79 protein-coding genes and 1 pseudogene (1 of these 80 only partly in view) are annotated in these 101,754 nt (G+C 64.9%); 29 read left to right on the top strand and 51 right to left on the bottom strand.

Features of this window, described 5'->3' with window-relative positions; genetic code table 11:
• The first annotated feature begins 45 nt into the window (after positions 1-45).
• From JAB1_RS14630 to JAB1_RS14610, 5 genes and pseudogenes are all read left to right on the top strand, one after another.
• On the top strand, positions 46-570 hold the full coding sequence (locus JAB1_RS14630; protein ID WP_070280398.1) for a glycoside hydrolase family 19 protein: 525 nt from the start codon (positions 46-48) through the stop codon (positions 568-570).
• Positions 567-1,091 (top strand): hypothetical protein, encoded by a 525-nt coding sequence (locus JAB1_RS14625; protein ID WP_070280397.1) that lies wholly within the window; start codon positions 567-569, stop codon positions 1,089-1,091. The genes JAB1_RS14630 and JAB1_RS14625 overlap by 4 nt, the downstream gene beginning before the upstream one ends.
• 1,367 nt (positions 1,092-2,458) lie before the next feature.
• Positions 2,459-2,563, top strand: a pseudogene (locus JAB1_RS30305) (IS5/IS1182 family transposase); the annotation flags it as partial.
• Positions 2,564-3,100: 537 nt separating this feature from the next.
• Positions 3,101-5,368 carry a phospholipase C, phosphocholine-specific gene (locus tag JAB1_RS14615; protein WP_070280395.1) on the top strand — a complete coding sequence of 756 codons (2,268 nt, stop codon included), beginning with the start codon at positions 3,101-3,103 and terminating at the stop codon, positions 5,366-5,368.
• Between the two features lie 261 nt (positions 5,369-5,629).
• On the top strand, positions 5,630-10,672 hold the full coding sequence (locus tag JAB1_RS14610) for a diguanylate cyclase (protein ID WP_175445066.1): 5,043 nt from the start codon (positions 5,630-5,632) through the stop codon (positions 10,670-10,672).
• Positions 10,673-10,699: 27 nt separating this feature from the next.
• Here the strand turns inward: JAB1_RS14610 and JAB1_RS14605 are convergent, their stop codons facing one another.
• The 18 genes from JAB1_RS14605 to JAB1_RS14520 form a co-directional block, all read right to left on the bottom strand.
• A complete protein-coding gene (locus tag JAB1_RS14605) occupies positions 10,700-12,199 on the bottom strand; it encodes a nucleobase:cation symporter-2 family protein (protein WP_070280393.1) in 1,500 nt (499 codons plus the stop codon).
• A gap of 469 nt (positions 12,200-12,668) precedes the next feature.
• Complete coding sequence (locus tag JAB1_RS29930) at positions 12,669-12,827, bottom strand: hypothetical protein (protein WP_170846291.1); 159 nt, start codon at positions 12,825-12,827, stop codon at positions 12,669-12,671.
• A gap of 233 nt (positions 12,828-13,060) precedes the next feature.
• A complete protein-coding gene (locus tag JAB1_RS14600) occupies positions 13,061-13,411 on the bottom strand; it encodes a hypothetical protein (RefSeq protein WP_139144558.1) in 351 nt (116 codons plus the stop codon).
• Positions 13,408-13,905 carry a glycoside hydrolase family 19 protein gene (locus JAB1_RS14595; RefSeq protein WP_070280429.1) on the bottom strand — a complete coding sequence of 166 codons (498 nt, stop codon included), beginning with the start codon at positions 13,903-13,905 and terminating at the stop codon, positions 13,408-13,410. The genes JAB1_RS14600 and JAB1_RS14595 overlap by 4 nt, the downstream gene beginning before the upstream one ends.
• A gap of 14 nt (positions 13,906-13,919) precedes the next feature.
• Positions 13,920-14,348: a hypothetical protein gene (locus tag JAB1_RS14590; protein ID WP_034785835.1), complete on the bottom strand. Its 429-nt coding sequence runs from the start codon at positions 14,346-14,348 to the stop codon at positions 13,920-13,922.
• 68 nt (positions 14,349-14,416) lie between these two features.
• Positions 14,417-15,739: a hypothetical protein gene (locus JAB1_RS14585; RefSeq protein WP_070280391.1), complete on the bottom strand. Its 1,323-nt coding sequence runs from the start codon at positions 15,737-15,739 to the stop codon at positions 14,417-14,419.
• The gene (locus JAB1_RS14580) at positions 15,740-16,594 is read right to left on the bottom strand and encodes a hypothetical protein (RefSeq protein WP_070280390.1); all 855 of its coding nucleotides are present in this window, start codon (positions 16,592-16,594) and stop codon (positions 15,740-15,742) included. It abuts the gene before it with no gap.
• Positions 16,591-16,851 (bottom strand): hypothetical protein, encoded by a 261-nt coding sequence (locus JAB1_RS14575; protein ID WP_070280389.1) that lies wholly within the window; start codon positions 16,849-16,851, stop codon positions 16,591-16,593. Before JAB1_RS14575 ends, JAB1_RS14580 begins: the two co-directional genes overlap by 4 nt.
• A 137-nt stretch (positions 16,852-16,988) precedes the next feature.
• Entirely contained in the window at positions 16,989-20,336 is a 3,348-nt protein-coding gene (locus tag JAB1_RS28815) for a GDSL-type esterase/lipase family protein (protein WP_175445065.1), read from the bottom strand.
• Position 20,337: 1 nt separating this feature from the next.
• Positions 20,338-21,120, bottom strand: coding sequence for a hypothetical protein (locus JAB1_RS29600; RefSeq protein ID WP_139144557.1), 783 nt, complete (start codon positions 21,118-21,120; stop codon positions 20,338-20,340).
• Positions 21,121-21,167: 47 nt separating this feature from the next.
• A complete protein-coding gene (locus JAB1_RS14555; RefSeq protein WP_070280385.1) occupies positions 21,168-23,735 on the bottom strand; it encodes a hypothetical protein in 2,568 nt (855 codons plus the stop codon).
• Positions 23,732-25,201 (bottom strand): hypothetical protein, encoded by a 1,470-nt coding sequence (locus tag JAB1_RS14550; protein ID WP_070280384.1) that lies wholly within the window; start codon positions 25,199-25,201, stop codon positions 23,732-23,734. Before JAB1_RS14550 ends, JAB1_RS14555 begins: the two co-directional genes overlap by 4 nt.
• Entirely contained in the window at positions 25,198-29,763 is a 4,566-nt protein-coding gene (locus JAB1_RS14545; RefSeq protein WP_070280383.1) for a tape measure protein, read from the bottom strand. The genes JAB1_RS14550 and JAB1_RS14545 overlap by 4 nt, the downstream gene beginning before the upstream one ends.
• Positions 29,764-29,878: 115 nt before the next feature.
• On the bottom strand, positions 29,879-30,214 hold the full coding sequence (locus JAB1_RS14540) for a hypothetical protein (protein ID WP_070280382.1): 336 nt from the start codon (positions 30,212-30,214) through the stop codon (positions 29,879-29,881).
• Positions 30,215-30,222: 8 nt separating this feature from the next.
• Positions 30,223-30,738, bottom strand: coding sequence for a hypothetical protein (locus tag JAB1_RS14535; RefSeq protein WP_143451002.1), 516 nt, complete (start codon positions 30,736-30,738; stop codon positions 30,223-30,225).
• Positions 30,739-30,749: 11 nt separating this feature from the next.
• Complete coding sequence (locus JAB1_RS14530; RefSeq protein ID WP_070280381.1) at positions 30,750-31,955, bottom strand: phage tail tube protein; 1,206 nt, start codon at positions 31,953-31,955, stop codon at positions 30,750-30,752.
• A gap of 335 nt (positions 31,956-32,290) precedes the next feature.
• Positions 32,291-32,833: a zinc finger-like domain-containing protein gene (locus tag JAB1_RS14525; RefSeq protein ID WP_070280380.1), complete on the bottom strand. Its 543-nt coding sequence runs from the start codon at positions 32,831-32,833 to the stop codon at positions 32,291-32,293.
• A gap of 18 nt (positions 32,834-32,851) precedes the next feature.
• A complete protein-coding gene (locus tag JAB1_RS14520; RefSeq protein ID WP_034783960.1) occupies positions 32,852-33,268 on the bottom strand; it encodes a FeoC-like transcriptional regulator in 417 nt (138 codons plus the stop codon).
• Positions 33,269-33,417: 149 nt separating this feature from the next.
• Between JAB1_RS14520 and JAB1_RS14515 the strand changes: the two genes are divergently transcribed.
• Positions 33,418-34,131, top strand: coding sequence for a S24 family peptidase (locus JAB1_RS14515; RefSeq protein WP_083299753.1), 714 nt, complete (start codon positions 33,418-33,420; stop codon positions 34,129-34,131).
• 44 nt (positions 34,132-34,175) lie between these two features.
• On the opposite strand, the gene JAB1_RS14510 is transcribed toward JAB1_RS14515, so the two are convergent.
• The 7 genes from JAB1_RS14510 to prpB form a co-directional block, all read right to left on the bottom strand.
• The gene (locus JAB1_RS14510) at positions 34,176-36,143 is read right to left on the bottom strand and encodes a propionate--CoA ligase (RefSeq protein ID WP_275527771.1); all 1,968 of its coding nucleotides are present in this window, start codon (positions 36,141-36,143) and stop codon (positions 34,176-34,178) included.
• Positions 36,094-37,353 (bottom strand): hypothetical protein, encoded by a 1,260-nt coding sequence (locus JAB1_RS14505; RefSeq protein ID WP_070280377.1) that lies wholly within the window; start codon positions 37,351-37,353, stop codon positions 36,094-36,096. The genes JAB1_RS14510 and JAB1_RS14505 overlap by 50 nt, the downstream gene beginning before the upstream one ends.
• A 12-nt stretch (positions 37,354-37,365) precedes the next feature.
• Positions 37,366-38,892, bottom strand: a complete 1,527-nt coding sequence (locus tag JAB1_RS14500; protein WP_070280376.1) for an MBOAT family protein — start codon at positions 38,890-38,892, stop codon at positions 37,366-37,368.
• A 137-nt stretch (positions 38,893-39,029) separates the two neighbouring features.
• Positions 39,030-40,220: a 2-methylaconitate cis-trans isomerase PrpF gene (prpF, locus tag JAB1_RS14495; RefSeq protein WP_070280375.1), complete on the bottom strand. Its 1,191-nt coding sequence runs from the start codon at positions 40,218-40,220 to the stop codon at positions 39,030-39,032.
• A gap of 116 nt (positions 40,221-40,336) precedes the next feature.
• Positions 40,337-42,931, bottom strand: a complete 2,595-nt coding sequence (acnD, locus tag JAB1_RS14490) for a Fe/S-dependent 2-methylisocitrate dehydratase AcnD (protein ID WP_070280428.1) — start codon at positions 42,929-42,931, stop codon at positions 40,337-40,339.
• 11 nt (positions 42,932-42,942) lie between these two features.
• Complete coding sequence (gene prpC, locus JAB1_RS14485; protein ID WP_034783952.1) at positions 42,943-44,097, bottom strand: 2-methylcitrate synthase; 1,155 nt, start codon at positions 44,095-44,097, stop codon at positions 42,943-42,945.
• A gap of 69 nt (positions 44,098-44,166) precedes the next feature.
• A complete protein-coding gene (gene prpB, locus JAB1_RS14480; RefSeq protein WP_070280374.1) occupies positions 44,167-45,054 on the bottom strand; it encodes a methylisocitrate lyase in 888 nt (295 codons plus the stop codon).
• Positions 45,055-45,104: 50 nt separating this feature from the next.
• Between prpB and JAB1_RS29595 the strand changes: the two genes are divergently transcribed.
• Positions 45,105-45,362: a hypothetical protein gene (locus JAB1_RS29595; protein ID WP_139144555.1), complete on the top strand. Its 258-nt coding sequence runs from the start codon at positions 45,105-45,107 to the stop codon at positions 45,360-45,362.
• 61 nt (positions 45,363-45,423) lie between these two features.
• On the opposite strand, the gene JAB1_RS14475 is transcribed toward JAB1_RS29595, so the two are convergent.
• Both JAB1_RS14475 and JAB1_RS14470 read right to left on the bottom strand, forming a co-directional pair.
• A complete protein-coding gene (locus tag JAB1_RS14475) occupies positions 45,424-45,672 on the bottom strand; it encodes a hypothetical protein (protein ID WP_034783948.1) in 249 nt (82 codons plus the stop codon).
• Positions 45,673-45,795: 123 nt separating this feature from the next.
• Entirely contained in the window at positions 45,796-46,032 is a 237-nt protein-coding gene (locus tag JAB1_RS14470; RefSeq protein WP_070257673.1) for a hypothetical protein, read from the bottom strand.
• A gap of 188 nt (positions 46,033-46,220) precedes the next feature.
• Between JAB1_RS14470 and JAB1_RS14465 the strand changes: the two genes are divergently transcribed.
• The 6 genes from JAB1_RS14465 to JAB1_RS14440 all read left to right on the top strand — a co-directional run bounded on the left by JAB1_RS14465 (position 46,221) and on the right by JAB1_RS14440 (position 55,541).
• Entirely contained in the window at positions 46,221-47,078 is an 858-nt protein-coding gene (locus JAB1_RS14465) for an MBL fold metallo-hydrolase (protein WP_034783945.1), read from the top strand.
• A 289-nt stretch (positions 47,079-47,367) separates the two neighbouring features.
• A complete protein-coding gene (gene cysE, locus JAB1_RS14460; protein ID WP_083299739.1) occupies positions 47,368-48,225 on the top strand; it encodes a serine O-acetyltransferase in 858 nt (285 codons plus the stop codon).
• Between the two features lie 190 nt (positions 48,226-48,415).
• The gene (locus JAB1_RS14455; protein WP_070257674.1) at positions 48,416-49,816 is read left to right on the top strand and encodes an MFS transporter; all 1,401 of its coding nucleotides are present in this window, start codon (positions 48,416-48,418) and stop codon (positions 49,814-49,816) included.
• Positions 49,813-50,955 carry an efflux RND transporter periplasmic adaptor subunit gene (locus JAB1_RS14450; protein ID WP_083299737.1) on the top strand — a complete coding sequence of 381 codons (1,143 nt, stop codon included), beginning with the start codon at positions 49,813-49,815 and terminating at the stop codon, positions 50,953-50,955. The genes JAB1_RS14455 and JAB1_RS14450 overlap by 4 nt, the downstream gene beginning before the upstream one ends.
• 9 nt (positions 50,956-50,964) lie before the next feature.
• Positions 50,965-54,105, top strand: coding sequence for a multidrug efflux RND transporter permease subunit (locus JAB1_RS14445; RefSeq protein WP_070280373.1), 3,141 nt, complete (start codon positions 50,965-50,967; stop codon positions 54,103-54,105).
• On the top strand, positions 54,102-55,541 hold the full coding sequence (locus JAB1_RS14440; RefSeq protein WP_083299736.1) for a TolC family protein: 1,440 nt from the start codon (positions 54,102-54,104) through the stop codon (positions 55,539-55,541). The genes JAB1_RS14445 and JAB1_RS14440 overlap by 4 nt, the downstream gene beginning before the upstream one ends.
• A gap of 19 nt (positions 55,542-55,560) precedes the next feature.
• On the opposite strand, the gene JAB1_RS14435 is transcribed toward JAB1_RS14440, so the two are convergent.
• Positions 55,561-56,466: a LysR family transcriptional regulator gene (locus tag JAB1_RS14435; RefSeq protein ID WP_034783938.1), complete on the bottom strand. Its 906-nt coding sequence runs from the start codon at positions 56,464-56,466 to the stop codon at positions 55,561-55,563.
• A gap of 213 nt (positions 56,467-56,679) precedes the next feature.
• Here JAB1_RS14435 and JAB1_RS29925 point away from each other — a divergent pair, with 213 nt between their 5' ends.
• On the top strand, positions 56,680-56,844 hold the full coding sequence (locus JAB1_RS29925) for a hypothetical protein (RefSeq protein WP_175445064.1): 165 nt from the start codon (positions 56,680-56,682) through the stop codon (positions 56,842-56,844).
• 8 nt (positions 56,845-56,852) lie between these two features.
• Here the strand turns inward: JAB1_RS29925 and JAB1_RS14430 are convergent, their stop codons facing one another.
• From JAB1_RS14430 to gshA, 5 genes are all read right to left on the bottom strand, one after another.
• Entirely contained in the window at positions 56,853-57,665 is an 813-nt protein-coding gene (locus JAB1_RS14430; RefSeq protein ID WP_070280371.1) for a DNA-binding domain-containing protein, read from the bottom strand.
• Positions 57,655-58,515 carry a DUF692 domain-containing protein gene (locus tag JAB1_RS14425; protein WP_070280370.1) on the bottom strand — a complete coding sequence of 287 codons (861 nt, stop codon included), beginning with the start codon at positions 58,513-58,515 and terminating at the stop codon, positions 57,655-57,657. Before JAB1_RS14425 ends, JAB1_RS14430 begins: the two co-directional genes overlap by 11 nt.
• The gene (locus JAB1_RS14420; protein WP_070280369.1) at positions 58,515-60,026 is read right to left on the bottom strand and encodes an SUMF1/EgtB/PvdO family nonheme iron enzyme; all 1,512 of its coding nucleotides are present in this window, start codon (positions 60,024-60,026) and stop codon (positions 58,515-58,517) included. Before JAB1_RS14420 ends, JAB1_RS14425 begins: the two co-directional genes overlap by 1 nt.
• 85 nt (positions 60,027-60,111) lie before the next feature.
• Positions 60,112-60,507 (bottom strand): lactoylglutathione lyase, encoded by a 396-nt coding sequence (gloA, locus tag JAB1_RS14415; protein ID WP_070280368.1) that lies wholly within the window; start codon positions 60,505-60,507, stop codon positions 60,112-60,114.
• Positions 60,508-60,540: 33 nt separating this feature from the next.
• A complete protein-coding gene (gene gshA, locus JAB1_RS14410; protein WP_083299735.1) occupies positions 60,541-62,172 on the bottom strand; it encodes a glutamate--cysteine ligase in 1,632 nt (543 codons plus the stop codon).
• Between the two features lie 428 nt (positions 62,173-62,600).
• Between gshA and JAB1_RS14405 the strand changes: the two genes are divergently transcribed.
• From JAB1_RS14405 to JAB1_RS14395, 3 genes are all read left to right on the top strand, one after another.
• Positions 62,601-66,125 carry an indolepyruvate ferredoxin oxidoreductase family protein gene (locus JAB1_RS14405; protein WP_083299751.1) on the top strand — a complete coding sequence of 1,175 codons (3,525 nt, stop codon included), beginning with the start codon at positions 62,601-62,603 and terminating at the stop codon, positions 66,123-66,125.
• A 67-nt stretch (positions 66,126-66,192) separates the two neighbouring features.
• Positions 66,193-67,596, top strand: coding sequence for an SLC13 family permease (locus tag JAB1_RS14400; RefSeq protein WP_217494297.1), 1,404 nt, complete (start codon positions 66,193-66,195; stop codon positions 67,594-67,596).
• Between the two features lie 232 nt (positions 67,597-67,828).
• Entirely contained in the window at positions 67,829-68,716 is an 888-nt protein-coding gene (locus JAB1_RS14395) for a LysR family transcriptional regulator (RefSeq protein WP_034783934.1), read from the top strand.
• Between the two features lie 203 nt (positions 68,717-68,919).
• Here the strand turns inward: JAB1_RS14395 and JAB1_RS14390 are convergent, their stop codons facing one another.
• From JAB1_RS14390 to JAB1_RS14355, 8 genes are all read right to left on the bottom strand, one after another.
• Positions 68,920-70,047: an acyl-CoA dehydrogenase family protein gene (locus tag JAB1_RS14390; protein WP_070280365.1), complete on the bottom strand. Its 1,128-nt coding sequence runs from the start codon at positions 70,045-70,047 to the stop codon at positions 68,920-68,922.
• Between the two features lie 66 nt (positions 70,048-70,113).
• Positions 70,114-70,806: a glutathione S-transferase family protein gene (locus JAB1_RS14385; RefSeq protein ID WP_034783932.1), complete on the bottom strand. Its 693-nt coding sequence runs from the start codon at positions 70,804-70,806 to the stop codon at positions 70,114-70,116.
• Positions 70,807-70,829: 23 nt separating this feature from the next.
• A complete protein-coding gene (locus tag JAB1_RS14380) occupies positions 70,830-71,438 on the bottom strand; it encodes a flavoprotein (protein ID WP_034783931.1) in 609 nt (202 codons plus the stop codon).
• A 36-nt stretch (positions 71,439-71,474) separates the two neighbouring features.
• Positions 71,475-72,695, bottom strand: coding sequence for an aminotransferase class I/II-fold pyridoxal phosphate-dependent enzyme (locus JAB1_RS14375; protein ID WP_254672096.1), 1,221 nt, complete (start codon positions 72,693-72,695; stop codon positions 71,475-71,477).
• Positions 72,692-73,414: a glutamine amidotransferase gene (locus tag JAB1_RS14370; protein ID WP_034783929.1), complete on the bottom strand. Its 723-nt coding sequence runs from the start codon at positions 73,412-73,414 to the stop codon at positions 72,692-72,694. The genes JAB1_RS14375 and JAB1_RS14370 overlap by 4 nt, the downstream gene beginning before the upstream one ends.
• Positions 73,407-74,108 carry a peptidoglycan DD-metalloendopeptidase family protein gene (locus JAB1_RS14365; RefSeq protein ID WP_070280364.1) on the bottom strand — a complete coding sequence of 234 codons (702 nt, stop codon included), beginning with the start codon at positions 74,106-74,108 and terminating at the stop codon, positions 73,407-73,409. Before JAB1_RS14365 ends, JAB1_RS14370 begins: the two co-directional genes overlap by 8 nt.
• The gene (locus JAB1_RS14360) at positions 74,105-74,662 is read right to left on the bottom strand and encodes a hypothetical protein (RefSeq protein ID WP_070280363.1); all 558 of its coding nucleotides are present in this window, start codon (positions 74,660-74,662) and stop codon (positions 74,105-74,107) included. The genes JAB1_RS14365 and JAB1_RS14360 overlap by 4 nt, the downstream gene beginning before the upstream one ends.
• 1 nt (position 74,663) lies before the next feature.
• Positions 74,664-75,080 (bottom strand): thioesterase family protein, encoded by a 417-nt coding sequence (locus JAB1_RS14355; protein ID WP_070280362.1) that lies wholly within the window; start codon positions 75,078-75,080, stop codon positions 74,664-74,666.
• 280 nt (positions 75,081-75,360) lie between these two features.
• Between JAB1_RS14355 and gshB the strand changes: the two genes are divergently transcribed.
• From gshB to JAB1_RS14335, 4 genes are all read left to right on the top strand, one after another.
• Positions 75,361-76,329, top strand: a complete 969-nt coding sequence (gene gshB / locus JAB1_RS14350) for a glutathione synthase (RefSeq protein ID WP_070280423.1) — start codon at positions 75,361-75,363, stop codon at positions 76,327-76,329.
• The gene (gene paaZ / locus JAB1_RS14345) at positions 76,326-78,380 is read left to right on the top strand and encodes a phenylacetic acid degradation bifunctional protein PaaZ (RefSeq protein WP_034783922.1); all 2,055 of its coding nucleotides are present in this window, start codon (positions 76,326-76,328) and stop codon (positions 78,378-78,380) included. Before gshB ends, paaZ begins: the two co-directional genes overlap by 4 nt.
• A 245-nt stretch (positions 78,381-78,625) precedes the next feature.
• Positions 78,626-80,671, top strand: coding sequence for a TonB-dependent receptor (locus JAB1_RS14340; protein WP_070280361.1), 2,046 nt, complete (start codon positions 78,626-78,628; stop codon positions 80,669-80,671).
• Between the two features lie 45 nt (positions 80,672-80,716).
• Positions 80,717-81,481: an SAM-dependent methyltransferase gene (locus tag JAB1_RS14335; protein ID WP_070280360.1), complete on the top strand. Its 765-nt coding sequence runs from the start codon at positions 80,717-80,719 to the stop codon at positions 81,479-81,481.
• On the opposite strand, the gene JAB1_RS14330 is transcribed toward JAB1_RS14335, so the two are convergent.
• From JAB1_RS14330 to JAB1_RS14310, 5 genes are all read right to left on the bottom strand, one after another.
• Positions 81,478-83,085 (bottom strand): oligopeptide/dipeptide ABC transporter ATP-binding protein, encoded by a 1,608-nt coding sequence (locus tag JAB1_RS14330; protein ID WP_070280359.1) that lies wholly within the window; start codon positions 83,083-83,085, stop codon positions 81,478-81,480. The two genes, JAB1_RS14335 and JAB1_RS14330, sit on opposite strands and share 4 nt — an antisense overlap.
• Positions 83,079-83,864 carry an ABC transporter permease subunit gene (locus tag JAB1_RS14325; protein ID WP_083299734.1) on the bottom strand — a complete coding sequence of 262 codons (786 nt, stop codon included), beginning with the start codon at positions 83,862-83,864 and terminating at the stop codon, positions 83,079-83,081. Before JAB1_RS14325 ends, JAB1_RS14330 begins: the two co-directional genes overlap by 7 nt.
• Positions 83,861-84,799, bottom strand: a complete 939-nt coding sequence (locus JAB1_RS14320) for an ABC transporter permease (protein WP_070280358.1) — start codon at positions 84,797-84,799, stop codon at positions 83,861-83,863. The genes JAB1_RS14325 and JAB1_RS14320 overlap by 4 nt, the downstream gene beginning before the upstream one ends.
• Before the next feature lie 64 nt (positions 84,800-84,863).
• On the bottom strand, positions 84,864-86,429 hold the full coding sequence (locus tag JAB1_RS14315) for an ABC transporter substrate-binding protein (RefSeq protein WP_139144554.1): 1,566 nt from the start codon (positions 86,427-86,429) through the stop codon (positions 84,864-84,866).
• A gap of 253 nt (positions 86,430-86,682) precedes the next feature.
• Complete coding sequence (locus JAB1_RS14310) at positions 86,683-88,131, bottom strand: M20/M25/M40 family metallo-hydrolase (RefSeq protein WP_070280356.1); 1,449 nt, start codon at positions 88,129-88,131, stop codon at positions 86,683-86,685.
• A 174-nt stretch (positions 88,132-88,305) separates the two neighbouring features.
• Here JAB1_RS14310 and JAB1_RS14305 point away from each other — a divergent pair, with 174 nt between their 5' ends.
• From JAB1_RS14305 to JAB1_RS14295, 3 genes are all read left to right on the top strand, one after another.
• On the top strand, positions 88,306-88,848 hold the full coding sequence (locus tag JAB1_RS14305) for a GNAT family protein (protein ID WP_070280355.1): 543 nt from the start codon (positions 88,306-88,308) through the stop codon (positions 88,846-88,848).
• A gap of 121 nt (positions 88,849-88,969) precedes the next feature.
• Positions 88,970-89,416, top strand: coding sequence for a glycine zipper domain-containing protein (locus tag JAB1_RS14300; protein WP_034751896.1), 447 nt, complete (start codon positions 88,970-88,972; stop codon positions 89,414-89,416).
• A gap of 148 nt (positions 89,417-89,564) precedes the next feature.
• Positions 89,565-90,515, top strand: a complete 951-nt coding sequence (locus JAB1_RS14295) for a protein phosphatase 2C domain-containing protein (RefSeq protein ID WP_070280354.1) — start codon at positions 89,565-89,567, stop codon at positions 90,513-90,515.
• Here JAB1_RS14295 and JAB1_RS14290 read toward each other — a convergent pair.
• The gene (locus JAB1_RS14290; RefSeq protein WP_034783974.1) at positions 90,496-90,915 is read right to left on the bottom strand and encodes a DUF2177 family protein; all 420 of its coding nucleotides are present in this window, start codon (positions 90,913-90,915) and stop codon (positions 90,496-90,498) included. The genes JAB1_RS14295 and JAB1_RS14290 overlap by 20 nt on opposite strands.
• Positions 90,916-91,354: 439 nt before the next feature.
• On the opposite strand from JAB1_RS14290, the gene JAB1_RS14285 reads away from it, so the two are divergent.
• The 5 genes from JAB1_RS14285 (at position 91,355) to JAB1_RS14265 (ending at position 98,256) form a co-directional block, all read left to right on the top strand.
• Entirely contained in the window at positions 91,355-92,941 is a 1,587-nt protein-coding gene (locus JAB1_RS14285) for an FHA domain-containing protein (protein WP_254672094.1), read from the top strand.
• A 524-nt stretch (positions 92,942-93,465) separates the two neighbouring features.
• Entirely contained in the window at positions 93,466-94,068 is a 603-nt protein-coding gene (locus tag JAB1_RS14280) for a metal-dependent hydrolase (protein ID WP_070280352.1), read from the top strand.
• 105 nt (positions 94,069-94,173) lie between these two features.
• Complete coding sequence (locus JAB1_RS14275; RefSeq protein ID WP_070280351.1) at positions 94,174-94,692, top strand: sigma-70 family RNA polymerase sigma factor; 519 nt, start codon at positions 94,174-94,176, stop codon at positions 94,690-94,692.
• The gene (locus tag JAB1_RS14270; RefSeq protein ID WP_070280350.1) at positions 94,692-95,660 is read left to right on the top strand and encodes a FecR domain-containing protein; all 969 of its coding nucleotides are present in this window, start codon (positions 94,692-94,694) and stop codon (positions 95,658-95,660) included. The genes JAB1_RS14275 and JAB1_RS14270 overlap by 1 nt, the downstream gene beginning before the upstream one ends.
• Positions 95,661-95,775: 115 nt before the next feature.
• Complete coding sequence (locus tag JAB1_RS14265; protein ID WP_070280349.1) at positions 95,776-98,256, top strand: TonB-dependent siderophore receptor; 2,481 nt, start codon at positions 95,776-95,778, stop codon at positions 98,254-98,256.
• A 7-nt stretch (positions 98,257-98,263) separates the two neighbouring features.
• Here JAB1_RS14265 and JAB1_RS14260 read toward each other — a convergent pair whose 3' ends face one another.
• From JAB1_RS14260 to JAB1_RS14245, 4 genes are all read right to left on the bottom strand, one after another.
• Positions 98,264-99,151 carry a pirin family protein gene (locus JAB1_RS14260; RefSeq protein WP_070280348.1) on the bottom strand — a complete coding sequence of 296 codons (888 nt, stop codon included), beginning with the start codon at positions 99,149-99,151 and terminating at the stop codon, positions 98,264-98,266.
• The gene (locus JAB1_RS14255) at positions 99,148-99,546 is read right to left on the bottom strand and encodes an OsmC family protein (protein WP_070280347.1); all 399 of its coding nucleotides are present in this window, start codon (positions 99,544-99,546) and stop codon (positions 99,148-99,150) included. Before JAB1_RS14255 ends, JAB1_RS14260 begins: the two co-directional genes overlap by 4 nt.
• Positions 99,547-99,624: 78 nt before the next feature.
• Positions 99,625-100,371 (bottom strand): SIMPL domain-containing protein, encoded by a 747-nt coding sequence (locus JAB1_RS14250; RefSeq protein ID WP_070280346.1) that lies wholly within the window; start codon positions 100,369-100,371, stop codon positions 99,625-99,627.
• 35 nt (positions 100,372-100,406) lie between these two features.
• Positions 100,407-101,754: the 3' portion of a bifunctional serine/threonine-protein kinase/formylglycine-generating enzyme family protein gene (locus JAB1_RS14245; protein WP_070280345.1), read on the bottom strand. Its footprint extends 971 nt past the window's final position; the window shows 1,348 of its 2,319 coding nt (coding positions 972-2,319); the start codon falls outside the window, past its right edge; the stop codon is at positions 100,407-100,409.

The raw sequence follows: 101,754 nt of genomic DNA, 5'->3' as shown, positions 1-101,754 counted from the left end.
AGCGCGCGATGCGGCCGCCGTCGTCAAGGACGTGCGGGGTGGCCTATGAGCGCCGTCACGCTGGCCCAGCTGCTGGCGATCATGCCGCTGGCTCGCACGCGCGCGGTAGCCTTCCTGGCGCCGCTGAATGCGGCCATGGTGGAATTCGGGATCACGACGCCCGCACGCCAGGCTTCCTTCCTGTCCCAGGTGGGGCACGAGTCCGGCCAGCTGCGCTATGTGCTTGAGCTGGCCAGCGGCCAGGCCTACGAGGGGCGCGTCGACCTGGGCAACACACAGCGCGGCGACGGCGTGCGCTTCCGTGGGCGCGGCTTGCTGCAGGTGACTGGCCGCGCCAACTACGCCGCCTGTGGCAAGGCGCTGGGCCTGGATCTGCTGGCTCAGCCTGAGCTGCTGGAGCAGACCGTCAACGCCTGCCGCTCGGCCGGCTGGTTCTGGCAGACGAGGGGCCTGAATGCCCTGGCTGATGCTGGCGACCAGGAACGGGTGACACGCCGCATCAACGGTGGCGTGAATGGCCTGGCCAAGCGCCTGGCGTTGTACCAGGCAGCGCGCAAGGTGCTTGCGTGATCACGCTGGCCAAGCTGGCGGGCAAGGTGCCGGGGTGGTTGTATTGTGCTTTGCTGGTGTGCGTGCTGGCCGGTGCCGGCATGCTGCACCAGCGTGCGCAGGGGGTCGCCCAGGGCCGAGCAGCCGTGCAGACGCTGTGGGATGCCGACAAGAAAATCCGCTCGGCAGCGGAAACGAGGGCGGCAGCGCAGCGCGCCGCCGAGAATCTGGCGCAAGCCAGGCAACAGGCAGCCAAAGTGGCAGCCATTAAGAAAGTCTACGATGATGAAATCAACGATGTGCGCGCTCACCTTGCTACTGCTGAGCGCATGCGCAAGCCCGCCTTCTGTGCAAGTGCTGGACCTGCCGCCCCGGCCGGTGCCAGTGGCGCCCAGGGAGGCGCTGCAGCCGATTCCGCCGGCGGGCTACTTCCTGACGCGGTGGCGCGAGATATTCAAGCCTTGATCTTGCAAACGGAGGAAGTTGCCGCGACGGGCCGCGCATGCCAGGCATTCGTGCGTGAAAATAGCATGACGCCATAGAGGGATGGCTGATTGTCGCTGCGCTACACGCTCGGCCATTGTTTACTTTACAGCGTTTGATGTTTGGATATACTGTATGCATATACAGTATATCGAGGTGCCACCGTGCTTGTAATAGCAGCAAAATTATATTCCGATCAAGGCGTGCCCTTACCTCGGCATAGGGAAATTACCTTGCGTTGCACGGGCGTAGGTGTATTTACGATGATCGAGAGATTCGAAAAAGACTTTCAGCGCACAGTGCGTGTAGCGCACTTGAGTCCAATTGGCGGTGGGAAAGACCTCATCCTTCCCCCATTGTATGACGCTGCCATTGTGTGGGTGGGGGATGGGCGGTTGCGGGTCCGTGGATTTGAAATCAACCCCATGACCAAGGCTCATGTGGCGATGGCTTGGGCCGCGGAGATTGTGGCAGATCAGCGTCCTGGACGAGTACTGGCGCCACTTGACGGAGAAACAGGGGTTTCAGTGATCACCTCTCAAGCGGACCTGGAAAAAGCGGCCGCCGCCCGAACTGGCCCTCCGGAATGGAAGCGCTGAGCTTGTTGCAATCTTGCAACCTGATTGACATGCGGCGCTGCAGTAAATTCAACCGGAATTAGAACTTTCTGGCATGTAATTGCCATACGGATCGCTAACTATATGATTTAATTGATTTATCGATTCCGGCTCCGGGCACCAGCGCACAGAATTTGGAAACATCGAAAAAGCCACTAAACCCAATATAATCAATGGGTTAGTGGCTTTTTTACGTCCAGGTACTCGTCTTGATCAGACTCACCAAAAAACCCGGCAATGGCAAAGCCGGAAAAATTCAAGATGGCCCCATGTTTTGTCCGATCTTCGTGAAACCAAAAACGCAATCTTGATGGCGTACTTCGTTTCGTTGGGGAAAGCGAAAGGTATTGAAACATTTGATTTTCTGCGATGCGTATAGCGGTTATCTATGACTTTGCCATGACAATTTGAATGCCTCGGTGTGGTGAAAAATCTGGTTAATTTTCTCATCCACTACAGGCATGTCACCTTAGTCAAATGGCGGAAGTCGATAAGATGCTTCCTATGCTGAAGAGCTGCTTTTAATCAACATCATTGATTGCAGTACGAATAAACTTCGATACATGACGCAGCAATGACATGCTCGAAGAGTGAATGCCTCTACTCAGTTTTTTGCGCATCGCTACAACCGTTTTTCGTACTACCATATGCCAGGCTTTTTTTCTACTGGTCCAGCCATTCATCTTCCTGGAGAAGATTTAGAGACTTCATTCGGTTTCTTCAAGAAGCACAATTAATTCATCGGCCGCCATTCCCTGCGGTGCGGTGATCTGAGACAATATAACTACTCTCATAAGCCGCCATCGATCATGCAAAAGAGCTTTTCAGACCTGGAATCCCCCGCCAAGAAAAAACTGATCCGAGGCGACCGCTTCATGTCCATGATCGACAACGAGCCCCCTTGGGACAAGTTGCCCGGCACCGCCAGACAGGAAATGCGCTTGGTCGGCTCGCCGTTCGATCATTTGAGACGTCAAACTCTCTAAGAAAGAGAGTTGATCCGCACTTCCCTGGTTCAGGGTATTGCAGTGCAATGCAAATACCCATGAACAAACCTCTACAGTGTCCAAGACTGGATGATCACGCAGCACATTCAGACAGGTCATTGCGTTTGCAGTCAACCTTTTTGCATACCAAAATGAAAACAACTTCCCAAACCTTGCATCTGTCGCGTGACCGCCTCCGGCTCGTATTGTCATTGTCATGGCTATGCGCACTGGCAGCCTGTGGTGGCGGAACTTCGGCCTCGGCTCCGGCTCCGGTTCTAAGCCCCAGCCCGCCTCCGTCGACGTGTGAGAAGTCGCAATGCGCACCCTCTCCCTGACATGGTGAACGCCAGGCGTCTATTTGACATCCAGGACGGACGTGCCGACCGGCCTGCGTTTCGCCAAGCAAGCAGCACCACCTGACCATCTATCCACCAAACATCGCTACCCTGCAGCCACGCCACCATGTCCACAAACAATTCCAAACGCCAATTCCTGCGTAATTCGTTCGGCACGATGGCGTCCCTTGCCGCCTTGTCCGCATTCCCGCCGGCGATCCGTCGCGCCCTGGCGATCGAAGCCAACAATGTCACGGGAACGATCAATGATGTTCAACATGTCGTCATGATCATGTTGGAAAACCGCTCATTCGATAGCCACTTCGGAACCTCCAAGGGCGTTCGGGGATACGGTGATCGATTCGTTGCGCCATCGCCAAACGGGTACAACATCATGTACCAGACCCATACCCAAACAAAGCCTGCCGGAACGTATATTCCCTTCCACCTTGATGAAAGCAAGGGCAATGCGCAACGCGCCGGCAGCGCACCCCACTCATGGGGAGACTCGCAGGCAGCATGGGACCACGGCCGGATGAATCGTTGGCCGGATGCCAAAGGTTCCCTTTCCATGGGATATTTCGATGCTGCGGAAGTTCCGTTTCAACGTGCGCTGGCCGATGCCTTTACCGTCTGTGACCACTATCACTGTGGCATTCACTCGGGGACAATTGCGAACCGACTGTTCTATTTTACTGGCACAAATGGCCCAAACGGCCAGAGTCCCATCGATGGTAAAAAAGTGGAGATAGCGGTACTCGACAACCAGTACAACGGCGGTAACGACATCGGACCTTCGAGTGAAGGATGGACCTGGACGACATATGCAGACCGCCTGGAAAAGGCGGGGGTGCGTTGGAAGGTGTACCAGAGTCTGATCGACAACTTTGGTTGCAATGAGATGATGAGTTTTCGCCACTGGCGCGCGGAAATTGAAAAACTTCCCGCCAGTCGCCGTCCACTCCATGTTCCCGCCACCGATATCACCCAGGATGTCACCCGCGCCGGGCCATTCTATCAATCCAGCATTGACGACGCACTCAGCCCGTTGGCCAAGGGATTCCACAACACCATGCCTCATGGCTTCCTGGAAACCTTCCGCGAAGACATCAATAACGGCAAATTGCCAGCGGTATCCTGGATCATTGCACCTTCGGCCTACAGCGAGCATCCTGGATACTCCAGTCCTGCCCAAGGCGGCTGGTATATCCAGCAGGTTCTCGATGCGCTCACGGCGAATCCTGAGGTGTGGAGCAAGACAGTGCTACTGATCAACTTTGACGAGAACGACGGTTTCTTCGACCACTTGCCACCACCGTGTGCGCCATCGGTCAATCCTGACGGCAGCGTCGCAGGTGCCACCACGCTCAGCAAGGCCGATATCGCGGTCGAGTATAACAATTACAAGCCCGCGACGAGCCTTCAACCAGGCATTGATGGCCGACCGTACGGACCAGGACTGCGTGTTCCGATGTGGATAGTTTCACCGTGGAGTCGTGGCGGCTGGGTCAACTCGCAGGTCTTCGACCATACTTCAGTACTGCAATTTCTCGAGAAGCGATTCGGTGTCCTCGAGCCGCAGATCAGCGCCTATAGGCGTGCTGTCTGTGGCGACCTCACCTCTTGCTTTAATTTTGTCAGCCCGAATGCGGGGGCGTTGCCTACGCTCACCGGGCATGGCAGCAAAGCAGATGTGGATGCGCTGGCGCTAAGCCAGAGCAGAGCCCGCACGCTGGCGAGACCGTTGGCTTCTACAAACGCCAAATTGCCGGTGCAGGCTGGTGGCACCCGTCCATCGCGTGCCCTGCCTTATGTTTTACATGTGACCGCTCGCGCCGACTCCGGCGCAAAAAAAGTAACGCTGGTATTTGCCAACGACAGCAGCAACCAGGCTGGCGCAGTGTTTCACGTGTACGACGAGTTGCATCTGGATAGGATCCCGCGGCGCTACGTCGTAGAGGCCGGCAAGACGCTGGAGGGCAGTTGGGAAGTTGCGTCCGATGGCGGTTCGTACCGCCTGTGGGTGCTCGGTCCCAACGGATTTCATCGCCACTTTATTGGCGACCTCAAGGAACAGGGGGATACTAGAGGTCCGGAAATTCAGGTCTGCTATATGACGTGCAGTCCCACCGAACTCGCGCTCAAACTGCACAACAAAAGCAGCGTCCGTTGCTTATTTACAATATCAGCAGAAGCATATCGAAGCGATGGCCCCTGGACAATCGAGGTAGCCGCCGGTGAGGTGGGATCATTTCACTGGTCCCTGGCCAACAGCGGCAACTGGTATGACTTCTCGGTTACCTGCAGTACCCAGAAAACTTTCCGGCGCCGCGTCGCCGGGCGAATCGAGAATGGCAAGGACTCCGTGAGCGACCCGTCCCTGGGACGCTCATAACTCAAAAGTGAGCCTGAATTGATAAGGCTGCGGCGCATAGTCAACCCGATGCGGGGGTGCGCCGCAGGGCCGCACCATCATCTCGATCAATTCCCATACCCCGTACTCGCCAGCGCCCCCGCTGGCGTTTTTACAACACAGCCCAGCGCCCCGCTCCGTCCCCCACGACTCCCTACTGATATAATACTAACAATCAACTAATATTCCGTAATGTGCGCCTCAGGGCTCCCGCAACTGTCTGTGTACCGCCAAGCCCAGCCCATGCGCTCCCTTTTCGACCACGAGATCATCAAACAGCTGCACAGCGGTGCCCGCTCGCGGGTTTACCGCGCCCGGGCCGCCGATGGCACGGCGCTGATCGTCAAGATGCCGAATCAGCCGTTCCCCTCATTTCAGCAACTGGCACAGTTCAAGCGCGAGTATGCGATCGCGCGCCGCTGCCGCCATCCGGGCGTGGCGCGTCCGCTGGCACTGCAGCTGCACGGCGGGCACTGGACGATGATTCAGGAGGATGCCGGCGGCCTGGCGCTTGACCAGGTATTGCGCGCGCAGGTGGCGGCGCGCAGGACACCGGCGCAGCCCGCATTGGCGCTGGACGATTTTTTCGACATCGCGCTGCAACTGTGCGCGGCGCTGGACGAGGTCCATCGCCATGGCGTAATCCACAAGGATATCAATCCCTCCAATCTGGTGTGGAACGATACCCGGCGCCTGCTGCAGCTGATCGATTTTGGCATCGCCTGTGAACTGCCCTCTGAAAGCCATGGCATCGTCAATCTCCAGACACTGGAAGGCACGCTGCGTTACATGGCGCCGGAGCAGACGGGGCGCATGAACCGGCGGGTCGATTGGCGCGCCGATTTCTATGCGCTCGGCGCCACCTTCTACGAACTGCTGGCCGGCCAGGCGCCGTTCGAGGCAGGCGACGAGATGGAACTTGTGCATTGCCACATTGCGCGCAGTCCTGACTGGTCGCACCCGGCGTTCGCAGACTTGCCTGGCCAGCTGCTGCCGATCATCCAGCGGCTGCTGGAAAAAAATGCCGATCAGCGCTACCAGAGCCTGCAAGGCTTGCGCAGCGACCTTGCAGCATGCCGCGCGAACAAGCCGGCGCAAGCGCTCAAGCTGTCCGACCACGACGGCCGCTTCCTCGTGCCGCAAACGCTGCACGGGCGCGAGGATGCCATCGCCGTGCTGCTGGCGGCGTTTGAGCGCAGTGCCGCAGGCACGTGCGAGATGCTGCTGGTGGCCGGCCATTCGGGTATCGGCAAGTCGGCGGTCGTCAACGAAGTGCAAAAGCCCATCATCGCCCGGCGCGGCTGTTTCTTGTCGGGCAAATTTGACCAGCTCCAGCGCGACGTGCCGTATGCCTCGCTGATCCAGGCCTTCCAGGGGCTGGTGCGCCAGTTGCTCGGCCAGCCCGAGGAAACGCTGCGGCAGTGGTCCGCAAAACTGCACCAGGCCCTGGGCAGCGGCGTGGGCGTGATCGTCGAGCTGATTCCCCAACTGGCCTTGATCGTCGGCCCCACCGACGCGATGCCCGCATCGGCGCCGGCACAAGCCCAGCTGCGCCTGGACCGGCTGTTCCCCCGCTTCGTCGAGGTCTTCGCCTGCGCCGGGCATCCTCTGGTGCTGTTCCTCGACGACCTGCAATGGGCCGATGCGGCCACGCTGCGGATGATCGAACGGCTCATGGTCTCCTGCGACAGGAGCAGCATGCTGGTCATCGGCGCCTACCGAGACAACGAAGTAGGCGCCGCGCACCCGCTCATCGCGCTGCGCGACAAGCTGCTCGCCCGTGACGTACGCCTGTCGACGCTATTGCTGAACGCACTGACCGAGCCGCAGGTGGCGCAAATGGTGTCGGCCACCGTGCGCGTGGCGGCCCCCGATTGCGCGCCACTGACCAGCATATGCTACCGCAAGACGGCCGGCAATCCCTTTTTCCTCAACCAGTTCCTCGCTGCGCTCAATGAGACAGGGCATCTGCGCTACCGGGCCGCCGACGATTGCTGGGACTGGGACTTGCCCGCGATTGAACAGGCCAAATACACAGATAATGTGGTCGAGGTGCTGCTGGAAAAAATCCGCCGCCTGCCCAGCGTAACGCAGCACCTGCTGCAACTGGCCGCCTCCAGCGGCAACCGCTTCACGCTCGACACGCTTGCGCTGGCAGTGGAGCGCGCTCCCCGGCAAACACAGCAAGACTTGTGGCCGGCACTCAGGGCGGGATTAATCCAGCCGCTCGACGAGCGCTATAAATACGTCAATGGCGACACCGCTGCGGGCAACAGCGGCGTCAGTTACCGCTTCCTGCACGACCGGGTGCAGCAGGCAGCCTACCTGGTCGCCGATGCCGCTACGCGCGCGGCCAACCATCTTCTCATCGGTCGCCTGCTCCTGCGGCATACAGCACCCGAGCGCCAGGACGAGACATTGTTTGACATCGTCGAGCAGCTCAACGCGGGGCGTGCGCTGATCGGCGATGCGGGCGAGCGCGTGCAGCTGGCGACGCTCAATCTCCAGGCCGGCGTCAAGGCACGGCGTTCTGCCGCGTTCCAGTCCACACTGGAGCACATGCGAATCGGTCTCGACCTTCTGCCGGCGGACGCATGGAACGTCCACGCCGGCCTCTGGCTCGAACTGCAGCTGGGCGCGGCCGAAGCGGCCTACCTGTGTGGCCAGTTTGATGTCGCCGAGGCGATCTATCCACTGGTGCGCTCCCGTGTCTTGGGCTCCTTGCTGCAGGTACGCTGCATTGCCATCCAGGCGCACCAGTATCAATTGCAGGGCCGCCTGCTCGACGCCATCGCCGTGCAGCGCGACGGCCTGTCGCTGCTGCACATCGACATTCCGCACGATGTGGCGCACATGAAGACACGCTTCAACGATATCCTCGCCGACATCGGGCGGCAACCCGGCGCGCATGCGCCCGCGACCTTGCTGGAGGCCGGCGACATGTGCGAGCCGGACGCGGTGGCCGCGATGCAGATGATGCAGGGTCTGTGGATGGCCAGCTACTACGCCGGCCAGCAGGATCTCAGCGCGCTGATGGTGGTGTCGATGACGCGCCTGTCCATGCAGCGGGGGAACAGCGATTTCAGCGCTGTCGCCTATGTCGGTTACGCAATGATGCTGGCGCTGTACAGCGGCGACGTCGCGCGCGGCTATCACTTCGGCGCGATGGCGATGGCGCTGGCCAGGCGCCGCGCCAACCTGCAGACGCGCACCCTCACGGGCCTGATGTTCGGTGCGCTCAGCAACCACTGGACGCAGCCGCTGCGCGGCTCGGACGCCCTGTACGAAGAAGCGTTTGGCTGGGCGCTGGAAATCGCCGATTTCGTGCAGGTGGGCGTGGTGGCCGCCGTGCGCGCCACCGACCGGATCATCCTCGGCGACTACCTGCCGCACCTGATGCACGACATCGAGCACGACCTGGCGCTGATGCGCGCCAACGGCCAGCAGGCGATGGCCGATTGCTGCGTCGCCGCCGCGGTCCAGCCGATCAAGTGCCTGATGGGCCTCCTGCCCCGCCATGACAGTTACGACGATGCGGCCTTCAGCGAGGCGCGCTTCCTCGCACAATATGGCGAGTCGCACCTGTACCGCGCCTACTTCCTGCAAGGGAAGATCCGCAACGCCTACCTGTTCGACGGCGCCGACGCCGAACTGCTGGCCGGCCAGCTCGGCATCGTCACGCAGATCATGCGCGGCCAGGCCAAGGTTGCCGAATGCAGCTTCTACGCCGCGCTGATCCTGATCCGCGCGTTGCGGCGCGCTCCTGCGCGCGCCGACACGGGCGATATGCTGACAGTGATCGGCACGCTGCAGGCGAGTCTCACCGGGTGGGCCAGGCAAGGCTCGGACAATAGCGACGCCAAACATCTGCTGGTGATGGCCCAGATGGCACGCTACCGCGAAGATCTGCCGCTGGCCACGCGCCTTTATCAGCAGGCGATCGACGCCGCCAGCCTGGCAGGCTACGTCAACATGCAAGCGCTGGGCAACGAACTATGCGGCGAATGCTGGCACGACCAGGGACAGGCGCGCGTGGCCGCCGTATTCATCCGCGACGCCATCGCGCATTACGGCCAGTGGGGCGCGGAGGGCAAGGTGGCGCAGTTGCAGCGGCGCCACGCCGCGCTGCTGTCAAGGATGGACGGCCGCAGCACGCAGCGGCATTCCGTCTCCCACACGCACGGCAGTTCCGCGCTCGACCTGGTATCGCTGCTGAAGGCGGCACAAATCCTGTCGAACGAAGTCGGCCTGCGCAACGTGCTGACACGCCTGATCTCCATCGTGTGCGAGAACGCAGGCGGCCAGGTAGCGCGCCTGCTGCTGCTATCCGAAGGCAGCTACCGGCTGGAGGCCAATCTCGATGGCGACGCCACCACCGTCCTGCAATCCCGGCAGATCGACCTGAACGCCGCCAGCGATCCGCAATTTCCGCTGTCGTTGCTGCGCTACGTCATCCGCACTGGCGCCGAGGTGATCGAGGATTGCATCACGGGCGCCTCGCGCTTTGCCGCCGACCCGTACGTGCAGTTGCAGCGGCCGCGCGCCGTCATGTGCCTGCCGATACGGCACGGCGGCCAGATCGACGGCATCCTGTACTTCGAGAACCGGCTGGCCGACGCCTCGTTTACGGAAGAACGCGTCGCATTCCTGCGCATGCTCGGCGCACAGGCGATGATCTCGATCTCCAGCGCCAGGCTGCATGACAGCCTGGAGCGGCGCGTTGCCGAACGCACGGAACAGCTGGAAGACGCCAACCGCAAACTGGCGACCCTGTCCATCACCGATGGCCTGACGGGCTTGTCGAACCGGCGCCATTTCGACGACGTGCTGCGCACCGAATGTGCGCGTGCCACGCGCGTCGGCCAGCCCCTCGCCGTCATGATGCTCGATGTCGACTACTTCAAGCTATTCAACGACCGTCACGGCCACCAGGCTGGCGATACCTGCCTGGTCCGAGTCGCGCAGGCGCTGGCGGCCGGCATGCGGCGCGCGGGCGACCTGACGGCGCGCTACGGCGGCGAAGAGTTTTCAATCGTGCTGCCAAATACCGGTACGGACGAAGCGCAGCAGATCGGCGAAGCGCTGCGGCGCGCCATCGAAGATCTGGGCATCGTCCATGCGAGTACGCAGACGCAACAGGTGACGATCAGCGTCGGCATCGCGATCCAGCTGGCGCCGGGCGCCGCCGATCCGGACGCCCTGCTGCGCCTGGCCGATGCCGCGCTGTACCAGGCCAAGGATGCGGGACGCAATTGCGTGGTGCAGCGGATTCTGCCGCCTGGCTGACCGGCATTCACGGTACCGGGTGGCTCCTCAATCGCTGCCATGACTGTTCGCGCGCGCCTGCTCCTGCGCCTTTTCCTGCGACGCCACTCCATTAAAGAACAGATTGAGCAGCACGGCGACGATGGCAGCGAGCAAGATGCCGCTGTGCAGCAGCGGCGACAGTGCCTTGGGCATGTGCTGCGCGTATTGCTCGGCCACCAGCGGCAGCATGCCAAAACCGATCGACAGTGCCACGATGAACAGGTTGTTGCGGTTACTCTTGTAGTCGACGCCAGCCAGGATGCGGATGCCGGTGGCGGCGACCATGCCGAACATCACCAGCCCTGCCCCGCCCAGCACGAACGCCGGCACGGCTTCGGCCGCCTGCGCGATCGTTGGAATCACGCCCATGACGAGCAGGATGATGCCGGCCGCGACGCAGACCCAGCGGCTGCGCACGCCCGTTACGCCCACCAGGCCCACGTTTTGCGAGAACGAGGTGTACGGGAAGGTATTGAAGATGCCGCCAATCAAGGTGCCCAGGCCATCGACGCGCAAGCCGCGGCTGATATCGGCCTGCGTGATGCGCTTGTCCGTCATTTCTCCCAGCGCCAGAAACATGCCCAGCGATTCGATCATGACGACGATCATCACCAGGCTCATCGTGACGATGGCAACCACGTCGAAGGTCGGCATGCCGAACTGGAATGGCGTGACGATGGCAAAGGCCTTGGCGCTGGCCACCTTGGCGAAATCGGCCTTGCCCAGGGCAAACGACAGGGCCGTACCGGCGATGATGCCGATCAATACCGCAATATTCGACAGGAAACCACGGCCATACTTGGCCACCAACAAGATGACAGCCAACACGAAGAAGGCGATGCCCATGTTATCCAGCGTGCCATAACCGGGGTTGGCAATCATGGGCACGGGACCGGCTGGCGCGGGCAAGCCGGCCGCCGTGGCGGCAGCGGCCATCTTGACGAAAGCAGGATCGGCAATCTGCGCCATGGCTGGCGGCCCGCCCATGGCCCAGTTGACGCCCACGCGCATCAGCGACACGCCGATCACGGCAATGATGCTGCCCGTGACCACGGGCGGAAACAGAGCCAGCAGGCGGCTGATGAAGGGAGCGATCAGCATGGACACGACGCCGGCGCCGATCACGGCGCCAAAGATGCCGGTGATGCCCAGGGCCGGATTGTTCGCCATGGCCAGCATGGGACTGACGGCGGCAAAGGTCACGCCCATCATCACGGGCAGGCGAATGCCGAAGTACTTGCCTATCCCCAGGGACTGGATCAGGGTCACGAGGCCGCAGCAGAAAAGATCGGCACTGATCAGCGCCGCCACCTGCTCGGGCGGCAGCTTGAGGGCGCGGCCGACGATCAGCGGCACGGCGATGGCGCCCGCATACATGACGAGCACATGCTGCAAACCCAGGGTGAACAGCTTGCCGGCTGGCAGGATTTCATCGACGGGCGATGGCACGGCAGGCGTGGCGCCCGGCACGCTGCGGTGGATGGATTTCAGACGGGGAGTGGCCATTTACGCTCCATTTCCTGGGTTACCGCAGCCCGGATGGGCGCAGATGAAAGGGAAAAGCAAGAGAGAAACGGGACGACAGGAACGCACTGGCGGCGGATGATGCATGCGAAGCTCCTTGGATGGGACGACCAAGGAATGCCATGCATGCATCGTGCCAGGTAAATTGTATACAGGAATTGTGCCGAAATAGCATCGCGGCTGTAAAAATCCGAGGCTGGACGCGCAGCCGTGCACTGTTTTCTGGCGCGCCGGCACGCGGCCGCACCAGAAGGCAGCATCGGAAGCGGCGTCCAGATCTGGCACGACGAAGCGGTGTCAAGGTCTGGGACTCTGGGACTCTGGCATGGCGAGTGGCGCCAGGCGACGAGCTCAGGGGATCACGCGCGGCGCAAGCAAGCTGCAAGCCAACTGCAAACAGCCGCAGGCCAGCCGTAGAGCAACCGCCGACGTCGTTGCGCAACAGTCGACGCTAGCTGCCGGCACAGCCATCCATCAGCGCTTCCAGCTGCCGCACATAGGCCGCGCGCAAGTGTTCACGCGCCAGCAAGGCTTGCACTTGTTCAAAAATGCCATGCTGCGGCACGGTTGGCAAGACGGGTGCCGCAGGACGAACGGCGATACAGGGCACACCGATGGGCAGCCTTTCCGCCGCGGCTTCCCGCTTTGCCCCACCTGCCGCGCAGCCACCCAGCAGCCCAGCAAGCACGCAGACCAATACACAGGCCCATGAACAGATTAGTGAATGGGGCAGTGAGCAGGTCAGTGAGCAGACTGATGAGCAAGCCCGTGCGCCAGCCCATAGACAAGCCTGCAAGTAGCCCCGGACACGCAGCAGCGCTGGCGCACTCGTCATTGCCGCCCTCATGGCGTCCCGCCAGCGGGTCTTCCAGCCATTTCACTGGCGATCAGCACCTCGGCCGCCTGGCAAGCGTCATCATCCGGCTGCAGCGCCAGGATGCGCGCCGCTGCCGCCTGGGCGTCCGCCTGCCCGGCCTGCGCATTGTCCAACGCCTGCCGGGCCCGTGTAGAGCGCCGTACGCCCTCCTCCCGCATCGCATTCAGGGCCTGGGTCTGGCGCTTCAACACGGCTTGCGCCTCCAGCACCTGCGCCGCGCATGCGGCACGGCCAGCCTCATGCCCCCAGCGCTGGGCGCAAAACACGGCGGCCCCCAGCAACAGCAGCATGGCCAGCACAAGCAAGGGCGGCTTCATGCCAGCACCTTGCGTGCTGCTGCATACAAGGCCAGGCGCTCGGCCAGGCCGTTCACGCCACCGTTGATGCGGCGCGTAACGCGCTCCTGGTCGCCCGCGTCGGCCAGCCGGTTCAAGCCGCGCGATTGCCAGAACCAGCCCGCCGAGCGACACGCGAAAATCGTTTGCTCCAGCAACTGCGGCGCGGCCAGCAAGTCCAGGTCCAGCGCCACGCCGCACGCGGCATAGTTGGCGCGCCCCGTCACCTGCAGCAAACCGCGTCCCTTGAAGCGCACGCCATCACCAGCAATCACATTGCCCAAGTCCGCCCGCCCCTCATAGGCCGCGCCGCTGGTCAGTTCGCGCACATAGCGCAACTGTCCCGATTCGTGGCCCACCTGCGCCAGGAACGACGCCTGGCGCTGTGGCGTATCAATGCTGAACTCGGCCATCGCCGCATTCAGAGGTGCCAGGAACAGCGTAGCGCGGCGGCCGGCCAATGGCATGATCTGCATCAATTGGGCGCCTGTCACAGCATGCCCCGCACATCCTTGACGGCAGCGGCCGCATCAGCAGCCAGTTCGCCGATATCCTTGCCACGCCGCTTGTCGAACCAGCGCACGCAGGCGCCCAGTACCCACCAGGCGGGCAAGCCGGCCGCCACCATCAGCGGCGCGGCGATGAATAAAAAACCCGTGGCCGGATCGCCGCCATACAAGCCCGCCACGGTCTTCGCGCTGTCGAACAGGCTGGGCCACCACGACAGCACGGCGGCCACGAGCACGGGACCGAGAAAGGTGGAAATGATGATGCTGGAACAAAAACGAATAAATGCCTCCTTGGTGGACTGGGGCCACATGAACATGAAGCCCAGCGACGTGGCAGCGGCGCCGGCCAGCACGGGCACGCCAAACAGTTTGATCAATGCGCCGCCGGCGGCGGTGGTTTCGAGGGCCATGGTTGCCTTTCAGGTGATGGAAATGAAAAAACCCGCCGAAGCGGGTTTGGATGTTGCAAGCACAATCTTTATGCCACCTTCACGATTACACGGGCGCGCCCATCGTCTTCGATTGCGATGACCTTGCCGATGGCGCGCATGTATTGCTGGAGTGTCAAGTCCTCCTCATTGATAGCAGTGCCTGCGATGCCATCACCATGCTGTACCGGCACGATGAACTGGCCTGGAACTGCCCCCTGAATATTGCATGGCACCTGGCCGGCGAAAGCGATACGGTCCACCATCTGGCGCAGCGCTTCGAGTGCCGCGTCGAAGGCAAGTCCGGGAGCCTGCCGCGCTGCCCACTCTTCATCGGTATCGCCCGCGAGCGGCACTTCGCGATACACGGCAGCCTTGGCGGGAATCGCCGGCGTGATCAGGGTGAGGCCATCGTAGACGGCCTCGACAGCTGGTTGCGCCTCGCTGACCAGCTGCGATTCGACGCTACCGGGGGTACGCGTCACGGATGGCGGACGGGGACCGAGCCGCTGCGACCATTTGTCGCCACCCACCATGCAGGGATCGGTGGATTTCACGACAAACGAGATGGCCTCGGCCCAGCGATCGGTAAGCTTGCCATCCGCGCCGATGCCGATCAACTGACCTGGTACGATGACTGTACAGTCAGGTGCCTTGAACATGTACTCTGCATAGTCGGCGCCGCCAGCGTTGATCGTCCCGCTGACGTTAATGCTACGCCCCGTGATGGTGCTCGCATTTATAGACGCGCTACACGCCGAAGCGGAACCCATTGCCCCTGACGAAACATAGAACGTCGTGCAGTTTGGGATCCTGAGGTTAATCTTCCCCTGCGACTGGTCCCCTCCTCCTATGATACTTTCGCTCTCCATCGCTGAAATGGGGCCGACTTGTATCGCACTGGAAACGATCCGTGCCGATGAAGACAGGGTTCCCCGAACCGCTAAATCTCCTGCCCCGCTGATGACCATCAGATCAGCACTTTCCAAGTTGCTCTTGACATCAATTGCACGCAGGCGCAGGTCGTATGACACGCAGGTGTACGTGCCATTAGATGTGGGCCGACCAGATGACGTGTACCACCTGAACTGCCCCTGATACGATAAACCATTTGTTCCCCCGACCCCTAGCGCCGCCACCAGCGATGGCGATGTGCCTCCCTGATGCGCCGCCCCACGCAGCATCGTGGGCGCGTCCCCGGGCGCCGGAGCGCCAGGAGTCACAAATGCAAGACTGCTGAAGCTGACGATCGGCCCAGATAAATTGCCGCCCGTCAGTGGCAGCGCATTGTACGGTCCCGCCGCAAATGCCCGATCCATTTCATTCAATTTCTCGTTGACGTTAGGCATACCGTCATAAAATTTATCAACCATTTAAATTCCTTCAATTTGTAGTGCGGCAGAATAAGTGTCAAAGTACGGCGTAGCCACAGCATCGATATTGCTGACCTTGCCATACAGCATGTAGTCCTGTTCTACCAACGGATCCGGATTTTCCGGGAACAGACTGAACAGCATCGGCTTGCCCTTGCCGTTCTCACGCAGGATGCGCATGAAGCGGGCGCGGTCCATCGGTGTCAGGTGCGTCAGATTGATGCTCAGCTTGTCGCTGGTCGTGCCCAGCGCGGTTTTCAGGTTGCCGGCACCCGTTCGGTAATTTTCACTGCTATCCTGCGTCTGCAACTGGGCGCCGTAATCGGCGTTATATTGCGGTGACCAGTAGTTGCCCACCACCAGACGCGAGATTTCCAGGTAGCCTTCCGGGCTTTGTGGCGCAGACACGTCGATCACTATCTGCCGTACGCGCACCGGCGCGAACCATGTCACGCCGTCAGAGCCGCCGCCGCGCGGCCAGGTGTTCACACCGCCCCACTGGTAGGCGTTCCAGCCGAGCGGCAGCACACCCCAAGGATAGGATCCATGCACAGCAGCCGGGCACGGGAAGATGCTGCCTGTGTCGAATACCGGCACGGCGTCGCCCGGCTGGGCATAACCGCGCACGCGCATGCGCGCGCTACTGGTCATATTGGTGGAGATCAGCGCCACGCAGGCGATGGACTCCTGTGTCGGCCATATAGCTGAAATGGTCTGCGCCGTGCCGACGGCGCGCAGCACGGCATTCTTGCTGTCGCGCTGTAGGTTGGCCGGGCCCAGTTCGCCGGTTTGACTTAATGCAGTCAACACCGCGCGGTCAGCGGCATTGTCGTGGATGATGCGAAGATTTCTCATGGCAGCATTGCCCCTTCCAGGATGAGGTAAGTGGTTGGTAAAATCAACCCAGTGGTAACGCCGATAGGCTCGGTGGAGGCAAAGTCCCAGCGCCGCTTCGACAGCATCACCTCGACTATCTCGGTACTGGACGTGCGGTGCCGCATACTCCGATAGAACTCGGCGCGCCAGCGATTGGTGCCACCGCTGGGATCGTATGACGGGTCGGAGGTTGGGCAGCCCATCACGACAGGCCGGATCAGCGGCGGGATCGTCATGACAACCCCATTTGCTACACAAGATGCGAGCGGAAACTCAACGCGCCGCCGGCGCTAGTTTCGAGGGCCGTGGTTAACTTTCAGGTGGTGGAAATGAAAAAACCCGCCGAAGCGGGTTTGTGGTGACTGCTGTTTTGCTACACGACCTTGACCATCACATAGGCCCGGCCGTCGGGTTCAATCGATATCACGCGGCCGACGGCATCGATGTACTGCGAATGCGTGAGGTCTGCCTTGCAGACGGGAATACCCATGATGCCGGCACCGTCCTGGACCGGCACGATGTAGTCGCCCGGCTGGGCGCCCAGCACGTTCACCGGCACGCGGCCGGCGATGGCGATGCGGTCGACCTTCTGGCGCTCGACTTCCAGCGCCGCATCGAAGGCGGCCATGGCCTCGGCGTCCTGCTGCACGGCGATGTTGTGGGCGGCCAGCGCGGCGGTGTAGGCGGCCTGCTTTTCCGCCCATTCTTCATCGGTGTCGCCGGGTTCGGTTACCACGTTCTCATATTCCGGTGGGTTGGTGCCGGGCACTGGCTGCTGCGTGACTACGTCCTCACGGCGCAGCGGCTCGGTCGGCGCCGTTCCAGCCTGGGCCGACGGGCGCGGCCCCACATCGTCAGCCCAGGAATCACCACCGACGAAAGATGGCGCCGTCGATTTGATCGAAAACATGACGGCATCGTTCCACTGGTCGGTAACTTTATTCTCCGCAGTGATACCGACAAGTTGACCTGGGGCGACGATGCCACATACGGAGCTTTTGAAAATGTACTCGGCGTAATCGTTACCCATAGTATTCACCGTACCTCTGTTATTAGAGCTTCGGTTAGTTACACTGTTGGCCTGAACAATCATTGCTGCATTCGCCAGATTACCCCAATTATTGTCACATTTACGGAAAGCGGCAGAACCGGTAATTTGGAGAATATCAGCTCCCTCTACCCCGGCTTGCACAATCTCGTGGTACGCCGCCGTGCTGACCGTCCCCGCCTTCAATGTTGGGACATATACCTGGCCATTTCCAGAAACAGAAAACAAATCAGCGCTAAATGCATTGGACTGCACATCGTAATTTCTGAGTATGAGTTTATAGCCAGTTTTGAGTATTCCAGAAGTACCTGCTGAAGTGAGCCAGGACCAACAACCTCCATTATTAACTCCCGATTGTCCAGAAACGCCTAAACGTAAGGTTTCAAACGTCGAACCCGCAACAGCGCCTGTATTCGCCGCCCCTCCCTTGAGAAAAGAGGTGGCAATATTTTCAGCACTTATGGCACGAACTCCGAGATACCCATTGAATGAAGTGCCCAGTTTTGGCTGGCTTGTATCAGCACCCATACCATAACTGCGTGCGGGCAGATAAGCAGCGTTGCCAAAAGAAGCGGTTGGGTCCCAGACAACGGTACCTGTAGGAGCAGTGGTTTCTATTGGACGTGCATAGGTAATAGCTCCCATGCCCATCAACTGGAAAGACACTTGGGCAAAAGCTCCACCCAAAAAGAACACGTAGACTGAAACTTCACCTGATACTTCTTGATAAACGACAAAACGCACATTGGTAGGTATGAAGCGCGAAGTAGTCCAATCCACCTCAACAGGTGAAGTGCTACGACTACCAATAATAATAGTCATCGCAGTGATATCAGATCCGCCCCATCCGCCCATTAATGCATCAATTCGTAAAGATGAATAAGTACTGGAAATAGAATTTCTCTCCAATGTAGCGATCTTGTACAGCCGTTGTACCTGCCCGCCTTGCAAGAAGTTATATCCATATTTGTTAGACACACCGACACCCAATGGTACCGACGATAAGAGGGGCACATTCGGGTCGAGCATGGCCGTATTCAAGAGCCCATTCGCCTGGGTGCGTATGGGTGTTGATGCACGGGGAGTTTCTGTAAAAATATCTGCGGGCACCGCAACAACGCCGTCCGTTGTCACATGGGCATAAGTGTCCGACATAGCCAAATTGACCAGACGAGAGCCTTTGAGCGAGGTGGAGTCCAGTGCAGGCGAATACAGGCACAGTGAGGCTTTACTGATAACACCACGGAAAGCTTCAGCCACCTGTACAGGGTTCAGTGCAGCACGCCATACTGCCAAGTCCGAGAATTCATAACCAATGGTCTCGAAACCGCCAATGTCACTGCGGCCACCGAAAACAACACGGTCATAACCAAGCGTTTGCGTTGGCGCGTAAACCGCTGTGCCTTCCAAGTTACCATTGACGTATAAAGTCCATTTATTAGTGAAACCATCATAAGACAGCATCACCGTATTTGGTGCTGCGCCAGCGGTAGGTACAGTTGTGTTAATCAGTGTATTTGCTGCTGCCAATTCGATATTGTCCACAGAATTACGAATACGCACCGACTCCCAATTCGCTGTGGAATTCTCCAAACAGATCAAAGGACGGCCCGCAGTGGCACCGTCAAAACGGCGGATAGTTGCCATCACAGTAAAGCTACCCAGTGGACTATCTGCCACATAAGTGACTGGCGACGTACCGATTGCCGTTGCTGCCATTCTCAGTGCATATACTTTTTTACCCTCAGGCCGGTACGACAAGCCAGAGGTAAGACTACCGAACAGAGATAAGGCAAAGGACTTGAACATGAGATCATGGCCCACATCGTTAGGGTGACCAACATCCGCAAACGTTCCTGTGCGCCATTTTCCAGTGCCGTCATCTACAGTGCCCATGAAGTTCACGTAGGGGAAGTCACTGTTTTCCAGCTCCTGATTGGCTTGCAAAGCGTACATATAATCAGTTTCAGTGAAGTCATTATTCGGATATACGCCCGTAACAACTACCTTGTAATTCATTTCACGGCACATCGAAACCAGGCGAAGAATACCGCTAATGTAAGTGTTATAAACTACATCTTTGTTCCCGCCGATAAGACCTTCATTGGCAATACTCAAACAAATGATAACAATTCCAGGATTTTGGGTGACGACATCAGTATAGAAACGGCCAATACAATCGGAAGTCTTATTGCCCCCGATGGATTTATTTACCACGGTGTATCCGCGTGGAGCAAGGGCGGTCGCTAGCCGATTAGACCAGCCGTTCCAAGAAGGCGATCCCTGCCCTAAAGCCACGGACGACCCCAGAATAACGATCTTACGGTTTTGCGCGGTGCGATTATAGATCGTGTCAAATTGGCGCAGGCGCTGCGTTACCGTTACGACCGAGCCTGCTAACGGTGCGTAAGCCACATGGTCTGTTCCGTTAGGGCTGGCCAGCTGCGTCGCGGAAAGATTTGGAACGAGCCACGCACTCCCGTTCCATGTTTTTTCAGCACTAGTTTCGATATCAAAATATCTATCGCCAACTCTACAAGGAGTACCATCAGGACGTGTTGCGGGTACAGCTGCGGACGCTCCATAATATGACTGCTGCACCGTAGCACTATTCGCCAGCTGATTCAGCTGGTGAATAAAGTTTTTCTGTCCTGCATAGAAAACATTATCCATTTTACATTTCCTCGATTTCGATATTGGTAGCGTATGTTTGAAAATATGGGGAGGTGATGGCAGAATTGCTAGCCAAGCGGCCATACACCTGGTGCGCCTGCTCCAGCTCGACATCGTCGCTGTCCGGATACAGGCTGACAAAAAGTGGGCGCGACAATCCGTTGCCGCGCACGATGCGCCACAACTCGGCGCGGTCCAGCGGCGTCATGTGATCGAGCGCCAGCGACAGCTTGCGGTACATCACGCCCCGCTCCACCTTCTGTTCGCCGGCGCCGTTGCGGTAATGGCTGCTGGTATCGATTGGCGTGACACCGGCGCCATACGACGCGTTCTGCTCGGGACTCCAGTAAGGACCAGCCACCAGGCGGGCGGCCTCGATGTAGCCGGCAGGATTGTCGGGGTCGGCCAGGTCGATCACCAGCTTCCTGATGCTGCGCATCTGGAACCAGCAACGGGCGTAGGTCCCGCCGCCGTAACTGTAGGCATTCAAGCCCAGCGGCAATGCGCCCCAGTCCCACATGCCCAGCCGCGCATACTCGCATGCTGGCATAACGCCCGTATCGAATGCAGGCTCAGTGTTGCCGGGCTCGATGTAGCCGCGTACGCGGATGGTTGCCCCTGGGGTCAGGTTGCAAAACGGCAGCGCAACGCCGCCGATGATTTCCGGTGACGGCCATGTTGCCGTGATGCTCAGCGCAGCGCCGGTTGAGCGCAATACCAGAGACTTTCCCTCGCGCTGCAGGTTAGCTGGCCCCAAGGTGCCGGCCTGGCTCGATGCGGTCAAGATCGCTCGGTCAGCGGCGTTGTCATAGAGAATACGTAGAGTTTTCATTAAACTTTCACCAGTTTCCAGGTGATCTCAGTTGGGTTGATGTAGCCGTTCCCACTGACCGGGGTCCAAGTAAATCGAATGTATATCCGATTATCGAGAGGCAAGAGGGAGGCTCCATTGTTGAGGCCATCACCAACAACAATAGACGCTTCGCCATAACCATTGCAGCCATCGCGCCAGCTCTGACCACCTGAAATCGTGGCATTGGCCAAGAAAGTGTCCGACGGTACCGCATGCCATGTAGACTCGAATGTATGCCCGGTATCGATGTAAACAGTAAATGGACGATATTCGTTACCAGTCCATCCCACTATTCCTGGCGAGATATACTCCACTCCATGCTTCACCAGATTCGGTGGCGACAAGATTCTGCGGGCAAAAGTACCTTCGCCATCGGCGGTGATACGCACTGCTCCCGAGCCAGCATAGATAAACGGCATACTGCCGGTAGCGTTAAAATCGATAAACGTCGTATTATTTTCGTTCTGACCACGTCCGGCAATAATGGTGGATGCCGTCAACTTCCCGGAAAAAGTTCCCTTTGCCCCTATCAGTTCACCACGAAAAGTTCCGCTATTCGCATAAAAATTCCCGTTCCGGTCCAAAAGCCACCCCGTATCCCAGCCATTCCAGTTGCTGCTGTAAATGTCGCCACCGATCTGGGCGTTTAAGATGGCGGCGTTGGCGATGTAAGTAGGCGAATTGGACGTCGTGATCTGGCCATAAAGATTGTCTCCAAACCTCGCTCCTGGGCCATCGGCCCAAGCCGATGGCACAGTCTGCGCGGCAAGCGCCACGCCGAAGTACCACGACGAGGTAAAAAGGTAGGCATCGACGGCACCTTTGCCAACAAGCACGCCGCGCACAGACGCGTAAGCGGCCCCTGCCGGCGCCACAGCAAATACAACGGATCTTGGCCACACGCTCAGGGGGCCTGTAGTCGACACGTCGTCCACAGCGTTCCCACCCACCTCCGTTATATACTTGTCTGCGGCGTCGTAAAAGGCAACATTCGCCGCCCCCTTGCAGCGGTGAGTCGTCATGTAGATACTGAATTCATAGTGCACACCGGAAATCACCGGAAATTTTCGGAATGCGCCGGCCTGCCTCGGGGTCATGATAGCAACCGCATCTACTGGAACAGTCCCGGGGCACCGCATGTAGACGCCACCGGCGCCGGTCGGGCGGTAGAGCTCTGGACTCTCAACAACGGCGGTTAGCCCCGGGGCGAAGGAATACTCCACGCCGAAGTCGCCCACAGTGCCAGGGTACGGACCGGAATTACTGATCAGATTGCCTGCGCCTATCCCTGCATTCATATAGTTCGACGTCAAGGGCGTGCCGGCGCTGAGGATAATGTTGCCAGCTGTATCCTTGATGCTCAGCCCTCGCGCATCAATCTTTTCGGCTGTAACTGAGTCTGCCGCCAGCGCCTGTGTTGCCACCGTGCCCGGCACCAGCAAATTGCCGTTCAGAACAGTATCCAAGCTCTCCCAGGCGCCATTGACATAAAACTTCGTCACCGCATGCGTGGCGTCATACAAGGTGACCACGTCGCGGTTGATCGGCGCGCCATAGCCGGCACGGCCCAACTCATACACAGCCGACGCATCCGACCAGACCGAGTAGCCGGGCGCTGCCACCGTGACGGTGCCGCGCTGGCCAGTAGCACCATCGGCGGCCAGGCGCGCCGCAGCGGCCCATTCGCCTGGGGCGATGTCGTCGGTCGCCGTGCGCGACGCGGCCGTGGCGCCTGAAGTGAACAGGTACGCACCGCCCGTCGTCGGCACCTGGGCCGACCAGCCATTGTTCAGGCCTGTCAGTGCGCCGGTGGCAAACGTGAACGTGCATGCCGCACTCGGCAGTGCCGGCGCGATGTTGGTGGCGCCGCGCTGGTAGATGCGCACGGGTGCCACATTCAAACCGTCGGTGCCGTCCTTGGCCAGTTGCACCGCCGCCGACCACTCATTGGCGGCGATATTGTCCGTGGCATTGCGCGAACTGGCCGCTGACACGCGCACGTACAGCGGCGCCGTGCCGGCAGGGATGTTCTTCGACCAGCCATTGGCCAGATCATTGCCGGCCGGCGTCGTGATGGCCGCCGTGGCGAAGGTAAAGATAACGTCGCCTGGAGAATCACCAGGTACCGCAGCGGCGCGCTTGTAGGCGAAGGCCTGGCCCGTGTTCAATCCGGCCAGGCCGGTATCGCCATTGACGCCGTCGAAGACCTTGCTGACCATGTAGTTGGCGATGTAGTCGACACCAAATTCACGGATGCGTGCCTGCACCAGGGCCGTATCCGTAGTCATGCTGGCAAAATCGACGGTGGCCACGTTGCCGTTGACCCGCAACGCCGTGCCGGCGGATACGGAAAAGACGATATCACCCACCACATTGACGGGCTTGGCGGTGATGGCGATCGAGCCGGGCGCGCCGGCACCGGCGCTGTTCACGCGAAAGACGGGCGTACTGGCGGACATCAGGAGCGCCTTGCCATCGGCCGTCGTGCTGAAGCGCTCCGCCGTCGCCTGCAACAGCGTATCGCGTTCCCCCACTATGGCGCTCATGCCAGCACCCCCACCGTCACTCTGCCCGTCAGCCAGAAGCGCGACAGCAGTACCACCACGCCCGGCACGCCATCCTGCAAGCCAAAGCGTTCAGCGCGCAGTTGTACGGGCTGTCCCAGTTCCAGCATCATCATCTCGGGTTCTCCATCGAATTCGTAAATGGTGCGCGGCACCTTGCTCAAGGCCAGGCGCCGCTGCGCTTCCGCGCGGGCATCGGCCCGCGTCTTCAGACAAGTATCGATCTGCACCGGGTCGTCGCTCAGGCGGTAACGCGTGCGCACCGCCGCGTCGACCACCGTCTCCGTCAGCCATTCGGTGGCATACAAATCTGCATGCGCGGGCGGTATGCTGGTCGTCAGGCCAGCCTGCGGCGTCCAGTTCCGGTCAAAACCGATCTTCACGGCGGCCGTCACCGGCAGGCGCTGCGCGGGACGCAGCGAGCGTTCGCGCATCTGCTCCGGACCGATCGCCATCGGCACGCCGGCGGCCGGCAGCGCGATCTGCACCAGGCGCAGCTGGCCCGTGCGCGACATGATCGCCTGGGCGCCCACGCTGGCCGCCAGTTGCTGGATGGCCTGCGCCTGGTTCGTGCGGTCAGCAACATACAGCCCCACCGGCTGCGGGTGGGACGCGTCGAAGGCGGCCAGGTTGTCCAGGTCCAGATCCGCCAGGGCAAAACGGTCGGCCGCCTTGCCGTAGGCCGTAGCGATACGCTGCACCAGCGGCGCGATGCGCGGCGCATAGCCGCCGCCCTTGTCGCCCTGTACGCTGGCCGTGATCGTGGTGGAAAACGGATCGGTAGTCAGGTTGAAGCGGCCCGCCTGGTCATTCAAGGCCACGGCAATCGGCTTGCCGTTGGTGCGCACTTCAAACGTCGATTCGACCGCGCCAAGAAAACCGTACTCCAGCGTGGCGGGATTGGTCAGCAAGGGCGTCACGTTGTGGCACTCGCCAAACGGTATCGGCAGGATGGCGTCCTTGTTCGGCGTCGTGCCACCCAGCTTCGCCTCGGAGATCGGCGTATTCAGGCGCTGCAGCTTGTCGCGCAGTACCAGGTTGACCGACTCGCGCCCCGCACTGGCCACGTCGGCGATGATGCCGTCAAAGACCAGCTGGAAGTCGGCGCGCGGCCAGGACGGATCGCCGGCCCAGGCCTTGATCGGCCGGTTCATCCAGACATCATCCAGCCAGCCATCAAGCGCGCCATCGGCGTTATCGAGTTCGATATCGCCGCCCGACAGCCCCGCCTCGCCGGACAGGCTGACCTGTTCCGTGAAGGCCAGGCCGCCCTTGGCTAGCGGCTGGTAGGCGGTATTCGCCGGCACTTCGCGCGGCCCGGTGATGTAGGGCCGCGAAGCGATATACCGCGTCACCTCGCTGCCGGCCACGTTCACTTGCGCCTCGATCAGCACCATGCGGATGGCCGACGGGCTTTGCAGCCAATCCTGAAATTGCGCATCGGTCATGCGTACTCTCCTTTCACTGCATTGGCCCAGGCGGATGCCCGGGACGATTTATCCACGCCATCGACCACCGTCCTGGCGGCGCTGGCGTTCGATTCAAAGGTGGCCTGGATGGTGGCGCCTGTTTGCGCCCGCTGGTCGGCGCGCAAGCCTTCCAGCTCCACGCGCATGGCCTGGTTGTCTTCGCGCAGGCCGCGAATTTCGGCCACCAGGGCGTCGGAGCCGACGTTCGCCGCCGACGAGTAGCGCACGGGGTCGAAGACGGCCGGCGCTTCCACCGCTGCTTCGCCAAAGGAGGCGGCGACAGACATGCCGGCAGCAGGTGCAAAGCGCATGCCGCCCGTGACATCGGTCTGCCCGCCTGCCCGCAACGCCGTGCCCAGTGCATCGACCGCTTGCTGGATACCGACCGCCGTCTTGTTCAGGTTGATCAACTGCCCCACTTGCATATCGAGTGCCGTCAGTTGCTTCTGCGCATCATTCAACTGTGTGCCCGTGATCGCCGCCAGTGCCGCCAGCTCGGCCTGGACCCTGGCCGCATCGGCGGCATAGCTCGCGCTTGCAGCGTTCACGACCTGGCTGGCCGTCAAATACGCGGTGGCAGTACCTGTCAGCGCCGACTGCGCCGCCGCATCGCCCGTCTTCGCCTTGGCCAGCGTCTCTTCATACTGACGCTGCGCCTCTACCATCTTCTGCATCGGCGTCAAGGTCGACAGGTTGCCCAGCAACAGAGAATCCTTGAAGGTGCGGATGCCGTCGCCAAACGATTTCAGGCGCTCGATGGTGGACTTGAGGGCCGAAGACTCCGTTTCATAGGCAGTTGCAATATCCTGCCGCGCCTGCAACTGGTCATACAAGGCCAGGTTAGCGGCATCGACCGCTGTACGCTCCCTGGCACGCAATTGCGCCGTAGTCATCGTCATCTGGTCAAGCTTTTCCTGGATACCCTTGCGCTCGTCGGCAATACTCTGTTCCGACCTGGTCAGGCTTTCCGTCGCCGCATGCGTCTTCGCGAACGCATCGGCCAATGCCATCAGGCCCGCATACTGGTCGGCCCCCGTCTTGGTAGCCAATGCGCCAGAATTGACCAATTGCAATACCGTATCCTTGAACTGCGCGCGCGTGGTCACGCTCGCATAGCCCAGGGCCGCCATCTGTTCCGTCACGTGTTTTTGCACGGGCGCCAGGCGCTCGGCTTCGGTCAGGTAGTTTTCGGCAAAGAATGCAGTCCGATTGCCCAGTGCTTCCACGCCGCCGGCAGCCTTGACCAGCTGCTCGCGTGCCGCCAGGGACGCCACGCCAACGGCGCCGAATGCCTGCTGCGATGTGCTACCCAGGGTAGCCAGCATTGCATCGACGACCGCGTAGTTGCCCGCCAGGCGCTGCAGCGCAGCGCTGGCCGATTCGCCCTTCTGGCTCAGTTGCGACAGCGATGGCACCAGTTCCCTTGCCATCGCATCGCCAACGCCGGTAAAGAAATCGGCAATGGCTTTCTGGTTCGCGGCGTCATCCTTGGTCATGACGATATTGAGCGACTGCGTGCGCGTGGCCAGGCTATCCGTGTTGACGCCCAAGGTGCTGGCGAAAGCACCCGTCACCGCCTTCATCTGCGCATACGTATCGCCTAGCGATGCCGCCAGCTCGGCATCGACTTCAGAGCGGTCCGTACCTTTTTTATTCTTGCGGAAAAGACCGCCTTTCTGGGTCCAGTTCGAATAGCTCTCGCCCGCAAAGCCATCGGCACCGAGGTTGCCGGAAATACCGGCACTGCTGACCTTTTTCTCGCCCATGCCGAACAGGCGGTTCGCCGCGCCGCCCAGCAGGCCGCCCACCAGCGCGCCCACGGCAGTACCTACCACCGGGAAAACGCTGCCAACGACAGCTCCGATCGCCGTGCCAGCATTGACGATGCCATTACGGCCGTACTCCCCTGAAATCATCTTGCCACCATATACTCCGCCCATGACGCCGGCAGCAACGCTTGCCGCCGCACCCGCACCGGTGGCGAATGCACCATTGGCCCCGGCCGTGTATGGGGTACCTTGCAGCATGCTCATGCCACGCTGCACGCCATTGGCCACCGAAGTACCAATACCGGAAAGTCCGCTGGACAGCGAATCGTAGATGCCCTTCGCCGAACTCAGGAGCGACTGGATGCCGCCACCGTTGGCCAGACTGCCCTGCGCCTGCGCCGCGCCCGGATTCAGGAACGAGGCAAAGCCGGCCGCGATGGGCGACATGATCGGTTGCAGCACGAGAGTGTTGAACATGCTCTTCAACTTGTCCCTGAACATGGTCGCCAGGTTCTTGCCGCCTTCGAAGCCGTTCATGAACGCGTCAGTCAGTGACTTTTCGATATCCTTGGCGCTGGCGGCCCAGTCATCGGAAGCCTTCTTGGCCGCCGCGGCAGACGCCTCCTTGGCGGCCAATTCTTCCGTCGCCGTCATGCTGCGCTGCTTGGCATCGATCAATGCATTCAAATACTCGATCTGTGCCGCATTTTCCTTGCCGACCGCCAGCGCGGCGCGCTGCTCCTTCAGCAGCGCCATTTCGTTTTGCGCGATGGCGGTCTTGCTCATGCCATACACCGCCACCAGCTTTTCGCCAGCCGCGGCTTCCTTGACGGCATCGGCGACGGCCTGCGTCCGTGTATCGGACAGCGCTTTCGCGTCTGCCAGCGCCTGCTCGGTCACAGCCTTGGCTTGCTTGCCCACCTCGATCTCATCGACGCGGGCCTGAAGCACCTTACGCGCAACCTCGAATCCCGCCTGCTCCGACGCAGTCAGTTTTTTCGTCTGACTCTCGCGGAGTTCCTTCAACTGAAAATCGAACTTTTGCGCCTCGTTCATCTCGGCATAGCCGGCAGCTTCGCGCTTCAGGTCGCGGGCCTTGCCGTGCATCTCATTCATCATGGATTCGAAAGGCGTGGGCGGAGCGGGAAGCGATGGCGCGCCTGTACCAGTTCCACCCTGCGGTTTACCCGACGCACCTTGCTGCTCTAGCTGCTTGAGCTTGCCGCGCACCATATCCAGTTCGCCCTGCAGCCTTGCCAGGTTGCTGTCCACCCCGGCCTTGTCCAGGGACTGGTATTTTCCCGTGCGATTGCGCACGGCATCCATTTCCGTCGAAATCTCCAGCATGCGTTCGCCAGCCGGGGTATTCAGTCCTTTCTCCGACACGCCCAGCTTTGCCAGCTCATTGCGCTTTGCAAGCTGGACCATCTGCTTGTCGAGTTCAGCAACGATTTCCTTGGTACTCTTGCGCATGGGTTCTACGGCTTTCTCCGCATTGTCTTTCGACGAACTCCCCCACATATTCCAGGCAGTAACACCTAACCCTACGACAGTCACCAGCAAGCCAATATACCCACCCATGAATGCCAAGGCCCCTTTCAGTACCCCTGCAGCGACCGATGCGGCGCGCGTTGCTGCCGTTTGCGCCACCAATGCGGCGGAGTGAGCCTCGGAGGCAACTGTGGCACGGGCTTGTGCCGGGATCAGGCCATTGGTGGTCAGCGCCAGCGCCACGTCGGCCTGGCTGGCGCGTATCGTCGCTTGTAATTCAGCAACACGTGCGGTCGCCAGTGCAGAGGTGGCGGCGGTCGCCGTCACGTCGGCATTCGCCGCCGCCAGGGTGGATGCCAGCAAGGCCCGGTTGGCCGTGACCTTGCTATACGTAGCCACGACGACGCCGGCAGCCCAGGAACCAAATTTCGCGGTGGTCAGCGTTTCGAGCACGCCAACGACCAGGGTCAGGTTATTCGACAGAAATTCGAGGCCGCTCGTCATCAGGCGCACGGCGCCGGTCGACTCCGCCTGTCTCGCCGTGAATTCCATCACGTTGTTGCTCAAGACGGTAAAGCTGCCACCGATGGTTTCGAACTGCACAGCTTCCTTGCGCAACTCGCCCAGCGCGTTTGGCAGCGCGACGGCCATCACGTCGGCAGTGATCAATCCTGCGCCGGCAAGCCCGGCGAGCGCTTCTTTCGACACGCCCAGGCCGGCGGCCATGGCCGCCATGACTTCGGGCGCAGCCTGGCTGATATCGTTAAATTGCTGGCTGCTCAGGGCGCCATCGGCGAAGGCATCGGACAGCCCCTTGAAGGCGGTGGCGGAATCTGCCGCCGAGGCGCCGCTGATCTTGACACCAAGATTGAGCGCCTCGGTGATGCCGGCCACTTCGGCCTGGCTGATGCCCAGTTTCTTGGTCGCATCGTTCATTTGGGCATACAACCCTGCCGTGGCGGCAAGGTCCGTCTGCCCCGAGGCGGCAATGCGCTTGACATTGTCGTACGCCTCGCCATATTCCTGCGTCGAGCTGGTCGACATGCGCAGTTGCGCTGTCAGTTTCGTATATTCATCAGACAGTTTGACGATCTGGCCAATATTGTTGGAAATACCCAGGTTGGAGAGTATCTCCGTGTATTTTTTCGTGACATCTTCGAGTTTGAAAGTCGACTTGGCAGCCTTCTCGCTGGCCTCGCGCATGCGTTCCAGGTCATCTGCCGCGATGCGCACATTGAGCGTATCGATGCGTATCTGTAATGTTTCAATTTCAACGGTCATAATTTACCCATAAAAAAAGCCACCGCAAAGGTGACCGAGCAATCGAGGCCACCTGCGCGACGGCTGTTGTGTTTTCCGTGTCACCTCTGCTGTAAAAATCAGGGCAAAACCAGGGCTAAGGCGAACTGTTTTGATGGGAGATATACGCTGCATCAAGCTGATCGACCAGCTCCTCTTCCCAAACCGCCAGACGGATACGATGCCGCAGTTGCCATGCCAGGATATCCAGGCTGCTCAAGGGATTGACCGCCATGCCGTTTTGCCGCTTGCGGCTCATCTGCACGAAAAACTGCCACACATGCGCCAGTTCAAACGGCAGTTGCGCGCGAACGGGAGCCTGCGGCTCCCGGTAGAGTGGATGGCGCTTGGCGGCATCCAGGTGGTCGCCTTTCGCATTGCCATCAGCCGCCTTTGCCGAACGCTCGAACTGTTCCTCGGCAAAGAGCAGCAAGGCGGCGGCTAGACCGTCAAAAAATTGCCGTCCGCCTCGAGTGCGGCCAGCACTTTTTCCTGCCAGGACGGCATTTTTTCAAAAATCGCCTTCAGCAAAGCCGGGGAAGGCTGTACCGGGACGCCCTTGTCGACGAAACCAGGCATGCCCACCACCACCGCGATGGCGATCTTCATGTTGCGGTTTTCCGCCAGGTCATACAGTTCCGCGGCGCCTTCGTCGGTCTTCGCGTCGATTTGCTTGCTTTTTTGCACCGAGCGCTTGATCGCCACCACCGACGTTTCGCGAATCACGGCACGGTACTGGTCGGAATTTTTGCTGACGATTTCAAAGCCCGCCTTGTGTGCGCCGTCTTCGTCAAACAACACCGACACCAGGTGCACCTGATCCACCGATTTGTTGCCATCATTCAACAGGGAAATATCAAAACCAGCCGAGGCGATCATTTGTGCGTTGTTCATATGTATTTGCTTTCTTGATTGAGGTAAAAGTAAAAAGGCCGCCATCAGGCGGCCCCGGGTCAAGCGTCAGCGGCTTACAGCGCGCTGTCCTGGATGGTCAAGGTGGTCGCTTCGTGCTGCGCGTCCGTGCCCTTGTAGCGCAGGACGTCGAAGGCGCAGGTGACGATCTTGTTTTTCTCGCCGTCGTCGATCTTGGCCGAGGTGATCTTGATGCGGCCCATGGCCAGCGCCAGCACGTCGGCGGCCGGCGCGGTGCCCGATGCCATGGCGTAGGCCAGCGGGATTTCCGTCTCGGACTTGAAGTAGTCGAGGTAGGTGGCATCCTGCAGCAGCACCGTGAACTGGCCCGAGCCCATCACCTTGCCGCGCGAGGCGGCCGTGGCGTACTTCGAGCCGATCACCGGGTCGACCTTGACCTGGCCATCCAGCGAGACGGACATGCCGGTGCAGATCTGCGACGGGATGCCGTTCACCGACAGCATGGCCGTGGCGCCCGAAAACTTGCCGGAGCCAGGTGCGGCCAGCGGCGCGGGGAAATACGGCACGGCCGTGGTCGGGCCTTCCGCCTTGCCCATCAGGGTGAAGTCCAGGCTGGTGATGCCGTTCGGCTGCACGGCGATATCCATCTTGCTGACCAGCTGGTCGACGAAGCTGCGGTGCACGCCGATCTTCGGGTCCTGCACTTCGGCCGTGAACCAGTCGGTGGTATGGCCCGTCAACGGGGTGAAGCTGCGCTTGCCCACGGCCGCCACGCTGACCGAGTCGCCGGCCGCCTTGACGATCATCGCCGAGCCGTCCATGAACTGGCCATTCAGGTTGGTGGCCGTCACCGACGTGACGAAGAAATTCTTCGCGTTGTTGGCGGCCGCCGGCGCCGTCATGCCGGTGATGCGCACCACGCTGCCGGCACGGAAGCCTTCGCTCAGCCAGGAACCGGCACTGCGCGTCAGGCCGGAGGCGGCCGCCGCGATGGTGGTTTGCGCGGCAGCCACGCCGCCTGCCGTGAAGTCGCGGCGCAGCAGCGCCGCCATCAGCGGCGCATACGTGCCGCACGCCGCTTCGGCCTTGATGGCGCCCGTGGTGCGGAAATTGCCCAGGCGGGTATCGCCCTGCTGCTGGCTGGCGTCGATTTCGGCGCTCGCGTATTTGTCCGCTTCCGTGTCGAAAGTGGCTGTGACGCGGGGATAAATCTGGCCGCCGCCGGCGGCGGCCTTGCTGCCTTCGGCGCTTTGTTTGCTGATAACGATCAAGCTGTCGATGCCGTTTGCTGTCGATGCCATAAGTAATACCTTTCGTGGGATGAAAAAAAAGACCGCATCTGCGGTCTTGAGGGGGGAACTGCCGATAATCAGGAAACGAAAAAGCCCGCACGCGGTGAGGCGGCGGGCTGGCGTCCGGATGGCGCGGGGCCATGCCGGACGGAAGGTGGGCGAAGGGGCCATGAAGGCCGTTCGCTGCGCTGAGTTCCCCTATCGGTGTCGCGCCTTGGGCGCGTCTATTACGAGTGGAGAAGCATGTGGTGTACTGCGGTGCTGCCGGTGTTGCTGTTGCTGCGTGATCGAGACTCTATTGTAGGGGCGTTTTTTCCAGTGCCAGGCATATTGCAGAAAATTTGTCAGTGGCCGAGGCGGCGCATGGCGCGGGCGCCGTGCGACTGGAAGATGCCTTCCAGTTCGCTGACCATATCCTTGATGCGTTCGAGCTCGAAGCCGCCGGAGCAGCTGATGGCCGCCTCGCCGGCGCCGTGGCAAGCCTTGCAGACGACAGGCGCGCCGGCCTGCATGGCAGCGACCACGCCCGTGCCGTGGCAGACCTTGCATTTGCTGTCGAGCCAATGCGCGAGCGACGCTTCGGCAACGCGGCGGTACAAGGTATTGGCCGCCTGCGCATCCCAGGCCGTCTGCGCCTTGACCCAGCGCCGCGCGCGGCCCTTCTGCGTCACGGCAGCCGTCCAGGCGCGCAGCAACTGCGCCAGGTTGCCCGCATTGCCTTCGAACAGGCGGCTGATGGTGCCGTCCGCATACTTGACGCGGCACAGCAAGGCACCCATGTCACCCGCCAGCGCGGCCGCCGCGATAACATCCAGGTCGTGGTGGACGGCATCGTCGCGCAAGTTCTGCGACGACAGCGATGCGATGAATTTTTCTGCAAACCCCATGATTTCTCCTCGTTGATACTAATCGTTATTCTGTGCCGGGCCAAACAGCGCCGCCACCAGCGGATCGCGGTGCGCCGTGCCGCGTGCCCAGCTGGCCGTGCGGCGCACTTGCGGCGGCAGTTCGGCCCAGCCATCGACCTCGTCATCCTGCTCGCCCAGCGCGTACAGGGCGGGCCGCTGGCGTCCCGGTTCCGTGCAATGGCGCTGCGCCAGGTGGATCTGTCCCATGCCGCACATGTGGCGCAAATAGCGGCTCATGGTGCCCGCATCGAGTCCCAGCAAGGCGGACAATTGCGCCGCGCTGGCCTGGCCCTGCTCGCGAATATACTGCGCGATGCGGGCGATATGCAGCTGCGACTTCTTGCTGCGTCCCTGTAACTGGCGCCCCTGCCGCGGCGCCGCCCTGCTTTCAACCAACTGACTGCTGTTCAACATCTGCCTGACCTCCCGTGGTGTCGCCAACCGGCAGACGCTGTAGTGCGTTTGCGACAGGCAACGAGTGGACTTTATCAATCGCTAATGTTAAAGTCAAGCATTTGGTAATTTATCAAACGGTAAATTTCAGGTTTAATGTGGAGATGAATATGTATCAATACAGACGCGACCGCCTGCTGGCCCTGATCCGCGAGCACTACGACAACACGCGCAAGAAAATTTCCGACGTCAGCGGCTGGAGCGAGGCACGCATCTCGCAAATCCTCTCGCCCACCTACCGCGAGGGCCGCGCCTTCAGCGAAAAGATCGCACGCAAGCTGGAAGCGGACCTGCAGTTGGACAGCATGTACTTCGACCAGGGTGCGGCGCCGGACCAGGTGACCATGGCCGCGCGCGCGCTGGCAGGCGTGCAGTCCGTGGTGGTGGAAGATGGCGAGGATGAACGCTTCTACCCGATCCGCAAGGTGAAACTGCGCCTGTCGGCAGGCATCACGGGCTTTGCCATCGAACCGGAAACGCACGACGGCAGCACCATCAGCGTGCCGCGCAGCTGGGTCGAGCGCAATGGCTACCATCCTGAAAAACTGGTGGCGATCAAGGTCAAGGGCGAGAGCATGGAGCCGGCCCTGTACGAGGATGACGTGGTGATCATCAACACGGCCGACAACCGGCCAGCCGACGGCATTGTGTTCGCCATCAATTATGAAGGCGAGCCGGTGGTCAAGCGCATGGCGCGCGATATCGGCGAATGGTGGCTGACGTCGGACAACCCCGACCAGCGCAAATACCATCGCAAGCTGTGCCGTGGCAATGAATGCCTGATCGTCGGCAGGGTCGTGCGCAAGGAAAGCGACCGGATTTGAACGCGAAGTTTATCGATTGATAAACTTCGCTTGCTTCCTGGCGCTTACGCCAGCGCCGCCTGGATCTGCTGCAGCGATGCCGGGTCGTCCATCGACGTCAGGTCGCCCGGGCTGCGCCCTTCGCAGATGGCCTGGATCGAACGGCGCAGCAGCTTGCCCGAGCGCGTCTTCGGCAGCTGCGACACGAACAGCACGCGCGCAGGCCGCGCCACGGCGCCCAGCTGGCGGTCGACGACGGCCATCACTTCGCGCTCCAGCACCGCTTTCGCTTCAACGCTGTCGAAACCGCGCGGATCCTTCAGGATCACGAAAGCCATCGCCACCTGGCCTTTGAGCTTGTCTTCCACGCCCACCACCGCCACTTCCGACACGTTCGGGTGGCTGGTGATGCTTTCCTCGATTTCGCGCGTGCCCAGGCGATGGCCGGCCACGTTGATCACGTCGTCAGTGCGGCCCAGAATAAAATAATAGCCATCCGCATCGCGCAGGCCCCAGTCGAAAGTGGAATACACTTGCCGGCCGCTGAAGGTGGACCAGTAGGTGTCGACGAAGCGCTCGTCATCACCGTAGACTGTTTGCATGCAGCCCGGCGGCAGCGGGCCTTCCAGTACCAGCACGCCCTTCTCGTTGGCGGCGCACTCCTCGCCCGTCGCTTCGTTGAGCAGCTTGACCTGGTAGCCGTACATGGCCAGGCCGGGGCTGCCCAGGCGCGTCGGGGTATCAGCCACGCCTTTCGCCACCGAGAGAATCGGCCAGCCCGTCTCCGTCTGCCAGTAGTTGTCGATGATGTCCACTTTCAGTTCATCGGCGATCCACTGCGAGGTGGTTTCATCGAGCGGCTCGCCCGCCAGGTACAGCGCCTTCAGGGAAGACAGGTCATATTTGCGCATCAGTTCCACCGGGTGCTTGCGCAGCACGCGGATGGCCGTCGGCGCCGAGAACATGCGCGTGACCCTGTATTTTTCAACGATGCTCCACCAGATGCCGGCATCGGGACAGATGGGCAAGCCCTCGTACAGGATGGTGGCCATGCCGGCGATCAGCGGACCATACACGATGTAGGAATGGCCCACCACCCAGCCGATATCCGAGGTGGCAAAGAAGGTTTCGCCGGGCTTGCCGCAGAAGTTGTACTGCATCGACGATGCCAGCGCCACCGCGTAGCCGCCCACGTCGCGCTGCACGCCCTTCGGTTTGCCCGTCGTGCCCGAGGTGTACAGCACATACGACGGCTCGTTCGATTCGAGCCAGGCGACGGGCACCTGCGCGTCCAGGTGCTGCTCGCGCAGGGCCGCGTAATCGACGTCGCGGCCGGGCGTCAGTTCCATCGGCACAAGATGGCGGTCGACCAGCAGCACCTGCCGCGGCTTGTGCGCGGCGATGCGGATGGCTTCGTCGAGCAGCGGCTTGTAGGCTATCGCCTTGCCATTGCGCGAGCCGGCGTCGGCGGAGAACACCAGCTTGGGCTGCGCATCGTCGATGCGGCTGGCCAGGCTGTTGGCGGCAAAGCCGCCGAACACCACGGAATGCACGGCGCCGATACGCGCGCAAGCGAGCATGGCGAACGCCGCCTCGGCGATCATCGGCATGTAGATCAATACGCGGTCGCCCTTGCCCACGCCCAGCGCCAGCAGGATGGCGGCGCAGCGCTCCACTTCGCGCTGCAGCTCGCGAAAGCTGTAGCTGCGCTCGGTATTGGTCTCGGTGGAAATGGCGATCAGCGCGGCGGCATCGCCCTGGCTTTCCACCCAGCGGTCAACGGCGTTGTGGCACAAATTCGTGGTACCGCCGACGAACCACTTGGCAAATGGCGGGCGGGAATAATCGAGCACTTGCGAAAACGGGATGTTCCAGTCGATCTTGTCCGCTTCCTCGCGCCAGAAAGCGTCAGGTGTGTCGATCGAGCGTTGGTAAAATGCTGCGAAATTCATGTCTCCTCCGGTAGGCGTGCAATCTGTGGTGTTATTTGTTCGTATATGTTGCGCTTGTTTGTGTTTGTGTGCGTCCTCCAAAATGACTGCCCTGCATAGCGAACAGCTGACTTGGAAACAATGCCGGCTGCGCCGCCGCGCAACGGCTGCGCTCTTGCGCGATCCGCGCGCGGTTTTCCTCCAGGCGGGCACCATCGAGCGGCATGCCAAACTGTCCCTCGCCAGGCGCATTTTCCCGTGGCGACATCAGGCGCTGCAGCACGATGTCGCCCAGCGCCTTCTTGAAATGCCCCGCTTCCCAGTACCAGCGCGTGGCCCTCTCCCTTTCATTCGCGGCGGGAATCGGCTCGCAGTTGTATGCGCCATAGCCGCTGAAATCAGTCAGGGAAATGCGTGCGTCCGGGTACCGCGCCCTGACCTCGCCAATTGCCAGCACCAGCTGGTCTTTCCACTCATCGAAGAGGGGCCACAAACCGGCAGCTTCAAACATGGCCAGCAGTTGCGCGTGATAGGGATAGATCACCAGCTTGATGTCGGCTTGCGTGGCCGCCATCGCCAGCAAAAAGGCACGCAGGACTAGAAAGTCTTCGGTGGCGAAGCCGTGCGTCGATTTCCGGCGCAAACCGGCGGCGCTTTCCCGCGCCCGCTGGGTGAACATCTTGTGGTAGCCGTCGCGGCGCACATGGGCGCCATACTCCAGCAAGGGATTGAAACCGTCTGCCGACAAGGTGGCCGCCTCGCCATCATGCTGGATGCGCAGCGTATGCACGGCATCCTTGACGGAAGCCAGCGAAAAGAGCGCATCAAAGCGCCAAAATATGCGGCCATGCGCGGGTGGCGCAGTAGCCGCCGCCGGGCGCGCGGCGGACGCGACGGCCGGATTGAGAAAATCGATGAATTCCATGCCCGCGATGACCGTGCGCGGCCGGACGCCAGCCTGGCGCAATTGCGCGAACTGGCTGGCGGACGTGGCCAGGCCTGTGCCGGGAATCGCCAGGTTATAGCCGGTACCCAGCGCTGACAAGGCACTGGCGCGCGGATCGAAGCCGATCTCCGCGCGCGAGTTACCCAGGATGATGAATTGCGGCCGCCTGCGCAGCGCATGCTCCTGCTTGATCTGGCTCTGGTAGCGGCTCAAGCCCGGCTTGACGGCATTGAAATTGTCGCGCCGGACGACGCCATACAGGCCGTAGGGATCGACAATGATCACGAAGGCGACAAGCAGCAGGGCGCCACCCGTCAGCGCCAGCGCCAGGATGGCCAGATAGGATTTGAATGGGGATGCCGTCATGGTTCGCTCCCCCTAGAATTGAAAATACAGAAATTCGGCGGGACGGTTCAGGGCCAGCATGCTCGCCAGCGCCAGCAGCGCGATGGCCGCCGCCCACGCGGGCGAGGCGCGCCATGTGAGCAGGTGCCGCCCACTTGACTGGAAATCCAGCGCGGGCTCGAAACGGCGCATGATCTGCTGCGTATTCGGCATGGCAAAGGTAATCAGCGCCGCAACCGCTATCCACGTCCATGTTTCGATGAAGAGCGTGCCGCCGCCCAGGTAAAAGTCCATGCCCATGGCTGCCAGCGCGGGCTGCAAGGACTGCCAATGGGACGCGAGCGCATCGGGCAAGGCCAGACCAAAGCCGCCCGCCATGCCTTTCAATATCGTCAAGGCCACCGGCATGTCCGGCGCGCGAAAGAAGACCCATGCAACGCAGACGGCGATGAAAGTGAGGATCGTCGTCAGGACATTCCCAACCCGCGTATCGGACGGCAGGTGGACCTGACGCGCGAATGTGCTCCAGCCCTTGTGGATAGCCAGGTAGGCGCCATGCAGAGCACCCCATGCGATGAAGTTCCAGCCAGCGCCATGCCACAGGCCGCCCAGAACCATGGTAACCATCAGATTGAGATGGCGCCGCAGCGGGCCGCAGCGATTGCCGCCAAGGGGGATATACAGGTAATCACGCAGGAAGCGCGACAGGGTCATATGCCAGCGGCGCCAGAATTGCGCAATATTGCGCGCCTTGTAGGGCGAAGCGAAATTGAGCGGCAGGCGCACGCCGAACAGGCGCGACAAGCCTATGGCCATGTCGGAATAGCCGGAGAAATCAAAATACAGCTGGAACGCATACGCCAGCACCCCGCCCCAGGCGATCAGCAGGGATGGCGCCGCAGGGCTGTCGAACAGCGGCGCCGCATACGGGCCGATATTATCGGCAATCAGCACCTTCTTGGCCAGGCCGATGAAAAAAATCGTGCTGCCGATGGCGATATTGCTGGCCGAGAGCCGGAAGGTGCGCTTGTCTGCGAACTGCGGCATCATTTCCTTGTGATGCAATACGGGACCGGCAATCAGATGGGGGAAATACGTGACGAACAGCAGATAGTGAACGAAGCGGCTTTCTTGCGCCTTGCCCTTGCAGGTATCGACCAGGAAAGCGATCTGGGTAAACGTAAAGAACGAGATCCCGATCGGCAGAATCACCTGCAGGGCGGGCATAGGCTGCGCCAGCAATTGCGCCAGGCTGGACACGAAGAAGCCCGCATACTTGTAGTAGGCGAGCAGGCCCAGGTTGGCGGCGATCGCGGCGGCCAGTATCGACTTGCGGCACGCTCCCGCGCTGGCGCCCAGCCAGGCCGCACAGCCATAGTTGAAGACGACGGAGCCGACCAGCAATGGCAGATAGCGGTAATCCCAGTACGCGTAGAAAAACAGGGACGCCGCCGCCAGCCAGGCCGCAGCCCACAACTGGCTGCGCCGTCCCAGGATGAAAAATCCCGCCACCGTGATGGGCAGATACGCAAACAGGAAGACGTAAGAGTTGAATAGCATCGGTTCACCCGTCGGGAAGAATGGGAGGTCGTCACCGCATGCGCATCGCGGCCGGCGCTCCCCCATTTTCCTTGTCGCTCGGTTTCTTTGCTAGCAGAAATATCAACTGATCTGCATGCGCATCTGCCTGCTTGGCCTTAAAACGCGTCGCCGGGAATGCGCACGAACCCTTCCATCAGCACGCGCGCGCTGCGGCTCATGATGGCCTTGGTGACGCTCCATGTGCCATCGGCCAGCGCCGCTTCCGCGCCCACCATCAGGGTGCCGGACGGATGGCCGAAGCGCACACTGGTTTTTTCGCCGCCTCCCGCCGCCAGGTTGACCAGGGTACCGGGGATGGCTGCCGCCGTGCCGATGGCGACAGCGGCCGTGCCCATCATGGCGTGGTGCAGCTTGCCCATGGACATGGCGCGCACCAGCAGGTCGATATCGCCCGCGTCCACCTGCTTGCCGCTGGACGAGACATAGCCGGCCGGCTTGGCGACAAACGCGACCTTCGGCGTGTGCTGGCGTTTCGCCGCCTCGTCGAGATGCGCGATAAGGCCCATGCGCAGCGCGCCATGCGCGCGGATGGTCTCGAAACGGGCCAGCGCGGCAGGGTCGCCATTGATGGCGTCCTGCAGTTCCGTGCCCGTGTAGCCGATGGCGTCCGCGTCGACAAAGATCGTCGGGATGCCGGCGTTGATCATGGTGACTTTCAGGCTGCCGATGCCGGGCACGTCGAGGTCATCGACGAGGTTGCCAGTAGGGAACATGGCGCCACCGCCCCCCTCTTCCTCCGCGGCCGGATCGAGGAATTCCAGTTTTACTTCGGCGGCCGGAAAAGTCACGCCATCGAGTTCGAAGTCGCCCGTTTCCTGTACTTCGCCATGTGTCATGGGGACATGGGCGATGATGGTCTTGCCGATATTGGCTTGCCAGATGCGCACCGTGGCCATGCCGTCTTGCGGCACGCGGGCGGCGTCCACCAGTCCGCTGGCGATGGCGAACGAGCCGACGGCGGCCGACAGGTTGCCGCAATTGCCGCTCCAGTCGACAAAAGGCTTGTCGATGGAGACCTGGCCGAACAGGTAGTCGACGTCGTGCTCCGGCTTGCTACTTTTTGCCAGGATCACCGTCTTGCTGGTGCTCGACGTGGCGCCGCCCATGCCGTCGATCTGCTTGCCGTACGGGTCGGGGCTGCCGATGACGCGCAGCAGCAGCGCATCGCGCGCCGCGCCCGGCACTTGCGCGCTGGCGGGCAGGTCCTGCAGGCGGAAGAACACGCCCTTGCTGGTGCCGCCACGCATGTAGGTGGCGGGGATCTTGATTTGGGGAATGTGAGTCATTGTCTGTCCGAAAGTAGGTCGGATTAGCGTGGCGTCGCCACGCGTAATCCGACACATTGTTGGCGGGGTTTTCACAAATATTGTCGGATTACGCTACGTTAATCCGACCTACCCGTTTACGCGGCTTTTGAGGACTCCAAAAAGTCCTGCGCAAAGCGCTGCAAGACGCCGCCGGCCTCGTAGATCGACACCTCTTCCGCCGTGTCGAGGCGGCAGGTGACGGGCACTTCCACCGTTTCGCCATTCTTGCGATGGATCAACAAGGTCAAGGTGGAGCGCGGCGTGCGCTCGCCGACGACGTCGTAGGTTTCACTGCCGTCCAGGCCCAGGGTCTTGCGGTTCACGCCAGGGAGGAATTCCAGCGGCAACACGCCCATGCCCACCAGGTTGGTGCGGTGGATGCGTTCGAAGCCTTCGGCCACGATGGCTTCCACGCCGGCCAGGCGCACGCCCTTGGCGGCCCAGTCGCGCGAGGAACCCTGGCCGTAGTCGGCGCCGGCGATGATGATCAATGGCTGCTTGCGCTCCATGTACACCTCGATGGCTTCCCACATGCGTGAAATCGTGCCTTCCGGCTCGATGCGCGTGAGCGAACCGGCCTTGACTTTACCGTCCTCGATGACCATCTCGTTCTTCAGGGTCGGGTTGGCAAACGTGGCGCGCTGCGCCGTCAGATGGTCACCCCGGTGCGTGGCGTAGGAATTGAAGTCTTCCTCGGGCAAGCCCATCTTCGCCAGGTATTCGCCGGCGGCGCTATCGAGCATGATGGCGTTCGATGGCGACAGATGGTCGGTCGTGATGTTGTCGCCCAACACAGCCAGCGGACGCATGCCTTTCAATGGGCGAGCGCCAGCCAGCGCGCCTTCCCAGTATGGCGGACGGCGGATATACGTCGTCTGCGGACGCCAGTCGTACAGGGGGCTGACCTTGATGCCATCGTCCGCCTGCTTGGCGAACATGGGGATATACACCTTGCGGAACTGCTCCGGCTTGACGCTGGAAGCGACGATGGCGTCGATTTCCTCGTCGGACGGCCAGATATCCTTCAGCAGGATAGCCTTGCCGTCCGCATCATGGCCCAGCACATCCTTTTCGATATCGAAGCGGATGGTGCCGGCGATTGCGTAGGCCACCACCAGCGGCGGCGAAGCGAGGAAAGCCTGCTTCGCATATGGGTGGATGCGGCCATCGAAGTTGCGGTTGCCCGACAAGACGGCCGTGGCGTACAGGTCGCGCGACACCACTTCGTCCTGGATCACGGGGTCGAGCGCGCCCGACATGCCGTTGCACGAGGTGCAGGCGAAAGCCACTACGCCGAAGCCCAGTGTTTCGAGTTCCGGCATCAGGCCCGCTTCCTGCAGGTACAGTTCCACGGTTTTCGAGCCGGGCGCCAGCGACGATTTCACCCACGGCTTGCGCGTCAAGCCGAGGCGGTTCGCATTGCGCGCGATCAGGCCGGCCGCGATCATGTTGCGCGGGTTGTTCGTATTGGTGCAGCTGGTGATGGCCGCGATGATGACGGCGCCGTCCGGCATCTTGCCCGGTTCGTTTTCCACCACGCCGGAAATCCCGCGCGCGGCCAGTTCCGACGTCGGCACGCGGTTGTGCGGGTTCGACGGGCCGGCGATATTGCGCACGACGGACGACAGATCAAACGTCAACACGCGCTCATACTGCGCGTCCACCAGGCTGTCGGCCCACAAGCCCGTTTCCTTCGCATACAGCTCCACCAGTTTCACCAGTTCGTCGTCGCGGCCCGTCAGTTTCAGATATTTGATGGTTTGCGCGTCGATGTAGAACATGGCGGCCGTGGCGCCGAATTCCGGCGCCATGTTGGAAATCGTGGCGCGGTCGCCCAGGGTCAGGTGAGAAGCGCCCTCGCCAAAGAATTCCAGGTAGGACGAGACGACCTTCTGCTTGCGCAGAAATTCCGTCAGCGCCAGCACCGTGTCCGTGGCCGTGATGCCCGGCTGCGGCTTGCCCGTCAGCTTGACGCCGATGATGTCGGGCAGGCGCATCCACGAGGCGCGGCCCAGCATCACGCTTTCCGCTTCCAGGCCGCCCACGCCGATGGCGATCACGCCCAGCGCATCGACCATGGGCGTGTGCGAATCCGTGCCCACCAGGGTGTCGGGATAGGCCACGCCGTCCTGCACCTGGATCACGGGCGACATGCGCTCGAGGTTAATCTGGTGCAGGATGCCGTTGCCCGGAGGGATCACGTCGACGTTCTTGAACGCTTTTTTCGTCCAGTCGATGAAGTCGAAACGGTCTTCGTTGCGGCGGTCTTCGATGGCGCGGTTCTTGGCGAAGGCGTCCGGATCGAAACCGCCGCATTCGACGGCCAGCGAATGGTCGACCACCAGCTGCGTGGGGACCACCGGATTGACCAGCGCCGGGTCGCCGCCCTGGGCCGCGATGGCGTCACGCAGGCCGGCCAGGTCGACCAGGGCCGTCTGGCCCAGGATGTCATGGCAGACGACGCGCGCGGGGAACCAGGGGAAGTCCAGGTCGCGGCGGCGTTCGATGAACTGGCTCAGCGAAGCGTCCAGGGTGGCCGGGTCACAGCGGCGCACGAGGTTTTCGGCCAGTACGCGCGAGGTATAGGGCAAGGTGGCGTAGGCGCCTGGCTGGATCGCATCGACGGCGGCGCGCGTATCGAAGTAGTCTAGCTGGGTGCCCGGCAAGGATTTGCGGTGCAAGGTATTCATCTTGATGCTCATTATTTGCGGTCCTTGATCGGCACGAATTCCAGGTCTTCCGGGCCCACGTAGTTGGCGCTCGGGCGGATGATCTTGTTGTCGATGCGCTGCTCGATGATGTGCGCGGCCCAGCCCGAGGTGCGCGAGATGACGAACAGCGGCGTAAACATCGCCGTCGGCACGCCCATCATGTGGTACGACACGGCCGAGAACCAGTCCAGGTTAGGGAACATGTTCTTGATTTCCCACATGACCGATTCCAGGCGCTCGGCGATGTCGAACATTTTCGTGGAACCGGCTTCCAGCGACAGATTGCGCGCCACTTCCTTGATGACGACGTTGCGCGGGTCGGAGATCGTGTAGACGGGGTGGCCGAAGCCGATCACCACTTCCTTGTTGGCCACGCGCTCGCGGATATCCGCTTCCGCTTCGTCGGCGTTGTCGTAGCGTTTCTGGATCTCCAGCGCCACTTCGTTCGCGCCGCCGTGTTTCGGGCCGCGCAGCGCGCCGATGGCGCCCGTGATGGCCGAGTGGATGTCCGAACCCGTGCCGGCGATCACGCGGCTGGTAAAGGTCGAAGCGTTGAATTCGTGTTCCGCGTACAGGATCAGCGACGTATGCATGGCTTTTTCCCACGACGCCGACGGTTTTTCGCCATGCAGCAGGTGCAGGAAGTGGCCGCCGATCGAGTCGTCGTCCGTTTCCACTTCGATGCGCTTGCCGTTATGGCTATAGTGGTACCAGTACAGCAGCATGGAGCCGAACGACGCCATCAGGCGGTCGGCGATGTCGCGCGCGCCTGGCGCGTTATGGTCGTCTTTTTCCGGCAAGGTGCAGCCCAGCACGGACACGCCCGTGCGCATCACGTCCATCGGGTGGGCGGCGGCGGGCAAGGCTTCCAGCGCGGCTTTGACGGCGGACGGCAGGCCGCGCAAGGATTTCAGTTTGGCCTTGTAGCCTTTCAGTTCGGCGCTGGTGGGCAGCTTGCCGTGCACCAGCAGGTAGGCGATTTCCTCGAACTCGCAGCTGTCGGCCACGTCCAGGATGTCATAGCCGCGGTAGTGCAAATCGTTGCCGGTCTTGCCGACCGAGCACAGCGCCGTGTTGCCGGCGGTGACGCCGGACAGGGCGACGGATTTTTTAGGCTTGAAAGTGGCGGCTTGCGGTGCGTTCATTGATTTCTCCAAAAATTGACTAGTCTCGGTTGCGTCACTGCGGGGCCGGCATGCGGCCCCTGCTTCTGTTTATTTCTTTTGCGCGGCGAACAGCGCGTCGAGCTTTTGCTCGAAGTCATGGTAATTGATCGATTCATACAGCTCCATGCGCGTCTGCATGGTGTCGACCACGTTCTTTTGCGTGCCATCGCGGCGCAGCGCCTGGTAGACGTTTTCCGCCGCCTTGTTCATGGCACGGAAGGCCGACAGCGGATACAGGGCCAGGCCCACGTGGGCGCTGCGCAATTCGTCCAGCGTGAACAGCGGCGTGGATCCGAATTCCGTGATGTTGGCCAGGATCGGTACGTTGACGGCCTTGGCGAACGTGGCGTACATGTCCAGGTCCGTGATGGCTTCCGGGAAGATCATGTCGGCGCCCGCTTCGACGCAGGCGACAGCGCGCTCGAGCGCCGCTTCCAGGCCATCGACGGCCAGCGCATCGGTGCGCGCCATGATGACGAAATTCGGGTCCGTGCGCGCATCGACGGCCGCCTTGATGCGGTCGACCATTTCTTCCTTGCTGACGATTTCCTTGCCCGGACGGTGGCCGCAGCGCTTGGCGCCCACCTGGTCTTCGATGTGCAGGCCCGCCGCGCCGAACTTGATCATCGATTTCACGGTGCGCGCCACGTTGAAGGCGGACGAACCGAAGCCCGTGTCGGCGTCGACCAGCAGCGGCAGATCGCACACGTCGGTGATGCGGCGGATATCGGTCAGCACGTCATCCAGGCTGGAAATGCCCAGGTCGGGCAAGCCCAGCGAGCCGGCCGCGACACCGCCGCCAGACAGATAAATGGCCTTGTAACCGGCGCGCTTGGCCAGCAAGGCGTGGTTGGCGTTGATGGCGCCGACGACTTGCAACGGGGATTCTTCCTGGACGACCTTGCGGAATGCGGCACCTGCGGAGTATTGAGTCATGTGTTCACCTTATGGGTTTCGGATGGTCCCGAATGTTTCACGGAGTGGCTATGAGCATCAGTATTGCAAATGCCGTGCCAGGACCCACCGGCCAGGGGACACACCATCTGCCGCAGAGTGAAAATGCGGGCAAGACGGCCATGGGCCACGCATCGTGCGCTGTCACGCAGCGGAGCAGCGATGTCACGTTTGGCGTCAGGGATGTTTCAATTATGTTTCATCCTATCCATTTTGAAACATACTATGAAACATGCAACAAACAGGAGAACAGCGGGGATGAAGGCCAAGGCTGGCAAGACGCGCAATAAAAACAGCCGGCGGGCGCCGGCTGAGTAATACGGAGACTGCGACAGATGCTGCGAAGGCAAACTAGGCCAGCCGCACCAGCGGGTTGGCGATGATGTTGTCGATCTGGCGCACGGCTTCTTCGCAGGCGGCGGCAATGGCGCCTTCCTCGTCGTCGCGCACGAATTGCATGGTCGAGCCTTCGAACACTTCCAGGCCTTCCGCGGTGGCGCGCTCGATATCGCAACTGGCCGACCATTTGCCGTCGGTGGTGGGCACGGCCAGGGGAACGATTTCCCAGCCTTTATAGTGAATTTTAGAACTGCTATCCATGGGGTGCCTCCTTCGTGACTGACTCAATAGTGGAAATCGTAGCATGAAGCGCGACTGGCAGCGATGTGTTTCACGCGCCAGCCGTAGTCAGGCTCACTTTCGGGCTAAACGATTTACGCCGGCTCAAGGGCGCAGCAGATTATCCACTTCCGTCCTGGCCACTTCCAGGCCAGCCGTGCAAGCCGTTTCCGGGGCCGCGTAGCCGCCCAGGGTGCGACTGCGCGTGATCGCCTGCGCCTCGGGTTCGCCTTCGCGCTGCAGGCGGTAGGTGAAATCCCATAAATCGTCGTTATCCTTTTGCGGGGTCACCGAAATCGTAAAACCGCGGTATTGTTCGCTGCGTGCAGTGATATCGTTCATGAATTCCTCCTTGTAAGAATGAGGTTACCATGCTGCAAGCGCCAGGGTGCGCACGACTGTGCCAGGCACATGCGCGCCCGCTTATCTGTTTTCCGCATGTTAAATGTCGATTTTCAACATTTTTTGGGCGAACTCTGGCGATATAATGCCATTCCCTGTCCCTCCCTTGTCCGCCCCTTGCCGCCGTGATGACTCCACAAATCCAAGCTTTCTTCGACCCCGCCACCGCCACCGTCACCTATGTTGTGTACGAGGCCGATGGCCGGGACTGCGCCATCATCGATTCCGTGCTCGACTACGACCCCAAGGCGGGGCGCACGTCCACCTCCTCGGCCGACAAGGTGATCGCCTTCGTGCGCGAACACGGCTTGCAATGCCGCTGGCTGCTGGAAACCCACGCGCACGCCGATCATCTTTCCGCCGCGCCCTACCTGCAGCAGCAGCTGGGCGGCGACGTGGCCATCGGCGCCGCCATCCAGACGGTGCAGCAGGCGTTCGCGGCCGTCTACCACCAGGATGACGCCAGGGCCGACGGCTCGCAGTTCGACCAGCTGTTCGCGCCAGACCAGGTGTTTCATATCGGCAAGCTGGAAGTACGCGCCCTGCACGTGCCCGGCCATACGCCGGCCGACCTGGCGTACCAGATCGGCGACGCCGTGTTTGTCGGCGACACCCTGTTCATGCCGGACGTGGGCTCGGCCCGCTGCGACTTTCCCGGCGGTTCCGCTGCCCTGCTGTACCGCTCCGCGCAGCGATTGCTGGCGCTGCCGCCGCAGACGCGGCTGTTCATGTGCCACGACTACCCGCCCAACGGCCGCGAGGCGCGCTGGGAAGTGACGGTGGCCGAACAGCGCGCCGGCAACATCCACTTGCGCGACGGCATCACGGAAGAGCAATTCGTGGCCATGCGCACCAGCCGCGACGCCACCCTCGACATGCCGACACTGATCCTGCCCGCCATCCAGGTCAACATCAATGCGGGCAAGCTGCCCGAGCCGGAAGACAACGGCGTGCGCTACCTGAAGATTCCGCTCAACGCGCTGTAATTTCGCGGGGCCACGCTGCGCCCCCTCCTTCCCGCCGCATCGCACCGCCCCCTGGCGCCGCCTGCCCGAGCGCCGGCGCGGCATGCGCCCCTGCCACACCCTCCCCAAGCATCAGGAATCGTGAGCCGCGCGCTCAGTATTTACGATTTGCTTCGCCCCCTGCGGCGGCTTATCGTGTACCCGCAATCCGCGCAGCCCGGCCTTCCGGGACCCTGGGCACTTGCCAGCCGGCGCCGGCGTTGTTGCCAGGCGCTCCACTTTTCCTTCCTTTGCCTGGACAGGCGCCACGATGACTTACTTGACATACGCCAGCCCCCTGCCGCCCGCGCCGCCCCTGCGCCGCATCGACGCCGCCGCAGCCTGCCAGCCCGCCAGCGTGGACTGCGCCTGGGAGCAGGTACGCGAACTGGCGCTGCGGCTCGCCGCGCGCGAGCCCTTGCTGCGGCCCATGCTCGACGAGCTGATTCTGCCGCACGACAGCCCCGCCGGACTGCTCGCCGCCGTCCTGGCGCACCGCCTGGGCGCCCGCGACATGCGCCCGGCCGTGCTGCGCCCCCTGTTCGAGGACATTTTAAGCACGCAGCCGCGCATCCTGGCCAGCATCACGGCCGACCTGGCGGCCATCGCGCAGCGCGATCCGGCCTGTCCCGACGGCCTGCACGCGCTGCTGAACCTGAAGGGCTTTCATGCGCTGCAGACCTACCGCATGGCGCACCATCTGTGGACGGCGGGCCGCAGCGAGGCCGCCTTTGCCCTGTCCAGCCACGCGGCCAGCGTCTTCGGCATCGACATCCATCCGGCCGCGCGCATCGGCGCGGGCATCATGCTCGATCACGGCAGCGGCATCGTCGTCGGCGAAACGGCCGTGGTCGACGACAATGTCTCCATCCTGCAGAACGTCACCCTCGGCGGCACCGGCAAGGAGCATGGCGACCGCCACCCGAAGATTCGTTCGGGCGTGATGCTGGGTGCGGGCGCCAAAATCCTCGGCAACATCGAGATCGGCGCCATGAGCAAGGTGGCCGCCGGCAGCGTGGTCCTGCGCGACGTGCCCGCGCATTGCACCGTGGCCGGCATTCCCGGGCGCATCGTCCGCTACCACCAGGCCGACAGCCTGCCGGCCTTCGAGATGGACCAGATGCTGTAGCGCTGCCCGGCGCACCAGACATGGCGTCAAACGCAATAACAAAGTGCAAATTGTGCGTCTTCCGCCATACCAAATCCCTCAGTACCATGTAATGACCGTTAATGGATGGATCAACCACCTTATGAATTCGCCGTCAAAACCCCTACCACCCTCACCCAGCCAGCAGGCCGCCCCGGCCGGTACCGCCACGATGCCCGTGCGCGGCGCGCTTGCCAGCCTGTCCCTGTCGATGCTGCTGCCCGCGCTGGGCACCAGCATCGCCAACGTGGGCCTGCCCGACATGGCCAAGGCGCTGCATGCGCCGTTCCAGGATGTGCAATGGATCGTGCTGGCCTACCTGCTGGCCATCACCGCGCTGATCGTCAGCGTGGGCCGCCTCGGCGACATGATCGGCCGGCGCCGCCTGCTGCTGGCAGGCATCGCGCTGTTTGCCGTCGCCTCCATCCTGTGCGCCCTGGCGCCCACCCTGTGGCTGCTGGTCGCCGCGCGCGCCCTGCAGGGTCTGGGCGCTTCCGTCATGATGGCCCTGACCATGGCCTTTGTCGGCAGCACCGTGCCCAAGGCGCAGACGGGCAGCGCCATGGGCCTGCTCGGCACCATGTCGGCCGTCGGCACCACGCTTGGTCCGGCACTGGGCGGCCTGCTGATCGCGCAGTTCGGCTGGCAAGCCATTTTCCTCGTCAACGTGCCGCTGGCCGGCGTGGCGCTGCTGATGGCATGGCGCTTCCTGCCGGCCGACCAGCGCGGCGCGCACGCCAGGCGTCCCGTCTTCGACCACCGCGGCACGCTGCTGCTGGCGCTGACCCTGGCCGCCTATGCGCTGGCCATGACCCTGGGCCGCGGCCATTTCGGCATGCGCAACGTGGCGCTGCTGCTGGCAGCCTGCGTGGGCGGCGCCCTGTTCGTGTATGTGGAACTGAAGGCGCCGGCGCCGCTGATACGCCTGGCCATGCTGCGCGCGCCCGTGCTCAGCGCCGGCCTGGCGACCAGCATGCTGGTGTCGACGGTCATGATGTCCACCCTGGTGGTCGGCCCCTTCTACCTGGCGCGCGGCCTGGGCCTGGGCACGGCCGTCACCGGCATGGTGCTGGCGGCCGGACCGCTGGTGGCGGCGTTCTGCGGCGTGCCGTCCGGCTGGCTGGTGGACCGCTACGGCGCGCAGCGCATGGGCGGCGCGGGCCTGTGCGGCGCGACCGCTGCCTGCCTGGCGCTGTCCCTGCTGCCCGCCAGCCTGGGCATCCCCGGCTACGTCGCGCCGATCATGCTGCTCACGGCCAGCTACGCGCTGTTCCAGGCAGCCAACAATACCGCCGTGATGGGCGACATCGTTCCCGACCAGCGCGGCCTCATCTCCGGCATGCTCAATCTGTCGCGCAATCTGGGCCTCGTCACGGGCGCCTCCGTGATGGGCGCCATCTTCGCTTTTTTTGCCAGCGCCAGCGATATCGCCAGCGCCCAGCCAGCCGCCATGATCCGTGGCATGCACGCCACCTTTGCCGTCGCCAGCGCGCTGATACTCGCCGCGCTGGCCATTTTCGCGCTCGGCCGCGCCCTGGCCAAGCCCCCTACGCCTTCTGGAGACCCCGCATGATGCGCCCCCGTCCGATCCCGTCCCTGCCCGTCCCGCTGTTACTGCTGCTGGCCCTGGCCTGCAGCGCCACCTTGTCCGGCTGCGGCCGTTCCCAGGCCGCGCCTGGCGGCCCGCCGCCCAAGCCCACCGTTTCCGTGGCGCTGCCGGAAACGTCGATGGTGCAGGCGACCCTCGACTACACGGGCCGCATCGAGCCGTCGCAGCGCGTGGAAGTGCGCTCGCGCGTGTCGGGCTATCTGCAGCAGATCGCCTTTCGCGATGGCCAGCAGGTCAAGGCCGGCGATGCGCTGTTCGTCATCGACCCGCGTCCCTTCGCGGCGGCGCGCGACCGCGCCCAGGCCAGCCTGGCCCAGGCCAATGCGCGCAGCAAGCTGGCCACGGCCCAGTTCGAGCGCAGCAGCCGGCTGCAGCAAACGGGCGCGGCCAGCACCGAGGAACTGGAACGGGCGCGCGGCGAGCTGGAAGGCGCGCAGGCGGCCGTCATGCTGAGCAAGGCGGAATTGCGCAGCGCCGAACTGGAGCTGTCCTTCACCACCATGCGCGCTCCCATCGCCGGCACGGTGTCGGACCGCCGCGTCGATGTCGGCAACTACGTGGCCGGCGGCGCGGCGCAGAGCGGCGTGCTGACCACCATCGTTGCGCACAGCCCCGTGCGCGCCATGGTCGACCTGTCGGAAGCGGATTTCCAGCGCCTGCGCCAGCAAAGCAAGCTGCCGGGCAAGGTACAGCTGGCGCTCGATGGCGGCGGCCCCGCCCAGGATGCCACCGTCGACTTTGTCGACAACGAGATCAGCGCCCGCTCGGGCACGGTGCGCCTGCGCGCCAGCCTGGCCAACACCGACCGCGCCGTCATGCCGGGCAGCTTTGCGCGCGTGCGCATTCCCGTCGGCGCGGCGCAAGAGCGCCTGCTCGTGCCCGACGCCGCCATCCTCAGCGACCAGAACAAAAAGATGGTGTTCGTCGTGGACGCGGCGGGCAAGGTGGCGCCGCGCAAGCTGGAACTGGGCGGCCTGCAGGGCGACAAGCAGATCGTGCTCTCCGGCCTCACGCCACAGGACAGGGTCATCGTCTCCGGTGCGGCCAAGGTGCGACCGGGCGACCAGGTGCTGGTGGCGACTCCCCGCGCCAACGGCGCATAAGGAGAGACCATGCGCTTTTCCCAATTTTTCATCCGCCGTCCCGTGTTTGCCATCGTGCTGTCGATCCTGATCACGCTGGTGGGTGCGGTGTCGGCCATGCGCCTGCCGATCTCGGAGTTTCCCGAGATCGTGCCGCCCACGGTCACGGTGAAGGCCAACTACCCGGGCGCCTCGGCGCAGGAAATCGCCGATACCGTCGCCGCGCCGATCGAACAGGAAATCAATGGCGTCGACGGCATGCTCTACATGTCCTCGCAATCGGTGGGCGACGGCAAGCTGACCATCAGCGTGGTGTTCAAGCCGGGCACCAACGTCGAGCAGGCCCAGTCACTGGTGCAGAACCGCGTGGCGGTAGCCGAAGCGCGCCTGCCCGAAGCCGTGCGCCGGCTGGGGCTGGCCGTCAAGAAGGCCTCGCCCGACCTGCTGATGGTGGTGCTGTTCGATTCGCCGAAAGGCACGCGCGACCAGCAGTACATCTCCAACTTCATCGGCACCGCCATCAAGGACAAGCTGGCCCGCGTTGAAGGCGTCGGCGACATCTACACGCGCGGCGCGCGCGACTTCTCGATGCGCATCTGGCTCGACCCGGCGCGCGTGGCCTCGCTGGGTCTGACGGCGCCGGAAGTGATCGCCGCCGTGCGGCAAGCCAACTCGCAGGTCGCCGCAGGGGTATTGAACCAGCCGCCGGGCGGCAGCGACGGTGCCTACCAGGTGCAGGTGCAGGCGCAAAGCCGCTTGCGCGACGTGGCCGAATTCGAAGCGATCGTCGTGGCCGCCCATGCCGATGGCGGCGTGGTGCGCCTGCGCGACGTGGCGCGCGTCGAGATGGGCGCGCAGGATTACACGGAAAGCGGCTTCGTCGACAACCGCACGGCCATCGCGCTGGGTATCAGCCTGCTGCCCGGCTCGAACGCGCTGGCCACGGGCGACCGCGTGCTGGCCCAGCTGGCGAAGATGGAAGCCGATTTCCCGCAGGACGTCGCCTACCACGCCTACTACAACCCGACCGAATTCATCCGCTCCTCGATCGACAAGGTGCGCGACACCATCTTCGAGGCGGCACTGCTGGTGTGCCTGGCCATGCTGCTGTTTCTCGGCTCGTGGCGCGCCGCCATCATTCCCATCCTGGCCATTCCCGTGTCCCTGGTCGGCACCTTCACGGTGCTTGCCGCGATGGGCTATACGCTCAATACCCTGTCGCTGTTCGGCCTGGTGCTGGCGATCGGCATCGTCGTCGATGATGCCATCGTGGTGGTGGAAAACGTCGAGCGCCACATGGAGGAAGGCATGAGCCCCGTCGCCGCGGCGCAGCGCAGCATGAACGAGGTGGGCTTCGCCCTGGTCGCCATCGCGCTGGTGCTGGTGGCGGTGTTCGTGCCGACGGCCTTCATCGATGGCATCTCCGGCATGTTCTACCGCCAGTTCGCCGTCACCATCGCCGCCTCCACCGTGATCTCGGCGCTGGTTTCGCTGACGCTGTCGCCGGCCCTGGCCGCGCTGCTGCTCAAGCCGCAGCACGATGCCAACAGCCTGGGCGCGCGCTGGATGACCATCTTCAACCGCGGTTTTTCCCGCCTGACAGGCGGCTATGTGCAGCTGACCGGGCGCATACTCTCGCGGCGCTGGCTGATGCTGCCCGTGTATCTGGTGCTGGCGGGCCTGACCCTGTGGCGCCTGGACGTGACCCCGCGCGGCTTCGTGCCGCAGCTGGACCGCGGCTATGCCATCGTTTCGATCCAGCTGCCGGCCGGCTCGACCCTGGCGCGCACCAGCGAAGTGGTGCAGGACGCCACGGCCCGCCTGATGAGCCACCCCGGCGTGGCCCACACGGCCGCCTTCGTCGGCACCGACGGCGCCACGTTTACCTCGGCGCCCAACACGGCCGTCATCTTCACCATGTTCAAGGACTTCGGCGCGCGCGCCAGCGATGGCCTGGACGGCCCGGCCATGCTGGGCGCCATGCGCGCCAGGCTGGCGCCCATCAGCGCGGCGCGCGTGATGGTGATACCCCCGCCTTCCGTGCCCGGCATCGGCACCGGCGGCGGCTTCAAGCTGATGCTGCGCGACACGGGCGGCCTGGGACCGCAAGCGTTGCAGGCGGCCGCGCGCGGCATCGCCGAGGAAGCGGGGAAACTGCCCTCGGTGATGGGCGCCTTCACGCCGTTCAACGCCATGAGCCCGCAGATCAAGGTTGAACTGGACCGCACCAAGGCCGAGTACCTGGGCGTGCCGCTGCTGCGCGTCAACGAGACCCTGCAAAGCTACATGGCGCCCGTGTTCGTCAACGACATGAATCTGATGGGCCGGGTCTGGCGGGTCACCGCGCAGGCGGACGCGCCCTACCGGCGCAGCGTGGCCGACCTGGCCGCGCTGAAGACGCGCGCCGCCAACGGCGACATGGTGCCGCTGGGCAGCGTGGCCACCTTCAGCGAAGGCACGGCGCCGTTCCGCGTGCCGCGCTACAACCTGTATCCCGCCGCCGAAATCCAGGGCAGCACCAAGCCTGGCTACTCGACGGGGCAAACCATCGCCGCGATGGAAGAGCTGCTCAAGGCGCGCCTGCCGGCCGGCTTCGACTACGAGTGGACGGAACTGGCGCTGCAGGAAAAACACGCGGGCGGCAGCACCGGCATGGTGCTGGGCCTGGCCGTGCTGCTGGTGTACCTGCTGCTGGCGGCCCTGTTTGAAAGCTGGCTGCTGCCCCTGTCCGTCGTGCTGATCGTGCCCAGCTGCGTGCTGGCCACGCTGATCGGGGTATCGTGGCGCGGCCTGGACAACAACGTGCTGACGCAGATCAGCATCGTGGTGCTGATCGGCCTGGCTGCCAAGAATGCCATCCTGATCGTCGAATTCGCGCGCCAGGCGATGGCGGCCGGCGCCGATGCGCGCGAAGCGGCCATCGCCGCCGCCCGCACGCGTCTGCGGCCCATCCTGATGACCTCACTGGCTTTCTTGCTGGGCGCGATACCGCTGATGCTGTCTTCCGGTGCGGGCGCGGAAATGCGCCAGTCGATGGGCACGGCTGTCTTCGCCGGCATGCTGGGCGTGACCTTGTCGGGCCTGTTGTTTACACCCTTGTTTTTCACTTTGCTGAGCAGACGCCGCCCGGCGCCTGCCGCGCGCACGGTCGCGCTGGGAGAAGCCGCATGAGCCGCATGATTCACTTGAACACGCGCCACGCCGCGCCGCTGCTGGCGGCCGCCATGCTGGCCCTGGCCGGCTGCAGCGTCGGCACGCCCACGGCCACGCGGGCGCTCGACACGGCGCAGTTGCCGGTCCTGCCCTCGGCCGCCGGCGCACCGGCGCTGCAAGCCGGCGCGCCGCCCGCGCTGTGGTGGCAAGAACTGGGCGATGCCAGGCTGGAGCAGCTGGTCAAGCGCGCCTGGCAAGACAATTACGACGTGCGCATCGCCACCGCGCGCCTTGCCAGCGCCAGCGAGTTCGCGCAAGCGGCGCGCGGCGCCCGCCTGCCGACGGTAGATCTTGATGCCCAGGCCGGACGCGCGCGCCTGGCGGCGATCGAGAGCAGCGACGGCCAGCCGCACATCGCCTCGCCGGTGCAGTGGAACGCCGTCTTCAGCTGGGAGCTCGACCTGTTCGGCCGCGTGCGCCACAGCATCGCCGCGGCCGAGGCTTCGGCGGACGAGCGCGCCGCCGTGCGCGACGACGTGCGGCGCCTGATCCTGGCACAGGTGGTCGATGCCTACCTGGTGCTGCGCGGCGCGCAGCAGATGCGCGCCAGCCTGCAGGAGCAATTATCGAACCAGTCCGGCACCTTGCGGCTGGTGCGCGAGCGCGAGAACGCGGGCCGCGCCGCGCCGGCCGAACGCATGCGCGCCGAGGCGCAGATGCGCCTGGCCAGTGCCCGCCTGCCCAGCCTGAACTTTGATGAGCGCGTGGCGCGCAACCGGCTGGCCACCCTCACGGGACAGCGCCTCGATGCGCCGGAACTGGCGGCGCTCGACCAGCCGATGCCGCTGGCGCTGCCGCAATCCTTGCTGACGGACGAACCGGCCCATTTGCTGCTGCGCCGGCCCGACGTGCGCGCGGCAGAACGGGCGCTGGCGGCGGCCAGCGCCCGCGAAGGCGCCGCCATCGCCGAGCGCTTCCCGCGCATCAGCCTGGGCGCGCTGTTCGGCGCCTCCGGCGTGGCCGGCGACTGGAATGGCGGCGATGCGGCGCGCTGGCATGCGGGCGCCGCCTTTTCCCTGCCGCTGTTCGATGGCGGCACGCGCCGCGCCCGCGCGCGCGCAGCCGGCGCCGAAGTGCTGGCCGCGCAGGCCGGCTTCGACAAGGCGCTGGCGCTGGCACTGGAGGAAACCGACAGCGCCATCGCGCAATGGGTACAGCTGCGCAGCCGCCACGCGGAACTGCGCGAGGCGCACCAGCTGGCGCAGGAGAGCGCGCGCCTGGCAAGGGTGCGCTACCAGGAAGGCGCGGAAAGCCTGCTCGGCGTGCTCGAAGCGGAACGTATTGCGCTGGCCACGCAGGAGCAGCTGGTGACGGCCCACCGCGACGTGGCCATCGCCACGGCCCGTGGCTACACGGCCATGGCGGGCGGCTTCGACGGGCCTGTGACGCGCTAGGATGACGCTGCCGGCGGCGTCAGGCGGCGCCTGACTGGCCGGCGCAGGCGTCGACCACGCAGCCGCGCAGCCAGCGGTGGGCCGGGTCGGCGTCCATGCGTGGATGCCACATCAGGGAGACGGTCAGATCCGGCATGCGCAGCGGCAGCGCAAAGCTGAACATGCCGGCGCGCAGATTGCCCGTATGCCGTTCCGGCACGGTGGCGATCAGGTCGGAACCGGCGGCCAGCGCCAGCGCCGCCGTGAAGCCGCCGACGATGCTGGCGATCGTGCGCTGCAGTCCCAGCGCCGCCAGCGCGTCGTCCATCGGTCCCGTATCCTGGTCGCGCCGCGCCACCAGCACATGCTGGCCGGCCGCATAGCGCTCGGCGCTGATCTCGCCCTGGGCCAGCGCATGGCCGCTGCGCACCACGCCCACGAAACGGTCGCCGAACAGCCTGCGCGTGCGCACTTCCGGGCTGGTGAAATTGCCGATCACGCCCGTCTCCAGGTCGATGCTGCCCTCGCGCAGCTGCACGCTTTCACGGTCGACCTTTTGCACGAAACGCAGGCGCACGCCGGGCGCCTGCGCGCCGATATGCGCAAGCAGCGCAGGACCGAAATTTTCCACGAAACCGTCGCTCGAACGCAGCGTGAAGGTCTGCTCCAGCTGGCGCGGATCGAGCCGCTGCGCCGGCCCCAGCACGGCCAGCGCCTCGCCCACCAGCTGGCCCACCCGTTCGCGCAGCTCCAGCGCGCGCGGCGTGGGCACCAGTTCACGCCCGGCGCGCACCAGCAGCGGATCGCCGGTCGTCTCGCGCAGGCGCGCCAGGGCGCGGCTCATGGCCGATGGACTCAGGCGCAAGCGCCGCGCGGCACGCGTGACGCTGCCTTCGGCAAGCAGGACATCGAGGGTGATTAACAGGTTCAGATCGGGTATCGACATAGTTTCTTACCTTAGCATGATTTGCCGGCGCCATAGCGCCAGACGCATGGATACATTGCGCGCCACACGCCTTCCGGCGCGCCCGGCGCGGCGCTACGATGGCTGCATCGCCACTTTGATCGACAACGACATGCCAGCCATTCTTGCTCCTTCATCCGCCCCAGCCGCCCGCACCATTTACCACGCACTGGCATCGATGCCAGGGAGCACCGGGTGAGCCGCCTGCTGTCCTGGGCCGCGCGCTTCCTTGCGCCGGCCAGCGAAGCGCCGATCCAGGAGCAGGAGCAAGAAGGCAGCGAAGGCAAGGCTGCGGCCGCGCCGGCCGATGCCTATCCTCTGGACGCCACCGGCTGGGGCACCTGCGGCTGGCCATTGTAGGCACGCCTTTAGGTCAGCACGCGCCCGCCATCACTCGCCTGCACCAGCAAGCCATCGGCCAGCCAGCGCAGCAGCAAGGGCGCCGGCGCGAACGGCATGCAGCCGTTGCCCTTCAGGTGCGCCTGCTGCGCCGCCGCCAGCGCAGCGCCCAGGGTGGACCCGCCAGCCAGCACGTCCAGCGCCGCCGCTTCCACCGCGTCGATCTCGCGCACCTGCGCCGACCAGCCGTGGCGGTACACGAGTGCCAGCGTCTCGCCCCGTGCATCAGGCGGCATGGCATGCCGCGCCGCGGCGTCGTGCGCCAGCCAGATCGCCGCCGCGCGCCAGGGCGAACGGTACGGCACGGCCGCCGGGTGCAGCACCAGCTGCCAGGCATCGACCTGGCCCGCCCCGGCCGCCTGCACGTCGCGCAAGGTCAGCGCAGCGGCATCGGGCGCGCCATGGGCTTCATGCAGCAGCCACTCCAGGCGCGCCACGTCGGCAAAATAGCCATGCGCGGCGGCCGGCGGCCAGGCGGCAAGAAACACCGGCAGGCTGACGCCGAAACGGGCCAGGTCGGCGCTGCGTGACGGATGCGCATCGCCGTAGGCATGTGCCATGGCCAGGAACCAGGAGGCGCCGCCCAGCGCGCGCAGCACCGGATACACGAGCTCCAGCGAGCGCGCGTGATGCTGGCGCAGCGCCTGGCCATAGCGCGCCAGGGCGCTGGCGCTGCGCGCATCGGTGTCCAGCCACGGCGCCAGCGCGCAGGCATCCGGCGTGTGCGCGCTGATCTGCGCGCCGAACGCGGCCTGCAGGCGCGCCAGCTCCTCAAGCGTCATCGCACGCCGCCAGGCTCGCCGGCGCGAGCACCTCGCCGGCAAGCGCCCGCGCGCGGGCCACTTCGTCGAGCAAGGTGGCGAAGGGCGGCAAGTTGGTATCCCATTCGACCAGGGTGGGCAGCGGACCGTAGCGGCGCAAGGCGGCGCGGTACAGTTCCCACACGGCAGCGGCCACGGGCGCGCCGTGGTGGTCGACCAGCAGGCCGCCATCTTCGCAGTGGCCGGCCAGATGCAATTCGCCGACCAGGCCCGGCGCCAGCGCCGCCATCGCGGCCAGGGCATCCTCGCCGTGGTTGCATTGATTGACATACAGGTTATTGATGTCCAGCAGCACGCCGCAGCCGGTACGGCGCGCCACGCAGGCGAGGAACTCCGTCTCGCCCCAGCTGTCGCCGGGAAAACGCAGATAGGTCGAGACGTTCTCCAGCAGGAGGCGACGGCCTAGTACCTCCTGCACCAGGTCGACGCGCCGGCAAACCAGTTCCAGGCTGGCACCGTTCAGCGGCAGCGGCAGCAAGTCGTTGAGCATCGCCCCGCCGGTGGCGCCCCAGCACAGGTGCTCGGACACCAGCATCGGCTCGATGCGCGCGGCCAGGCGCGCGATGCGCTCCACGTGCGTGCGCGAAAAGCCGTGCACCGAGCCGAGACCCATGCCGACGCCATGCAACGAAACGGGATAATCGGCGCGCAGCGTCTCGAGCACGTGCAGGTCCCAGCCGCCTTCGGCCAGGTAGTTCTCGCTGTGGACCTCGAGCCAGTCCACGGGCTGGCGCCGCGCCAGCATGTCGTGGTAATGCGCGCCTCGCAGGCCGATGCCCACCAGGGGCGCGGCCTGCGCCACGTCGCGCATCAGGGCAAGCCGCGCGTGCCCGCCGGCGCCGCGCCGCCCTTGGCCGCCGTGCCGGGCGCCGCGTCCATCTCGCGCACCACGCGCAGGCCGATCCAGCCGCGCCGCCCTTCCGCGCCCAGGCCCAGGCGGGTGGCCGCGCGCACGAAGTTCGGCGTGTCGGTCCAGGAGGCGCCGCGCGCCACGCGCTTCTTGCAAGCCGCTTCATCCCACACGCGGCCATCTTTCGGCGCGCCTTCGTAGTCGCTGTGCCAGCAATCGGCCGTCCACTGCCACACGTTGCCCAGCACGTCGTACAGCCCTGCCGGATTGGGCGCGTAGCTGCCCACGGGCGCCGTGGTGGGCCAGTTGCCCGAACCGGACACCACGCCGCCGCAATGCTTCTGCTGCGGGCAGTCGTCGGGGCCATACTTGGCGTCGCCGCGCGTGATGTCCTCGCCCCACCAGCGCGCCGTGACGGTGCCTGCGCGCGCCGCATATTCCCACTCGGCCTCGGTGGGCAGGCGGTAGCGCGCCCCGCTCTTTTTCGACAGCCAGCGCAGATAGCTTTGCGCATCGTTCCAGCTGACGTTGACGGCCGGGCGCGTGCCGCGTCCCCAGCCTTCGTCTGACGGCCGGTAGCCGTCGCAGCCGCCATCCTGGATGCAGGCGTCGAACTGCTCGAACGTCAGGCTGAAGCGGCCGATGGCAAATGGCTGCAGGATCTCTACCGGGTGCTGGCCTTCATTGCCGAAGCGCCCGCTCTCGCCAGGCGGCGATCCCATGAGGAAGCGCCCGGCCGGCAGCGGCACCATCTCCGGGCACGCGCCGTCGCAATCGCGGAACGACTTGCCGGCGGCCACGGGGGTGGTCAGGCTGGGGTCGATGGCGTCCGGCTTTTGCCTGGACAAATAGGCGGACAGGTTGGCGATATCGCCATCCGTCAGGGGCGCGACAGCCGTGTTCATCAGGGGGCTGACGCGCGCATGCGAGCGGAAGGCGCGCAGCTGGCTATCCAGGTAGGCCAGGTTCTGCCCGGCCAGCTTCGGATAATCGGCGACGGCGGCATTGCCCTTGGGGCCATGGCAGGCGGCGCACGCCGGCAGCGCGCGCGCCGCGTCGCCCTCGTGGTACAGCGCATCGCCCGCCGCCACATCGGCCGGTGGGCCCGTCCTGGCGGGCGCCGCGCCCGGGCATGCCAGCGGCGCCGCTTCCACCTTGCCGCCCAGCGCCGTGCAGGTGCCGGCCGGGACGGTCATCCATTCGCCAGGATCGCGGTCGACGGTCGCCATGCCCGAACACAAATGGAAGCAGGTGGTATTGGCGCATTCATTCTGGCCGGCCTTGGCCACGCCATAGCAGATTTCGCTCTTGGCGGCGGCCTTTTTTTCCGGCGCCTGCGCCGGCGCGGGGAGCGCCACGGCCAGGGCGCAGGCCGCGGCCACGGCCGCCTGTACCAGCGCCTGCCGGTTCTGCGGCTGCGGCACTGGCGCTGGCGGCGTGACGGCCTTGCCTGTCGTTGATACTTGCACCATGCGGTGGCTTCCTTTTCAAAAATGCCGGCAGGCGCCGCCAGCGGCGCGCCTGCCATGCCGTGTCAGTCGTTGTTAAGTCGATGTATCAGTCATAGTGCGCGCTCGCTTCGATCAGCTCGATGCGGTAGCCGTCGGGGTCCTGCACGAAGGCGATGACATTGCGGCCGTGTTTCATCGGCCCCGCCTCGCGCGTGACCGTGCCGCCATGCGCGCGCACCCTGGCGCAGACGCTGGCCGCATCGTCGACCGCCAGCGCCAGGTAGCCGTAGGCGTCGCCGTGGGTGTAGGCTTGCCGGTCCCAGTTATGCGTCAGTTCGATGGCGGCATGCGCCGGCGCTTCGCCATAGGCGACAATGGCGCGCGTAAAGCGCGCATCCGGATAGTCGTGGCGCCGCTGCAGGGTCATGCCCAGGGCGTCGCGGTAGAAATGCAGCGCGGCGTCGAGGTCGGCGACGCGCAGCATGCAATGAAGTATGCGCATGGTGTGATGGCTCAATCAAATTGGGACAAGGGGTCAGGCGACGCGCTGCTGTGGCAAGACGGTTTCCATGGCCGGCTCGTCCGGCACCGGCAGGTAGCGGGCGCCGGCCTGGTAGCGCTGGACGAACTGGCCGAAGTCGCCGCTGTCGGCGCGTTCCACGCGCTCCTGCTCGGCCAGCGAGGCATCGGCCTGCGCCGTGAAGCGCGCCAGCGCCGCAGGCGCCAGGGGACGGCCGCGAAAATGCGCCGCGTGCGCCGCGCTCTGGCGCAGGGCGAACGCGTCGAAACTGCCTTGCTCGGCGCGGATCGCCGCCAGCACGCGCGCCGAAGGCGTCAGCGTCACGTCCGCCAGCTTGGCGCGCTGCGCCGCCAGCGCCGTGGCGCAATCATCGCCGCCGCGCGCCTGGTCCAGCAGCGCGGCCATGGGGGCAATGCGATCGAGCAGCTCGCCAGCCCACGCCTGCAGGCTGAGCTGTTCGCCGTGGCGCTCCAGCAGCAGCCCCGGACGGCGCCCTTCCTTGACGGTGCGGGCGAAATTCTCGGTGTTCTCGCGGCTTTCCGCATGGCCGGTGAGCGGGCTGTCCTGCAGCGCGCAAAACAGCAGAAAGGCGTCGAGGAAGTGGCAGGCTGGCGCGCCGATGCCCAGCGGCTCGAACGGGTCGACATCGAGGCAGCGCACCTCCACGTACTGCACGCCGCGCTGGGCCAGCGCATGCAAGGGGCGCTCGCCGCTGTGCGCCACGCGCTTGGGGCGGATCGCCGAGTAGTACTCGTTCTCGATCTGCAGGCGGTTGGTATTGATCTGCACCCACTGCCCCTCGCGCCGCGTGCCCAGCTCGACATACGGCAGGTACGGATGGTTCATCGCCGCCGCCAGGCTGGTGATATAGCTGTCGAGCGTGTTGTAGTCGGGGGTCAGGCCGGCCTGGGCATCGTTCTGGTAGCCCATGTCGCTCATGCGCAGGCTGGTGGCGTACGGCAGGTACAAGGTATCGGCCGACAGCTGCTCCAGCGGGAAGTCGCCGCGTCCAGGGAAATGCGCCGACAGGGCTGGCGCGGCGCCGAACAGATACATCAGCAGCCAGCCATAGCGGCGGAAGTTGCGGATCAGCCCGACATAGCTTTCCGACTGAAACTGCATCGCCGTGCGGCCATCGCCCTCGTCCGCGCGCAGGCGCTCCCACAATGCGGGCGGCAGCGAGTAGTTGTAGTGGATGCCGGCGATGCACTGCATGCTTTTGCCATAGCGCAGCGCCAGGCCGCGCCGGTAGACATGCTTGAGCATGCCGATGTGCGAGTTGCCGTACCAGGCGATCGGGATGTCGGGGTCGGCGGGCAGGCGGCACGGCATCGAGTGGCTCCACAGCATTTCGTCGCCCAGTCCGCTGAAGACGAAACGGTGCAAGGCGTCGTAGCCGTCCAGCATGGCGGCCGTATCCTGCTCGGGCGGCGTGATCAGCTCGATCAGCGCCTCCGCATAGTCGGTCGTGATGGTGGGATGGGTCAGGGCCGCGCCCAGCGCCAGCGGATGCGCCGTGGCGGCCAGGTGGCCGTGGCCGTCCACGCGCAGCGCTTCGCGCTCGATGCCGCGCAATCCCTGGGCCAGCAGCGCATGTCCGTCCGCGCCTGCCAGCAGCGCCATGCGGCGCGTCAATAATGAACTCATAGCTGTGCTGCCTTTACAAAAAAACATCGTTCGGCTTTCCATCTCGACGCCGACGATAAGCCCCAAGCCCCGCACCACACAACTCGCAAATCCTGAGTACGGGGATCAGAAACACTGATGCCAGGGGCCAGGCACCCGGATTTCCGAGGCCTGCGCCCGGCACCGGCGTTCGCATCAGTGTTATTGAGTGCTGCACTCAGCATTTGCGAATTGCGCCGTCCCGCGCGGCCCCTTATCTTGATAAACGAATATCAATAGACGGAAAAGTTTGGTTGCGCCGGCATCGCAGCGCCGGCGCGCCCCTCTTCCGTATCCGGCGCGCCGACACGGCAGCGTGCTCAAGACACATGCATGCGTGCATGCGGCATGCAAGCCAACAAGGAAGCCGACAAGGCGATGGGAGAACACAGGTGGAAGTGATGGACAAGATGGTCGCGGACGACCCGGGCGTTGTACGCCTGAGCACTTATGCGCTGGAGGACAACTTGCTGGCACGCGGCGGCAGCGTCTTCCTGACCGGCACCCAGGCACTGGTGCGCCTGCCGCTGATGCAGCGCTGGCTCGACCGCGAGCGGGGCCTGAACACGGCCGGCTTCATCAGCGGCTACCGGGGCTCGCCGCTGGGCGGCTACGACCAGGCGCTGTGGCGCGCGCGCGGCGTGCTGGAAGCGCAGCAGATCCGTTTCCTGCCCGCCATTAACGAAGAGCTGGCAGCCACCGCCGTGCTGGGCAGCCAGCAGGTCGAGACCGATCCCCAGCGCACGGCCGACGGCGTGTTCGCCATCTGGTACGGCAAGGGACCGGGCGTCGACCGGGCCGGCGATGCGCTCAAGCATGGCAATGTGTACGGTTCCTCGCCGCACGGCGGCGTGCTGGTGGTGGCCGGCGACGACCACGGCTGCGTCTCGTCATCGATGCCGCACCAGAGCGATTTCGCCATGCAGGCGTGGAGCATGCCCATCGTCAATCCGGCCAGCATCGCCGAATACCTGGAATTTGGCCTGTACGGCTGGGCGCTGTCGCGCTTTTCCGGCATGTGGGTGGGCTTCAAGGCCATTTCCGAAACGGTGGAAAGCGGCGCCACGGTCGACCTGGACGGCCTGTGCACGCGCTTCGAGCAGCCGGCCGACTACAGCGTGCCTGCCAGCGGCCTGCATTACCGCTGGCCCGACCTGCCCGGCCTGCCCATCGAGACGCGCCACGCGCACAAGCTGGCCGCCGTGCACGCGTTCGCGCGCGCCAACAGCATCGACCGCCTGCTGTGTCCCAGCCCGCAAGCCGATATCGGCATCGTCACCTGCGGCAAGGCGCATCTCGACGTGCTCGAAGTGCTGCGGCGCCTGGGCCTCAGTCTCGATGTGCTGGAACGCGCCGGCGTGCGCCTGTACAAGGTGGGCCTGAGTTTTCCGCTGGAAGCCGACCGCCTGGCGCAGTTCAAGGCGGGCTTGCGGGAAATCCTCGTCATCGAGGAAAAGGGGCCGCTGGTGGAGCAGCAGATCCGCACCCTGTTCTACAACCTGCCGGACAGCGCCCGCCCGCTGGTGCTGGGCAAGCTCGATGCCGGCGGCGCGCCGCTGCTGCCGGCGCAGGGCGAACTGCGCCCGTCGCGCATCGCCGGCGTGCTGGCGGCCTGGCTGGCGCGGCACAAGCCGGCGCTCGACCGCCGCGCCCTGCTGCCCGGCTTCGCGCCCGCCGCGCTGCTGGCCAATGCGGCCGACGGCGTGCGGCGCCAGCCTTATTTTTGTTCCGGCTGCCCGCACAACAGCTCGACCAAGGTGCCGCAGGGTTCGCGCGCGCAAGCCGGCATCGGCTGCCATTTCATGGCTTCGTGGATGGAGCGCGATACCACCGGGCTGATACAGATGGGCGGCGAAGGCGTCGACTGGGTGGCGCACTCGATGTTCAGCACCACCCCGCACGTGTTCCAGAACCTGGGCGACGGCACGTATTTCCACTCGGGCTTCCTGGCCATCCGCCAGGCCATCGCCGGGCGCGCCAATATCACCTACAAGATTTTATACAACGACGCCGTGGCCATGACGGGCGGTCAGCCCATCGACGGCAGCCTGACGGTCGACGCCATCGCCTGGCAAGTGCATGCCGAGGGCGCCAAGGCGATTGCCGTGGTCAGCGATGCGCCGGAAAAATACGCGGGCCTGCACGGCCGCTTCCCGCCGCCCGCCACCTTCCACGGACGCGAAGAGCTCGACCAGGTGCAGCGCCGCCTGCGCGAGGTCAAGGGCGTCACCGTGCTGATTTACGACCAGACTTGCGCGGCCGAGCTGCGCCGGCGCCGCAAGAAAAAGGAATTGCCCGATCCGCCGCGCCGCATGGTCATCAACAGCGCCGTGTGCGAGGGATGCGGCGATTGCGGTGTCCAGTCGAACTGCCTGTCCATCGTGCCCCTGGAAACGGGCTACGGCCGCAAGCGCGCCATCGACCAGTCGTCCTGCAACAAGGATTATTCCTGCGCCAACGGCTTTTGCCCCAGCTTCGTCTCCGTGCGCGGCGGCGCCTTGCGCAAGGCAGCCGACGCCGCCATCGATCCGCAAGCCCTGCGCCGCGCCGCGGCCGCCCTGCCCCTGCCCGCGCCGCACGCCTGGCACGGCCCGTTCAACCTGCTGGTGACGGGAGTGGGCGGCACGGGCGTGGTGACGGTGGGCGCGCTCGTTTCCATGGCCGCGCACCTGGAGGGCAAGCAAGCCTCGGTGCTTGACTTCATGGGCTTTGCGCAAAAGGGCGGCGCCGTGCTGTCCTTCGTGCGTCTGGCCCTGGCCGGCCAGGATCTGCACCAGGCGCGCATCGACATCGGCCAGACCGATGCCATGCTGGCCTGCGACATGGTGGTCGGCGCCAGCGCCGACGCGTTGCAGACCCTGCGCCACGGCCACACGCGCGTGGTCGCCAACACGCACCAGTTCCCCACCGCCGCCATGGTGCGCGATCCGGATGCGCCGCAGCATGCGGGCGCCCTGATGGACAAGCTGCGCCACGCCGTCGGCATGGAACACATCGCCGAATGCAACGGCCAGGTGCTGGCGCGCCAGCTGATGGGCGACACCATCATGGCCAATATACTGCTGATGGGCTTTGCGTGGCAGCGCGGCCTGATCCCCGTCGGCCTGGCGGCGCTGGAACGGGCCATCGAATTGAATGGCGTGGCCGTCGACGCCAACAAGGCGGCCTTTGCCGCCGGCCGCCTGGCCGCCTGCGGCGCGCCCCTGCTGCAAGGCGTGGCCGCGGGTCCGGTGGCGGAAGACGCCAGCCTGGGCGCGCTGGTGGAACAGCGCAGCGCCATGCTGGCGCGCTACCAGAACGCGGCGCTGGCGGAACGCTTCCAGGCGTTTGTCGCGCGCGTGCGCGAGCGCGAAAGCGCCGTCTTCGGCGCCGATGCGCCGCCCGTACTGACCCTGGCCGTGGCGCGCGGCTACAGCAAGCTGCTGGCCTACAAGGATGAATACGAGGTGGCGCGGCTGTTCTCGGACGGCCAGTTCCAGCGCGAGCTGCAGCAGCAGTTCGAGGGCGACGTGACGCTCACCTTCCACATGGCGCCGCCGCTGCTGGGCAAGCGCAAGCGCGCCTTCGGCCCCTGGATGGGCAGGCTGCTGGCGCTGCTGGCCAGGGCCAGGGGGCTGCGTGGCACGCGGTTCGACGTGTTTGGCTACAGCGCCGAACGGTGCCGCGAGCGCCAGCTGATCACCGACTACACGGCACGCCTCGACGCCCTGCTGCCGCGCCTGAGCGCCGGGAACCTCGATTCCATCGTGGCGCTGGCCGAACTGCCGCAGGCCATCCGCGGCTACGGCCACGTGAAGCTGGCCAGCATCGATGCCGCCGAACTGCGCGCGCAGGCGCTGCTGGCCAGGCTGGAGCAGCCGGCCGCTCCCGCCGTCCCCGCCGCGCCACACGCCCAGCAGCCTTTCCGCACCATCGCCATCCGGCGCTACCAGTAAACATGTTTTCCATTGACCACCACACGGCGCGGCGCCTTGCCGCACCGGCGCGCCCAGGAGCCCAGCCTTGAAGTCCTTGTCCCTCGCCCTTCCCCTGCCCGTTGCGCGCCTGCGCGCGCTGGCCGCCATCGCCGCGCTGACGCTCGCCAGCGGCCTGGCGGCCGCGCTCTACCTGCCGGCCTCCATGGCCGGCGTGGTGGCGCTGCTGGTCTTTTGCATCAGCATGTGGGCCACGGCCCTGGTGCCCGAATACTGGCCGGCCCTGGCCTTCTTCCTGGTGGCGATGCTGTGCAATATGGCGCCCGCGCAAACCGTGTTCTCCGGCCTGCAGTCGACCACCTTCTGGCTGCTGTTCAGCGGCGCCGTGATGGGGGCGGCGATCGGCCACACAGGCCTGGGCAAGCGCGCGGCGGCCATCCTGTCGCGCATGCTGGGGCGGCGCTACGCGGGCGTCATCGCCGGCATCGTGCTGTTCAGCGTGGCGCTGGCCTTCGTCATGCCTTCAGGCATGGGCCGCGTGGTGCTGCTCATTCCCATCACCATGGCCGTGGCCGAGCATATCGGCTATGGCGCGGGCCATAACGGCCGCACGGGCATGCTGATGGCGGCCAGCTTTTCCAGCTTCCTGCCGACCTTCGCCATCCTGCCGTCGAACGCGCCGAACATGATCCTGTCCGGCATGGCGGACAATCTATATGACGTGCAGATCGCGTATGTCGACTACCTGCTGCTGCATTTTCCCGTGCTGGGCATCCTCAAGTCCGTCCTGCTGGTGCTGCTGATCCTGTGGATGTTTCCCGCCGCCGATCCCGTGCGCGCGGCCGCGCCGGCGCAGCGGCAAGGTCCCATGTCGGCGCAGGAGACGGGACTGGCCGTGGTGCTGGGAGGCTGCCTGGCCCTGTGGATGACGGACGGCCTGCATCATGTGTCGCCGGCCTGGGTCGGCCTGGCCGCCGCCCTGGTCTGCCTGTGGCCGGCCGCCGACCTGACGTCGAAAAAATGCCTGAACCAGGAAATCAACTATGGCTCGCTGCTGTTCGTGGCCGGCGTGATGGGCCTGGGCGCGGTGATTTCGGAGAGCGGCCTGGGCGAAGCCGTGGTGCATGGCCTGAGCCGGCATGCGCGCTTTGCCACCGACACGCCGCTGTGGAACGCCGCCGTGCTGACGGTGATCTCGACGGTGGTGTCGCTGGTGACCAACCTGGCGGGCGTGCCGGCGACGATGACGCCGCTGGCGCAGGACCTGGCGGCCGTCACGGGCCTGCCGCTGATGACGGTGCTGATGACGCAAGTGCTGGCATTTTCCAATGTCTGCCTGCCCTACCAGGCGCCGCCCCTGATTTTCGCCATGCAGGCGGCCAGCCTGCCGGTGGCGGCCGTCACCCGCCTGTGCCTGAGCCTGTTCATCCTCAGCCTGCTGATACTCACGCCGCTGGACTTCGTATGGTGGCACGTGGTCGGCCTGATGTAGCGCTGGCCCGCGGGCAGAAACTTTCTCACGAAAAGTAACAATTTACGCCATTTCAAGGGCTGACGCGCGTCGCGCAAGTGACAGGAAGAAGGGAAAAGTCACAAATAATTACCCATCTTGCAGGCATTGTTAATGCGGTTTTCTTAATGAAATCACATATAATGCATAGTTGAAAAACAAATAAGAATATCTGAAATTTCACCCATATTTTAACTTAGTGGACCCGCCCCTCATGGAAATCCATCACCTGAAAACCTTCGCCACGGTGGCGCGCGAGGGCAGCATTACGCGCGCATCCGAACGGCTCTTCCTGAGCCAGCCCGCAGTCAGTGCCCATGTCAAGGCGATGGAGGATTATCTCGGCCTGACCCTGTTTGAACGCACGGCGCGCGGCATGAGCCTGACCAGCAGCGGCCAGCGCATCCTGGCCAAGGCCGAACGCACGCTCAACATCCACCGCGAGCTGCTCGACGAAGCCAACCACATCAAGGGCCGCCTGGCCGGCAAGCTGCGCATCGGCGTCGGCGGCCAGTCCAACAACGAAGCCATTGGCCGGCTGGTGCGGCGCTTTTCCGAGCACCATCCGGAAGTCGAGGTCTCGCTGGAGCACGGCAGTTCCACCGGCACCCTGAACGGCATCCGCAGCGGCACGCTCGACGCGGGTTTCTACAACGAGGCGCGCTCGCCCGACGATGACCTGATGACGATCGAAGTGGCGTGCTTCCCCGTCTACGTGGCGGCGCCTGCCGGCATGCTCGACACCACCCAGCCGCTCGACTGGAACGCGCTGGCCGAGCTGCCGTGGATCTTCGCGCCATCGAGCCTGTGCTGCGGCGGGGCCGCCGAGCACCTGTTCAAGACGCGCAATTTCCGTCCACGCCGCATCATCAGCATCGACCGCGAAAGCGTCACCCGCTCGATGCTGGCCGAGCGCCTCGGCGTCGGCCTGCTGCATGGCGACACGGCGCTGGAAGCGCAGCGTCTCGGTGAAATCGACATCCTGTGCGTGGCACAGTCGTCCGTGCGCAATCTGTTCGCGCACCTGGCCTCGCGCGCCAGAGAGCCGATGTTCGAAGCGATCAATGATGCGCTGAGCGAATCGGGCATATTGGCGGCCTGAACCGCCAATATGCCGTGCGAGTGCCACAGCCAGCCCGGGAAACCTAGCTAAGTAATCCTCGGGAAATTAGTGTGAATTTATGACGAACAGAACCGGATGCTATGCAAGGCGCTCACTGCGACGCAGTGCGAGCACTGCTAGCAGCGAGCAACGCTGCAGAGCGCCGGTTATGGAAGTCAGAAATCACAATAATTTATTGGGGGTTACTTAACCAGGCGCTGCATCTGATTGAAGATATTTTTGCGGTGCATTTCTTCGGTGCCGCCCACGCTGGCGAAAGCCAGGGCGTTTTTCATCAGCTCGGCCACGCGGCCGTTGTGATAGCCAAGACTGCCGTACAGCTTGACCAGGCTGGTAGCGCTGTTGATCAGGTCTTCGGATCCCACCAGCTTGGCGATGGAACAGCTCATCAACCCTTCCCGCTGGCCTGCCAGCAACTGCGACAGCGCGCCAAACGCCAGCCATCGCGAACGTTCCATGCCGATGCGGATATCGACCAGGCGCCGCTGCACGTACTGGTGGTTGTCGATGCTGCTATTGAAGCTGCTGCGGCTGGCCGCGTAGCGCATCGCCTCGTCCAGATAGGGCGCGATCAGGTTGGCCGCCGCCAAGCCGTAATACAGGCGTCCCAGCGAAATGGTGTCGATCAGCGTGGCCAGGCCGCGACCGGGCGCGCCCAGCAGCTGCGACGGGCGCACGGCCACATCCTCGAAATGCAGGGCGCCGGTGGGCAGGTTGCGGTTGCCCAGCTTGTCGTCCACCAGGCCGGCGCGCAGGCCGGGCGTGCCGCGGTCGACCAGCGCCAGCGCGATATTGTGCTCTTCCTTGTCCGCCAGGCGGCAGACGATCAGGGCGAAATCCATGATGGGCGCGTGCGCGATATTGTACTTGCAGCCATTGAGCACGTAGCCGTCGGCCGTGGCGCGCAAGGTGCTCTGGATGCTGCGCACGTCCGTGCCCGTGCCCGGCTCGGCGATACCGGTGGCGCTGACGTCGCCGCGCAGGATGGCGCCGAAATAGCGGTCGCGCTGCCCTTCCGTGCCGTGCCGCTCCAGGCCCCGCACCATGCCGGCCTGGGCGATGACCGACAGCAGCAGCTCCGGCGCGCCGATGGTGGACGACAGGCCGTCGAGGGCGGCGGTAAAACTCCACCAGTCGCCCGTCGCGTGATCGCTGCCGGGCACGATCATGCGCCACAGACCGGCATCGCGCAGGCGCTGCCAGCCGTCAAAATCGAAACCTTCGGCGCGCGCGGCGGCGCCGGCGGCAATGTCGCTGCCGATGCCGGCGTAGCGCTGGCGTATCTCGCCCTGTTGCGGTGTAAACATCATGGTTAGCCTTGTTGGTCAATGAAAGAAAAAGGGCCGCGCGGGCGGCCCTGGCAGGTACGCCGGCCGTCAGTCCGACAGGACGACCGAGCGCCCGATGGCGCCGTGCAGGTCGAGGCAGCGCTCGAACCAGGTACTGACGGGATCGTCGGCCGGCAGCAAGGGATACGGCACGGTGATGCGCGCCCATTGCAGCACGCCGAACAGGATGTAGTCGGCAAACAGGGGCTGCGCGCCGCCCAGCCAGGGCTGCTTGGCCAGCACGCTGCGCAGCGGCGCGAATTTTTCCGGCAGGGCCGCCAGCTCGATGTGGCGGGTGGCCGAGGCCTCTTCCAGGGTCTTGCCGAAGCGTTTCTCGCGCGCCGCGCGGAAATACGCCTGGTCCGCCGGCGACATCAGCGCATGCATGTCCATGGCGGCGATGGCCGAGACGGGCGGATGGATGACCGTCTGGCTGAAGCTTTCGACGAAACGGGCCATGGCCTGGCCGCCCGGGCCGCCGAACAGGCTGGGCCGGTCCGGATAGGCGCGCTCCAGGTGCACGGCGATTTCAAAGCTGTCGCCCTCGATGTGGCCGTTGTCGTTCAGCACCGGCACGCTTTTATAGCTGCCGTCCTCGATGCCGGCGATTTCCGCGAAGGAGACGGGCCGCACCTCGGCCTGCAGTTCCTTGTGCTTGAGTGCCATGATGATCTTCCATACATGGGGCGAATAATGACGGCGCCGGTCGGCGGCGCACAGGCTGTACAGGATAATGGACATGCGGTTCTCTCTGGTTGTGAAGGTCAGGCCGCGGCGCCCGTCAGCGCCAGGCGCTGCACGCCGCTGGCGGGGAAGCGTTCGCGCAGCAGCGCCAGCACCTGCTCGGGACTCGGCAGCGAGTGGTGGCCGTGCATGCGCTCGAGCAGCGGATCGAAATGGTCGCGCCAGACGGGGTCGATGATGATGTAGCCGTCCTCGCGCAGCTGCGCCAGGTTGCGCTGTACGGCCGGCTTGGCCAGCATCGGCCCGCCCATCACGGGGAACAGCAGCACGGGAAAGGTGGCGGCCAGGATCACGGTGGTCAGGCGGTTGCCGGAAAAGCCGTTTGCCACGGCCGCCAGCGTATTCGCGGTGGCGGGCAGTACCAGCAGCAGGTCGTGCTCGGCGGCCAGGCGGCCCGGCTTGTCGGTCGGCCAATCCTGCGGCCGCTCGCCGCTGATGACGCGGTCGACGTACAGCGCGATCGATTCCGGCTTGAGGAAGTTGGTGGCATTCGGCGTCATCAGCACGCTCAGCTCGCAATCGAGATGGTCCTTGATGATGCGCAGGTAGTTCGGCAGCAGGGTCGAATCGAGCGATCCCGTGACGCCGATGAGGATGCGCGGCTTGTGTTTTTTGATGGGCGTTTCCATGGTGTTGTGTCCAGGTGGTGGCACGGCTGTGCCGGGTTAATGGGGTGCAGGCGGACGGCGGCGCTGGTGCGCGCGCACCGCCATGACCATGCGGTCGAGGATCTCGGCCAGCAGCGGCTGCGAGGTGGCGAAATTGAGGCGCGCGCAGTGCGCGGCGCGCGCGTCGAAGACTTCGCCCGGGCTGAGCGCCACGCGCGCATGCTGGAGGAAGAAATCCGCCGCCGGCTGGTCCAGCTCCAGCGCCGCGCAATCGAGCCACAGCAGATACGTCCCCTGCGGCACGTGGAAGCGGACGGACGGCAACTCGCGGCGCAGGATCTGCGCCGCGTAGTCGCGCATGGCCAGCAGGTGCGCCAGCACGGCGTCGAGCCAGGGCTGCCCGTCGTTCCAGGCCGCCACGGTGGCGTCGATGCCCAGGTTGTTGACGGCGCCCGTCAGGCGCGCCGGCAGGCGCGCATGGAAGCGCTGCTGCAGCTGCGGCGTGCCGAAATGGGCGACGGCGCAGCGCAGTCCGGCGATATTGAAGCTCTTCGTGGCCGAGTTCAGGGTGACGGTGCGCGCGGCGGCCGCCTGCGACAAGGAAGCGAATGGCAGATGGCACGCGCCCGGGTAGACCAGGTCGGCATGGATTTCGTCGGACACCACGATCAATGCATGGCGCTCGGCAAAGGCCAGCACGCCGTCCAGCTCCGCGCGGCTCAGCACGCGCCCCGTCGGATTGTGCGGATTGCACAGGATCAGCACGCGCGTGCGGGCATCGACGGCTTGTTCCAGGCTCTCCAGGTCGAGCTGGAAGCCGTCGGCACCCGTGCGCATTTCCAGCGCGACCAGGCGCCGGCCCGTGCCCTCGACCGCTTCGCGGAACGGCGCATAGTGCGGCACCTGCACGATCACGCCGTCGCCCGGGTCGGAAAACGCCATCACCGCGGCAAACGTCGCCTGCACCAGGTCGGGCAGGACCAGCACCTGGTCGGCCTCGGCCTGCCAGCCATACAGGCGGCGCATGCGCGCGGCGAACGCGTGTGCCACGGCGCGGTCAGCCTTGCGTCCGTCACGCAGGGGATAAGTGAAATCGACGCGCTGCAGCACCTGCGCCAGCGCCGCCTGCACGGCGGGCGCGGTGCCCAGGTCCATGTCGGCCACGCAGGCGGCAAGCACGCCGGGCTGGTACTGGCGCCACTTGAAACTCTGGCGCGCCAGCAGCTGGTCCAGGGTCAGCGCCAGGCCGTCCTGCAGGGTAGCGAGCTGGCGGCTCATGCTTCGGTAAACACGCGGTTCAGGAAGCCGTTGAACCAAGCCCGCAGCGCCTTGTCGTGCAGCACGCGTCCCTGCAGGTGCTGTTCGCCCTGCTGCGCGTTCGGCAGGTGGAAGCGGTGCGCGCCCTTCACCGCCCAGCGGCGCTGCATGGCCAGGGTCAGCTCGGGATGGTACTGGATGCCCCAGGCTTTCTCGCCGTAGCGGAAGGCCTGGTTGCGGTAGGCGTCGCCCTCGGCCAGCAGGATGGCGCCCTTGGGCAGCTCGAAACCCTCCATGTGGAAGTGGTACACCATGTCCGGCCACTTGGGCATGATGCGCTGGCCTTCGGCCGTCGGCTTCAGCGGATACCAGCCGATCTCCGTGACGTCGCCCTCGGCCGCCGTCACCTTGCAGCCGAGATTCTTGGCCAGCATCTGCGCGCCCAGGCAGATGCCCAGATACGGCCGGTTTTCCGCCAGCGGCACGGACAGCCACTCGATCTCGCGGCGGATGTGCGCATCGCTGTCGTTCGCGCTCATCGGGCCGCCGAACGAGATCACGCCCGCGTGGCCGTCGAGGGTGTCGGGCAGCGGGTCGCCGCACACGGGACGGCGGATATCGAGTTCAAAGCCCTTGTCGCGCAGCAGCTTGCCGGCGCGGCCCGGCGTCGACGCCTCCTGGCGCAGTATCGCCAGGATCGGCCGCTTGCGCCCGCGCCGGCCTTGCATCGTTTCACTCATGCTGCTCTCCTTGTATCTTGTTGCGCTGGATGTAGGACTCGACCAGGCTGGCATACGGCGGCACGAAGGTCACCAGGGTCTGCTGGCCCACCTTGATGGTGTCCTTGACGTCGAAATGCAGGTGGATCGGCAGCTTGTCGATCCAGTTGTTCGAAATCCTGCCGATGCGCGCGCCGCGCGCCACCGGCTGCAATTCGCGCACGGCCAGGTCGCTGGTATTGAGGTGCACATAGCGGTACAAGGTGCCGGCGGCCGTCTGCAGGGTGACGCTGAAACGCGCGATCTGCACGATGACGCCATCGTCGGCCGCTACGGCCCAGTGAAAGTTGGCGCGGCAGGTGGCCGGGCGCAAGTCTTGCCCCTGGTGTCCGCCGGACAGGCAGAACGGCAGGTTGTCCTTGCGCAGCTCGCAAAAATTGTCGCGCCACGGATAGGCATAGTTGGCGTCGTCGCAGGAATCGCCTGCCTTGCCGCGCTGGCCGCCCACGCCATAGAAATGCGAACTGGCGTAGGCCGCGCCCTTCTCGATGGGAAAGCGCATGTCCGGGTACAGCACGGCGGCGCTGGCCACCCCGCTGCCGCTGCCGGGCAGCAGCGCGCCAGGCGGCAGGAAGCGCTCGTCGCCGCCTGCCAGTGCCGGCAGCGCCAGGGTGCCGAGCGCCAGCGCGCCAGCCAGCAAGGTCGTCTTCATCATGGTTGGTCTCCCGCCACCAGCAGCAGCGCGCGCGCCGCGTCGGTCAGGTATTGCGGATCGGTGCAGCGCTTGTCCTTCAGCGGCTCGTCGCAGCTCATGCGCAGCGTGTAGGCGGCGCCGAAGCGCGTGAAGCTGTAGTCGGCGCCGTCGCCTATCGATTCGAAGGCGCCGCCCGCATGTTCGAGCTTCAGGTCATTTGGCGCGACGAGGTGCGTGGCGCTGCCGAACAGCCCCAGCTTCGCGCCCGCCGGCGCATACAGGGCCGCATACGCCGTGCCCTGGCCATGGAAGCGGGGCGCGCCCCAGTCGCCGTCGGCGGGCAGCAGCAATACGGGGATGCGGACCTGCGCCAGCCCGGCGGGTGCCGTGGCGCGCAGGGGCCGCAGCACCGCGTCGGCCTGCGCCGCGCTGGCGCGGGCCTGGCCGGCTGCGGGCCAGTCGAGCGGCGTCAGCACGCGCTGCACGGCGTCGCCGGCGCTGGCGGCCAGCGGCGCCGTGGCGCCCGCCAGCAGGCTCAGCGCGCCAAGCGCTTGCAGGGTTGCCAGGCGCGCCATCTTACAAGCTGCCCTGGTAGGCCAGCACGGTCTGCTTGAACGACTCGGGCACGGCTTGCGTGGCCTGCTTGTCGTAGTCGTACATGACGTGCACGGAAATGGCCTTGGCCATCACCACGCCCTGCTCGTCGCCGATGTGCATGATGTGCTCCATTTCAAAGCTCTTGCCGCCGAACTTGGAGACGTGGCTGAGCACCAGCACCTTGTCGCCGTACTTGGCCTGGGCGATGTATTCGCACGCGGTTTTCACCATGATGTGCGGCAGCTTTTCGCTCTTCGGGATTTCCAGGATGCGGTGCATGTATTCGAGATAAGCCGTCTGCATGTACTCGTAGTACACGGGGCTGCTGACGTGGCCCATCGAGTCGGTGTCGCGGTAACGGATGTCGAGATTGGTCTTGAAAGAGCGGCGCATCATTGTGTCCTCATGTGGCGGTTATATCCGGTCAGGCCGGCTTGGGTAGTGACATTTCGCCAATGATGCTAAGACCGATGGCGGGTAGCTCACAAGACGCAATAACTGAGGGGGGACGTCCAAATATCTGAGGAGCCGAATGGCGCCTGTTGCGCTACCATCGCTGCAGAACTATTCCGGCAACAACGATGCGGCGCATGGCGCCGCGGGCGCCGCGCGCACCGGCGCGGCCAGGCATTTTCCCTCTACCCCACCCTATTTGAAGAGAAAGAAAGGCGCATCGATGAAAATCGCGATCCTGGCTGACCGCCTCGAGCTGTTGAACATCAAGAAAGATTCGACCTACGCGATGATGCAGGAAGCGGCCGCGCGCGGCCACGCACTGCATGTATTCGAGCAGCAGCATCTGCACTGCGAGGGCGGCGTGGTCAGCGCCCATGCCGCGCGCGTGCAGCTGGTCGACGACGCCGGCACGTGGTTCCACCGGGAGGCGGCGGCGACGCTGCCGCTGGCGCAGTTCGACGCCGTCCTGGTACGCAAGGATCCGCCTTTCGACATGGAATACCTGTACAGCACCTACCTGCTGGAAATGGCGCAGCGCCAGGGCGCGCGCGTCTTCAACCGGCCATCGGCCGTGCGCAACCACAACGAGAAACTGGCGATCCTGGAATTTGCGCCATTCTGCGCGCCGACCCTGGTCAGCCGCGAGCCGTCGCGCCTGCGCGCTTTCCACGCCGAGCACGGCGACGTGATCTTCAAGCCGCTCGACGGCATGGGCGGCGCCGGCATCTTCCGCGTGCGCGAGGACGGCATGAACCTGGGCGCCACCGTCGAAATGCTGACGCGCGACGGCGCCGTCACCATCATGGCGCAACGCTACATTCCCGCCATCAGCGAGGGCGACAAGCGCATCCTGCTCATCGGCGGCAAGCCGGTGCCGCATGCGCTGGCGCGCATACCGCAGGCGGGCGAGGTGCGCGGCAACCTGGCTGCCGGCGGGCGCGGCGAAGCGCGCGTGCTGACGGCGCGCGACCGCGAGATCGCCGACACCCTGGCGCCGGTGCTGGCGGCGCGCGGCCTGCTGCTGGTCGGGCTGGACGTGATCGGCGCGCATCTCACCGAAGTCAATGTCACCAGTCCCACCTGCTTCCGCGAAATCATGCAGCAGACGGGTTTCGACGTGGCAGGCATGTTCATCGATGCGCTGGAAACGGCGGCATCGCTCACGCACACGAACGAGGAACAATCATGAGCAAGGTAAGCACACTGCAAAGCTGGATAGGCGGACGCTGGATGGGCAGCGAAGCGGGCCTGTCGCTGCACAGCGCCATCGACAATTCGCTGATCTATCACACGCATGCCGAGTCGGTCGACGCGCAGCAGGCGCTCGACTATGCGCGCCGCACCGGCGTGCCGGCGCTGATGGCCCTCGACTTCCAGCAGCGGGCGGCCTGCCTGCGGGCGCTGGCATCGCACATCCAGCAGCACCGCGAGGAGCTGTACACGATCGCCTACCTGAGCGGCGCCACGCGCGCCGACAGCAAGCAGGATATCTGCGCCGGCATCGGCGTGCTCAATTCCTACGCCGGCATCGCCGCCAGCGGCCTGCCTTCGGGCAATGTGCTGCACGAAGCGCCCGCCATGTCGCTGTGCCGGCGCGGCGGCGCGGCCGGCACGCACATCATGGTGCCGCGCGGCGGCGTGGCCCTGCACATCAACCCGTTCAACCTGCCCGTCTGGTCGCTGCTGGAAAAATTCGCCGCCAGCTTCCTGGCCGCCATGCCCTGCATCGTCAAGCCCGCCACCTGCACCAGCTACCTGGCCGAAGCGCTGGTGCGCCTGATCGACGCGTCCGGCGTGCTGCCGAAAGGCGCGCTGCAGCTGGCCATCGGCCCTGCCGATGCCTTGCTGGCCCGCCTGCAGGACAACGATGCCGTCAGCTTCACCGGTTCGGACGCCACCGCCACGACCTTGCGCAACCACCCCAACCTGCTGGCGCGTTCGGTCCAGGTCAGCCTGGGCGCGGCGTCGCTCAATTGCGCCATCCTGGGACCGGACGTGCGCAGCGGCGAGCCGGAATTCGAGCTGCTGGTCGATGCCATCGTGCGTTCGATGACGGTCAAGGCGGGCCAGGACGGCGCCGCCATCCGCCGCGTGATGGTGCCGCACGGGCAGATCGAAGCGCTGACGGCGCGCCTGCGCGAACGCCTGGCGGCGGTGGTGATCGGCGACCCGGCCCAGGCCGGCGTGCAAATGGGACCGCTGGCATCGCAGGAGCAGCGCAGCGAACTGGGCGCCCGCGTGCGCGCCCTGGCCGAGGAAAGCGACATCGTCTGCGGCCAGGCGGACGGCTACGCGCCTTCCGGCGCAGGCGTGCGCGATGGCGCCTTTGCCGCACCCACACTGCTGCTGTGCCGCGGCGGCGCGCGCAGCGACGCCGTGCATGAAATCGAGGCCTTCGGCCCCGTCTGCGCCCTGATGCCGTATGCGGACGTGGAGGAAGCGCTGGCGCTGGCCGCACGCGGCAGGGGCAGCCTGGCCAGCACCCTGGCCACGCGCGATCCGAAGCTGGCCGCGTATGCGGTGCCGCGCCTGGCCGCCTCGCACGGGCGCGTGCTGGTGCTGGAACGCGAAGTGGCGGCGGCGGGCACGGACGTGCTGGCGTCGGCGCACCTGAAGTACGGCGGCCCCGGCCGCGCCGGCTGCGGCGAGCAGCTGGGCGGCCTGCGCGCCATCTCGCAATACCTGCAACGCTCGGCGCTGCAAGGCTCGCCCACCATGCTGACGGCCGTGACGGGCGAATACGTGCGCGGCGCCGCCGTGCGCGAAAGCGTGCAGCATCCGTTCCGCAAGCATTTCGACGAGCTGGAAGTGGGTGAATCGCTGCTGACGCACCGGCGCACCGTCTGCGAAGCGGATATCGTGGCCTTCGGCGGCATCTCGGGCGATTATTTCTACATGCATTTCGACGAGATCGCCGCGCGCGATTCGCAGTTCGGCCGGCGCATCGCGCACGGCTATTTCGTGCTGGCGGCGGCAGCCGGCCTGTTCGTCTCCCCGGCGCCCGGTCCCGTGCTGGCCAACTACGGCCTCGACGACCTGCGCTTCGTCGCGCCGGTCGGCATCGGCGACACCATCCGCGCGCGCCTGACGTGCAAGCGCAAGGTCGACCGCCAGCGGCGCGACGACAAGGGCGTCGGCCAGGGCGTGGTGTCGTGGGACGTGCAGGTAACCAACCAGAACGATGAACTGGTGGCCAGCTACGACATCCTGACCCTGGTCGCCAAGCGCGCAGGACTGTAAGCGGCAGCCCTCAGTTTTCCTGATGGCGCCGCTCAAGAAATACAAATAGCCAACGTTGCCCCCGTCTTTCAGAATGGCGGCTGACGAGATGAAGCCAACCGGGTATTTCAGGGACCGGAAGCGGTGCGGCGCGCCGCTTCCAGTCCCGGGACAGCGCTGCTGTAGCAGATTCGACTGACGCTGCGCAGGCCAGCACCTGCGCCCTCCCTTCCCGTAGCTTCCCTTCTGACAAAGACGACCTTCCCATGCGACATGCCGTTCCCCTTTTCCTGCTTGGCGCCAGCGCGCTGCCCATCGCCCCCTTCTCCTTCGCCCAGCAAATGTCCGACACGCGCGCCGAACAGGCCGCGCCGCTGGCGACCCTGCCCGAAGTCAAGCTGATCGACCAGTCCGCGCCGGACGCGCCCCTGCCGGGCATCACGCGCATTTCCCGCGAGACCCTGCAGCGCCAGCAAGCCATGGACATGGCCGACATCTTCGCCAGCGAACCCGCCGTCAGCGTGGGCGGCGGCGCCAGCAATGCGCAACGCATCTACCTGCGCGGCGTCGATGGCGCCAACCTGAACATCAGCATCGACGGCGCGCGCCAGGGCCGCAGCCTGCACCAGCACCGGGGCGACCTGGGCGGCATCGATCCCGACATGCTGAAACAGGTCGATATCCAGCCCGGCCCCAGCGCCGACGCGGGACCGGGCGCGCTGGGCGGCAGCATCCGCTTTGACACCGTCGATGCGCAGGACTTGCTGGCGCCAGGCAAACGCGCCGGCGCCAGCGTGCGCGCGGCGTACGCCAGCGCCGACGAGGCGCGGCGCGGCGCCGTCAGCGTGTACGGCATGCTGGGCGAGACCTTGGACAATAAGCTGGGCTTGCTGGCCCATGTCAGCGCCGTCAACCGCGACAACTACCGCATCGGCGGCGGTGGCGACGTGCCCAATTCGGCCGGACATGACCGCGACTACCTGCTCAAATTGAGCTTGCTGGACCTGGCCGGGCATAGCCTGCGCCTGGGCGCGGCGCGCAACCGCAATGCGGGGCTCTATCTGTTCAGCCGGGTCGGCAGCGACAACGGCTATGCGCCCGCGAACGCCGTGCCCACCTACCAGCGCAGCGAACGCCATACCTATACCCTGGAACACCGCTACCAGCCGGCCGGCAATGCGCTGCTGGACTGGAAATTCAATCTGTACCTGAACGAGAACGAGCTGGAAGACGTCAGCCAGGCGCGCAGCGCGAGGACGACGGAACGGGGCGGCAGCGTGCGCAATACGGCAAACCTGGCCCTGGCCGGCACGCAGCACCGCCTGACGGCCGGCGCCGACTTCATGGACGAGGAAGGCATCACCAACGGCGTGCTGGGCGCCGCCGTCCTGGGGCCGGGCCGCAAATCCACGCAGGCGCGCAATCTGGGCCTGTTCGTGCAGGAGCGCATGCGCTGGCAAGCCCTGCAGCTGTCGCTGGGCTTGCGCCACGACCGCTACGATACCGCCTTCGGACCGCGTACCTTCAAGGGCGGCAAGACATTGCCGAACGCGGGCGCCGAGCTGGAGCTGCGCCGCGGCGTGGGCGCCTTTGCCAGCTATGGCGAAGCCGTGCGCGCCAGCGGCATCATCCCCATCGGTTTCCTCACCAGCCTGGACAAAAAGAGCAATTTCAACAACGGCAAGCCCTTCAAGCCGGAAACCTCGACCACGCGCGAAGCGGGCCTGAAGTACGAAGGCGCCAATGCGCTGCTGGACGGCGACAGCCTGACCGTACGCCTCGGCTACTTCGACACCCGCATTGCCAACCTGATCGAATGGGCCGGCCAGGGCGTCGTGTATCCCGCGTCTATCCGCAACATGCCCGAGACCCTGCGCTCGAAGGGCTGGGAATGGAAGGCGCGCTGGCAGCGGGGCGGCTACGGCACGTCCGTCGGCGTGGTGCTGGCCGATACCACGGTGGGCGGCAAGCCCTTGAACCCGGCGCGCCGCGTGGGCACGGCGCTGGGCGACCGGCTCACGTGGGACAGCCACTGGCAGATGCTGCCCGGCCTCACGGCCGGCTATACCCTGAACGCCGTGCGGCGCCTGGACGACGTGCCGAAAGCGGCGGTACAGCGGGCCGGCTACGTGCTGCACGACGTCCAGCTGCAATGGCAGCCGGCCGCGCTGCGCGCGCTGAGCCTGGCGCTGGCCGTGCGCAACCTGGGCGACAAGCGCTACACGAGCCACAGTTCGCTCGACGGCGGCGTCGGCAATATCCTGCCGGAGCCGGGACGCGACGTGCGCGTGAGCGCCAGTTACCACTTTTAAGCGATTCCACCATCCCAATCACCCATCCGTAAAGAGAAGAGAACCATGACCTATACCACCCAAGCGGGCGCGCGCTGCGGCCTGTACCTCGTCAGCGCCGGCATCGGCGACCCTGACAGCATCACCGTGAAGGCGCAGAAAACCCTGCGCGGCGTCGATATCGTGTTCGGCATCCCGCGCCTGCTGGAAGCGTTTGCCGACCTGCTTGACGGCAAGGAACTGCACAAGGCGGGCCACGGCCTGTTCAGCCCCCTGGCGCGGCGCGACACGCCGGAAGAGGAAGTCGACGCCATGGAAAAACAGACGCGCGACATCATCCACGCGGCGGCGGCGGCAGGCAAGACCGTCGCGGTGCTCGACTATGGCGACGCCATGATCTTCGGGCCGCAATCGGGCTACCTGAGCGAGTTCAGCGAACTGAATCCCGTCGTCATCCCTGGCATCTCCTGCTTCAATGCGGCCAATGCGGCGCTGGCCCGCGATGTCACCGGCGGCAAGCACAGCCGTTCCGTGATCCTCGCCGCCTCGGCCGACACGCGCGACGACTACACGGGCAGCGACACCCTGGACAAGCTGGCCGCCACGGGTTCCACCCTGGTCTTCTTTACCATGCGCGCCGACCTGCCCTCGCTGGTCGAACGCCTGGCGCGCCACCTGCCCGGCAGCACGCCGCTCGCCATCGTCGCCCACGCGGGCGCCGACGCGAAACAGGCCGTGCTGCGCGCCACGCTGGGCACGGTGCTGGCCCGCACGGAGAACGAAAAGCCGCCGTTCGAACACCTGGTGTACGTAGGCGATTTCCTCGGCTAGGCCAGGCGCATCCAGGCCGCCGGCGCGGCGCCCTCCGTGCCGTCCTGCGGCCCGGGCAACGCCGCGCAGCGGCCATCTTCCAGCCGCACGATGCGGTCCGCCACGTGGCGGGCGACAGGCAGATTGTGCGTGATGAGCAGCAGGGCCAGGCCGCGCGCCTCCTGCACGTCGAGCAGCAGCCGCAGCACCTTCGCCTGCACCGAGGCATCCAGCGCGGCGGTCGGTTCATCGGCCACCAGCACGGCCGGATCGGCGATCAGCGCCCGCGCGATGGCCAGGCGCTGCAATTCCCCGCCGCTCAAGCTGCGCGCCTGGCGCGCCAGGAAGGCTTCTGTGGCCGGCAGGCGCACGTCGGCCAGCGCCCGCAGCGCCGCCGCGCGGATCGCGTCCACGCTGACGCGATCCGCGATGGCGAGCGGCTCGGCCACCGCCTCGAATACGCTGAAGTGGCTGGCCACCGAGGCGCCCGCATGCTGCGGCACGTAGGCGATGCCCGCCGCCGCGCCCCCCTCTTCCCGCTCCGGCGTGGTCACTGTGCCCGTATCGGCCTGCTGCAGGCCGACGAGGATGCGCGCCAAAGTCGACTTGCCCGCGCCGGACGCGCCCACGATGACCACCGTTTCGCCCGACTGCACGTCCAGGTCGACGCCCGCCAGTACGGCTTGCCCGCCCAGGCGCTTGTGCACGCCGCGCGCGGACAGCACGGTGACGATGCCGCCGCGCAGGCAGGCCACGCCCGTGGCATCGAGCGCCGGCGCTTCCTCGCCGCAGCGGGCGATGCGCTGGCTGCAGCGGCTGGCGAAGGCGCAGCCGCGCGCGCCCTCTTCATGGGTGCCGGCGATGCCCTGCAAGTCCTTGCCGTTCTCGCGCGGCCAGGCGCGCAGCAGGCCGCGCGTGTAGGGATGGCGCGGCGCCGCCAGCACCGCTGCGGCCGGCCCCGTTTCCACGGCGCTGCCGCCGTACAGTACCAGCACGTCGCCATCGAGCGCGCGCGCCAGCTCCAGGTCATGCGTCACCACCACCAGCTGGCGCTGCGCCGCTTCGGCGCGCAGGCGCCCGAGCACCAGCGCGCTGGTGGCGGGATCGAGCGCGGACGTCGGCTCGTCCAGCACCAGCAGTGCCGGGTCAGGCGCCAGCGCCGCCGCCAGCAGGACGCGCTGCAGCTGGCCGCCGCTGCATTGGGCCGGATAGCGCCGGTGCAGGTTTTCGGCCAGGCCCAGCGAAACCAGCAGGGCACCGGCCGCCAGTTCGGCTGGCCCGCGCCGCATGCCCAGATGCCGCCGCAAAGGCGCCGCCACCTGCGCCAGCAAGGTGTGCTGGGGATTGAGGGCGTCGTGTACGTCTTGCGGCACCAGGCCAGCCTGGCGGCCGCGCCAGCGCCGCAGCGCCGCTTCGTCCGCATCCACCAGTTGCATGCCGCCGGCGCGCAAGCTGCCGCTGCCGCGCCCCGGCGCCATGCCGAGCAAGGCCCGCGCCAGGGTGCTCTTGCCGGCGCCCGATTCGCCGATGATCACCAGCGGCACGCCGGGGCGCGCCTGAAAATGCAGCTGGCGCAGCAGCTGGCGGCCATCCGCCTCGATGCAGAAAGCGGCCGCCGCTAGCATCGCGCGCGCTCGTCGAGGCCCTGGCCCAGCAGCGCCAGCGCGATCAGCAGCATGGCCAGGCACAGCCAGGCCGCCAGGATCCAGGCGCGCGCGTCCGGGTGGGCAAGATAGGGCATGGTTTCATTGAGCATGCCGCCCCAGGTCGGGGTACGCGGATCGGCCAGCCCGAGGAAGGCCAGGCCCGCGTAGTGAAACACGGCGCGGCGCACCAGGGCCACGGCTTGCACGGCCAGCAATCCCGCCATGGCCGGCCACACATGGCGGCGCAGCAGGTAGATGCCCGACGCCGCCGCCAGGCGTGCCGCGTCCAGGCTCTCCTGGCGCCACACCTGGCGCAGGCGCAGGCGCAGCGCGCGAAATTCGACATCCCAGCCGAATGCCGCCAGCATCGCCACCAGGGCCGCCACGCCCGGCTGCATGGCCGAGGCGATGACGATGAAAACCAGAGTCGATGGCAAGGCGCTGAACAGGTCGGCCAGCCGCAGCACCAGCGTATCGGCCGCCGGCCAGGCCAGCCCGCACAGCGCCAGCAGCACGGCCAGCGCGATGCTGGCGGCGCTCACGGCCACGCCGATACCCAGGGTCGGCAGCGCGGCGACGGCCAGGCGGCGCAGCACGTCGCGGCCCAGGTCATCGGTGCCCAGCCAGTGCATGGCGCCGGGCGGCGCCAGCACGGCATCCATGGCGCCGCCGGACGCCGGCTGCAGCCAGCTGGCGCCGGCCAGCATCAGGGCCAGCACCAGCAGCAGCCCGGTCCCCGCGCGCACGGACGCGTTCATGGCGCGCGCTGCGCGCGCCGTGCCAGGCGGGCGGCCAGTGCATCGGCCAGCAAGTTCATGGCGAACAGCAGCAGCCCCGTCGCCAGCAGGGCGCCGCGCACCAGCGGGTAGTCGTGCTTGATGATGGCGTCCGTCAGCACCAGGTTGATGCCGGGATAGGCAAAGACGGTTTCCGCGTACACGGCGCCCGACACCAGGCGCGCGGCCACGCCGCCCAGGCGCGACAGCACGACGGCAAGCACGTTGGGCGCCAGGTGGCGGTAGCGCAAGGCGAACGGCCCCACGCCCTGCGCACGGGCCAGGTCCATGAAGGTGCGCTGCCGTACGCTGACGGCCGTGGCGCGCGCGCTCAGGAATACGCCGGCGGCCGCTGGCAGCGCCATGGCGCACACGGGCAGCACCAGGTGCTGCGCGCGCTCCAGCCATGCGGCCGCACCCGTCTGCATGGAAAACGGCGCCATGGCGCCATTGCTGGGAAACCATTGCAAACCATAGGCGAACAGCATGACCAGGCCCATCGCCAGGGCGAAAGGCGGGATGCTGTCGAGTGCCAGGGTGGCGGCCGTCAGCACGCGGTCCGGCGCCCTGCCCTGCGCGAACGCGGCCTCGATGCCCAGTACCACGCCCAGCAGCAGGGCCAGCGCCAGCGCGCACGCCACCAGCAGCATGGTCCAAGGCAGGTGCTGCGCCAATAAGTCCTTCACCGGCATGCCGTGGCGGATGGAATAGCCGAAATCGAGCCGCAGCAGCTGCGCCAGGTGCCCGAGGTACAGCTGCCACAGCGGCTGCCCGCCGCCCAGGCCATGGCGCGCCAGCAGGGCGCCGCGTTCGGCCGCATCGAGTTCGATCAGCGCATCCTGCCCCAGGATGGCCGTGACGGGGTCGCCAGGCATGAGCAGCGGCAGCGCGAAGTCGAGGCTGACGAGCGCCAGCAAGGCCAGCGCATAGCCCGCGGCGCGCCGGCCCGGGAACGTAGAAGCGCTCAGCGTCGGCTCCCGTCTACTGCACGAACATCAGTTTGTTCAGCGGCAGCGAGATGCCGACGGCGATGCCGCCCGGCGTGAACCACGGCCGCAGGCGCGCATTGGCCGCCGTGATCCACTGCGGCGAATACAGGAAAAACGCCGGCAGCTCCTCGGCATAGATGGCCTGGGCGCGGTCGAGCAGCGCGCGCCGTTTGGCCACGTCGACGGTGCCGACCTGCTGCTGCAGCAGCTCGAGCAGATCGGCGCGGCGGAAGGCATCGCTGAAGGCGCCGTTGCCAGCCGTTTGCCGCAGCATGCTTTCCGGGTCTCCATTGCTGCCCTGGCTGACGAGCGCCAGGTCGAAATCGGCCGCGACCATGCGCGCGCCCAGGATACCGCCGTCCATGATGCGCACATTGACTTCCATGCCCAGCTTTTCCAGCTGGCCAGCCAGCTGGCTGGCGGGCCGCGCCAGGCTGCGCGTCGCCGCCAGTTCGAGCACCCACGGTTTGCCGCCGCTGTCGCGCAGGCGACCGTCCGGCGCGGCGCGGTAGCCCAGCTCCGCCAGCATGCGGCGCGCTGCCGCCGGATCGTAGGCATACGCCTCGAACGGCGCCCCGCTCTGCCAGATGCTGCCCCGCACGAAGCGTCCGGCGGACACCTCGCCCTGCCCGTTCTCGACCACGCGCAGCAGTTCCTGCCGGTCGATGCCGCGCGCGATGGCCTGGCGCAGGCGCTTGTCGGCAAACGGCGGGCGCGCATGATTGAAGCGCAGCCGCACCGGATGGCCGGAAGGCGCGCTGACCACGGTGGCAAAGCGCGTCACTTCGGCAGCCAGGGGCGCCGGCAGGCTGCGGATCATGTCCACCTGGCCCCGCTTGAGCGCGCCCACGGCAAGCGAAGGCTGCATGCGCAGGAACAGCAGGCTGCGCACCCTGGGCGGGCCCAGGTAGTACGCTTCGTTCGCGGTGAAAAGATAGCGGCCCGCCGCCTTGTCATACGCACCCAGGCGATAGGGGCCGCTGCCGACGATGTCGGCCTGTTTCACGTGCTGGGGCTCGTCCAGGCGCGCGTACACATGCTGCGGCAGGATGGGCACCGAACCGGCCAGCTGTGCCACGAACGGCGCATACACGCGCTTCAGGCGCACGCGCACGCGCCCCTTGCCCAGGTCGTCCACGCCGTCGATGGCCCCCAGGTCGAACAGGGGATGCGGGTGCTGGCGCAAATACGCAAAGGTAAACACCACGTCCGCCGCCGTGACGCTCTTGCCGTCATGCCAACGCGCATCGGGGCGCAAGGTGAAATCGACGGTGCGGTGGTCGGCGCTTTCCCGCCACGCGCTGGCCAGCCCCGGCACCAGCTTGCCACTGGCATCGCGCCACACGAGGGTGTCGAAAATCAGGCTCGTCAGCGTATAGCCCATGCCGCCGCTGGCATGGGTGTAGGGCGTCGGCAAGCCGAAGTCGCCCTGTTCATCGGCAATGGTACAGCGCTCGATGCGCGGCGCCGGCGACGGCTGCTGCGTACTGGCGCTGACGCTGGCACACGCCAGCCAGCCGGCAAGGAGAAGGGGAAAAAGCAAGCGAAGACGGGGCACCAGCGTTCCTGACGATCAGAAGAGAGGCAAACCCCGGCCGCCATGGGCCGGGCAAGTGTGCTGCGTAGAATGGATTCCCAACTAAATGAGAATTATTTACAGCTGCATATCTTATGGTTGCCGCGCTGGCCAGGCAAATTGTCTTTCCGGAGGGCTGGTATCTGAAAAACTGAGGGCCGGGGGCAGGCTCCCCTTGCCCAGGCGCGGGGCCTGTCAAGGCGCCACAGCTGGCGCTGCCCCGGCGCCATGCCGCTTACTCGCCCTGCTCCGGCGCGCGGCCGATCTCGCCGTCGATATTGGCCAGGAACCAGGCCAGCGACGACATCAACGCCACGTTGCGTTTCAGGTTATTCGGGTCGACCTTGTCCAGGGTGTCGGCCGGCGTATGGTGGTAGTGGAAGTAACTGTGACTGTCGACCAGCGGCTCGAAGCTGGGCACGCCTCCCGTTTCCAGACGGTGCAAATCGCCCGTGCCCAGCGCATCGCGGCGCGTGAACGCGTGTGCGCCCATCGGCTGCAGGGCGGCCAGCAAAGGCGTGAACAGTTTTTCCGCCTTCGGTCCCACGCTGGCCTTGATGCCGAACGGGCGGCCGGCGCCGCTATCCATCTCGATGGCAGCATATTGCTTGCCGAGCGCCTGCTTGTGGGCCTCGAAGTAGGCCTGGCCGCCGCGGCCGCCGTTTTCCTCGTTCATCCAGGCGATCACGCGGATGGTGCGGCGCGGACGGTAATCGAGCTTTTTCAGGGTTTCCACCACGCCCATGGCAGCCACCACGCCGGCGCCGTCGTCGTGCGCGCCCGTCGCCAGGTCCCAGGAGTCGAGGTGGCCCGAGACCACCACCACTTCGTCGGCCTTGTCCGTGCCCGGCCAGTCGGCGATGACGTTGTAGCTATCGGCTTCCGGCAGGTTTTGCGGCGTCAGGGTCAGGTGCATTTTCATCGGGCCGCGCGCGGCCAGGCGGCCGATCAGCAGGGCGTCTTCCACGGTGACGGCGGCGGCGGGAATGCGTTTATTGTCGTCCAGGCCCGTGGCGCCCGCATGCGGGATGCGGAAATCGGCGCCGCCCACCGAGCGCACCAGCGCGGCGGCCGCGCCCAGGTCGGCCGCCGCCTTCGGTCCGAGGAAGCGCGAGCGCGAACCCTGTCCGTAGGTGACGCCGGCCAGCCCCCGCTCGGCCATCTCCTGGTCGAACGGCGTGTCGATCAGCACAATGGCGCCCTTCACTTCCACCGCGCGCGCCTTGAGTTCTTCCAGGCTCTTGACGATGATCACGGGTGCCGTCAGGCCGGCGGCCGCAGTGGCGCCGGAGCCGCCCAGGGCCGTGAGCACCACGCGCTGCGACACGCCCTGCGGACGGCCCGCATAGTCGACGATTTCCGCCGTTTCCACGCCGCGCACCCAGTGCGGCACTTTCACGGGCTGCAAGGTGACCTTGGCGCCCAGCTGGCGCATGGTGTCGGCCACCTGCTGCACGGCGGCGGCGGCGCCGGCGGAGCCGGACAGGCGCGGGCCGATCAGATCCGTCATGTCGGCCAGGCGGGCGTAGGCCCAGTCGCTCTGCAGCGCGGTGTCGCGCACCTGCGCCAGCGCTTGCGGCGTGTTGCCTGGCGCGGCGGCAAAGGCGCCGGCGCTGACGATGCAGCCAAGGGCAAGGGATACGGCGGAACGGCGCAGTGGCGCGCCAGTCAGGATGCTATGCATGTGTTCAGTTCCAGTCAACAAGGTCGAAACGGGTACGCCGTAGCCATGGGCAAGGCGCGAATTTTTCTACGATAGCGCATTTATTCTGTCATTGCAGCAACTTTTACGGGATCGATTGCCTCTTTCCCCCAGAGTCGATTACCATGCAGATCGTGATCGCTACCGGATACCGCCATGCTCAAGGGAAGACTCTGTACCGTCCGGCATTTGACCGCCGCCGACCTCAATACCTATATCGCGCTGATCAACGACCTGCCCGCGCGCAGCGAGTTCTTTTCCATGCAATTCAAGTCACCCGAAGCGATCCGGCGCGAATTCCTGCAGACGGGCCTGGTCACGGAGGATAGTGAACTGTTCCTGATTGAAGACCATCACCAGCACATCATCGGCTCGATCACGCACTTCAAGGGCCGCACCCCGGCTTGCCGCGAAATCGGCTACCGCCTGTTCGACCCCAAGTGGGGCGGACGCGGCTATGGCGGCGAAGCGACGCGCCTGGTGGTCGACTACCTGTTCAATGCCTACCCCTACCACCGCCTGGAATTGCTGATGGACCCACAAAATACGGCTTCCGAACGGATCGCGCAAAGGTGCGGCTTTACCGAGGAAGGCGTGAAGCGCCAGGCCTTCTTCATCAATGGCGTCATGCGCGACGTGAAAATGTATAGCCTGCTGCGTCCGGAATGGCAAGCGTTTGCGCCTGTCGTGTCAGGCTGAAACTGTTACCACGCCGCCCTGATTGTAATAAGTTGTATTAGACGTGGAACAAGCTTGCGGCAGCGGATATAGTCCACTCCATGCAGATCATTGTGATCTCGCCGGAATGGAAGGAAATGCCATGTTGAACAAGAAACTCCTGGGTGCGGTAATGGTAGCGGCAGTGGCTGTGTCTTCGGCCGCAGTCGCCGGTGACCGCGACTTCAATACCGTTGCAGGCGCCGTTGTCGGAGCGGCCATTGGCAACAGCACCGGCGGGCGCAATGGCGCGATCGTCGGTGGCGTGCTTGGCGCCGCCGTCGGCAACAGCATCAGCACGAATGACCGTTATTATGACCGTGGCGGCTATCGCGGCGGTTACCGCGAAACCTATTACGCGCCTGCGCCGCAACCGGTGTACTACGCCCCTGCCCCGCAGCCAGTGTATTACGCGCCGCCACCGCGCTACTACGGCCCGCCAGCTGTCGTCTACGTGCAACCGGGCCGCGGCTACTACCGCGACCATGGCCGCCGCGACTATTATGACCGTGGCCACGGTCACGGCCACGGCTGGGGCCATCGCCGTTAAGCACCGCCTGCACCTGCACCATGAAAAACCTGCGCCAGCCTGCTGCCGCAGGTTTTTTTGCGCGACAGGCAAGGTATCGCCCCTGCACAATATCGGCTAAGCTGTGTCCTATGATCAACATTTCTGGCCGCCTGGACCGCACCAACCGATGCATTTAATCAAAGACGGACTTGACTTCGGCCCCTGGCTCGATGCCGCCGCCGGCACCAGCGTGGGCGCCGGTCCCCTGCCGCGCCGCGAAAACCAGGACAACTTCCTGCTGATCGATGCCAGCGGCCACGCCGTCTGCCTGTCGCAGCAAGCGCCATTCCACTGCCAGGTGCCGGGCTGGCCGCGCGGCCATGTACGCGCCGCCGTGCTCGACGGCATGGGCGGCCACGGCCAGGGGCGAGAAGCGGCGGAAGCGGCCGTGCAAGGCTTGCTGGCCATGCCCGCCTGCCTCGACACGGCCAGCCTGGCCGCCAGGCTCGACGAGTTGCACACGCGGCTGCAGGACAGTTTCGCCATGGCCGCGCCAGCCCAGGCGCGTCCGCCCGGCACCACTCTGACCCTGCTGGAAGTGCCGCCCGGCGAAGCGCCACTGCTGTATCACGTGGGCGATTCGCGCCTGTATGAAATCGCCGACGGGGCAGCCAGCATCCTCACCGTGGACCACGTGCCGGCCACCGTGTACGCCATGCGCGGCGCGCTCGACGAGACGCGCTGGCGTGCCGCCGTGCACGGCGAGCATCATCCGCAAATCTCGCAGGCATTCATTTTGGGCAATGCCATCAGCGACAGCTTGCAGCTCGACAAGCCCTTGCGCGGCCTCGATGCGGCCACCCTGCCGCCCTTCCTCGCGCACCTGGGCGACCGCCGCGTGCTGCGCGTGCGCCCCGGCGCCCACTATCTGCTGGCCAGCGACGGTTTCTGGGCCTGCGACGATCCGCTGGCCCTCACGGCCCGCTGGCCCGCCTTGTGTGCCGGCAAGACTGCGGCACAGGCCGTCAGCGCCCTGTTCGACGACTTCCTCTCCCACCCGCCAACAGGCTTGCATAGCGACAACATTACCATGCTGGCGCTGCGCTTCGATGCGGAGTTCAGCGCCCCAGGCGGCTAGCGGCCAGGTAGCCGGCCGTCGCCGACACGGCCGACAGCACGGCGCCCCAGGCCATGTCGATCGCCGTCAAGGCCAGCGGCCAGTCGCGCAATGTCGCGTAGTTGCTCAAATCATAGGTGCCGTAGGCAAGCAGCCCGAGCAACGCGCCCAGCGCAGCCGCAGTGCGCCCGCGGCGCAGGCGCAAGCCGGGCAAAATGGCAAAGACCAGCAGCCCCGCCACGTACAGCAGGTAAAACAGCGTGGCCGGCGCCCAGCGGGGCGTGTCCGCCAGCAACGGCCCCAGCGCCGCGGCGTACATCGGTTTCATCAGCACGGCCAGCCACAGGGCATCGATGGCCAAAAATACGCACAAGGTGGCGCCATAGGCAATGGCAAGCTGGAGCGGACGTTGGACAGGCATGGTCATCTTTCGGCGTCAGGCAGCGTGTGGGGGATAACGGTTACGCCAGCATAATGCAAAACGCCGCCATGGATGCCATGGGATCAAATAGCCCGCATGAAAATACACCATGGCTCAGGTGCGCGAACTGCCCGCCTTACTCGAACGCATGAACTCTGCCTGCATCCTCTCGCTGGCGCTGCGGCGAGTATCTGGAAGTGACCGCCAACCAACGACGCAATGATAAGGCATATCAAAATAACATGCCAACAAGGACATTAAATGTGTTTTTGAGCAATAGTTTCCATGGCTTGCATGGCAAGATGTGACCAGGGACATGAATTTGGGCAAAAAGAGCGCATTCCGGCGCCGTGAAAGTTGCCAAGCAGGCGCAAAAGCGCGTAAGCTCTCATGTATAACAGAGGGCAAAATGTCCCCGCTCGATTCGAGTCAGAATGTCATGAAAAAATGCAGCAACCCGGAGCACCCGCACTGTACGTTCTGGGTCTTGCCTGGGGAAACAGTCTGCGCGGGCAACCACCCGCAAGCGACGACTGCCCCCAGCAGCTACGACCTGTTGACCGCACTGCGCAGCGCCCGTTCCGAGCCATCGGCAACGGCGCCTTCGCACGCCCCTGCCCGTGATGCTGTTATTCGCGATGCTGCTATGCAAACGCTGACGAGCCCCGTGCCGGCTTCCGCCGCGCCTCCGGCGTTCACGCCAACGCCGGTTGCGCCGCCATCGGGCCCGCAGGCCTACCAGTTGGTGCAAGCCCACCTGCACATCAGCGGCTTCGATCCGCGCGCGGCAGGCGGACGGCAAACCCTGAAAATGGAATTGCGCGGCATGAGCGCCGCCTGCGCGCCGCAGCTGACCTTGCGCCTGCGCTCGGACCTTATCCCCCGCGGGCACGTGCAGCATGATTTCGTGCGCACCACGCGCGGTGACTGGCGTCCCGTGTTTGTCGAGTTTTCCTCGCGCAACAAGGAACACGGGCAATACCAGATCGAAGTGGAAGTGCACAGCCACATCGATGGCGCCGTGGCGCAGAAATGGGTGTGCACCTTCGTCATCCTCGTGCCGCGCCGCGACGCCACCCTGACGGAAATCCACCAGATCTTCCTCAGCACGCACAAGAACGTGCGCGTGATGGCCGATGACGCCTCGATCGCCCGCGTGACGGGTGGCGACGGCTGCAACCTCGACGTGACGGCGCGCAATGCCGGCATCGCCCACGTGGATTTATCTGCGCCGCAAGGCAAGATCGACATGGGTTTTACCACCATCGCCTGGGACGAGGAGTTGATCGAAGTCGACCTGCCCGCCGCCAGCCACTGCCATCCGCACCCGAGCCAGGCCGCCTGCCTCGTCAATGCGGCGCCGGAAGCGGGCGAACAGCGCCAGATCCGCCTGTTCGCGCTGGAAGAATGCATGCTGGGCCGCTTCGAACTGGTGGACCCGGAAGCCGATGTGCTGCTCAGCCATTTCAGCCCCGACGGCCAGGACAACAATGGCTTGACGCGCCGCCTGTCGGGCCGCCACGCCATCATCCGACGCAGCCAGCAAGGCTTTGAAATCGAGGATGTCTCGCGCTACGGCGTGCTGCTCGACGGCGTATGGCCCGGCAAGCACAAGCCCGTGCCCCTGCGCCTGGGCATGCGCATCGAATTGACTGCCAGCATCAAGGGCATCGTCGTGCTCAGCGTCACGGCCCTGCTCGCGCACGGCGTGATACTGCACCGCATCGACCACGGCGCCCGCGCCGAGTGTTTTTACCTGCTGCTGCCCGACACCCAGCCCACGCCGGCAAGCCACCTTGCCACGCCGCAAGCCAGCTGCCTGCCCGTACTCTTCCACCGCCATGGCGGCTTCTGGCACCTGGACACGGCCAGCGGCAAGGAAACCGCGCTGGCACCCGCTACCGCGCTCGACAAGCTCAGCGGCTTCGCGCGGCACAACCGCTTCGCCAGCGAACCGTATCCGGAATGCTGGATCATCCGCACCGAAGGTGCTGCCCTGTGCGACAGCGCCATGCAAACTGCATAGGGACACTGAACCAAACCTACTGCGCGTCGGTATAGGCGGCCTGCGATGCTCACCGGCTCGGCGCCCCCGTACCGAGTACGGTTGCGCTTCTCGACCACCTCTCCCTTCCGCTCGCTACGGTTTTGTTCAGTGTTGTAAATCTGCAGTTATCCGCAAGGCACTAGCGGGGTACTAGTACGAGAAAAATCATTGACAAACCGAATATAAACACCGCTTCCAGCGTAAACACGATGGCGGGAATCTGCAATTCGCGCGGGATTTTCATGGCGACACCTCTTCAAAACACAGGACTGCCTTCAGCATAGCGCGCCCTGCGCCAATTACATTGTCAGCCACACAATACACTTGACCGCCCGGCATGAATTTCCGAGTCCGCTGCCAGGGCCATCCCGACACACAATTTAACAAATTATCAGCAGATATTCTGCAAATAGCCCCCCTCCACGCCCTTGCATACTGTATATTCATCCAGTTAATATTCCCCTGTATTTCACACAGCGCCCGCATGGCGTTTTACATTTCCTATGGCTTCCAACAAAGCGCATCATGCGACCGGTTGGGCTGCCGGCGTGATCGCCGCGGCCCTGGTCGCGCACGCTGGCGCCGGTGGCCCGTATCAAGTGCTGAGCATGCTCGCCTTTGTCATGGGTGCCCTGGGCGGCACGGCGCCGGACTGGCTGGAAGTGGCCTGGTGGGCGCGCACGCACCGGCTGTGGATCACGCACCGCACGTGGACGCACTGGGGCCTGGCCTGGATCGCCCTGCTCGTCTACACCTATCTGCAATTGCCGCACCACCTGTGGGCGCCGCCCCTGTTCGGCTTTGCGGCCGGCGGCATCATGCATTTGCTGGCCGACTGGCCCAATCCGCTGGGCGTGCCGTGGATTTTCCGCCGCCACTCGCTGCGCTGGTGGAAAAGCGGCCGCCACGACATCATCGTCATCATCGCCGCCTGGCTGGCCGCCACCGTCGTGGCCGACCATGTGTTTTTTGACGGCATCCACCTGCGCCGCACCCTGCAGGCGTTCGACGGCCTGCTGCACTGGTCCGCCAGCGCCCTACAGCAGGCTTGGGCAGATCTGCAACAATGGCAGCTGCGCTGGCGCCTGGGCGGCGACGCCAATTGACGCCGGCGGCGTGGCAATGTGATAATGAGTATCATTCTCAAACAGCCCAGCCAGCCGGCACCGCGCGTTCCGTCAGCCCAGCTCTTCCCTTGCCTGGAGAACGCAGTGAGCACCGTCAGTCCCGTCCATACCAGCCACCTGAGCACCCTGTACAGCGAGCACCACGGCTGGCTGTATGGCTGGCTGCGCGGCAAGCTGGGCAACCGCGCCGAGGCGGCCGACCTGGCGCAGGATACGTTCGTGCGCCTGCTGGGCAAGCGCGAGGTGACACCGCTGGCGCCCCTGCGCGAACCCCGCGGTTACCTGGCGACGATTGCGCGCGGCTTGCTGATCGACCGCTACCGGCGCCAGGCGCTGGAGCAAGCCTACCTGGAAGCGCTGGCGCAGCAAGCCGAAGCAACGACGATCAGCGCCGAAACGCATGCCATTATCATCGAAACCCTGCTCGCCATCGACCGCCTGCTCGACCGCCTGGGCCCGCGCACGCGGACCATCTTCCTGCTGGCGCAGATCGAGGAGCTCAGTTATGTGGACATCAGCCGGCGCCTCGGCGTCTCCCTGCCCACCGTGAAAAAACACCTGGTGCGCGCCTACACGGAATGCCTGATGCTGGCGGCCGGCTGATGTTCGGCCCCGCGATCTCGCCTTCCGCACCCATTGCCCGCAAGGTGCTGGCCGCCGCCGCGCACTGGCATGTGGAACTCCAGTGCGGCAGCGCCGACCCGGCCGCCGTGCAGGCATGGCGCGACGCCAGCGCCGAACATGAACGGGCCTGGGACTTGTTGCAACGCATGGACGGCCAGCTGGGCACGATACCGGCAGCGCTGGCGATGCCCGCCCTGCAGGCGGCGCAGCAGCGCCGGCGCGCGGCCGCCAGGATACTCGCCCTGCTGGTGGCGGCCGGCGGCGGCATCGCGCTGGGCCAGGCGGGCTTGCAGTCCGGCCCATGGCAAGCCCTGACGGCGTCCCTGCGCACGGCGCCGGGCCAGCGCCGCCACGTGACCTTGGCCGATGGCGGAGGCATGGAGGTGAATACGGCCAGCGCCCTGGATGTCGCTTACAGCGCCACGCAGCGCCGCATCCGCCTGCACCATGGCGAAATCATGATCACGACGGCGCCCGATCCGCGCCCCTTCCTGGTCGACACCCCGCACGGCGTGATCCGCGCGCTGGGCACGCGCTTCGGCATACGCTGCGACGACGATGGCAGCACCGTCAGCGTCTTCGAGCACGCCGTGGAAGTACGTTGCGCGGCGCGCCCGGACGCCGTGCGCCGTCTGGAAGCGGGACAGCAGCTGCGCTTTGGCGACACCGGCACGGATGACGTGCAGGCCATGCCGGCCCACCAGGACAGCTGGCTGCGCGGCATGCTGGTGGCCGCCGACTGGCCGCTGCAACAGCTGGTCACGGAACTGGCGCGCTACCGGCGCGGACGCCTGGCGTGCGACGCCGGCGTGGCGCGGCGCCCCGTCACGGGCACTTACCGCCTCGACGACATCGACGCCGTGCTGGAAAGCCTGTGCGCCTCGCACGGGCTGCAAGTGACGTACTTCACGCGCTACTGGGCCACGGTGGCGGCACGGCCGGCATAATTATTTTCAGTTTTTTTGCGCCAGGGGTTGGTGTTTCGATGTGCTGCTTCGGCTTGACAAGTAAGAAGCCGATTCATACGCCATTTTCTTATCCCTCTGAGCAGAAAGACCGAGCATGCAGCTGACCACCCCCGTCCTCCATCCCGCCGCGCGCGCCATCCGCCTGGCCGTCATCGCCATGGCTTGCGCCGCCCCCGCCGCCTTTGTCGCCGCGCCCGCGCTGGCGCAAGGCCAGGTCGCCGCCACCGCCGCGCCGCAAGCCTATGCCGTGCCAGCCGGGCCGCTGGCCGCCGCCCTCAACGACTTTGCCGTCGCCGCCGGCGTCAGCCTGTCGACCGATCCCGCGCAGACGCGGGGACTGCGCTCGCCCGGCGTGCGCGGCAGCCATAAAGTGGCGCAGGGTTTCGCCCAGGTGCTGGCCGGCAGCGGCCTGGAAGCCGTGCAGCTGCCGAACGGCGCCTACGTGCTGCGCCAGGCCCCTCCCTCCTCCGCCTCGGCGGCCGGCGTGGAAAAGACCATGGCGCCCGTGACGGTCAGCGCCAGCATGGAGCGCGACCCTGTCAGTGAGCACAGCAACTCGTATGCGGCGCGCGCCGTCACCGTCGGCAAGGGCGTACAGACCCTGCGCGAGATCCCGCAATCCGTCAGCGTCGTCACGCGCCAGAAGATGGATGACCAGAACCTCAACACCATCGACGCCGTGCTGGCCAATACCACCGGCATCACCATGTACGACAGTCCCATGGGCGGGCGCTATGTGTATTCGCGCGGCTTCATGGTCGAGACCTACCAGTTCGATGGCGTGAACCGCGCCATGTACTACCCGCAGGCAAACAGCTTTACCAGCAATACGGCCATGCTCGATCGCGTGGAAATCGTGCGCGGCGCAACGGGACTGCTGCAGGGCACGGGCTCGCCGGGCGCCGCCATCAACATGGTGCGCAAGCGCCCGCTGGCGGAAAAGCAGGTGCAGCTGGCGCTCGGCGCGGGCCGCTGGAACGACGTGCGCGGCGAAGTCGACGTCACCGGCCCCTTGAACGAATCGGGCAGCATCCGCGGCCGCGCCGTGGCCGCGCACGACCAGCGCGATTATTTCTATGACGTGGCCGACAGCCGCACCGACGTGCTGTATGGCGTGCTGGAATTCGACCTGGCGCCGGGCAGCAAGCTGACGACGGGCGCCAGCTACGAAAAACTGCACTCGACGCCGTTTTTCTCCGGCATGCCCCGCTACCGCGATGGCAGCGACCCGAAACTGCCCCGCGCAACCTTCCTGGGCGCCGACTGGAACCGCTGGAATAGCAGGCAGACGGCCGTCTTCGCCGAATTCGAGCACCGCTTCGACGCCGACTGGTCGCTCAAGGCCAGCGCCAACTACACGCGCGAGCGGCATGACGTGAAATACATGTTCAGCCAGGGCGCGCTCAATCCCGCCACACTGGCCGGCATGATGATGTATGGCGGCGTGTTCGACTACGGCAGCACCAACAAGGGCATCGACCTGTCGCTCGATGGCAAATTCAACGCCTTCGGCCGCCGTCATGGCTTCAGCGCCGGCATCAACACGAACCGGCTGGAAAGCGACAGCGATTTCAGCCTGGCCCTGCTGCAGCAAGCGAACAATCCGCTGCGGCCCAATCACGGCGTGGCCGAACCGAGCGATGCCTGGTTCCGCGAGAACAGCTACCGGGGCGATCCCAGCGTAACAAAAATGACGCAGACGGGCGCCTACGGCGTGGCCCGCTTCAGCGTCAGCGATCCGCTCACGGTGGTGGCCGGCGCGCGCGTGTCGAACTACAAATCGAGCAGCGTGTACCGCGACACGGGCGAGGTGTATATCGACCCGTACCGCGAAAATGGCGTCGTCACGCCGTATGGCGGCGTCATTTACGCATTCGACCCGCGCTGGTCCGGCTATGCCAGCGTCTCCGACATCTTCCAGCCGCAGAACCAGCGCACGGCCGACGGCGCCCTGCTCGACCCGCTGAAAGGCCGCAACCTGGAAGTGGGCGTGAAAGGTGAACTGTTCGACGGCAAGGTAAACACCTCGCTGGCGCTGTTCCGCATCGAACAGCGCAACCGCGCGGAGCTCGACCTGGTCAACACCTGCTCCAGCGGCACGGAGTGCTATTTCTCGGCGGGCAAGGTGCGCAGCGAAGGCCTCGATGCGGAAATCAGCGGCGAAGTGGCGCCGGGCTGGCAGCTGTTCGCCGGCTATACCCTGAACAACTTCAAGTACCTGGACCAGACGTCGAATGCGGGCGTGATGTTCGCCAGCACCTACTCGCCGCGCCACATGCTGCGCGCGTGGAGCGACTACCGCCTGCCCGGCGCCCTGCAGAAGTGGAGCGTGGGCGGCGGCGTGAACTTCCAGACGGAGAGCTCGCGCGTCACGCAGAACATCACGGTGGCGCAAGGCGCGTACGCCTTGTGGAGCGCGCGCGCCGCCTACCAGATCGACCGTAACTGGACGGCGTCGCTGTCCGTGACGAATCTGCTCGACAAGCGCTACTACCAGACAGTGGGCGCGCCTGCGTGGGGCAATTTCTATGGCGAGCCGCGCAAGGCGCAACTGACCTTGCGCGCGCGGTTCTGAACGATGCCTAGCTTGCCGGGCGCAATGGCGCCTTCGGCAACGGGATGAATTCCGTCTCGCCCGGCACTTGTCCCATGCGCTGGGCGCTCCAGTCCTCGGCCGCCTGCGACAGGCGCTCCTTGCTCGACGAGACGAAGTTCCAGAACAGGAAGCGGTGGCCATCGAGCGGCTCGCCGCCGATGACGACGAACTGCACCGGGCCGCCGCCTGCCGTCACCACGGGCGCGGCTCCAGCTTCCAGCAAGGCCATGGTGTGCGGCACCAGCGCCACGCCATCGACCAGCACTTCCCCGCTGATCGGATAAATCGCCGCTTCCGCCGGCAAGCCTTCCAGCCGCAGCTCGCGCCCCGCCTGCAGCGCCACGTCCAGATACAGCGTCTGCATGTAGGTGCGCACGGGCGAGGTCTGGCCAAAGGCCGTGCCGATCAACACTTTCACCACGGCGCCATCGAGCGGCACGACGGGAATGTCGGCCTGCGGCGTGTGCGTGAAACTCGGTTCGTCCTCTTCATGCGCCTTGGGCAACGCGGCCCACAGCTGCAAGCCGTGCGTGCGGTGCGGCTGGCCGGCCAGGTCGGGCGGCGTGCGCTCCGAATGCACGATGCCGCGTCCGGCCGTCATCCAGTTGATGGCGCCCGGTTCGATGCGCTGGCAGGAACCGATGCTGTCGCGGTGGTCGATCGCGCCCTCAAACAGATAGGTGACGGTGGCCAGGCCGATATGCGGATGGGGGCGCACGTCGTGGTTGGCGTCGGGCGCCACGTCGATGGGGCCGAAATGGTCGAAGAAGATGAAGGGACCGACGGCCTGTTTTACTGCGGAGGGCAGCAGGCGCCGCACGACGAAGCCGCCGCCGAGGTCCTTTTCGTGGCTTTTCAGGATGGCCGCGCTCATGCCAGCACCGTCGTCACTTCGGTCGTCACGGCCGTCATCAATTTATGCAGCGGGCATTTGCCTGCCGCGGCCAGCAATTCCTCGCGCTGCGCATCCGTCAGCTCGCCCGTCAGGTGCAGGGTGGCGGCCAGGCGGTACACGCCCTTGCGCTCTTCGCTGGCATCGCGCTCGGTCGACACTTCCACGTGTTCCAGGGGGATGCCCTTGTGCTTGGCGTACCAGACGACGGTGAGCGCCTTGCAGGCCGACAGGGCCGCGTCGTACAGGTCGTGCGGCGAGGGGCCAGAATCGCCGCCCCCTTCGGCCGCCGAGGCGTCGGCGGAAATGATGTGATCGCGCACGTGCACGATGTGGCGCATGGGTTGCGACTGATCGCGGATGGCTTTGATGGTCATGGAGTTCCTTGGTGCGTTTGGAAAGCCACAATTTACACCGTTTGCCCGCTTTGCGCAGCCTGCTGCCCTGCTACCTGGTCATTTGATACGGAACACGGCGTCGACCGTCTGCGCCATTTTGAGGCTGGTGACCATCAGCATGTCTTCGGGGTTCTGGCGCTGGCGGCTATTCGCGCGGTTGTAGCGGTCCGAAGGCACCAGGCCTACCGCATTGCCCAGGTTTTTCAGCTGGTCCGACGAGATGCCGGCCACGGCGCCCGCGCGCTTGCCGAAGCCGCGCGCCATGGCATCGGCCTTGCGCTGCGCATCCTTGACGGCTTCGCCCATCAGTTCCTCTTCCAGGCGGATGCGCTCCGTGGCGCCAAAGGTGACGGCAAACGCATCGAGGTTGGGCATGGCCAGCAGCGGACGCATGATGGCGGGCCATTTCGACAAATCCGCCACGTTGATATGCACGCTCGCCTTGATCTGGTACTGCGGGTTGGCCGGGTCCTGCTCGGCGCCCTTGCGGATTTCCTTGCGCACGTCGCGCACCTCGATGCCGGCCGCCGCCTCGGGCAAGCCCTGCTCCACCAGCAGCGCCTTGATTTCCGCGATGCGCGCCGCTACCTGCGCCGTAGCCACGTCCGGCGCCGGGTCGAAGACACTGACGTCGAAATCGATCTCGCCCAGGTCCGGCGTGACGAAACTGTAGGCCGTGCCCGTCGCGTGGATGAAGGGATAGGAGGGCAGATCGCCGGCCAGGGCGGCGAGGGGCAGGCAGGCAAACACGATGGACAGCAGGCGGCGTTTGAACACGGACACTCCGGCACGGTTAAGGTGCATGAAGTATCCGCCAAGATGACCGATTTAACAACATGCTAATCGAGCGTGCGCGCCACCCTGAAGCCCACGATGTCGTTCGACAGCACGGTGGAAAAGCCGTTGCGCAAGGCCGAGCGCAGGTAGCGCGGGTGGTACAGCCACGAGCCGCCGCGCAGGATGCGCCGGCTGCTGTCGCTGCCCTCTTCCCACGCGCTGCCGTCGACGGGCGCGCCTTCGTAATTGTCGTGCACCACGTCCTGCACCCATTCCCACACATTGCCATGCATGTCGAACAGGCCCCAGGAATTCGGCGCAAAAGTGCCCAGCGGCGTCGTGCCGCCCCGGTACACGCCGCGCGGGCCGCCGTTGTACACATACAGGCCGTCGTAGTTGGCTTGTTCAGTACTGATCGTGTCGCCCACGTTGAAGGCCGTGCGCGTGCCGGCGCGGCACGCGTATTCCCATTCCGCTTCGCTGGGCAAGCGGTACTGGCGGCCCGTGCGTTCGCTCATCCACGCCAGGTACAGCTGCGCGTCATTCCAGCTGACGCCGACCACCGGGTGCTGCTCGTTCTGCACGAAGCCGGGATTGTCCCAGTCCGTTTCCGAACCGCCCGCCCAATCGGTCGCCTTGACGAAGGCGCGCCATTCGCCCACGCTGACTGGGTGGCGCGCCAGCGCGAACGGGCGCTCGATGCCGACCCAGTGCTGCGGCGTTTCGCGGTCCAGCCAGGTCTGCTGCGAACCGGCCTGCAAGGCCGCCTTGTGCTCCGTCTCGTGCGCCCCCATCTGGAAGCGGCCGCTGGGAATGAGCACCAGTTCCGGCCCCTGTCCCGCGCCATCGAGGAAATCATCGCGCAAGATGCCTTCGGCATTGGCCACCGGTTCCGCGTGTGCGGGCGCCGGCGCCGGCTCGCTCACGGCGGCGGCGGCCGGCGCCTGCTGCTGCGCTGCGCGGCTGGCCTCTTCGCGGCGCGCGCGCTCCTGCTCGGCGCGGTAGGCCGCCTCCGCCTTGGCGACGATGGCCTTGCGCTGCAATTCCTGGTGTTCCTGCAAGGCGGTGGCCGCGTCGGCTTCGCGGCGCGCGCGCAGCTGGCCGCGCAGCGCTTCCTTGCGCAGCTTGCGCGCCTCTTCCGCTTCGAAATGGCGCTGCGCCTCCTGCTCGCGGCGCAGTTTGTCCTGGCGCTGCTTTTCCAGCGCGGCCGCCTGGATTTCCGCCTTGCGGCGCTGATCCAGTTCTTCCTGGCGTATCCGGGCCCGCTTGATTTCTTCCTCGCGGGCCTGTTCCGCGGCCAGCGCCGCCTGCTGCTGTTGCTCTGCCAGGCGCGCCTGCTGCTGGCGCGCCTGTTCCGCCAGTTCTTCGGGCGACGGCCCGGCGGCCCGCTCCAGCCCTTCCAGCAAGGCT

The organism is Janthinobacterium sp. MP5059B, assembly GCF_001758645.1.
GTDB classification, from domain to species: domain Bacteria; phylum Pseudomonadota; class Gammaproteobacteria; order Burkholderiales; family Burkholderiaceae_D; genus Janthinobacterium; species Janthinobacterium lividum.
The sequence above is the reverse complement of the archived record's forward strand: the minus strand, read 5'-3'. Positions and strand labels throughout refer to the sequence as shown.

Excerpts from the sequence above, each read along its gene's own strand:
- JAB1_RS14390 (WP_070280365.1), bottom strand. The coding sequence starts at position 70,047 with ATGATGTTTACACCGCAACAGGGCGAGATACGCCAGCGCTACGCCGGC.
- JAB1_RS14605 (WP_070280393.1), bottom strand. The coding sequence starts at position 12,199 with ATGGCCACTCCCCGTCTGAAATCCATCCACCGCAGCGTGCCGGGCGCC.
- JAB1_RS14600 (WP_139144558.1), bottom strand. The coding sequence starts at position 13,411 with ATGAAGCCGCCCTTGCTTGTGCTGGCCATGCTGCTGTTGCTGGGGGCC.
- JAB1_RS14305 (WP_070280355.1), top strand. The coding sequence starts at position 88,306 with ATGCTCAAGGGAAGACTCTGTACCGTCCGGCATTTGACCGCCGCCGAC.
- JAB1_RS14505 (WP_070280377.1), bottom strand. The coding sequence starts at position 37,353 with ATGACGGCATCCCCATTCAAATCCTATCTGGCCATCCTGGCGCTGGCG.
- gloA (WP_070280368.1), bottom strand. The coding sequence starts at position 60,507 with ATGCGCATACTTCATTGCATGCTGCGCGTCGCCGACCTCGACGCCGCG.
- paaZ (WP_034783922.1), top strand. The coding sequence starts at position 76,326 with ATGAGCAAGGTAAGCACACTGCAAAGCTGGATAGGCGGACGCTGGATG.
- JAB1_RS14500 (WP_070280376.1), bottom strand. The coding sequence starts at position 38,892 with ATGCTATTCAACTCTTACGTCTTCCTGTTTGCGTATCTGCCCATCACG.
- prpB (WP_070280374.1), bottom strand. The coding sequence starts at position 45,054 with ATGACTCAATACTCCGCAGGTGCCGCATTCCGCAAGGTCGTCCAGGAA.
- JAB1_RS14375 (WP_254672096.1), bottom strand. The coding sequence starts at position 72,695 with ATGAGCCGCCAGCTCGCTACCCTGCAGGACGGCCTGGCGCTGACCCTG.
- JAB1_RS14265 (WP_070280349.1), top strand. The coding sequence starts at position 95,776 with ATGCAGCTGACCACCCCCGTCCTCCATCCCGCCGCGCGCGCCATCCGC.
- JAB1_RS14515 (WP_083299753.1), top strand. The coding sequence starts at position 33,418 with ATGTATCAATACAGACGCGACCGCCTGCTGGCCCTGATCCGCGAGCAC.
- JAB1_RS14290 (WP_034783974.1), bottom strand. The coding sequence starts at position 90,915 with ATGCCTGTCCAACGTCCGCTCCAGCTTGCCATTGCCTATGGCGCCACC.
- JAB1_RS14595 (WP_070280429.1), bottom strand. The coding sequence starts at position 13,905 with ATGCAGATCATGCCATTGGCCGGCCGCCGCGCTACGCTGTTCCTGGCA.
- JAB1_RS14385 (WP_034783932.1), bottom strand. The coding sequence starts at position 70,806 with ATGTCCATTATCCTGTACAGCCTGTGCGCCGCCGACCGGCGCCGTCAT.
- JAB1_RS14475 (WP_034783948.1), bottom strand. The coding sequence starts at position 45,672 with ATGGATAGCAGTTCTAAAATTCACTATAAAGGCTGGGAAATCGTTCCC.
- prpC (WP_034783952.1), bottom strand. The coding sequence starts at position 44,097 with ATGAACGCACCGCAAGCCGCCACTTTCAAGCCTAAAAAATCCGTCGCC.
- JAB1_RS14555 (WP_070280385.1), bottom strand. The coding sequence starts at position 23,735 with ATGAGCGCCATAGTGGGGGAACGCGATACGCTGTTGCAGGCGACGGCG.
- JAB1_RS14310 (WP_070280356.1), bottom strand. The coding sequence starts at position 88,131 with ATGCATAGCATCCTGACTGGCGCGCCACTGCGCCGTTCCGCCGTATCC.
- JAB1_RS14380 (WP_034783931.1), bottom strand. The coding sequence starts at position 71,438 with ATGGAAACGCCCATCAAAAAACACAAGCCGCGCATCCTCATCGGCGTC.
- JAB1_RS14285 (WP_254672094.1), top strand. The coding sequence starts at position 91,355 with ATGAAAAAATGCAGCAACCCGGAGCACCCGCACTGTACGTTCTGGGTC.
- JAB1_RS14580 (WP_070280390.1), bottom strand. The coding sequence starts at position 16,594 with ATGAGAAATCTTCGCATCATCCACGACAATGCCGCTGACCGCGCGGTG.
- JAB1_RS14425 (WP_070280370.1), bottom strand. The coding sequence starts at position 58,515 with ATGCGCGACGTGGCGCAGGCCGCGCCCCTGGTGGGCATCGGCCTGCGA.
- JAB1_RS14465 (WP_034783945.1), top strand. The coding sequence starts at position 46,221 with ATGACTCCACAAATCCAAGCTTTCTTCGACCCCGCCACCGCCACCGTC.
- JAB1_RS28815 (WP_175445065.1), bottom strand. The coding sequence starts at position 20,336 with ATGGATAATGTTTTCTATGCAGGACAGAAAAACTTTATTCACCAGCTG.
- JAB1_RS14585 (WP_070280391.1), bottom strand. The coding sequence starts at position 15,739 with ATGGTTGATAAATTTTATGACGGTATGCCTAACGTCAACGAGAAATTG.
- JAB1_RS14365 (WP_070280364.1), bottom strand. The coding sequence starts at position 74,108 with ATGATGAAGACGACCTTGCTGGCTGGCGCGCTGGCGCTCGGCACCCTG.
- JAB1_RS14530 (WP_070280381.1), bottom strand. The coding sequence starts at position 31,955 with ATGGCATCGACAGCAAACGGCATCGACAGCTTGATCGTTATCAGCAAA.
- gshB (WP_070280423.1), top strand. The coding sequence starts at position 75,361 with ATGAAAATCGCGATCCTGGCTGACCGCCTCGAGCTGTTGAACATCAAG.
- JAB1_RS14325 (WP_083299734.1), bottom strand. The coding sequence starts at position 83,864 with ATGAACGCGTCCGTGCGCGCGGGGACCGGGCTGCTGCTGGTGCTGGCC.
- JAB1_RS14420 (WP_070280369.1), bottom strand. The coding sequence starts at position 60,026 with ATGGTGCAAGTATCAACGACAGGCAAGGCCGTCACGCCGCCAGCGCCA.
- JAB1_RS14335 (WP_070280360.1), top strand. The coding sequence starts at position 80,717 with ATGACCTATACCACCCAAGCGGGCGCGCGCTGCGGCCTGTACCTCGTC.
- JAB1_RS14355 (WP_070280362.1), bottom strand. The coding sequence starts at position 75,080 with ATGATGCGCCGCTCTTTCAAGACCAATCTCGACATCCGTTACCGCGAC.
- cysE (WP_083299739.1), top strand. The coding sequence starts at position 47,368 with ATGACTTACTTGACATACGCCAGCCCCCTGCCGCCCGCGCCGCCCCTG.
- JAB1_RS14295 (WP_070280354.1), top strand. The coding sequence starts at position 89,565 with ATGCATTTAATCAAAGACGGACTTGACTTCGGCCCCTGGCTCGATGCC.
- JAB1_RS14470 (WP_070257673.1), bottom strand. The coding sequence starts at position 46,032 with ATGAACGATATCACTGCACGCAGCGAACAATACCGCGGTTTTACGATT.
- JAB1_RS29595 (WP_139144555.1), top strand. The coding sequence starts at position 45,105 with ATGAGCATCAGTATTGCAAATGCCGTGCCAGGACCCACCGGCCAGGGG.
- JAB1_RS14525 (WP_070280380.1), bottom strand. The coding sequence starts at position 32,833 with ATGGGGTTTGCAGAAAAATTCATCGCATCGCTGTCGTCGCAGAACTTG.
- JAB1_RS14405 (WP_083299751.1), top strand. The coding sequence starts at position 62,601 with ATGGTCGCGGACGACCCGGGCGTTGTACGCCTGAGCACTTATGCGCTG.
- JAB1_RS14435 (WP_034783938.1), bottom strand. The coding sequence starts at position 56,466 with ATGTCGATACCCGATCTGAACCTGTTAATCACCCTCGATGTCCTGCTT.
- JAB1_RS14630 (WP_070280398.1), top strand. The coding sequence starts at position 46 with ATGAGCGCCGTCACGCTGGCCCAGCTGCTGGCGATCATGCCGCTGGCT.
- JAB1_RS14430 (WP_070280371.1), bottom strand. The coding sequence starts at position 57,665 with ATGACGCTTGAGGAGCTGGCGCGCCTGCAGGCCGCGTTCGGCGCGCAG.
- acnD (WP_070280428.1), bottom strand. The coding sequence starts at position 42,931 with ATGAATACCTTGCACCGCAAATCCTTGCCGGGCACCCAGCTAGACTAC.
- JAB1_RS14610 (WP_175445066.1), top strand. The coding sequence starts at position 5,630 with ATGCGCTCCCTTTTCGACCACGAGATCATCAAACAGCTGCACAGCGGT.
- JAB1_RS14440 (WP_083299736.1), top strand. The coding sequence starts at position 54,102 with ATGAGCCGCATGATTCACTTGAACACGCGCCACGCCGCGCCGCTGCTG.
- JAB1_RS14360 (WP_070280363.1), bottom strand. The coding sequence starts at position 74,662 with ATGGCGCGCCTGGCAACCCTGCAAGCGCTTGGCGCGCTGAGCCTGCTG.
- JAB1_RS14520 (WP_034783960.1), bottom strand. The coding sequence starts at position 33,268 with ATGTTGAACAGCAGTCAGTTGGTTGAAAGCAGGGCGGCGCCGCGGCAG.
- JAB1_RS14395 (WP_034783934.1), top strand. The coding sequence starts at position 67,829 with ATGGAAATCCATCACCTGAAAACCTTCGCCACGGTGGCGCGCGAGGGC.
- JAB1_RS14260 (WP_070280348.1), bottom strand. The coding sequence starts at position 99,151 with ATGAGCGCGGCCATCCTGAAAAGCCACGAAAAGGACCTCGGCGGCGGC.
- JAB1_RS14575 (WP_070280389.1), bottom strand. The coding sequence starts at position 16,851 with ATGACGATCCCGCCGCTGATCCGGCCTGTCGTGATGGGCTGCCCAACC.
- prpF (WP_070280375.1), bottom strand. The coding sequence starts at position 40,220 with ATGACTCACATTCCCCAAATCAAGATCCCCGCCACCTACATGCGTGGC.
- JAB1_RS14370 (WP_034783929.1), bottom strand. The coding sequence starts at position 73,414 with ATGAGTGAAACGATGCAAGGCCGGCGCGGGCGCAAGCGGCCGATCCTG.
- gshA (WP_083299735.1), bottom strand. The coding sequence starts at position 62,172 with ATGAGTTCATTATTGACGCGCCGCATGGCGCTGCTGGCAGGCGCGGAC.
- JAB1_RS14615 (WP_070280395.1), top strand. The coding sequence starts at position 3,101 with ATGTCCACAAACAATTCCAAACGCCAATTCCTGCGTAATTCGTTCGGC.
- JAB1_RS14455 (WP_070257674.1), top strand. The coding sequence starts at position 48,416 with ATGCCCGTGCGCGGCGCGCTTGCCAGCCTGTCCCTGTCGATGCTGCTG.
- JAB1_RS14590 (WP_034785835.1), bottom strand. The coding sequence starts at position 14,348 with ATGGCCCTCGAAACCACCGCCGCCGGCGGCGCATTGATCAAACTGTTT.
- JAB1_RS14250 (WP_070280346.1), bottom strand. The coding sequence starts at position 100,371 with ATGCACCTTAACCGTGCCGGAGTGTCCGTGTTCAAACGCCGCCTGCTG.
- JAB1_RS14300 (WP_034751896.1), top strand. The coding sequence starts at position 88,970 with ATGTTGAACAAGAAACTCCTGGGTGCGGTAATGGTAGCGGCAGTGGCT.
- JAB1_RS14550 (WP_070280384.1), bottom strand. The coding sequence starts at position 25,201 with ATGACCGATGCGCAATTTCAGGATTGGCTGCAAAGCCCGTCGGCCATC.
- JAB1_RS14330 (WP_070280359.1), bottom strand. The coding sequence starts at position 83,085 with ATGCTAGCGGCGGCCGCTTTCTGCATCGAGGCGGATGGCCGCCAGCTG.
- JAB1_RS14545 (WP_070280383.1), bottom strand. The coding sequence starts at position 29,763 with ATGACCGTTGAAATTGAAACATTACAGATACGCATCGATACGCTCAAT.
- JAB1_RS14255 (WP_070280347.1), bottom strand. The coding sequence starts at position 99,546 with ATGACCATCAAAGCCATCCGCGATCAGTCGCAACCCATGCGCCACATC.
- JAB1_RS14280 (WP_070280352.1), top strand. The coding sequence starts at position 93,466 with ATGGCTTCCAACAAAGCGCATCATGCGACCGGTTGGGCTGCCGGCGTG.
- JAB1_RS14270 (WP_070280350.1), top strand. The coding sequence starts at position 94,692 with ATGTTCGGCCCCGCGATCTCGCCTTCCGCACCCATTGCCCGCAAGGTG.
- JAB1_RS14450 (WP_083299737.1), top strand. The coding sequence starts at position 49,813 with ATGATGCGCCCCCGTCCGATCCCGTCCCTGCCCGTCCCGCTGTTACTG.
- JAB1_RS14340 (WP_070280361.1), top strand. The coding sequence starts at position 78,626 with ATGCGACATGCCGTTCCCCTTTTCCTGCTTGGCGCCAGCGCGCTGCCC.
- JAB1_RS14445 (WP_070280373.1), top strand. The coding sequence starts at position 50,965 with ATGCGCTTTTCCCAATTTTTCATCCGCCGTCCCGTGTTTGCCATCGTG.